The sequence below is a fragment of the Leifsonia aquatica H1aii genome (genome assembly GCF_000633535.1).
Taxonomy (GTDB): Bacteria; Actinomycetota; Actinomycetes; order Actinomycetales; family Microbacteriaceae; genus Leifsonia; species Leifsonia aquatica_A.
In genome coordinates this window covers 1-115,343 of the sequence record NZ_AYMR01000007.1, presented here as the reverse complement: position 1 = coordinate 115,343, position 115,343 = coordinate 1, and the positions used below count along the sequence as shown (strand labels likewise).

The 115,343-nt window shown below is 70.8% G+C and carries 101 protein-coding genes, 1 tRNA gene and 1 riboswitch (1 of these 103 running past the window's edge); of the genes, 41 read left to right on the top strand and 61 right to left on the bottom strand.

Translation table 11 applies throughout. The features are described from left to right. The 5 genes from U870_RS0106140 to U870_RS0106120 form a co-directional block, all read left to right on the top strand. On the top strand, positions 1-90 hold the 3' portion of the coding sequence (locus U870_RS0106140; RefSeq protein WP_029947266.1) for a CHY zinc finger protein. The gene continues 198 nt to the left of window position 1, outside the view; the window shows 90 of its 288 coding nt (coding positions 199-288); its start codon lies off the left edge, out of view; its stop codon occupies positions 88-90. Between the two features lie 157 nt (positions 91-247). Beyond that, positions 248-658 (top strand): hypothetical protein, encoded by a 411-nt coding sequence (locus U870_RS0106135; protein WP_025156533.1) that lies wholly within the window; start codon positions 248-250, stop codon positions 656-658. Next, complete coding sequence (locus tag U870_RS0106130; RefSeq protein ID WP_240183640.1) at positions 553-870, top strand: helix-turn-helix transcriptional regulator; 318 nt, start codon at positions 553-555, stop codon at positions 868-870. The genes U870_RS0106135 and U870_RS0106130 overlap by 106 nt, the downstream gene beginning before the upstream one ends. Before the next feature lie 20 nt (positions 871-890). Continuing rightward, entirely contained in the window at positions 891-1,829 is a 939-nt protein-coding gene (locus tag U870_RS0106125; protein ID WP_025156531.1) for an NAD(P)-dependent alcohol dehydrogenase, read from the top strand. A 103-nt stretch (positions 1,830-1,932) separates the two neighbouring features. Next, positions 1,933-2,238, top strand: a complete 306-nt coding sequence (locus U870_RS0106120) for a DUF2470 domain-containing protein (RefSeq protein WP_025156530.1) — start codon at positions 1,933-1,935, stop codon at positions 2,236-2,238. A 183-nt stretch (positions 2,239-2,421) separates the two neighbouring features. On the opposite strand, the gene U870_RS0106115 is transcribed toward U870_RS0106120, so the two are convergent. Further along, positions 2,422-7,215, bottom strand: a complete 4,794-nt coding sequence (locus U870_RS0106115; protein ID WP_025156529.1) for an ExeM/NucH family extracellular endonuclease — start codon at positions 7,213-7,215, stop codon at positions 2,422-2,424. A gap of 224 nt (positions 7,216-7,439) precedes the next feature. Here U870_RS0106115 and U870_RS0106110 point away from each other — a divergent pair, with 224 nt between their 5' ends. Beyond that, entirely contained in the window at positions 7,440-8,315 is an 876-nt protein-coding gene (locus U870_RS0106110) for a LysR family transcriptional regulator (protein WP_025156528.1), read from the top strand. Between the two features lie 12 nt (positions 8,316-8,327). On the opposite strand, the gene U870_RS0106105 is transcribed toward U870_RS0106110, so the two are convergent. Further along, positions 8,328-8,921 carry a ScbR family autoregulator-binding transcription factor gene (locus U870_RS0106105; protein WP_025156527.1) on the bottom strand — a complete coding sequence of 198 codons (594 nt, stop codon included), beginning with the start codon at positions 8,919-8,921 and terminating at the stop codon, positions 8,328-8,330. Between the two features lie 218 nt (positions 8,922-9,139). Between U870_RS0106105 and U870_RS0106100 the strand changes: the two genes are divergently transcribed. Continuing rightward, complete coding sequence (locus tag U870_RS0106100; RefSeq protein WP_025156526.1) at positions 9,140-9,634, top strand: DUF805 domain-containing protein; 495 nt, start codon at positions 9,140-9,142, stop codon at positions 9,632-9,634. 39 nt (positions 9,635-9,673) lie between these two features. On the opposite strand, the gene U870_RS0106095 is transcribed toward U870_RS0106100, so the two are convergent. From U870_RS0106095 to U870_RS0106080, 4 genes are all read right to left on the bottom strand, one after another. Then, on the bottom strand, positions 9,674-10,147 hold the full coding sequence (locus U870_RS0106095) for a hypothetical protein (RefSeq protein WP_025156525.1): 474 nt from the start codon (positions 10,145-10,147) through the stop codon (positions 9,674-9,676). Between the two features lie 129 nt (positions 10,148-10,276). After that, a complete protein-coding gene (locus tag U870_RS0106090) occupies positions 10,277-12,133 on the bottom strand; it encodes an amidase family protein (RefSeq protein WP_025156524.1) in 1,857 nt (618 codons plus the stop codon). A 35-nt stretch (positions 12,134-12,168) separates the two neighbouring features. Next, positions 12,169-12,906 carry a cohesin domain-containing protein gene (locus U870_RS0106085; protein WP_240183639.1) on the bottom strand — a complete coding sequence of 246 codons (738 nt, stop codon included), beginning with the start codon at positions 12,904-12,906 and terminating at the stop codon, positions 12,169-12,171. A gap of 300 nt (positions 12,907-13,206) precedes the next feature. After that, the gene (locus U870_RS0106080; protein WP_025156522.1) at positions 13,207-14,043 is read right to left on the bottom strand and encodes a siderophore-interacting protein; all 837 of its coding nucleotides are present in this window, start codon (positions 14,041-14,043) and stop codon (positions 13,207-13,209) included. 207 nt (positions 14,044-14,250) lie between these two features. Between U870_RS0106080 and U870_RS0106075 the strand changes: the two genes are divergently transcribed. The 6 genes from U870_RS0106075 (at position 14,251) to U870_RS0106045 (ending at position 26,491) form a co-directional block, all read left to right on the top strand. Beyond that, positions 14,251-16,764 carry a helix-turn-helix transcriptional regulator gene (locus tag U870_RS0106075; RefSeq protein ID WP_081815194.1) on the top strand — a complete coding sequence of 838 codons (2,514 nt, stop codon included), beginning with the start codon at positions 14,251-14,253 and terminating at the stop codon, positions 16,762-16,764. Between the two features lie 217 nt (positions 16,765-16,981). Beyond that, a complete protein-coding gene (locus U870_RS24625; protein WP_205288739.1) occupies positions 16,982-23,386 on the top strand; it encodes an IPT/TIG domain-containing protein in 6,405 nt (2,134 codons plus the stop codon). 27 nt (positions 23,387-23,413) lie between these two features. Then, positions 23,414-24,022, top strand: a complete 609-nt coding sequence (locus U870_RS0106060; protein WP_025156519.1) for a SipW-dependent-type signal peptide-containing protein — start codon at positions 23,414-23,416, stop codon at positions 24,020-24,022. Between the two features lie 3 nt (positions 24,023-24,025). Then, the gene (locus U870_RS0106055; protein ID WP_025156518.1) at positions 24,026-24,664 is read left to right on the top strand and encodes a SipW-dependent-type signal peptide-containing protein; all 639 of its coding nucleotides are present in this window, start codon (positions 24,026-24,028) and stop codon (positions 24,662-24,664) included. 19 nt (positions 24,665-24,683) lie between these two features. Beyond that, positions 24,684-26,015: a signal peptidase I gene (locus U870_RS24620; RefSeq protein WP_025156517.1), complete on the top strand. Its 1,332-nt coding sequence runs from the start codon at positions 24,684-24,686 to the stop codon at positions 26,013-26,015. Next, a complete protein-coding gene (locus U870_RS0106045; RefSeq protein ID WP_162819097.1) occupies positions 26,012-26,491 on the top strand; it encodes a hypothetical protein in 480 nt (159 codons plus the stop codon). Before U870_RS24620 ends, U870_RS0106045 begins: the two co-directional genes overlap by 4 nt. Here the strand turns inward: U870_RS0106045 and U870_RS0106040 are convergent. Then, entirely contained in the window at positions 26,466-27,095 is a 630-nt protein-coding gene (locus U870_RS0106040) for a TetR/AcrR family transcriptional regulator (RefSeq protein ID WP_029947263.1), read from the bottom strand. The two genes, U870_RS0106045 and U870_RS0106040, sit on opposite strands and share 26 nt — an antisense overlap. 71 nt (positions 27,096-27,166) lie before the next feature. On the opposite strand from U870_RS0106040, the gene U870_RS0106035 reads away from it, so the two are divergent. Further along, complete coding sequence (locus U870_RS0106035) at positions 27,167-28,702, top strand: MFS transporter (RefSeq protein ID WP_025156515.1); 1,536 nt, start codon at positions 27,167-27,169, stop codon at positions 28,700-28,702. A 64-nt stretch (positions 28,703-28,766) separates the two neighbouring features. Here the strand turns inward: U870_RS0106035 and U870_RS0106030 are convergent, their stop codons facing one another. The 3 genes from U870_RS0106030 to U870_RS0106020 all read right to left on the bottom strand — a co-directional run bounded on the left by U870_RS0106030 (position 28,767) and on the right by U870_RS0106020 (position 33,228). Further along, on the bottom strand, positions 28,767-29,858 hold the full coding sequence (locus U870_RS0106030; protein ID WP_025156514.1) for a WxL protein peptidoglycan domain-containing protein: 1,092 nt from the start codon (positions 29,856-29,858) through the stop codon (positions 28,767-28,769). 96 nt (positions 29,859-29,954) lie between these two features. Continuing rightward, positions 29,955-31,784, bottom strand: coding sequence for a fibronectin type III domain-containing protein (locus U870_RS0106025; protein ID WP_025156513.1), 1,830 nt, complete (start codon positions 31,782-31,784; stop codon positions 29,955-29,957). A 121-nt stretch (positions 31,785-31,905) separates the two neighbouring features. After that, complete coding sequence (locus tag U870_RS0106020) at positions 31,906-33,228, bottom strand: HupE/UreJ family protein (protein WP_240183638.1); 1,323 nt, start codon at positions 33,226-33,228, stop codon at positions 31,906-31,908. Positions 33,229-33,394: 166 nt separating this feature from the next. On the opposite strand from U870_RS0106020, the gene U870_RS0106015 reads away from it, so the two are divergent. After that, on the top strand, positions 33,395-34,069 hold the full coding sequence (locus tag U870_RS0106015; protein ID WP_025156511.1) for a hypothetical protein: 675 nt from the start codon (positions 33,395-33,397) through the stop codon (positions 34,067-34,069). A gap of 103 nt (positions 34,070-34,172) precedes the next feature. Here the strand turns inward: U870_RS0106015 and U870_RS0106010 are convergent, their stop codons facing one another. Beyond that, the gene (locus tag U870_RS0106010; RefSeq protein ID WP_205288737.1) at positions 34,173-34,625 is read right to left on the bottom strand and encodes a hypothetical protein; all 453 of its coding nucleotides are present in this window, start codon (positions 34,623-34,625) and stop codon (positions 34,173-34,175) included. Positions 34,626-34,713: 88 nt separating this feature from the next. Between U870_RS0106010 and U870_RS0106005 the strand changes: the two genes are divergently transcribed. The 3 genes from U870_RS0106005 to U870_RS22380 all read left to right on the top strand — a co-directional run bounded on the left by U870_RS0106005 (position 34,714) and on the right by U870_RS22380 (position 38,356). Next, positions 34,714-35,178 carry a GyrI-like domain-containing protein gene (locus tag U870_RS0106005; RefSeq protein ID WP_029947260.1) on the top strand — a complete coding sequence of 155 codons (465 nt, stop codon included), beginning with the start codon at positions 34,714-34,716 and terminating at the stop codon, positions 35,176-35,178. Between the two features lie 29 nt (positions 35,179-35,207). Continuing rightward, positions 35,208-35,299, top strand: a riboswitch (TPP riboswitch). Further along, complete coding sequence (thiM, locus tag U870_RS0106000; protein WP_025156508.1) at positions 35,292-36,125, top strand: hydroxyethylthiazole kinase; 834 nt, start codon at positions 35,292-35,294, stop codon at positions 36,123-36,125. Its footprint overlaps the riboswitch before it by 8 nt. Beyond that, positions 36,122-38,356, top strand: coding sequence for a bifunctional hydroxymethylpyrimidine kinase/phosphomethylpyrimidine kinase (locus U870_RS22380; RefSeq protein ID WP_025156507.1), 2,235 nt, complete (start codon positions 36,122-36,124; stop codon positions 38,354-38,356). Before thiM ends, U870_RS22380 begins: the two co-directional genes overlap by 4 nt. Positions 38,357-38,363: 7 nt before the next feature. On the opposite strand, the gene U870_RS0105990 is transcribed toward U870_RS22380, so the two are convergent. After that, positions 38,364-39,245 carry a sigma-70 family RNA polymerase sigma factor gene (locus U870_RS0105990; RefSeq protein ID WP_025156506.1) on the bottom strand — a complete coding sequence of 294 codons (882 nt, stop codon included), beginning with the start codon at positions 39,243-39,245 and terminating at the stop codon, positions 38,364-38,366. A gap of 73 nt (positions 39,246-39,318) precedes the next feature. Between U870_RS0105990 and U870_RS0105985 the strand changes: the two genes are divergently transcribed. Then, positions 39,319-40,068 (top strand): SDR family oxidoreductase, encoded by a 750-nt coding sequence (locus U870_RS0105985; RefSeq protein WP_025156505.1) that lies wholly within the window; start codon positions 39,319-39,321, stop codon positions 40,066-40,068. Between the two features lie 44 nt (positions 40,069-40,112). On the opposite strand, the gene U870_RS0105980 is transcribed toward U870_RS0105985, so the two are convergent. Continuing rightward, a complete protein-coding gene (locus U870_RS0105980; RefSeq protein ID WP_025156504.1) occupies positions 40,113-40,751 on the bottom strand; it encodes a LysE family translocator in 639 nt (212 codons plus the stop codon). 107 nt (positions 40,752-40,858) lie between these two features. Here U870_RS0105980 and U870_RS0105975 point away from each other — a divergent pair, with 107 nt between their 5' ends. Continuing rightward, positions 40,859-41,350 (top strand): Lrp/AsnC family transcriptional regulator, encoded by a 492-nt coding sequence (locus tag U870_RS0105975; RefSeq protein ID WP_430623517.1) that lies wholly within the window; start codon positions 40,859-40,861, stop codon positions 41,348-41,350. A 22-nt stretch (positions 41,351-41,372) separates the two neighbouring features. Here the strand turns inward: U870_RS0105975 and U870_RS23040 are convergent, their stop codons facing one another. From U870_RS23040 to U870_RS0105920, 11 genes are all read right to left on the bottom strand, one after another. Continuing rightward, positions 41,373-42,071 (bottom strand): GntR family transcriptional regulator, encoded by a 699-nt coding sequence (locus U870_RS23040; RefSeq protein ID WP_025156502.1) that lies wholly within the window; start codon positions 42,069-42,071, stop codon positions 41,373-41,375. A 276-nt stretch (positions 42,072-42,347) separates the two neighbouring features. After that, the gene (locus U870_RS0105965; RefSeq protein WP_162819096.1) at positions 42,348-45,104 is read right to left on the bottom strand and encodes an Ig-like domain-containing protein; all 2,757 of its coding nucleotides are present in this window, start codon (positions 45,102-45,104) and stop codon (positions 42,348-42,350) included. 69 nt (positions 45,105-45,173) lie between these two features. Then, on the bottom strand, positions 45,174-45,593 hold the full coding sequence (locus U870_RS0105960; RefSeq protein WP_205288736.1) for a hypothetical protein: 420 nt from the start codon (positions 45,591-45,593) through the stop codon (positions 45,174-45,176). Between the two features lie 666 nt (positions 45,594-46,259). Beyond that, positions 46,260-46,931 (bottom strand): GntR family transcriptional regulator, encoded by a 672-nt coding sequence (locus U870_RS0105955; protein ID WP_025156499.1) that lies wholly within the window; start codon positions 46,929-46,931, stop codon positions 46,260-46,262. 157 nt (positions 46,932-47,088) lie between these two features. Next, positions 47,089-47,280: a hypothetical protein gene (locus U870_RS0105950; RefSeq protein WP_025156498.1), complete on the bottom strand. Its 192-nt coding sequence runs from the start codon at positions 47,278-47,280 to the stop codon at positions 47,089-47,091. A 119-nt stretch (positions 47,281-47,399) separates the two neighbouring features. Next, positions 47,400-48,341, bottom strand: coding sequence for a nucleoside hydrolase (locus U870_RS0105945; RefSeq protein ID WP_025156497.1), 942 nt, complete (start codon positions 48,339-48,341; stop codon positions 47,400-47,402). A gap of 20 nt (positions 48,342-48,361) precedes the next feature. After that, positions 48,362-49,108, bottom strand: coding sequence for a hypothetical protein (locus U870_RS0105940; protein WP_025156496.1), 747 nt, complete (start codon positions 49,106-49,108; stop codon positions 48,362-48,364). A 124-nt stretch (positions 49,109-49,232) separates the two neighbouring features. Continuing rightward, positions 49,233-51,152 (bottom strand): sensor domain-containing diguanylate cyclase, encoded by a 1,920-nt coding sequence (locus U870_RS0105935; protein WP_240183637.1) that lies wholly within the window; start codon positions 51,150-51,152, stop codon positions 49,233-49,235. A gap of 65 nt (positions 51,153-51,217) precedes the next feature. Beyond that, complete coding sequence (locus U870_RS0105930) at positions 51,218-53,557, bottom strand: arylsulfatase (protein WP_025156494.1); 2,340 nt, start codon at positions 53,555-53,557, stop codon at positions 51,218-51,220. 115 nt (positions 53,558-53,672) lie between these two features. Then, positions 53,673-54,893, bottom strand: a complete 1,221-nt coding sequence (locus U870_RS0105925) for a sensor histidine kinase (protein ID WP_025156493.1) — start codon at positions 54,891-54,893, stop codon at positions 53,673-53,675. Beyond that, entirely contained in the window at positions 54,887-55,594 is a 708-nt protein-coding gene (locus U870_RS0105920; protein WP_240183636.1) for a response regulator transcription factor, read from the bottom strand. The genes U870_RS0105925 and U870_RS0105920 overlap by 7 nt, the downstream gene beginning before the upstream one ends. Positions 55,595-55,738: 144 nt before the next feature. Between U870_RS0105920 and U870_RS0105915 the strand changes: the two genes are divergently transcribed. Both U870_RS0105915 and U870_RS0105910 read left to right on the top strand, forming a co-directional pair. Further along, positions 55,739-56,191, top strand: a complete 453-nt coding sequence (locus U870_RS0105915; RefSeq protein WP_025156491.1) for a DM13 domain-containing protein — start codon at positions 55,739-55,741, stop codon at positions 56,189-56,191. After that, the gene (locus U870_RS0105910) at positions 56,188-56,676 is read left to right on the top strand and encodes a DoxX family membrane protein (RefSeq protein WP_025156490.1); all 489 of its coding nucleotides are present in this window, start codon (positions 56,188-56,190) and stop codon (positions 56,674-56,676) included. Before U870_RS0105915 ends, U870_RS0105910 begins: the two co-directional genes overlap by 4 nt. Before the next feature lie 71 nt (positions 56,677-56,747). On the opposite strand, the gene U870_RS0105905 is transcribed toward U870_RS0105910, so the two are convergent. After that, a complete protein-coding gene (locus U870_RS0105905) occupies positions 56,748-63,755 on the bottom strand; it encodes a DUF5979 domain-containing protein (RefSeq protein WP_081815193.1) in 7,008 nt (2,335 codons plus the stop codon). A 96-nt stretch (positions 63,756-63,851) separates the two neighbouring features. Continuing rightward, positions 63,852-65,723 (bottom strand): alkyl/aryl-sulfatase, encoded by a 1,872-nt coding sequence (locus U870_RS0105900; RefSeq protein ID WP_025156488.1) that lies wholly within the window; start codon positions 65,721-65,723, stop codon positions 63,852-63,854. Between the two features lie 136 nt (positions 65,724-65,859). Here U870_RS0105900 and U870_RS0105895 point away from each other — a divergent pair, with 136 nt between their 5' ends. Next, on the top strand, positions 65,860-66,192 hold the full coding sequence (locus tag U870_RS0105895) for an SdpI family protein (protein WP_162819094.1): 333 nt from the start codon (positions 65,860-65,862) through the stop codon (positions 66,190-66,192). Here U870_RS0105895 and U870_RS0105890 read toward each other — a convergent pair. Next, positions 66,189-66,689, bottom strand: a complete 501-nt coding sequence (locus tag U870_RS0105890; protein WP_025156486.1) for a GNAT family N-acetyltransferase — start codon at positions 66,687-66,689, stop codon at positions 66,189-66,191. The two genes, U870_RS0105895 and U870_RS0105890, sit on opposite strands and share 4 nt — an antisense overlap. Before the next feature lie 166 nt (positions 66,690-66,855). Between U870_RS0105890 and U870_RS0105885 the strand changes: the two genes are divergently transcribed. Further along, a complete protein-coding gene (locus tag U870_RS0105885; RefSeq protein ID WP_162819093.1) occupies positions 66,856-67,044 on the top strand; it encodes a hypothetical protein in 189 nt (62 codons plus the stop codon). A gap of 85 nt (positions 67,045-67,129) precedes the next feature. On the opposite strand, the gene U870_RS0105880 is transcribed toward U870_RS0105885, so the two are convergent. The 7 genes from U870_RS0105880 to U870_RS0105850 are packed head-to-tail and all read right to left on the bottom strand — an operon-like array spanning position 67,130 to position 73,924. After that, positions 67,130-67,735, bottom strand: coding sequence for an alkylhydroperoxidase domain protein (locus U870_RS0105880; RefSeq protein ID WP_025156484.1), 606 nt, complete (start codon positions 67,733-67,735; stop codon positions 67,130-67,132). Further along, positions 67,732-68,316 carry a CMD domain protein gene (locus U870_RS0105875; protein WP_025156483.1) on the bottom strand — a complete coding sequence of 195 codons (585 nt, stop codon included), beginning with the start codon at positions 68,314-68,316 and terminating at the stop codon, positions 67,732-67,734. Before U870_RS0105875 ends, U870_RS0105880 begins: the two co-directional genes overlap by 4 nt. 10 nt (positions 68,317-68,326) lie before the next feature. Beyond that, complete coding sequence (locus tag U870_RS0105870) at positions 68,327-69,364, bottom strand: putative FMN-dependent luciferase-like monooxygenase (protein WP_025156482.1); 1,038 nt, start codon at positions 69,362-69,364, stop codon at positions 68,327-68,329. After that, positions 69,361-70,086, bottom strand: a complete 726-nt coding sequence (locus tag U870_RS0105865; RefSeq protein ID WP_025156481.1) for an ABC transporter ATP-binding protein — start codon at positions 70,084-70,086, stop codon at positions 69,361-69,363. Before U870_RS0105865 ends, U870_RS0105870 begins: the two co-directional genes overlap by 4 nt. Continuing rightward, complete coding sequence (locus U870_RS0105860) at positions 70,083-70,940, bottom strand: ABC transporter ATP-binding protein (RefSeq protein WP_025156480.1); 858 nt, start codon at positions 70,938-70,940, stop codon at positions 70,083-70,085. The genes U870_RS0105865 and U870_RS0105860 overlap by 4 nt, the downstream gene beginning before the upstream one ends. Then, a complete protein-coding gene (locus U870_RS0105855; RefSeq protein WP_025156479.1) occupies positions 70,937-72,739 on the bottom strand; it encodes an ABC transporter permease in 1,803 nt (600 codons plus the stop codon). Before U870_RS0105855 ends, U870_RS0105860 begins: the two co-directional genes overlap by 4 nt. 24 nt (positions 72,740-72,763) lie before the next feature. Next, entirely contained in the window at positions 72,764-73,924 is a 1,161-nt protein-coding gene (locus tag U870_RS0105850; protein ID WP_025156478.1) for an ABC transporter substrate-binding protein, read from the bottom strand. A 316-nt stretch (positions 73,925-74,240) separates the two neighbouring features. On the opposite strand from U870_RS0105850, the gene U870_RS0105845 reads away from it, so the two are divergent. Then, the gene (locus U870_RS0105845; protein ID WP_081815191.1) at positions 74,241-75,743 is read left to right on the top strand and encodes a glyceraldehyde-3-phosphate dehydrogenase; all 1,503 of its coding nucleotides are present in this window, start codon (positions 74,241-74,243) and stop codon (positions 75,741-75,743) included. A gap of 82 nt (positions 75,744-75,825) precedes the next feature. Next, positions 75,826-77,454: an MFS transporter gene (locus U870_RS0105840; protein WP_025156476.1), complete on the top strand. Its 1,629-nt coding sequence runs from the start codon at positions 75,826-75,828 to the stop codon at positions 77,452-77,454. Here U870_RS0105840 and U870_RS0105835 read toward each other — a convergent pair. Next, positions 77,451-78,164 (bottom strand): Pr6Pr family membrane protein, encoded by a 714-nt coding sequence (locus U870_RS0105835; RefSeq protein ID WP_025156475.1) that lies wholly within the window; start codon positions 78,162-78,164, stop codon positions 77,451-77,453. The two genes, U870_RS0105840 and U870_RS0105835, sit on opposite strands and share 4 nt — an antisense overlap. A gap of 140 nt (positions 78,165-78,304) precedes the next feature. Between U870_RS0105835 and U870_RS0105830 the strand changes: the two genes are divergently transcribed. The 3 genes from U870_RS0105830 to U870_RS0105820 all read left to right on the top strand — a co-directional run bounded on the left by U870_RS0105830 (position 78,305) and on the right by U870_RS0105820 (position 83,030). After that, positions 78,305-81,052, top strand: coding sequence for an Ig-like domain-containing protein (locus U870_RS0105830; RefSeq protein ID WP_025156474.1), 2,748 nt, complete (start codon positions 78,305-78,307; stop codon positions 81,050-81,052). Positions 81,053-81,086: 34 nt separating this feature from the next. After that, complete coding sequence (locus U870_RS0105825) at positions 81,087-82,211, top strand: epoxide hydrolase family protein (RefSeq protein WP_025156473.1); 1,125 nt, start codon at positions 81,087-81,089, stop codon at positions 82,209-82,211. Positions 82,212-82,289: 78 nt separating this feature from the next. Next, positions 82,290-83,030 carry a GntR family transcriptional regulator gene (locus U870_RS0105820; RefSeq protein WP_052357599.1) on the top strand — a complete coding sequence of 247 codons (741 nt, stop codon included), beginning with the start codon at positions 82,290-82,292 and terminating at the stop codon, positions 83,028-83,030. Here the strand turns inward: U870_RS0105820 and U870_RS0105815 are convergent. The 7 genes from U870_RS0105815 to U870_RS0105785 form a co-directional block, all read right to left on the bottom strand. After that, complete coding sequence (locus tag U870_RS0105815; RefSeq protein WP_025156471.1) at positions 83,027-84,196, bottom strand: zinc-binding dehydrogenase; 1,170 nt, start codon at positions 84,194-84,196, stop codon at positions 83,027-83,029. The two genes, U870_RS0105820 and U870_RS0105815, sit on opposite strands and share 4 nt — an antisense overlap. Then, positions 84,193-84,906 carry a phosphonatase-like hydrolase gene (locus tag U870_RS0105810; RefSeq protein ID WP_025156470.1) on the bottom strand — a complete coding sequence of 238 codons (714 nt, stop codon included), beginning with the start codon at positions 84,904-84,906 and terminating at the stop codon, positions 84,193-84,195. Before U870_RS0105810 ends, U870_RS0105815 begins: the two co-directional genes overlap by 4 nt. After that, positions 84,903-86,129 carry a TIGR03364 family FAD-dependent oxidoreductase gene (locus U870_RS0105805; RefSeq protein ID WP_052357598.1) on the bottom strand — a complete coding sequence of 409 codons (1,227 nt, stop codon included), beginning with the start codon at positions 86,127-86,129 and terminating at the stop codon, positions 84,903-84,905. The genes U870_RS0105810 and U870_RS0105805 overlap by 4 nt, the downstream gene beginning before the upstream one ends. Next, the gene (gene phnE / locus U870_RS0105800; RefSeq protein WP_025156468.1) at positions 86,126-87,838 is read right to left on the bottom strand and encodes a phosphonate ABC transporter, permease protein PhnE; all 1,713 of its coding nucleotides are present in this window, start codon (positions 87,836-87,838) and stop codon (positions 86,126-86,128) included. Before phnE ends, U870_RS0105805 begins: the two co-directional genes overlap by 4 nt. Continuing rightward, positions 87,835-88,671: a phosphonate ABC transporter ATP-binding protein gene (phnC, locus tag U870_RS0105795; protein WP_025156467.1), complete on the bottom strand. Its 837-nt coding sequence runs from the start codon at positions 88,669-88,671 to the stop codon at positions 87,835-87,837. The genes phnE and phnC overlap by 4 nt, the downstream gene beginning before the upstream one ends. A 47-nt stretch (positions 88,672-88,718) precedes the next feature. Beyond that, a complete protein-coding gene (locus tag U870_RS0105790; RefSeq protein ID WP_025156466.1) occupies positions 88,719-89,654 on the bottom strand; it encodes a phosphate/phosphite/phosphonate ABC transporter substrate-binding protein in 936 nt (311 codons plus the stop codon). Positions 89,655-89,768: 114 nt separating this feature from the next. Then, a complete protein-coding gene (locus tag U870_RS0105785) occupies positions 89,769-90,632 on the bottom strand; it encodes an EamA family transporter (protein WP_025156465.1) in 864 nt (287 codons plus the stop codon). Positions 90,633-90,907: 275 nt separating this feature from the next. On the opposite strand from U870_RS0105785, the gene U870_RS0105780 reads away from it, so the two are divergent. Then, positions 90,908-92,155 carry a DUF1254 domain-containing protein gene (locus U870_RS0105780; RefSeq protein WP_025156464.1) on the top strand — a complete coding sequence of 416 codons (1,248 nt, stop codon included), beginning with the start codon at positions 90,908-90,910 and terminating at the stop codon, positions 92,153-92,155. Here the strand turns inward: U870_RS0105780 and U870_RS0105775 are convergent. Further along, positions 92,119-92,898, bottom strand: coding sequence for a CPBP family intramembrane glutamic endopeptidase (locus U870_RS0105775; RefSeq protein ID WP_052357578.1), 780 nt, complete (start codon positions 92,896-92,898; stop codon positions 92,119-92,121). The genes U870_RS0105780 and U870_RS0105775 overlap by 37 nt on opposite strands. A gap of 144 nt (positions 92,899-93,042) precedes the next feature. On the opposite strand from U870_RS0105775, the gene U870_RS0105770 reads away from it, so the two are divergent. Genes U870_RS0105770 through U870_RS0105760 form a run of 3 tightly spaced genes read left to right on the top strand, consistent with a single transcriptional unit; the run spans position 93,043 to position 94,300 of the window. After that, positions 93,043-93,585 carry a TetR/AcrR family transcriptional regulator gene (locus U870_RS0105770; protein WP_029947248.1) on the top strand — a complete coding sequence of 181 codons (543 nt, stop codon included), beginning with the start codon at positions 93,043-93,045 and terminating at the stop codon, positions 93,583-93,585. Next, positions 93,582-93,971 (top strand): DMT family transporter, encoded by a 390-nt coding sequence (locus U870_RS0105765; protein ID WP_025156461.1) that lies wholly within the window; start codon positions 93,582-93,584, stop codon positions 93,969-93,971. Before U870_RS0105770 ends, U870_RS0105765 begins: the two co-directional genes overlap by 4 nt. Next, complete coding sequence (locus U870_RS0105760) at positions 93,971-94,300, top strand: DMT family transporter (protein ID WP_025156460.1); 330 nt, start codon at positions 93,971-93,973, stop codon at positions 94,298-94,300. The genes U870_RS0105765 and U870_RS0105760 overlap by 1 nt, the downstream gene beginning before the upstream one ends. A 59-nt stretch (positions 94,301-94,359) precedes the next feature. Here the strand turns inward: U870_RS0105760 and U870_RS0105755 are convergent, their stop codons facing one another. The 9 genes from U870_RS0105755 to U870_RS24275 all read right to left on the bottom strand — a co-directional run bounded on the left by U870_RS0105755 (position 94,360) and on the right by U870_RS24275 (position 102,762). Beyond that, entirely contained in the window at positions 94,360-95,529 is a 1,170-nt protein-coding gene (locus U870_RS0105755; RefSeq protein WP_025156459.1) for an agmatine deiminase family protein, read from the bottom strand. 11 nt (positions 95,530-95,540) lie between these two features. Next, positions 95,541-96,563, bottom strand: a complete 1,023-nt coding sequence (locus tag U870_RS0105750; protein WP_205288735.1) for an agmatine deiminase family protein — start codon at positions 96,561-96,563, stop codon at positions 95,541-95,543. Positions 96,564-96,631: 68 nt separating this feature from the next. After that, positions 96,632-97,267, bottom strand: a complete 636-nt coding sequence (locus U870_RS23035; RefSeq protein WP_025156457.1) for a TetR/AcrR family transcriptional regulator — start codon at positions 97,265-97,267, stop codon at positions 96,632-96,634. A gap of 68 nt (positions 97,268-97,335) precedes the next feature. Further along, positions 97,336-98,124: an ABC transporter ATP-binding protein gene (locus tag U870_RS0105740; protein WP_052357576.1), complete on the bottom strand. Its 789-nt coding sequence runs from the start codon at positions 98,122-98,124 to the stop codon at positions 97,336-97,338. Further along, positions 98,121-99,092, bottom strand: a complete 972-nt coding sequence (locus U870_RS0105735) for an ABC transporter ATP-binding protein (protein WP_052357574.1) — start codon at positions 99,090-99,092, stop codon at positions 98,121-98,123. The genes U870_RS0105740 and U870_RS0105735 overlap by 4 nt, the downstream gene beginning before the upstream one ends. Continuing rightward, positions 99,077-99,937, bottom strand: a complete 861-nt coding sequence (locus tag U870_RS0105730) for an ABC transporter permease (RefSeq protein ID WP_029947243.1) — start codon at positions 99,935-99,937, stop codon at positions 99,077-99,079. Before U870_RS0105730 ends, U870_RS0105735 begins: the two co-directional genes overlap by 16 nt. Next, positions 99,934-100,881: an ABC transporter permease gene (locus U870_RS0105725; protein ID WP_025156454.1), complete on the bottom strand. Its 948-nt coding sequence runs from the start codon at positions 100,879-100,881 to the stop codon at positions 99,934-99,936. The genes U870_RS0105730 and U870_RS0105725 overlap by 4 nt, the downstream gene beginning before the upstream one ends. A gap of 1 nt (position 100,882) precedes the next feature. Beyond that, on the bottom strand, positions 100,883-102,388 hold the full coding sequence (locus tag U870_RS0105720; protein ID WP_162819092.1) for an ABC transporter substrate-binding protein: 1,506 nt from the start codon (positions 102,386-102,388) through the stop codon (positions 100,883-100,885). A 200-nt stretch (positions 102,389-102,588) separates the two neighbouring features. Continuing rightward, complete coding sequence (locus U870_RS24275) at positions 102,589-102,762, bottom strand: hypothetical protein (protein ID WP_162819089.1); 174 nt, start codon at positions 102,760-102,762, stop codon at positions 102,589-102,591. Positions 102,763-102,843: 81 nt separating this feature from the next. Here U870_RS24275 and U870_RS0105710 point away from each other — a divergent pair, with 81 nt between their 5' ends. From U870_RS0105710 to U870_RS0105695, 4 genes are all read left to right on the top strand, one after another. Beyond that, a complete protein-coding gene (locus tag U870_RS0105710) occupies positions 102,844-103,380 on the top strand; it encodes an RNA polymerase sigma factor (RefSeq protein ID WP_025156452.1) in 537 nt (178 codons plus the stop codon). After that, complete coding sequence (locus U870_RS0105705; protein WP_025156451.1) at positions 103,370-103,915, top strand: hypothetical protein; 546 nt, start codon at positions 103,370-103,372, stop codon at positions 103,913-103,915. The genes U870_RS0105710 and U870_RS0105705 overlap by 11 nt, the downstream gene beginning before the upstream one ends. Before the next feature lie 67 nt (positions 103,916-103,982). Further along, positions 103,983-104,468, top strand: a complete 486-nt coding sequence (locus tag U870_RS0105700; protein WP_029947242.1) for a DUF1801 domain-containing protein — start codon at positions 103,983-103,985, stop codon at positions 104,466-104,468. Further along, entirely contained in the window at positions 104,465-104,971 is a 507-nt protein-coding gene (locus U870_RS0105695) for a GyrI-like domain-containing protein (RefSeq protein ID WP_025156449.1), read from the top strand. Before U870_RS0105700 ends, U870_RS0105695 begins: the two co-directional genes overlap by 4 nt. Positions 104,972-104,999: 28 nt before the next feature. On the opposite strand, the gene U870_RS24270 is transcribed toward U870_RS0105695, so the two are convergent. Continuing rightward, positions 105,000-105,575, bottom strand: a complete 576-nt coding sequence (locus U870_RS24270; protein WP_162819091.1) for a septum formation family protein — start codon at positions 105,573-105,575, stop codon at positions 105,000-105,002. 174 nt (positions 105,576-105,749) lie between these two features. On the opposite strand from U870_RS24270, the gene U870_RS24265 reads away from it, so the two are divergent. Beyond that, complete coding sequence (locus tag U870_RS24265) at positions 105,750-106,232, top strand: hypothetical protein (RefSeq protein ID WP_025156447.1); 483 nt, start codon at positions 105,750-105,752, stop codon at positions 106,230-106,232. Between the two features lie 578 nt (positions 106,233-106,810). On the opposite strand, the gene U870_RS25150 is transcribed toward U870_RS24265, so the two are convergent. The 3 genes from U870_RS25150 to U870_RS0105680 all read right to left on the bottom strand — a co-directional run bounded on the left by U870_RS25150 (position 106,811) and on the right by U870_RS0105680 (position 108,748). Beyond that, the gene (locus tag U870_RS25150; protein ID WP_430623519.1) at positions 106,811-106,972 is read right to left on the bottom strand and encodes a DUF7507 domain-containing protein; all 162 of its coding nucleotides are present in this window, start codon (positions 106,970-106,972) and stop codon (positions 106,811-106,813) included. A gap of 227 nt (positions 106,973-107,199) precedes the next feature. Beyond that, entirely contained in the window at positions 107,200-108,270 is a 1,071-nt protein-coding gene (locus tag U870_RS23545; protein ID WP_162819090.1) for a pentapeptide repeat-containing protein, read from the bottom strand. 388 nt (positions 108,271-108,658) lie between these two features. Beyond that, positions 108,659-108,748 (bottom strand) — tRNA-Ser (locus tag U870_RS0105680). Positions 108,749-108,856: 108 nt separating this feature from the next. On the opposite strand from U870_RS0105680, the gene U870_RS0105675 reads away from it, so the two are divergent. Continuing rightward, a complete protein-coding gene (locus tag U870_RS0105675) occupies positions 108,857-109,717 on the top strand; it encodes an SGNH/GDSL hydrolase family protein (RefSeq protein WP_025156446.1) in 861 nt (286 codons plus the stop codon). On the opposite strand, the gene U870_RS0105670 is transcribed toward U870_RS0105675, so the two are convergent. Next, a complete protein-coding gene (locus tag U870_RS0105670; RefSeq protein WP_025156445.1) occupies positions 109,659-110,582 on the bottom strand; it encodes an alpha/beta fold hydrolase in 924 nt (307 codons plus the stop codon). The genes U870_RS0105675 and U870_RS0105670 overlap by 59 nt on opposite strands. Before the next feature lie 122 nt (positions 110,583-110,704). On the opposite strand from U870_RS0105670, the gene radA reads away from it, so the two are divergent. Next, the gene (gene radA, locus U870_RS0105665) at positions 110,705-112,084 is read left to right on the top strand and encodes a DNA repair protein RadA (protein WP_205288734.1); all 1,380 of its coding nucleotides are present in this window, start codon (positions 110,705-110,707) and stop codon (positions 112,082-112,084) included. 108 nt (positions 112,085-112,192) lie between these two features. On the opposite strand, the gene U870_RS0105660 is transcribed toward radA, so the two are convergent. Next, positions 112,193-112,480 (bottom strand): helix-turn-helix domain-containing protein, encoded by a 288-nt coding sequence (locus U870_RS0105660; protein WP_025156443.1) that lies wholly within the window; start codon positions 112,478-112,480, stop codon positions 112,193-112,195. A gap of 46 nt (positions 112,481-112,526) precedes the next feature. Between U870_RS0105660 and map the strand changes: the two genes are divergently transcribed. Continuing rightward, the gene (gene map, locus U870_RS0105655) at positions 112,527-113,294 is read left to right on the top strand and encodes a type I methionyl aminopeptidase (RefSeq protein ID WP_025156442.1); all 768 of its coding nucleotides are present in this window, start codon (positions 112,527-112,529) and stop codon (positions 113,292-113,294) included. Positions 113,295-113,375: 81 nt separating this feature from the next. On the opposite strand, the gene U870_RS0105650 is transcribed toward map, so the two are convergent. From U870_RS0105650 to U870_RS0105640, 3 genes are all read right to left on the bottom strand, one after another. Then, entirely contained in the window at positions 113,376-114,011 is a 636-nt protein-coding gene (locus U870_RS0105650) for a hypothetical protein (RefSeq protein ID WP_025156441.1), read from the bottom strand. 46 nt (positions 114,012-114,057) lie between these two features. Beyond that, positions 114,058-114,573 carry an amino-acid N-acetyltransferase gene (locus U870_RS0105645; RefSeq protein ID WP_025156440.1) on the bottom strand — a complete coding sequence of 172 codons (516 nt, stop codon included), beginning with the start codon at positions 114,571-114,573 and terminating at the stop codon, positions 114,058-114,060. A gap of 92 nt (positions 114,574-114,665) precedes the next feature. Beyond that, positions 114,666-115,343, bottom strand: a 678-nt coding sequence (locus U870_RS0105640) for an AAA family ATPase (RefSeq protein WP_029947239.1), incomplete at its 5' end; no start/stop codon positions are given.

The window sequence follows — 115,343 nt, the reverse complement described above, 5'->3', positions numbered from 1 at the left end:
GGCGCGTACCTGGCCGTCGACTCCTGCCTCGCCTGCCGCGCCCCCTTCAACCCCGGCTGCAAACTCCACCGCTCCCTCTACTTCGCCTGACGGCCGAGTCCACGAATTCTCTGCGTACTCGGCGATTCGGGCCCCACTTTCTGCGTACTCGGCGGTTTGAGAACTATGGGTGTCAAGAATTCTTGACATGGAGGGGAGGGGTGGGTAGCTTGGGGATGTCTAGTTTTGTTGACATGCGAGGTGGATGATGTCCTTCGACGAGAAGAACGCGTGGGTGTTCCTCACCACGGCCGTGCTCGGGTACGGAACGTACGTGGTGCTGCTGGCGGCGTTCGGAGCGGGCCCGTACGGAGCACTGCTCCTCTGGACGGTGGGCGGCGCGATCGTCGTCAACATCCTGGCGCGCATCGGCCTCTCGATCGCCCGCCCGCGGGAGTCGAGGGAGCGGGACCAGCGCGACCGCGAGGTCAAGGCGTTCGGGGATCGCGTCGGACAGGCGTTCGTCGTGCTCGGCGCCGTCGCCGCCCTGGTGCTGGCGCTCCTGGAGGCCCCGTGGTTCTGGATCGCGAACGCCGTCTACCTCGGCTTCGTGCTCTCCGCGGTCGTCGGGTCCGCCGCCTCCCTCGTCGCCTACCGGACGGGGCTGCCCGCATGGTGAAGCCCACGCGTGTGACCAACCGCATCCGCGTGCTGCGCTTCGCGGCGGACGAGATGACCCAGGCCGCCCTCGCCGACCGGATCGGCGTCACGCGGCAGACCGTCATCGCCATCGAGCAGGGCCGCTACTCGCCGTCGCTCGAGCTGGCTTTCCAGATCGCGCGGGTCTTCGGGGTCCCGCTCGACGACGTCTTCCAGTACCCCGAGTCATGAGAGGAGCGAGCGTGGACACCATGCGAGCAATCGTGCAGAGCGCCTACGGCCCACCGGAGGCGCTGCGTGTCTCGACCATCCCGGTGCCGACGCCCGGCCCGGACGAGGCCCTGGTGCGGGTGCGCGCCGCCGGCATCGACGCGGGCACCTGGCATCTGACGACCGGTGAGCCGCTCCTGATGCGGGTGATCGGGATGGGGTTCCGCGGCCCGAAGGCGCGCGTGCGCGGGCTCGCCTTCGCCGGCGAGATCGCGGAGACGGGAGAGCGCGTGTTCGGCGCGGCACCGGGGACGCTGGCCGAATACGCCGCCGTGCCGCGGTCGGCTCTCGTGCCGCTCCCGGACGCGCTCGGGTTCGAGGAGGCCGCTGCCCTGCCGGTGTCGGCCGTCACCGCCCTGCAGGCCGTGCGCGCGGCAGGGCTGCGACCGGGAGACGGCGTGCTGGTCCTCGGCGCGGCCGGCGGCGTCGGCCACTACGCGGTGCAGCTCGCGGTGGCCGCGGGCGCACACGTCACCGGAGTGTGCAGCGGACCGAAGACGGCGTTCGTCCGCGGGCTCGGCGCGGCCGAGACCGTCGACTACACGACGACGGACGTGCTCGCGCTCCCGCGCGTGTGGGATGCGATCATCGACACCGCCGGGGACCGCCCGCTGGCCGCGCTGCGGCGCATCCTCTCGCCGGCCGGCGCGCTCGTGCTGGTCGGCGGGACGGGCGGCCGCCTCCTGGGCGGGACGGACCGCGTCGCCGCCGCCGCGCTGCGCAACGCGTTCGCGCGGCAGCGGCTCGTGGGGCTGCTCTCCCGCGACACCGCGGCCGACCTCACCGAGGTGGCCCGGCTGGCGGCGGCCGGCACGCTGCGCCCGACCCTCGACGCGGTCCACGACCTCGACGAGACCGGCGCCGCCGTCGCCCGCGTCGGTGCCGGCCGCGCCCGCGGCAAAGTGGTCGTCCGGCTCTGAGTCACGCGGCCCTCGAGTCCACGGATTCTCTGCGGACTCGGCGGTTTCGACCCCATTTTCTGCGGACTCGGCGGTGGCGGGAGGGTGCATCTAGGGTGGAGGAATGACGCACCGGTTTGACGAGGCGGCCCTGGCGGGCGTGCTCGGGCACATGAACGCCGACCACACAGGGGACAACCTCCTGATCGTGCGGGCCTTCGGGCGGCCGGAGGCGGTCGCCGCGGAGATGACCGGATTCGACGGAGATGGCGGCGACTGGCGCGTGGAGCTGGCCGACGGCTCGACCGCCGCGGTGCGCGTGCCGTGGCCCGGCGGCCCGATCAGCGAGCGTCCCGAGGTGCGCCGCGAAGTGGTCGCGCTCTACGACGAGTCCTGCCGCCGCCTGGGCGTGGAGCCGCGCCCGCACTGACCCCGCGGCGAGGCGGCGGATAGTTCGCCGCCTCGGTGGTTTTCCGTGCACTTCTCGCCGCCTCGATCGCCGAGGGAGGGGCGCGGGCACGCAGCGACGGCCGCCCGGCGGGATGCCGGGCGGCCGTCGTCAGCGGATCAGCGGATCAGCGCATCAGCGGATCAGCCGAACAGGATCAGCGGATCAGCCGAACAGCTTGTGGAACCAGTTCCACAGCCAGGCGAGGTCGCAGATCCAGTCCCACCAACCGCCGCCGGAGGACTTCACCTGGAAGGCGCTCCAGCCGACCACGTCGTTCGACGCGTTCTGCACGGAGAGCTTGTGGTCGCCCTTGTCGAGCTTGGTCGGCAGGGTCAGCTTCAGGACGCCGTTCGCCGGCACCTGCACCCAGCCGCTCGAGATGTTCTTCGGCGAGGAGTACACCCAGACGGAGACCCACTGGCCGGCGAGCTTCTTGTCCACGGTCACCTGGACCGGGTCGCCCGCTTTGTAGCTGGTCTTGTCGAGGGTGATCGTGCCGAAGAGCGCCTTCGTGAGAGCCGACTCCTTGGCGGCCTTCGGGTCCTTCGTCGGCTTCGGGTTCTCCACCGGCTTGTCCGCGACCTTCAGCGCCACCGTGACGGTGGTGCCCGACTCCGGTGCGGTCAGCACCAGGGTGCCGGCGCCCGCGGCGTCGGCCGGGACGGTGAACGTGACGGTCGCGCTGCCGTTGGCGTCGACCGGGACGCTGCCCAGGTCGGTACCGCTGCCCGTCCACGAGAGCTTCAGCGAGGTGTTCGCCGGGCTGCCGAGGGAGGTCAGGTTCAGCTTCGAGACGGTGAAGGAGACCTGCTGGCCGCGCTGCAGGGTGTCGGTCGGCGCGCCGCTGACGGCCACGCCGCGGCGGGCGAAGCTCGGCGACACCGGGCTGGTGTTCTGCAGGTAGCTGATCCAGGCGTCCCGGTCGATGAGACCGGAGTCCTTGGTGTCCTTCCCGGCCGCGAAGGCGCGGAAGTTGTCACCGCCCTGGATCAGGAACGAGAACGAGCCGATCCGGTACGACTTCGCCGGGTCGATCGGCGCGCCGTTCACGAGGATGCTCGTGACGCGGTCGCCGGCGGCTCGAGAGGCGTCGTACGTGTAGCTGACGTTCTTCGACAGGCCGAGGTTGAGGAACGGCCGGCTCGGCACGGTGCCGTCGGCGTTCGTCTGCCACTGCTGCTCCAGCGCCTGCTTGAACTGCGCGCCCGTGAGGGTCGTCGTCCAGAGGTTGTTCACGAACGGCAGCACGGCGTTCGCCTGCGCGTAGGTGATGGAGCCGTCGGTGCCGTACAGCAGGTCGGCGCGCAGGCCGCCCGGGTTCACCACGCCGATCTCGGCGCCGCCGAGTTCCGCGGGCGAGAGGGTCGACAGCAGCGAGTCGGCGACGAGGTTGCCCAGCGTGGATTCGCTCGCGCGGTCGTCGCGGAGGCCGCCGGCGTACGCCGTCGTGATGTCCTTCGTGACGGAGCCGATCTTCTGGTTGCCGATGACCGCCGCGTCGGCGAGCGCCTTGTCGACGATCGTCTTGACCTGCGCGACCCGCGGGTACGCCGCCACCAGGTCCGCGTCGGCGTCCGTGGTGCGGGCGACGTTGCGGAGGGTGTGGGCGGTGACCGTGTCGGTCTCTGGGTCGACGGTCAGCGTGACCTGGCCGATGTTCTCGCCGTAGCTGCCGGTCTGGACGACGGGACGCGTCGCGCCCTCGACACCCGGGACCGGGGCGTCCCACGCGTACTGCTTGTGCGTGTGGCCCGTGAAGATCGCCGAGACCTTCGCGCTCGTCTTGGTGACGATGTCGGCGAACGCACCGCCGGCGGCGACCTCCTGCTCGAGCGTCGCACCGTCCGGCGTTCCCGCTCCGGCACCCTCGTGGTACTCGGCCACGATCACGTCGGCCTCGCCGTTGGAGGCGTCACCGTCGGTGAGCTGGTTCGCCACGCGGTTGACGGCCTCCACCGGGTCGCCGAAGTCGAGCGTCGAGATGCCGCCCGGCGAGACGAGGGTCGGGGTCTCCTGCGTGACGGCGCCGATGACGCCGACCTTGATGCCGTTCACGTCGAACACCGCGTACTCGGGCAGAGCCGGGTCCTTGGTGCCCTTCTTGTAGACGTTGGCGCCGAGGTAGCTGAAGTCCGCCGCGTCCTTCACCCGGCCGGTCAGGTCGGAGAAGCCCTTGTCGAACTCGTGGTTGCCCACCGCGCTGGTCTTGAGGCCGAGCGCGTTCAGCACGTCGATGGTCGGGATGTCGCCGGCCGAGGCCGAGGCGAACAGGGAGGCGCCGATGTTGTCACCGTCGGAGAGGAAGAGGGTGTTGCCCTCGCCGCCCTCCGCGCGGAGCTTCTCGATCGTGCCGGCGAACTTCACGGTGTTGGCGTCGATGCGCCCGTGGAAGTCGTTGATGTTCAGCAGGTTCAGCGTCACCGGCTTCGCGGCGAGGCCGAGGCCCACCACGATCGGGTCGTGGTCGCTCGACCGGTACGGGTCGGCGGCGTAGAAGTTCGTGACGTTGTAGTTGTACCGGCTGTACTCCAGTGCGATGGACTCGCCCGAGTTGATGTTCCACACGTCCGCGCCCGTGATCGCGGCGTTGGCCGCAGGAGACGCGAACACGTGGTCGAGGGAGCCGACCGTGCCGCCGAACGAGTACGTGTGCTTGCTCGTGCGGGTGCTGACCTGGTCCACGTAGCCGGCGTCGGTGAGGACCCTGATCGGGTCCTCCTGCAGGTACGCGTTGAAGTCGCCGATCAGGAGTACCTTGTCGAGGCCGAGGGTGGCCTTGCGCTCGTCGGCGAACGCGACCAGCGCCTTCGCCTGCTTGACGCGGGAGGCGTTGGAGGCGCCCTGGCCGTCACCCTGGTCCGCGTCGGCGCCCGTGCCGGACCCCTTCGACTTGAAGTGGTTCACGATGGCGATGAAGGCGTTCGCGTCCTTCGCCCCGACCTTCTTGAAGGCCTGCGCGAGCGGCTGGCGGGCGTTCGAGAACGCCGCGTCGTCCAGGATGCGGGAGGCGCCGACGGGCTCGGCGACGGCCTTCTTGTAGATGAAGGCGGTGCGGATGACGTCTTCGGAGGACGGCACGGTCGACGGCGACTTCACGTACGCCCAGACCTCGCTGCCCGCCGCGGCGTTGAGCGCGGCGACGAGGGTCTTCAGCGCATCGTCGCGGTCCTGGCCGAAGCGTGCCGAGTTCTCGATCTCCTCGAGGGAGACGACGTCGGCGGTCAGTCCGTTGATCGCGGCGACGATCTTGTCCTGCTGGCGCTTGAGGTTGGTCGCGTCGGCGGCGCCGCGGGCGTCGCATCCGCTGTTGACCGTGATCTTGTTGCCGTCGCGGTCGGTGTAGAAGGTGCAGCCGCTCAGCTGGTCGCCCGTCGTGGTGAAGTAATTCAGCACGTTGAAGGTGGCGAGCTTGAGGTCGCCGCCCACGTTCTCCGGTGCCGCGGTGCGGGTATTGGCGAAGGTGGCCGGCTGGACGGTGGCGGCGTTCGCCGGGGTCAGCTCGGCGGTCGGCTGGAACTTCCACGCGTTGTTGCGGTAGTCGAGGACCACCGGCTTCGTGAACGTGACCGGGGCGCCGACGCGGACCGGGGCGGTCAGCGACAGGTACGGCAACGGCTTGGACTTGTTGGCCGCGCTGAGGAAGTTGGTGGAGGCTCCGTCGTCGAGGATGACGCCGCGGGCCTTCACGTCGGCGACGGCGGCGGTGTACTCCGCGGTGCCGGGGCGTGCGACGTCGGTCGGCTGCAGCAGCGCGGTCTCGCCGGCGGCCAGGCCGATCTCGCCGTACTGGTTCGTCGAGTACGTGTCGGTGACGGTGAAGGCGCCCTGCGGGGCGATCAGCATGCCCTCGAGGCTCTCGCGCTGCGCGTCGGTGGCCGGGAGGCCGACCGTGGCGGGGGTCGGGGCGGTGACGGTGCTCGCGTCGAGCTTGTCGACCTTCGAGGCGGTGATCTCGGTGAGGCCGTTGAACTCGCTGACGGCTCCGGTCACCTGCACGTAATCGCCGGCGGCGACCGAGGCGGCGTAGGAGGAGCCGTAGACGAAGACCGCGTCGGAGGCGGTGTGGGTGGCGAGGTCGACGGCGCCGCCCGTGCCGGGGGTCTGGATGTAGAACCCGTTGAAGCCGCCGGTCGCGTACTGCGCGGTGACGACGCCGACGGTGGTGACGGTCTGGCCCGCCTTCGGGCTGGTGTCACCGGTTCCCTGGATCTCGGAGATGGCGATCGCATCGCCCGGAGGCCCGGGGTCGGTCCCGGTGCCGGGGTCGGTGCCCTCGCCGGGATCGGTCGTGCCGCCTCCCGGGGTGGTCGCCGAGTTCTGCGGCGTGATGGTCGCGCTCAGGGTGAAGTCGGCGCTGTTGTCGTCGGTGTCGGTGAACGCGGTGCGGTTCAACGACTTGACGTCGGTGTTGGCGGAGGGCGCGGGAGCCTTGGCCTTCTCGAACGTGTTCGAGGTGCCGTAGCCGAGCAGGTCGACCACGCCGGACGCGCCCGTGACGGAGCCCGCCGGGAGGGTGAGTGCGGAGGAGGCGTTGGAGAGGATCAGGGTGCCGGTGGTGCCGCTGGGGTTCAGCGCGTTGCTGGCGACGTCGGGCGTCGGGAGGGCGGCGCCGGTGGTGCCGTTCGAGCCTCCCGCGACGAGGTAGTAGCCCCTGGCGGCGATGGAGCCGGTCAGCGGCACGACGCCGTTCGCGGCGCCGGTGCTGGTCGCGGAGCGGTACTGCACGCTCCAGCCGCTGAGGCTGACGGCGGCGTCGCCCGGGTTGTACAGCTCCACGAACTTGTTCGTGTAGGCCGCGCCGGCGCTGCCGCCGGAGAGGTACGCCTCGTTGATGACGACACCCGTGCCGTCGGTGCTGGCGAACGCCGGCGTCGCGACGAGGGCGCCGGCTGCGAGCCCGGCCCCCACGATCGCAGCCGTGGCGGCGCGCCACACCCTGCCATTCCTGATTGACATTGTTCTCCCTGGTCGGTGGAAGTGGGATGGATCCGACGGTCAGAGTAGGAACCACGATCGTCGGGACTCTGTCTCTTGTGTGAACGTACAGAAAACTCGTTCGGGGGTAGACCGCTCATTTGAGCAGTGTTCGGGGGTGGTCGGGTTCGATCACCCGTGCACGGGTGGCGTTCGTCGTTTGCCGGACCGGCCGCCCGGGCCGGGTGTGCGCCATGATGGGTCACATGCGGATCGACGAGATCGCCCACTTCCGGGCGCTGGCGGCCGAGGGACATCTGGCGCTCGCGGCGGAGTCGCTCGGCGTCTCGCAGTCGACGCTCTCGCGCTCGCTGGCGCGACTGGAGGCCGAGGCCGGCGTCGAGCTTCTGGATCGCCGCCGCGGCCACCTCGAGCTGAACCAGTACGGCGAGATCCTGCTCGCCCACGCGGCGCGCGCCGAGATGGAGCTCGAGAACGCCCGTGCCCGTATCGCGGCGCTGCGCGATCCCGCCGCGGGGATCGTCTCGATCGCGTACGTCTCCTCCTTCGGCGGCTGGCTCATCCCCCGGATCGTGAGCGACTACCGGGCGCTGTTCCCCGACATCCGGTTCGTCCTGCGCGGCGGTACGGCCGACACCGTGCTCGACGCGCTGCGGGAAGGGTCGTCCGACGTCGCCTTCCTCAGCCCCGACCCGCGCGACCCGGAGATCGAATGGCACCCGCTGACCGCGGAGCGTCTGGTGGTGGGAGTGCCGCTCGGCCATCCTCTCGCCGAGCAGGAGCAGGTCACGGTCGACGACCTCACCCCGTACGAGCTGGTCTCACTGCGACCGGGCTCCGGCCTGCGCCACATCGCCGACGCCTACTTCTCCGCCCACGGCGTCGTGATGGCACCGGTGATCGAGGTGACCGAGCTCGCGACGCTCCGGGCGCTGGTGCGCGACGGCGTCGGCATCGCGCTCATCCCCGACACCCCCGCCGAGGCGGGCATCGTCGCGGTCCCGCTCACCGATGAGGCGACGCGGGTGATCGGACTGGCCCGCAACCGCACGCGCTCGGAGTCGGCGGCGGCGGCGCAGTTCGCCCGGTTCGTGCGCGAGGAGCTCGGCCCGCTGGAGTGAGCGTCCGGGACCTCAGTTCCCGGTCTCTCCTGTCGTGGACCCCATGAGGACGTCCCAGATGCGGTCGGCGTCCGCGACGAGGCCGTCGAGCCTCCCGCGCTCGTCCGCGATCATGTAGGCGCCGAAGAACGCCTGCACGGCGACCGTCGCCACCGCCTGCGGGTCGGACCCCTCCGGCATGTCGCCGGCCTCGGCCGCCCGGGCGAGGACGTCGCCGATCAGTACCGCCCAGCGCACGTACGGGTCGTCGTCCGCCGCGGGCGGCAGCACGGTCTGGGTCAGCTTCATCGCCGCACGGACCCGGGCGTCGGTGGCGAGCACCTCGGCGACGCGACGTGTCGTCTCGCGCGCGGCGGCGACGCCGCTCAGCCCGGCGTCAGCGACCTCCTGGACGATCACCGGCCAGGCGCCGAGCTTCTCCGACACCAGCGCCTCGGCGAGATCGCGCTTGGACCGGAAGTGGAAGTAGACGGCACCCTTGGTCAGCTGGGTGCGGTCGATGATGCGGTCGAGTCGGGCGCCGGCGTACCCGTGGGCATCGAACTCGAGGGCCGCGGCGTCGAGGATCTCGGCGCGGCTTCGCTCGGCGCGCTCCTGGCGTGGCATGCGGTGGGGGTCCTCCTGTGAGCGAGACGAACAGCACGGCCCCCGGCGGCAACTGTACCTCCCCGGAACGGGGGCCACGACGGACACGCCGCGTCACAGATCCCTCGAATCGGGGCGGGGATGCGCTTGACTATGCGCGCCCGGCACCGACCCGCCGGCCGCGCGGCGAGGGGGATGTCGGCATCCCTCCCGAGCGCTGCATCCAGAGAGGAATCGTCATGAGCTACGAGAACCCTGCACAGCCCGCACCGCCCGTCCCCACTCCCGCCGCCGACGCCGTCCCGCTCTGGGCGCCGCTCTATGGAGCGTCCTTCGGCGCGGCGGTCAAGCGTTTCTTCAGCAAGTACGCCGACTTCAGCGGGCGCGCCAGCCGCAGCGAGTTCTGGTGGGCGTACCTGTTCTTCGTGATCGTGAACGCGGTCATCCAGATCATCGGGCTCGTGTTCGGCGGCTCGGCCGCGAACATCGACTCATCGGGCAACGTCTCGTTCGGCGCCGGCTTCTGGGTGTCGACCGTGATCTCGCTGATCTGGTTCGTCGCAACAGTCGTGCCGTGGCTCGCCCTCGTCTGGCGTCGCTTGCACGACGCGAACTTCGCCGGCCCGTTCTACTTCTTGGTGCTCATCCCGTTCGTCGGGGCGATCCTCGTCTTCATCTTCACCCTGCTGCCCTCCAATCCGGAGGGCGCCCGCTTCGACCGTCCCCGCGCCTAGCGGGAACGGCTCGGCGAGGCTCGCCGAGCGAGCGCCGACTCAGCAGGAGTCGGCGAACAGCCGCCGGGGCCGTGCGGGGTCCGCGTCGTCCAGCAGGACGGACGCGACCTCGCGCGGCGCCCCGAGCGGATCCTTGCGCCCGGTGGCGACGAACGACCAGTCCGGGCTGCGCTCCGGGTCGTGCTCGACCCAGAGCGAGAAGTTCCAGAACCCGCGGAAGCCAGGCGCGAGCAGGTCGGGACCGTCGACGACGAGGACGCCCTCCCGCGCTCGGAAGGGCATGACGACCTCCGCGCGGAACGCGTCTGCCGTGGTGTCGGTCGCGACGCTCCCGCGCTCGACCAGATCGCCCGCCGCGCGGAGCGCCTCCGCCAGCGCGTCTGCAGCGCCGGCCGTATCAGCCTCCGGCACGCCGGTCACCGCGACGAAGCGCGGTCCACGGCTGTAGTGCTGCCGGAACTCCGCCGCGATCTCCTCGTAGAACGCGCCGCGCTCGGTGGTCGTGCTGCCCATGACGTCTCCTCGCTCTCCGCCAGCACGAACGCTACGCCGACCTCCCGAATTCCACCCCGGCGATTTGGACCGAATGCTGGGAAAGCGGCGCGCTTTTCCTTCATTTGGTCCAAATCGCGCGGGGTGTCGTTACTTCAGGGGGCCGTAGAGCGGGGCCGTCGCGCGGGCGTGGGTCGCCTGCTCGAAGGCGTAGGCCAGACCGATGATGCGGCTCTCGTCGTAGTCGCGCCCGAGGAACTCGAGGTTGACGTTGGCGCCGACCACCGGATTGGTGCCGTCGGAGGCGATGGCCTGCCCCATCGGCACGGTGATGGCCGGCATGCCCGTGTTGGGGCTGAGGCGCATGTTCGTGCTGATGGTGCTGTAGGGCGAACCGCTCGGGTACACCAGCGAGTCCAGCGTGTTGTCGTCCATGAGCCGGGTGACCGTGGCCTGCCCGGTGGCGATCGCCGCCGTGTGCGAACCGGCCGGACCCGCCCACGCCTGGTACTGCGCCTCCGTCACGTTGTTGCGCGACGTGTAGATGCTGTTGCGGGTCGTGACGTTGCGGCCGGTCGCCAGGATGTCGGCGATCGAGCGGGCGGTCACGGTCGGGGCGAGGTGGTTCTGGATGTAGATGTCCAGGTCGTGCTTGAACTCGTTCGTGCTCCCACTGCCCTCGTTGAGGGTCGCGGTGAACGCGGTCGGCACCGTGGTGATCTCGACGACGGTCGCGCCCTGCGCCTCCAGCGTCGCCTTCGCGCTTGCCCAGAGCCGCGTCACGGTGGCGTTGCTGCCGAGCATCGAGGTGACGATGCCGATCCGCTTGCCCTTCAGCGCCGCGGGGTCGAGGGCGGCGGTGTAGGAGGCGGGCACCTTGCCGGCCTGCTCGGCGGTGATCGGGTCGGCGGCGTCGACCCCGGTGACGGCGTCGAGCGCGACCGCGGCGTCGGTGACGCTGCGGGCGATCGGGCCGCCGGTGTCCTGGCTGAGCGCGAGCGGGATGATGCCGTCGCGGCTGGTCAGGCCGACCGTCGGGCGGATGCCCACCAGCGAGTTGTACGTCGACGGGACGCGGATGGAGCCGCCCGTGTCGGTGCCGAAGCCGATGCCGGCGAGGTTGGCCGCGATCGCGGCGCCCGTGCCACCGCTGGAACCACCCGCGGTCTTCGTCGTGTTGAGCGGGCTGGCGACCAGGAGGGTCTTCCCGGCGTCCTGGAACGACGAGAACTCCGAGACGAAGCCGTACGCGAACTCGTCCAGGCTGGCCTTGGCGAGGATGACGGCGCCCGCGGCACGCAGGCCCTTCACCATCGTGGCGTCGTCGCTGGTCTGGTTGCCGTCCCAGCAGCCGCAACCGCCGGTGGTCGGCATGTCGACCGTGTCGTAGTTGTCCTTCACCGCGATCGGGACGCCGAGGAGCATGCTCGTCATCCCCCGCTGCGCACGCGTCGCGTCGGCCGCGGCGGCGATGGTGAGCGCCTGCGGGTTCTTCGAGATGATCGAGTTGAGCGCGCGACCGCCGGTGGCGGGGTCGACGACCGTGCGGTCGAGCGCGGCGATCCGGTCCAGGTACTCCTGCGTGATCTTCACCGACGTCGTCACCCCGGCGTTCATCGCCGCCTGCATGTCGAGGGCGGAGGCCTCCACCAGCTGGAAGGGGCCGTCGTCGTAGATCATCCGCTGCGACAGGGCGACGAGGTCGCGGACGGTGATGGTGCCGTCCCCGTCGACATCGGCCTTCTTCGTGCCGGCCCAGTCGGGCGAGGAGGAGTCGTCCCCGAGGTGCTTCGCGAGCACGCCGAGATCGGCGGTCGTGACCTGGTCGTCACCCGTCAGGTCGTGGGCCGTGTAGAACGGCGCGAGGAACACACCCGTGGCGGCGGCCGGCGCCGGTTCTGCGCTTGCGGCCGGGGCGACGACGACGCCGGTGGCGACGAGGGCGGCGAGCGCCGCGGCGGTACCGGTCGCCGCCGCGATGCGACGGGCCTTCGTGCGGGGCTGCATGGCGGTGGTGCTCCTCGGGGTCGAGCGGCGGGCGGTCATCGGGCGTCTCCCGCGCGGCGGCGGCGGACGGTGAACAGTCCGGCGGCGGCGCCCGCGATGAGCAGGGCGAGCGCACCGATCACGTACGGGGCGACGGTGGAGCCGGTGGAGGCGAGGCCGCCGTCGATCGCGGAGGAGCCGCCGGTCCCGCTGGTGCCGGTGCCGGCGTCACCCGAGCCTCCGGTGGACGACGTCGGGCTCGGCGTCGGGGTCGGCGAGCCGACGGCGGCCGGTGCGATGGTGATCGCGGGGCTCGTCGCCGCGTTCGTCGAGGCGACGACGGCGGAGGCCGGGTCGACCAGCGAGAGCGAGCTGACCGTGAACGCCGTGGAGCCCGCGGCGGTCGCCGTGAACGTCAGGGTGTAGGCGATGTCGCCCGACAGCGCCGGGGAGGTGCCGAGCCTGGTGTAGACGAGTCCGACCGTCCCGCTCGCGGTGCGGACCGCGTCGAAGCCGCCCGCGGTCACGACCGCGCTGCCGTCGACATAGGAGACGAGGGACGGATCGAACGCGAGCTCGGCTTCGTAGCCGAACACGTCCACCGCGCCGGTGAGCGTCACCGTCACGTCGAACGTGTCGCCCGCGGTCGCGGTCGTGGGAGCGGAGACCGAGACGGCGGCGACGGTGGGGGCGGCGAGCGCCGGAGCCGCGGCTCCGGCCGCGAGGCCGAGTCCGGCGAGCGCGGCCGCCGCCGCGGCGAGGAGGCGCACGTGTCGCCTGGGTTTCTGGTGCATTCGGGTGGTGCCTTCCTCTGGGGGCGAAAGGGGACGCCGATGCGTCCGCCGTCAGCGGGAGGAAGGGGAGACTCGAAGGCGTCGGGGAGCACGGCCTGCGAACGGTCCAGGGCCGGCTCCGGGGGTGGGCCAGCGGCTGAGAAGCGGCTCCATCGACACGAGCGACGTTACGGAACGACTGTTTCCGGCAGCGCGCGCTCGTGTTTCTGAGACGTTAAACAGAATGGGACGGCGGCAGGTGGACCACCTGTCGAGAAGGCGCGCCGCCATCCTCACAGGTGGGCGCATCGGCGGGCGGCGTCAGCGGCGGGAGGCCTTCCAGTAGCCGCAGAAGAGGATGTCGTCCTTGGCGACGCCCCCGGCGATCCAGTGGCGGCGCATCGCGATCGGGAGGGCCGACTCGCCGGCGGACCAGCCGTAGAAACGTTCGCCGGGCGGAGGGAGGAGGCGCGCCCGCGTGCCCGCCAGGACGCCGGGAACCGCGTGGGGGTCCTCCCGCACGACCCACTGGACGTCCACGCCGACCGGCGCGGCCACGTGCTGCGCGTCGTCGGCGTGCGGGATCTCCAGCACGGCCGTCCCGCGCACGTCGTGAGCCAGGCTGGCGAGGATGTTCGCCGCGGCCGGGACCCCCGTCTCGTCGGCGACGAGGCGCACCTGGCCGAGGCCGGCCGCGGGGGTGAACGAGATGCCCTCGTCGATGATGGCGACGGCGTCGCCGATCGCGCAGGTCTCCGCCCAGGCGGCCGCCGGACCGCTGGTGCCGTCTGCGGCCGACCCGTGCAGGACGAAGTCCACATCGAGCTCGGGACCCTCGGCTCCGTCGTCACGATAGGCGCGGACGGAGTAGTTGCGCAGCACCGGCCGGACGGCCTTCGACATGGTCAGATAGCGCGCGAAGGCGAGGGTGTCCAGTTTGGCTGGGAGGCGGCTGAGCGCTCCTTCCTCTCCGCCCACCGGGAGGAAGAGCCGGAACCATTGGTCGAAGCCCAGGGGGACGAATCGCGCGATGTCTCCGCCGCCGAGCGTCACGCGGACGAATCCGGTGGAGATCCGTTCACGCCGGATCACGTGCAAGACCAGCAATTCCGAGCGCTCGGGCTTGACGCGGGTCGACTGCATGTTGGTGCGGGCCATGGCGGTGTCCCTCCAAGACGGGGTACAGGGCGAGCCTATTAATTAGGTAAGGCTAACCTAATACATCCAAAGGCACATTCGCCATGTCACCCGAAGCGGGTGATGGCTTCATCCGATCTGCGCGCTTAGCATCCATACCACGAGGTCGGATTTGCATGGCGTTCACTCGTCGGGGGATGCGGATGATCGGATTCGGGATGCGCACTGATGCCTAGCGGAGCTGTCGTGGTGGAGCGTCGCGGTCTGCGGCGGGTCCTCGACGAGGGCGAAGGCCGCTCGGCCGTCGTGTCGATCGTCGCCTCCGGCGGCACCGGGAAGACCGCGTTCCTGCGATCGTGGTGCGGTCTCGAGCCCGGGGAACGGGTGCTCGTCGAGGTCGCCGGCGATCCTGCCCGTGCCGGCGGGGGGACGGATTGGCGTCGCACCCTCGATGCTCTGAGCGCTCAGCACCGACGGACGACGACGGTGATCGACGGGATCGAGCGCATCAGCAGCCATAGCGACCGCGAGCTGCTGCAGGAGGCCGTCTCCGCCAGCGGGAGCGCGATCGTGCTCAGCGGGCGCAGTCAGCCGGTCCTGCTGGACACGATCGATCCGCAGCGTGCCCTCATCACGGTCGGCGTCGCCGATCTGGCCTTCGGCCAGCGTGAAGCCGACGAACTGCTGCGGGCCTCCGGCGTGCTCCTGCCGCCGCACGACGTGTTCGAGCTCCTCGACCGCACGGGCGGCCGGGCACTCACCCTCACGCTCGCCGTCGCCGCCCTGGCGCGGATGGGCGATCCGAGCGATGCGGTGCGCCGCCTCGTGCACTCCTCCTTCGGCCCGGAGGAGTACTTCGTCCGGGCACTGCTCGCCACGCTGCCCGACGGCGATGCCGACACCCTCCTCGCGCTGGCCGCCGTGCCGTCGTTCGGCGTCGGCCTGGCCGCCGAGCTCACCGGCTGTGCCGATGCCGGCGCGACGATCGAGCGGCTCCGCGAGGGCAACGACCTCTTCCAGCGGGTCGACGGAGGCGAGGAGGGAAGCGAGTACCGCTTCGACGAGTCGCTGCGCCGCACCCTCCTCACCGAGCTGACCCGCCGCGACGCGCGGCGGCTGGATGAGCTGCGCCGTGCAGCCGCGCGGTGGTACCTCGCCGGCGGTGCCGTGCACGACGGTCTCGCCCACGCCGTGGCCTCGCACTCGACCGACCTGGTCGAGGAGATCCTGCGACGGCACGGGCTCGGGATGGTCTTCTCCGGCGACACCGCCCCCGTCCGCGAGGCGCTGGGGACGCTGGAGGACCGCGGGGTGATGTCGGGGACGACCGGTCTGCTCTCCGCGCTCATCACCTCCCCCACCCGATTCGAGTCGGTCCGGATCGACCACTTCCTCGCGCTTGCGGAAGAGGAGGCGTCGCGCTCCCCCGAGTCCGAACTCGTGCTGGCGAGCATCCTCGCCTTGCGCTCCGACGGGGACGAGCAGCCCGAGCGCGACCGCGCCCTCACCCGGCTCGAGAACGCCGTGCGGATGTCGTTGCGCCGGCCCTCGGGCGAGGGCGGCCCCCTCGCCGTGCTCGACGCCCGCATCTTCGCCGAGGCCGCGCGCGCCTCGCTGCTCCTGCGGTCCGGCCGCGTCGCCGAGGCGCTCATGGTGGCGGAGGGAGCGGCGGCGAGCGCCGAGGAGACCGGGCTGCCCTGGCTGCAGATGCTCGGCCTCGAGCTGGCCGCGGCCGCGGCGGCCGCCCAGCGTTCCTGGCCGATGGTGCACCTGTTCGAGCGTCGTATCGCCGGCCTCGCCGGCGCCGAGCAGCGCACCGACAGCATCGTGGCGGCGAGCGCTCTGCTGCGTTCCGCCGCCGCCGCGTACCAATCCTGCGAGCCGTTCCGCTCCTCCCACGTCGCCGACATCGTCCAGGCCCGCTGGCGGGGGCTGGACACCGGCGACGTGATCGCCCCGCGTGCGCTGCACCTGCTGTTCCGCCTCGACGAGGAGGACGACACCCGCGCGATCTTCGAGCAGATGGAGCACCTCTTCGCCGTCGCCCTGCGCCGCAATCCGCGGACGATCGCGGTCGGCTCGTTCCGCTTCCTCGACCTGACGATGCACTACCGCGGCCGTCCCGAGGTCCGGCAACTGGTCCAGGTGCTGGAGGACATGCTCGGGCCGCGTTCGATCGAGGCCGCGCTCGGCGGGTCGATCGTGCGCGAGGGCACCGTCACGCAGGACGCCGACGACGCCACCCTCGAAGCGCTGCTGCTCGCCGGCGCTCCCGCGTGGCACGGCAGCAACATCGTCTTCGGCTGGCTGCTGCTGGCGGCGCACGCCGCTGAGCACGGCCGGGAAGACCTCGTCCAGGCCCGGCTGCTGGAGGCGCTCGACACGGCCGCCCGCACGGACACGCGCCGCCCGTTCCTCGCGCGCGGCGGGGCCTTCGCGCGGCTGGTCTCCGATCGGATCGGCGGTTTCGGCGATCGCGAACCGTTCGCGCGTTCGGTCCTCGCTGTCACCGAGCAGGTCGGGGAACGGGCCGAGAACCCGGAGAACTCGCCCATCCTCACCGCGAAGGAGCGCGAACTGCTCCGCGAGCTGCCGCTCCACCAGAGCATCGGCCAGATCGCGGCGAAGCACAGCGTCAGCGCCAACACCGTGAAGACCCACCTGCGCTCGATCTACGGCAAGCTCGACGCCCGCGACCGCGCCCACGCCGTCGACAACGCGCGCACCCTCGGCCTGCTCTGATCCGTCGGCCGGGCGATCCCGGCATCCGGCGCCTCCCGGTCCGCAGCCGCGACCGCCGCCACGGCGGCGGCGCCGGCGACGCGCGTGCGCATCCGCGCACGTCCTCCCCCGACCACGACGACGTACCCCGAAATCACCCGGACCGGGCGATTGAGACGCCCCGTCCCCCCGGCGAGCATCCGAACAAGGTCTCTCAATCTCGCTGGGGGTAAACATCGTGGTAACGGGTCTCGACGTCGGCACTGGAGCGCGGAGAGCGCACGAGAAGAGAAGGGGAGGACGGCGCGGCCTGCTCGGTTCCGCGGCGGCCGGCGCCACCATCGCGCTGACCCTCGCGGGCGCAGGACTGTGGGCGTTGCCCGCTCAAGCGGCCCCGGGAGACACCTCCAACGCGACCGGCCAGTATCTCAGCGGTTCGCTGATCGGACTGAACGCGGCCCTGGTCGCCTCGCTCGGCGGCGAGACGGCCGCCTCCACCGGATCGGCCGACCAGACCAACGCGAACAACCTGAACGTCGGCGTCCTGGGAGTCGTGAACATCGCGGCACCCGGCGGCATCCAGATCCCACTCGACCTCGGCGGAGCCGGCGTGGTCTCGCAGTACGCCTCGGCCCTGCAGAACGGATCGTCGGTCGGCGCGTCCGGTCTCACCTCGTCCTCCGGTGACATCGGCACCGGGATCACCCCCAAGCCCGGGATCGCCCCCGGACCGTTGCACGTGAACCTCGCGCAGGCCGTCACCTCCCTCGGCCTCCCGACCGCGACCCTGAACGAGCTCGCCCAGCTCGACCTGCAGGTCGGCGTCACCGGAGCGCGGGCCGCGCAGACCGCCCCCGGTGCACCGGCCGGCTCGTACTCCATCGCCGGAGCGGGCCTCTCCTTCCACAGCGCCACCGTCGCCGGGCTGACCAGCGCGATCAACGGCCAGGTGACCACGGTGCAGAACCTGGTCAACGGCCTCGCCGGACCGACCGGGACGCTGGCGAGCGCTCTGAGCATCCTGAACATCCCCGGCGTGCTCAACACGACGGCGACCGTCACCGCCTCCAACCTCCAGGGGGCGGTCGCCCCGCTGCTGACGGGCGATATCACCAACGCCGCCTACCCCGGCGTCACCATCAACCTGGGCACCGGCACGGTCACGGTCGACCTCTCCCAGATCACCGGCCTGGAGAGCCAGGCTCCCAACACCAACATCCTGAGTGCCGCGGTCATCAGCGAGATCGGCAACCGGATCACCGGGATCCTCGGCGGCCTGGTCACCCAGGTCCAGAACGTGCTCACGGCCACCACCAACGCGCTCACGGTCAACCTCTCGGCGAGCGTGCTCGGCCTGCCCGTGATCACGGTCAACGAGACGATCGGCCAGCTGCTCGCCGGCAACACCAGCGGCATCACCGTCGCGGGTCTCGCCGTCGGCATCCCGCTCACCACCGTGCTCTCGGCCCTGCTCACCCCGCTGAACGGGATCGGCACCGCGATCACCGCTCTGGGCCCGGCGGTCCTCGCCCCGGTGGCGAACACGCTCGTTCCGGCGCTGAACCCGGTCCTCAGTCAGGTCGTAGCGCTCACCGTCAACAACCAGGCGACCGCGGGCGGCGTCTTCACCGAGACCGCTCTGCGGGCGTCCGTCCTGCCCGGAACGCAGGCCCTCGTCCTGAACGTCGCGTCCGCCTCCGTCGGGCCGAACGCGCTCGCCGTCCCACCGGTCCTCGGCTCGCTCACCCCGACCAGCGGACCGGCGACCGGCGGGACCCCGGTGACGATCACGGGTTCCGGCTTCACCGGCACCACGGGCGTCACGTTCGGCGGCACCGCCGGAACGAACTTCACCGTCGTGAACGACACGACCATCACGGTCACCACCCCGGCGCACGCCCCGGGCGCGACGAACGTGGTGGTGCAGGGCCCGAACGGGAACTCGGGGCCCGGCACCTTCACCTTCCTGGCCGCCCCGACCATCGGCTCCCTCACCCCGACCAGCGGACCCGAGACCGGCGGCACCGCCGTCACCATCACCGGCACCGGCTTCACCGGAGCCACGGGCGTCACCTTCGGCGGCACCGCCGGCACCGGGTTCACGGTCGTCAACGACACCACGATCACCGTGACCACGCCGGCGCACGCGCCCGGCGCGACGAACGTGGTGGTCCAGAGCCCGAACGGGAACTCGGGACCGGGCACCTTCACCTTCGTCGCCCTCCCGGCGATCAGCTCCCTGACGCCGCCCAGCGGACCGGTCACCGGCGGCACCCCCGTCACGATCACCGGCACCGGCTTCACCGGGGCCACCGGAGTGACGTTCGACGGGATCGCGGGCGTGGGATTCAGCGTCACGAACGACACCACCATCACGGTCGCCAGCCCCGCCCACGCGGCGGGACCGGTCGACGTCGTCGTGCAGGCCCCGGTCGGGAACTCCGCCCCGGCCACGTTCACCTACCTCCCGCTTCCGGTCATCACCGGCGTCACCCCGGGCAACGGACCGGAGACCGGCGGCACCGCGGTGACGATCACCGGCAGCGGGTTCACCGGAGCCACGGGGGTCACCTTCGGCGGCACCCCGGGTGCCGGCGTCACGGTCGTGAACGACACGACGATCACGGTGACGAGCCCCGGTCACGCGCCGGGCACGGTCGATGTCGTCGTGACGACGCCGGCCGGCCCCTCGGCGCCGGGCGACTTCACCTTCGACCCGGTGGTCGGACCACCGGCGATCGGTACCATCGCCCCTGACCACGGACCGGAGACCGGCGGCACGGCGGTGACCATCACCGGCAGCGGCTTCACGGGCTCGACCGGTGTCACCTTCGACGGCACGGCCGGCACCGCGTTCACGGTCGTGGACGCCAACACGATCACGGTCACCACCCCGGCGCACGCGCCCGGTCCGGTGGCGGTCGTCGTGCAGAGCCCGGACGGCGACTCCGCTCCCGGCGCCTTCACCTTCGACCCGATCCCGACGATCAGCTCGGTCGCCCCGACCAGCGGACCGGAGACCGGCGGCACCGCCGTCACCATCACCGGGACCAACTTCACCGGTGCGACCGGTGTCACCTTCGGCGGGGACGCCGGCACGGCCTTCACCGTGGTGAACGACACCACCATCACCGTCACCACCCCGGCGCACGCGCCCGGGGCCGTGGACGTGATCGTGCAGCACCCCAACGGCGAATCCCAGCCAGGCGACTTCACGTTCCTGCAGGTCCCGGCGATCAGCTCGCTCACCCCGACCAGCGGACCGGAGACCGGCGGCACCGCCGTCACCATCAGCGGCACCGGGTTCACCGGTGCGACCGGTGTCACCTTCGGCGGAGACGCCGGCACGGCCTTCACCGTCGTGAACGACACCACCATCACCGTCACCACCCCGGCGCACGCACCGGGAGCGGTGGACGTGATCGTGCAGCACCCCAACGGCGACTCCCAGCCAGGCGACTTCACGTTCCTGCAGCTGCCGGCGATCAGCTCGCTGACGCCGACCAGCGGACCGGCGGCGGGCGGCACGGCCGTCACCGTCACCGGCACCGGGTTCACCGGAGCCACCGGCGTCACCTTCGGCGGCACCGCCGGCACGGCGTTCACCGTGGTGAACGACACCACCATCACCGTCACCACGCCGGCGCACGTCCCCGGCGCGGTCGACGTGATCGTGCAGCACCCCAACGGCGACTCGCAGCCCGGTGACTTCACCTTCCTGCCGGCGCCGGCCATCCTCTCCCTCGCACCCACGAGCGGGCCGGAGACGGGCGGCACCGTCGTCGCCATCACCGGCACCGGCTTCACCGGCGCCACCGGGGTGACGTTCGACGGGACCGCGGGCACCGCGTTCACCGTGGTGAACGACACGACGATCACCGTCACCAGCCCGGCGCACGCCCCGGGCGCGACCGATGTGATCGTGCAGAGCCCGAACGGAGCGTCCGGACCCGGCACGTTCACGTTCCTCGCCCTCCCGGCGATCACCTCCCTCGCACCGGACAGCGGACCGGTCGCCGGCGGGACGACCGTCACGATCACCGGCACCGGCTTCACCGGGACCACGAGCGTGACCTTCGACGGGGCTCCGGCCGCCGGCTTCACCGTCCTGAACGACACCACGATCACCGCCATCAGTCCTGCCCACGCGGCCGGACCGGTCGATGTGGTGGTGCAGACCCCGGTCGGCGTCTCGGCCCCGGCCACCTTCACCTACGTGCCGCAGCCGGTGATCACCGGAGTGGATCCGGGCAGCGGTCCGGCGGCCGGCGGCACGCCGGTCACCATCAGCGGCACCGGCTTCACCGGAGCGACCGGGGTCACCTTCGACGGCGTCCCCGCGACGAACGTGACCGTCGTGAACGACACCACCATCACCGCGACGAGCCCGGCCCACGTGCCCGGAACGGTGGGAGTCGTCGTGACGACGCCCGGAGGATCGTCCGAGCCGGGTGACTTCACCTACCTGGCCGCCGCGACGATCACCTCGCTCGCCCCGACCAGCGGGCCCGAGACGGGCGGCACCGCCGTCACCGTCACCGGAACCGGGTTCACCGGAGCCACCGGCGTCACCTTCGGCGGCACCGCCGGCACGGCCTTCACCGTCGTGAACGACACCACCATCACCGTCACGACTCCGGCCCACGCGCCCGGGGCCGTGGACGTGGTCGTGCAGAGCCCGAACGGGAACTCCGCACCGGGGACGTTCACCTTCGTGGCCCTCCCGGCGATCGGCTCCCTCGCGCCGAGCAGCGGACCGGTGACCGGCGGCACACCCGTCACGATCACCGGCACCGGCTTCACCGGCGCCACGGGCGTGACCTTCGACGGCACCCCCGGGGTCGGCTTCAGCGTCGTGAACGACACCACGATCACCGTCGCCAGCCCCGCCCACGCGGCCGGACCGGTCGACGTGGTCGTGCAGGCCCCGGTCGGCGACTCGGCCCCGGCCACGTTCACCTACGTGCCCCTGCCCGTGATCACGGGAGTCGCGCCGGGCAACGGACCGGAGACCGGCGGCACGGCCGTCACCATCACCGGCACCGGGTTCACCGGAGCGACCGGGGTCACCTTCGGCGGCACTCCCGCCACGAACGTGACCGTCGTGAACGACACCACTATCACCGCCACCACCCCGGCGCACGCGCCGGGCGGCGTCGACGTGGTCGTCACCACGCCGGCCGGCCCCTCGGAGCCGGGTGACTTCACGTTCGACGCGGTGCCGGCCATCACCTCGGTGGCCCCCGCCGACGGACCGGAGACCGGCGGCACCGCCGTCACCATCACGGGCACCGGGTTCACCGGAGCCACCGGCGTCACCTTCGGCGGCACCGCCGGGACGTCGTTCACCGTGGTGAACGACACCGCCATCACGGTGACCACCCCGGCGCACGCGCCGGGCGGTGTCGACGTGATCGTGCAGCACCCGAACGGCGACTCGCAGCCCGGTGACTTCACCTTCCTCGCCGTGCCGGCCATCACCTCCCTCGCTCCCACGAGCGGTCCGGAGACCGGCGGCACCGCGGTGACGATCACCGGCACCGGATTCACCGGAGCGACCGGCGTCACCTTCGGCGGCACCGCGGGTACGGCGTTCACGGTGGTGAACGCGACGACGATCACGGTGACCACGCCGGCGCACGCGCCGGGCGGCGTCGAGGTGGTCGTGCAGCACCCGAACGGCGACTCCCAGCCGGGCGACTTCACCTTCCTGCCGGTCCCGGCCATCACCTCGGTGGCCCCGGCCAACGGGCCGCAGACCGGCGGCACGGCCGTGACGATCACCGGCACCGGGTTCACCGGCGCCACGGGTGTCACGTTCGGCGGCACCCCGGGCACCGGGTTCACCGTGGTGAACGACACCACCATCACCGTCACCACCCCCGCGCACACGCCCGGCGGTGTCGACGTGATCGTCCAGCACCCGAACGGCGACTCGCAGCCGGGCGACTTCACCTTCGACCCGGTCCCGAACGCCCCCGTCATCACCGGACTCGACCCGGATCACGGGCCGTTCCTCGGAGGAACCGTCGTCACGATCTCGGGCTCCGGCTTCACCGGGACCACGAGCGTGACGATCGGCGGGGTGGATGTGCCCTTCACCGTGGTGAACGACACCACCATCACCGTCACGACCCCGGCGCACCCCGCCGGCGCGGTCCCGGTCGTGGTGACGACCCCGGTCGGACCGTCGCCGGCCGCGACGTTCACCTACGACCCGGGCACCACCATCGACGGCGTCGACCCGGGCCACGGGCCGCAGGCCGGCGGGACGACCGTGACGATCACGGGCGGCTGCTTCACCGGAGCGACCGGAGTGCTCTTCGGCACGACCCCGGCGACCTCGTTCACGGTGGTGGACGACGCGACCATCACGGCCGTCGCCCCGGCGGGCACCGGGACCGTGGATGTCACCGTCGTCGGGAACGGCGAGTGCGGCAACGGCGTGCTCCCCGGCGGCTACCGCTACGACGTGCCGCTGCCGGTCGATCCCGGAACCGGCACCACCGGCTCGACGAGCACCGGCAGCGGTCTCGCCGACACCGGCTCCACCTCCGGTGGGGCTGCACTCCTCGGCGGTCTCGCGGTCCTTCTGATCGCGTGCGGCGCCCTGGTCCTGATTCGACGCACTCGCCGAGCCTGACCGCCCGGCCTGAGAAAGGAGAAGTCGATGACTGAGACACACGCGACCCCCGCCCCCCGGCGAGGACGCAAACTGAAGGCCGTGCTGGCCGCCGGGCTCGTGCTCGGCGCCGGCGCCGCCGTGACGCTCGCCGCCTGGAACGACTCCGAGTTCGCCCGGGGAACCTTCACGGCGGGCACCTTCAACCTCGTCGGCAGCATCGACGGGACCACCTACACCGATCACGCGACGGTGGGCTCGCCCGCGACCCTCGGGTTCACCGTCAACGCCGCGACGCTCTCTCCGGGGGCCGTCACCGCGGCGCCGTTCGCGGTCGAGCTGGCGGCGAACACCACCAACCCGGCCGTGGTCACGATCTCGAGCGCGGCCACGACGGGAACCGTGACCAACCTCACCTACGAACTGATGCAGACGGCGACGTTCGGCTGCACGGCCAGCACCACAGGCACCGACCTCGTCCCCGCAGGGACGGCCCTGAGCACGGTGCCCGGATCGACCACGTTCCCCCTGACCCAGGGGACGGGAGGAGCGGCGGGGGCGCCGGTCTTCCTGTGCTTCAAGGTCACGGGCGGGGCGGGTCTCGCGCAAGGGCAGACCGGCACGGCCACCTGGCAGTTCCAGGCGGCGAGCCAGTAGTCCATGCGTGAGGGGCGGCCGTACCGCAGCCGGAGTGTTCGGGCCCTCCGGCTGCGGGCGGTGCTCGCCGCGGGCCTCGCGCTCGGGGTGGGCGCGGCCGTGACTCTCGCCAGCTGGACCGATCAGGAGTACGCGACCGGGTCGTTCACCTCGTCGGTGTTCAACACCCAGTCGAGTGTCAACGGCGGCGCATACGCCGACAACTCGGTCTCGCCGGGAGCGTCGGTCACGTTCGCCGGACCGTTCGCCCCGGGACTCTCCCAGTACTTCCCCGTGCTGATCCAGACGACGGCCAACTCGGTCGCCGGCACCGCGGTGCTGAACGGGGCGGTCCTCGGCGGCACGGACGCGGCCACACTGGGCGCCGCGCTCGTCTACCGTGTGGTGCGCACCACGGCGACCTGCAACGCCGCCGCCTTCACCGGCACGCCGACCTTCGTGGTCGGGGCGGCGGCCACCACACGGGCGCTGACGGCGGGGCAGGAGGCCGGCGTCACCAACGCCCTCGCCGCCGCGACGAGCTCGGCGCCGGGCGCCGCGACAGGATTCTGCTTCGAGGTCACCCTGCCCGCGGGCGCCCCCAACAGCCTCCAGGGCAAGACGACGACGGCCACCTGGCAGTTCGTCGCCACATCGAACTGAGGACGGGAAGGGAGGCGAGGTGAGCATCCGCGAGGGGACCGAGCAGCGCGCAGGCGAGGCGCCGATCGCCCACGCCGCCGCCCCGTCCGGCGGACGCACCGCCCGACGGGCGGCGTCCCGGGCCGGTGACGTGCTGCTCACGGTCGCCTCCATCGCCGGAGCCCTCTGCATCCTCGGCGCGATCGCCGCAGCCGTCTTCCACATCACCCTCATCCTGTTCAGCACGGGGTCCATGAGCCCCACCATCCCGGCCGGAGCCGTCGCCCTGGTCCGCGAGATCCCGGCGGGCGAGGCACGCGTCGGAGACGTCGTGACCGTCGATCGGCGCGGCGCGCTGCCGATCACGCACCGGGTGGTATCCGCTCAGCCGCGGAGCGGCGGGCGCGTCGAACTCGTGCTGCGCGGCGACGCGAACGCCGAGAACGACCCGGCTCCGTACGATGTCTCGCACGTGCGGCTCGTGATCGCCAGCGTCCCCGGCGGAGCCCAGGTGATCGCCTTCTTCTCCAACCCGTTCTTCCTCGGGAGCGCGACACTGGCGGCCACCGTCCTGGTCGCCTGGGCCTTCTGGCCACGCGGCGACGACGACCCGAGGCGCTCGGAACGCCGTCGGCGGTCCCGCGCTGCCGGCCGCGGCCCGGGCGGAGTCGGCGGCGCGCTGCTGCTGCTCGTGGTCGCCGGCGCCTCCTCCGCGCTCGTGCTCGCCTCGCCCGCCCCGGCACGAGCGGACGAGTCCGTGTCCTCGAGCCGCTACCTGACGCTCACGTCCATCGCCGATCCCGCCGCCTTCGCCGACCTCCGCCCGGGCGTCGCCGTACCGTGGGAGGTCGGCGTCGCGGCCGCACCGCCCGCTCCCGCCACCGTCGGCCTCGGCCTGTCCTCGACCGGACCGCTCACCGCGGCGCTCGACGTCTCCGTGCGCTCCTGCTCGGTGCGCTGGGCGGGAACCGCCTGCCCGGGCACGCTGCAGACGCTGCTCGGGACCACTCCGCTCCCCGTCCTGCTCGCCGGGACCGGAGCGTCCACCGACGCACCCGCGGCGCCCGCGGGCGTGATCGCCGTCGGAGCCATGCCGTCGAGCGAGCAGCGCTGGCTCGCCGTCGACGTCACCCTGGAGTCCGGCACGTCGTCCGGCTCCGCCGATCTCGAGGTGTGGGCGTGGACCTCCGCCGACGACGCCCGCGCGGCCGCGCCGCCCGTGGCGCTCGCCCCCACCGGTTCGGCTCCCCCGCTTCTGCCGCCGCTGCTCGCCGGTGGAGCGGTGGCCGCCGGCGCGGCGATCGCGACGGCAGCGGGCGCGCGACGCCACCGGACGCAGCGCACGCCGCCGACCGCCGAGGAGCCGTCGTGAGACGAGCCCTCCGCCTCGTGGCCCTGGCAGCCGTCGTGCTCGCCGCTGCCGGCCTGATCGGCGTCTCCGGAGGCGCCCCGGCGCAGGCCGGGTGGTCCCGGTCGACCTACGTCACCGCCACGGCCACGGCCGGAGTGCTGGGGGCGGTGCCCACCGTGGCCTGCGGCTCGTCGGGCGGACTGCTCGCCGCGAACATCCCCATCACCTGGACGGCCGCCCCGACCGGCGGCAACGCGCTCGCCCCGCAGAGCTACACGATCGCCTGGAGCGGCACCGCCGGCTCCGGCAGCACGACGGTCGCGGCCCCGGCGACCTCGGGCAACGTCACCGGAGCGACTCTGACGCTGCTGGGCACCAGCACGGTCACCGTCACCGCGAACTACGGGACCTGGACATCGCCCGTCTCGCTGCAGACCCGGACGATCACGACCGTCCTCGGAGCCCTCAGCCTCATCGTGGCGTGGACGTGCGCCTGATCCCGACGGCCGGGAGCAGGACGTCGTCCATCACCGAGAGCAGGAACTCCCGGTCCACCGGCTTGCGCAGGATGAGCACCCGGTAGGACGCCATCGCGGGCGCGATGAGCGCCAGCTTCTCGATGTCGGCGTCGGCCGGGATCTCGCCGCGCTCGACGGCGCGGCGCAGGAAGATGCGGTTGACGGAGGCGCGTGGTTCGACGATCGCCTCGTTCACGGCGTCGGCGAGACCCGGATCGTTCGCCAGCATCGAGACCAGCCCGGCCATGATCTGCAGCTTCTTCTCGGCGTCGACGATCGTGTGCGGCTTCATCATGGCGACGAGATCGCCGCGCAGCGTGCCCGTGTCGGGAAGGGCGTCGAAGTCGATGTCGCCCTTCTTCATGCAGGCGACGGCGTCGATCACGAGGTCGGCCTTCGAGGCCCACCGGCGGTAGACGGTCGCCTTGCCTGCCTTCGCCCGCGCGGCGACCAGGTCGATCGTCATGCGGTCGTACCCGGTCTCGGCGAGCACGTCGAGGGCGGCGTCGAGGATCTCGGGGTCCCTCGTGTGGTCCCGTTTGCGCCCGAGCTTCGTCGCGGGGGCGGGTGCTGAGATGTCCATCTCCTCCAGTGTAGATGAATTTCTGAACAGATTAGATCCGGAACTGCCGAGTTTCGTATATGCTGACCCGCATGTCGCAGACAACCCCTTCCCCTTCGAGCACCGCACCCGACGCGGCGGCGCCCTCCTCGCGCCGCTGGTGGACGCTCGTCACCGTCGCCCTCGCGCAGCTGATGGTCGTGCTCGACTCGACCGTCGTGAACATCGCCCTCCCCTCCGCGCAGGCCGACCTCGGCTTCTCGAACGCCGACCGCCAGTGGATCGTGACCGCCTATTCGCTGGCCTTCGGCAGCCTCCTGCTCTTCGGCGGCCGGCTCTCCGACCTCATCGGGCGCAAACGCGCCTTCATCATCGGCCTCATCGGCTTCGCCGGCGCCTCCGCGCTGGGCGGCGCGGCCGGCACGTTCGGCATGCTGGTCGGCGCCCGCGCACTGCAGGGGGCGTTCGGCGCGCTCCTCGCCCCGACGGCGCTCGCCGTGCTGACCACCACCTTCACCATCCCGAAGGAGCGGGCGCGGGCGTTCGGCATCTTCGGCGCGATCGCGGGCGCCGGCGGCGCCGTCGGCCTCCTGCTCGGCGGAGTGCTCACCGAGCAGTTCGACTGGCGCTGGAACCTGTACATCAACGTCGTCATCGCCATCGTCGCCGTGATCGGCGCGACCATCTTCGTCACCTCGATCCACCGCACCGGCCCGCGCCCGAAGCTCGACGTCCCCGGAACGATCCTCGTCTCCGGCGCGCTGTTCTCGCTCGTCTACGGGTTCTCGAACGCCGAGTCGGACGGCTGGGACTCGCCGCTGTCCTGGGGCTTCCTGACCGCCGCCGGGGTGCTACTGATCGCCTTCGTGCTCTGGCAGCGCCGGGCGACGCACCCGCTGCTGCCGCTGTCGATCGTCGTGAACCGCAACCGCGGAGCGTCGTACAGCGCCATCCTCATCGCCGGGGCCGGGATGTTCGGCATCTTCCTCTTCGTGACGTACTACCTCCAGGCCACCCTGAAGTTCACGCCCATCCAGACCGGCCTCGCCTTCCTGCCGATGATCGTGATGCTCGTCACGGCGGCACAGCTCTCGACGAACATCTTCGTGCCGCGGTTCGGCCCGAAGATCATGGTGCCGATCGGCACGACGATCGCCGCCACCGGCATGGTCTACCTGACCCACCTCGGCGTGACCGCGAACTACGCCGCCGACCTGCTGCCGCCCCTGATGATCCTGGGCGTCGGGATGGGCTCGATCATGCCCGCCGCGATCCAGACCGCGACCCTCGGCGTCGACCGGCGCTTCGCGGGTGTCGCCTCGGCGATGGTGAACACGAGCCAGCAGGTGGGCGGCTCGATCGGCACGGCGCTCCTGAACACGCTCGCCGCCACCGCGGCCACGGACTACGTCGCCGCGCACCTCCCGCCGTCCGCGTCGGTCGCGGCCGAGGCCGCCGTGCACAGCTACGCGACCGCGTACTGGTGGGGTGCCGGGTTCTTCGCCTTCGGCGCCGTGCTCACCGCGTTCCTGTACCGCCGCCGCAGCGCCCTCGCGCAGCAGCCGACGGCCGTCACGGGCGCCGGGCCGTCCCCGGCCGACGCTCCCGAGCCCGTCGTCGCCCACTGATCCAGCTGGCAGGACACGCCGTCCCCGTCTCGGTGGGGACGGCGTGTCGCGTCAACCAGGTCGGTCAGGCGGTGGGAGCCGGCTCCGACTCGGCGTCGCGGAGGGCGTCTTCGACCGCCTTCGCGACCCGGGCGTCCTCGCGGGCTGCGCGGGCACTCCGCCGGCGGCGCAGCACGAGCACGGCGGCCACGACCGCGGCCGCGACGACCAGCACGAGCACCAGTAGCGCCCACGGAACGGCGAGCGCGCCGACCTCCGCCGCGACGCCGTCGACACCCGGGGTGGACCCGGCGACGGCCGGGAGGGTCGGGCTGAGTGCCGCCTTCGCCGTCAGCCAGAAGGCCGGAACCACGCCGTCGACGGGCACCCGGACCGTCCACGACTCGCCGGGGAGCAGCTCCGGCACCGGCGCGACCTTCGCCGTGTCGATCGGGAACCAGCCGAACGGACCGGCCAGGGTGACCGTCTGCCCGGCCGCGAGCCGCACGTTGCCGGTGTTGTGGACGGTGTACGAGACCGTCGCCGAGCCCGTGCCGAACGGGTTCGCCGTGCCGGTGTAGTCGACGTGCATCTTCTCGACCGCGACCGCAGGGGCGAGCGCGCCGTCGACGCGCACGTGCATCCGGATGCCCAGCCGGCGGTCGACGCTGATGCCGTCCTCCTGGGCCGGATGCGGGAGGGAGGTGAGCAGGCCGCCGGCGTAGTCGCCGGGGGTGGCGTCGGCCGGCACCTTCACCGTGAACGGCACCTCGACGGAGGCACCGGGAGCGATGGTGACCCGCCCCTCCTGCACCGCTGTCCACGCACCGACGGCGACGGACGTCGTGTCCGGGGTCACGAGGTCGAGCTGCCCGCTGGAGGTCGTGAAGCCGTCGGCGGCGTACACGTCGAGGTCGATCGGGGTGGCGGCGTGGTTGCTGACCACGAGGGCGTCGGAGACCTGCGTGCCGGGCGCGATCCGGTAGGCGAAGTTCTGGCGGTCCGCGCCGTTGTCGTTGGCGGCGGTGCGCACACCCCAGGTGACGTCGCCGTCGGCGGCGGAGGCGGGTGCGGACGCCCCGCCGACCGCGGCGACCGCGGCGACGAGGAGGGCCGGCAGCAGGCCGGCGAGGAACCGCGCGCGACCGGGCGCGGTGCGGGGGGATCGAGAGTTCATGACCGTCCTGGGTGAGGTGGGAGCCGAGGGGACCCGGGGCGGCCGCTGACGCGCGCCCGCCCCGGGCGGTGAATCGGTGGAGCAGCGGTGCGACGACTAGCTGAGCGCGGTGAGCGTCAGGGTCGCCTGGTAGGTGCCGTCGGTGACGTCGATCGGGATGTTGAGGTCCAGAGCGGCGCCCAGTTTGGCCGAGCCCTTGGCGTGGCCGCCCGCGGCGGAGCCGAGGGTCGACGACGTCGAGAGGCCGTTGCCGCCGGCGAAGCCGGACTGCACGCGGTCGCCCGCCTTGGCGTCGCCGCCCGCCTCGGTGACAGACGGCGTCCAGCCGAGGTACTTGCCCGAGAAGGTCTTGGCGCCGGAGGCGAAGTCGCCCACCTGCGCCGAGATCGACCACTGCGGGCCGGCGGTGCGGGTGTCGGTCACGCGGATCGGGTTGATCGAGCCGACCGCCGCGTAGTGGTCGCCCGCCTCGACGGCCTGGCCGAGGTTGACGAGGCCGTTCGTGCCGTCGACGTTCCAGACGAACTCGCCGGGAGCCGCCTGCGGGACGGTGACCTGCAGCTGCTGCGAATCGGTGTCGGGCTTCGCCGCGCGGGTCAGCGTGACCTGGTCGACGATGCTGTTCACCGGCTTGTCGGTGCCGTTGGCCTGACTGCGGAGGGTCTTCACCGTGATGGCGCTGCTGGTGATGTCGATCGCGCTGTAGTTGCGGACCTTCTCCTGGTTCTGCACCGACAGCCACCAGAAGCCCTTGTTCTGCAGGTCGTAGTACTTCGACCCGGACGCGGAGTTGGCCGTCACGTAGAGCACGCCGCCGGGGCCGGCGACGACCTGGTCGGCGCCCGCCTGCTCGTTCGCGTTCGCCTTCTCACCGTTGTGGATGAGGTAGCTGCGCGCGTAGCTGTGGTCGTGACCCTGCAGGACGAGGTCGATGCCGAGGTCCGAGATGGCGGTGGGCAGCACGTTGCGGCGGTCGAGCACGTCGCTGTCGGTCGCGTGCGGGCCGGGCGAGTAGATCGAGTGGTGGAAGGCGAGCACCTTCCACTTCGCCTTCGCGCCCTGCTCGGCGACGACCTTCTTCATCCAGGCGATGTGGGAGGCGTCGCGGCTGTTCGAGTTGATGTCGAGGAACAGCGTGTCCTTGTAGATGAACCAGTAGTCACCGCCCGAGCCGGTGCCCGTGTTCGCGCCGGCCGTGCGGTCGACGTTCGGGGTGTTGAAGTGCTGCTCGTACGCCTTGGAGCCCACGTCGTGGTTTCCGTTGGTGGCGACGAACGGGATCTGGCGCAGCTTGTCCGAGGCCAGGAACGCCTCGTACTGCGTCTCGTTGTTCGCCGTCTCGACCTGGTCGCCGGCCGAGAAGAGCAGTTCGGCGTTCGGGTAGGCGGAGGTGGCGACGTTGAGCGTGTCGACCCAGCCGGCCGAGTCGTTCGGGACGTTGCCGGACGAGCCGATCTGCGGGTCGCCGAAGAACAGGAAGTTGAAGTCGCCGCTGAACTTCTGGGTGCGGAACGTGTACGTCGCCGACCAGTCGCCCTCGGTGCCGACGCGGTACACGTAGGAGGTGTTCTCCTTGAGCCCGGTCACGGTGGCGAAGCGGTTGTACTCGTTGCTGGTGGTGAGGCCGCCCGTCGCCGGGATGCTCTTCACGACCTGCGGGAACGCACCGCCGACGACGTCGGACGCGTAGCCGACCTGGACGACCTGGGCCACGTCGGCCGCGGAGTACCAGGAGAAGTTGCGCTGCGATTCGTTGGAGCCCACACCCAGGACGATGTCCGTCTGGTTGGTGGAGGCGGCGAAAGCGGCGGGGGCGGCGAGCGCGCCGCCTCCGAGCATCACGCCGACGCAGACCGCTGCGGCGGCGAGGCGTGTGGTGGTGCGGTGACCGGGCTTGGCAGCCCGTCTGGTGTCGTCACTCGACATGGAGTCCGATGCCTTTCTCAGTGAGATGTCCGCGGATGCGCGGACGCGGATCCCACCGTCCTGGCGGCCTGTGAATTGTGAGTGAATTCACAGGGTTCAAGCGGTGGACGCCCGAAGAAGGTCACCCCCATTCGAGGCCCAGGACCCGCCCCACGAACCAGAACAACGCGACAGCGGTGACGACGGCGGCCACCACGATCCCCACCCAGAGACCGACCCGCGGCGCGCGCCGGCGCAGCAGGACGAGCAGCGGGAACACCACGGCGATGATCCCCAGCTGCACCGCCTCGATCCCGACGTTGAAGATCAGCAGCGACCAGAGCAGTGTCCAGGACCAGGGCTCGTCGATGCCGAGCGCGCTGGCGAAACCGAGGCCGTGCACGAGCCCGAACAGGAACACCACTCCCAGGCGCAGCCAGTCGGCACGGTCCAGCCCGAGCGGCCCGGACGGGGTCGGGCGCACGTCGAGTGCGAGCTCGGCCGGCGACATCGTCACCCGGCGCCGCACCGACCAGAGATACCAGGCGGCGACGACCGCGATCGACAGCGCGATCACCGGCTCGACCACCGCGGCGGGGACGGTGACGAAGCCGAGCGCGGCGAGCAGGAACGTGATCGAGTGGGCGACGGTGAAGGTCGTCGCCGCGAGCACGACGTCCCGCAGCCTCCGCGAGCCGACGATCAGCGCCAGCAGGAAGAGGATGTGGTCGATGCCGCCCAGCAGGTGCTCGGCCCCGAGCAGGAAGAACTCCCCGAACCGCTCGCCCCCGGTCTGCTCGGTCGAGAACGACGGATGGGCGGCGTCGAGCGCCGCGCTGCCGTCGCGACCGTCGAGGTCGTACGTCACGATCGTCTTGGTGTCTCTGACGTAGTCCTCGGAGTCGGGGAAGAGCCCGCTGCGGAGCTCGTGGCCCGCGGCGTGGCCGGCGTCCGCGCAGGCGTGGTCCAGCACGAGGGTCGCGTACGGCACCGAATCGCGCTCGTGCACCGTGATGTCGCCGACCCGGGAGGGGGTGCACGCCGTGCCGCCCGAGCTGACCGAGAACCGGTCGGTGACGTAGGCGACCACGGTGTCGGCGTGCTCGTTCATCGCCGTGGCCTCCTCCCCGGTCTGGAAGAGGTCCATCCCCTGGTCGAACAGGCCCTGGTCCTTCTGCTTCTCGGCCGCGGAGACGACCAGGAGGTCGTACTCGAGGTCGAGCGTGGTGCGCACCGTGCCCGCCGTCGTCGCCGTGGCGTCGACGTAGACGACGGACGAGAAGCCGTGCGCCCCGGCGGCGCCGGCCGGGAGCAGCACCCCCGCGACGGCGGCGGCGAGCGCGGCGGAGCCGACGAGGCGGGCGGTCGCTCGGCCTCGCCGTCCGGCCGCGCGGGCAGGCGTCGGGTGAGGGGAGGAGGTGCTCAGGGGACGGCGGCGACGTCGGCGGAGGAGGCTGTGGATCACCTCGTCAACGTGTCCGAGACGGGTGAACACGACGCGGCCGGGACGGGAACGGCATGGAACGCGATCGACGCGGCGCGATTCGGGAGGACCGACTGTTTCCCGCCCGTTCACCTGCGCGGCGGTCCGGAGTCATCGCGGCGCCCCGCGGGTCCGGGAGCGTCGAGAGGTGCTGTCGACCCGATCCCTCGCCCTGCTCGTCTCCGCCGTGAGCGTCGCGGCCGGGCTGGCCCTCACGGGCTGCGCCGCCCCGGCGCCGACCCCCGTCTCGACCGACGGCACGGCCCTCCACCCTCTCGGTGCCGGATTCCTCGGCAGCGTCACCACGCCGACCCCGGAGGCGACGATCGACCCGGCGCCCGGGTCCTGGGACGGCGTGGAGCCGCCGGCCGGCTACCGGGTCGTCCTGATCACCGCGGGCGACGACGCAGCGACCACCACCCTCGCGAGCGGGGTGACCCGCTGGGCCGGCCAACGTGCGGTGTCGTTGACGACGCTGGCCGCGACCGGCGACGACGACGTGCAGGCTCAGCTCCTGCGCGCCATCGAGAAGGCGCCCGATCTGATCGTCGGCGCCGGCGCGGGCGTGGTCGACGTGTTCTCGCTGATCACCGCTCAGAGCCTCCACCAGCAGTTCCTGGTGATCGGCGCCGAGCTGCCCGAGCCGACCGGCAACGCCACCTCGGTGGTGTGGGCCGGCGCGAGCTTCCGCGGCACCGGCATCAGCAGCGACGACGACAGCGTCCCCGCCGCCGTCACCCCGGCGCGCGCGAGCGACGCGGTCTCAGCAGGCGTGGCGAGCGTGCTCCACGGGTTGACGGGGATCGTCCTGCACCTCGGGTGAGGTCAGTCGTCCGGTCGTCCGGGCGTCGGGGCGGCGAGCGTCGCGGTCGCCCGGGACGCGGTGGCCGGGACTGCCGATGCCGGGACTGCGGATGCCGGCGACGCTACGGCGTGGCATCGCCGGGTCGGATGGCGTCGTCGCGTCCGAGGAACGGGCGCGGCCAGGCGCCGAGCGCCAGCACGGCCAGCACGGTCTGCGCGAGGCCGGCGACGAAGTAGATGCCGTGGAGCGGCGACCAGACGAGCATGACCGCGATCTCGACGAAGATCCAGATCATCATGATCAGGCCCGCGGCCGCGTGCAGGCCCCATGCCAGGCGCGCCCGGGTGTATTGGGCGACCAGGGCCAGCGCTTGGACGCCGCCGACGACCACCCCGAGGATGACGCCCGGCCAGACGTACGAGGTGAAGACCGTGCCCTCGATCCACTCGAGCGGGATGCCCATCCCGCCGCCCACCGTGAGACCGACCATCCCGACGAGCGCGGACGCCAGGTTGAACCAGGCGACGACGGCGAGCGTGATGCGGAGCGGGCGCGGGACGCGTGCGGGCTGCATGACCCGAGGGTAGCGAACCCGCGCGGCGGCACGGAACACCGGGGCCCGGTTCACCGCGCACTCCCTCCGACTCCGTATGCTGGCCACCGTGACCCTCCCGCCGCTTCCCGCCTTCGTCGCGGGCCACGCCATCCGAACCACGAACGCCGCCGAGGCCGACGGGACCGGGCTGATCCCCGCCCTGTGGCAGCGTGCGGTGGCCGACGCCGCCCTCCTCGATCTCGCCGGGCGCAGCGACGACGCCCTCTACGCGGTCCTGTCCGACTATGAATCCGACCAGGACGGTGCCTACTCGCAGATCGTCGGCATCGGGATCGACGCCCCGCGCGAGGCTCCCGCCGGCCTGGCGATCGTGCGCCTCGGCGACGAGCCGCGGGTCGCCTTCGAAGCGGCCGGCGTGATGCCGCAGTCGCTCATCGCCGCGTGGGGCAGCGTCTGGGAGCAGTCCGCCGAGGGAACCCTCGACCGCACGTTCACCGTGGACGTGGAGGTGCATCGCGCCGACGGCACGGCGACGGTGCTCGTCGCGGGGAGCCGTCCGGCAGCATCCTGACGGCGGGGCGTTTGCTACGCTGACTCCACACACGTGACACGGGGTGCCCGCCAGGGCTGAGATCACACCCGTCGAACCTGATCTAGTTCGGACTAGCGAAGGGATGTCGCGCCATGCCGCGCACCATTGTCGATCCTCCACGCCTGCACACGGCCGTCCGCGCCGACGCTCCGCTCGTGCAGTGCCTCACCAATGCGGTGGTGTCCAACGTCACCGCCAACGTCCTGCTCGCCCTCGGCGCCGCCCCGGCCATGGTCGACATCCCGGTCGAGGCCGGCGAGTTCGCCCGCATCGCCGGTGCGGTGCTCGTCAACCTCGGGACCCCGCGCGAGGAGCAGCGCGTCGCGATGCGCGAGGCGGCGTCGGCCGCGTCCGATGCCGGCGTGCCGTGGGTGCTCGATCCGGTCGCGGTCGGAGGTCTGAGCGTGCGCACCGCGCTCGCGCACGAGCTGGTCGCGCTGCGGCCGTCGGTGATCCGCGGCAATGCGAGCGAGATCCGCGCGTTGGCGGGCGCGGGCGCGGGTGGCCGAGGTGTGGACGCGGTCGACGACGTCGAGTCCGCCGCGGACGCCGCCTCCGCCCTTGCAACGCGCATCGGCGGTGTCGTCGCGGTCTCGGGCGCCGTCGACCTCGTCACCGACGGTGTCGAGACGATCCGCGTAGCGGGCGGCGACGCGCTGCTGACCCGCGTGACCGGTGGAGGCTGCGCTCTGGGGGCCGTCATCGCCGCCTTCGTCGCCGCCGGCCGCGGCGTCGCGGCGTCCGATCTGAGCGCGGTGGCCGCCGCGCACGCGGTGTACTCGTCCGCCGCGGAGCGCGCGGCGGCGCGAGCGCAGGGGCCGGGCGGGTTCGCGGTCGCCTTCGTGGACGCGCTGGGCGAGCCGACCGAGCCGACCGCGCCGGAACGCCCGGGCGGCTCGGTGCGGGCGGAGGAGGCCGCGCGATGACTCTCGATCTCTCCGTCTACCTCGTGACCGACGCCGAGGCCTGCCGCAGCGCGGGACGCTCGGTGGTCGAGACGGTCGCCGCCGCGGTCGCCGGAGGTGCGACCGCCGTCCAGCTGCGCGAGAAGGACTCCTCCGCCCGAGCGTTCCTGCGACTGGTCACCGCGGTCTCCGCCGTGCTGCCCGAGGGCGTCGCCCTGTTCGTCAACGACCGCGTGGACGTCTATGCGGCCGCCCGTTCCCGCGGGGTCCGGGTCACCGGCGTCCACGTGGGCCAGTCCGATCTGCCCGTCTCGACCGTCCGCGCGATCGCCGGGCCCGATGCCGTGATCGGATTGAGCGCGTCCACGCCGGCGCAGCTGAAGGCCGCCGCGGCCGATCCCGCCGGCGTCGCCTACGTCGGCATCGGCGCCCTGCATCCGACGGCCACCAAGCGGGACGCTCCTGACCCGCTCGGGCATGAGCGCTTCGCCGCTCTGTGCGCGGCGAGCCCGCTCCCCGCCGTCGCGATCGGCGGCGTGACGGCTGCCGACCTGCCCGCGCTGCGCGCGGCCGGAGCCGCCGGGGCCGCGATCGTCTCCGCCGTGTGCGCCGATCCGGACCCGCGCGCCGCCGCCGCCGAGCTCGCCGCCGGCTGGGCGGCGGCCGCGCCGTCCCGCAGGCGCTCCGGGTCCGCGGCGCGACGCGTCCCGTTCTCCCCCGTCCCGCCGCGTGTGCTCTCGATCGCGGGCACCGACCCGACCGGAGGCGCGGGCATCCAGGCCGACCTCAAGTCGATCGCCGCGAACGGCGGGTACGGCATGGCCGTCGTGACCGCTCTGGTCGCGCAGAACACTCGCGGGGTGCGCTCGGTGCACGTGACTCCCGCGTCGTTCCTGCGCGAGCAGCTCGATGCGGTGTCCGACGACGTCGCGATCGATGCGGTCAAGATCGGCATGCTGGCGACCGCCGAACTCGCCGGCGTCGTCGAGGAGTGGGTCCGTCTGGTCCGGCCGCCGCTGGTGGTGCTCGACCCGGTCATGGTCGCGACCAGCGGGGACCGGCTGCTGGAGCAGGACGCCGTCGACGCCGTGCGCCGGCTCGCCCACCACGTCGACCTGATCACCCCCAACCTGCCCGAGCTGGCCATTCTCGCCGGGTCGCCGCTCGCAGCCGACTGGCCGGATGCCCTGGCGCAGGCCGAGCGGGTGTCTCGGGAGCTGGACGTGCGCGTCCTCGCCACGGGCGGCCACCTGGCCGGCCTCGAAGCGGTGGACGCACTCGTCGACGCGCGCGCAACGGCTCCCGGAACCGCTGCCGACGACGGCCATCGCGCGGTGCTGGTGCGCGAGTTCCGGTCCGCTCGGGTCGAGACGGCGAACACCCACGGCACCGGCTGCTCCCTCTCCTCCGCCCTCGCCACCCGCCTCGCGGGCACACCCGACGACGGCGTACCCGGTCGCCGCGAGGCCGGATCGTGGGCCGAGCCGATCACCGACGCCAAGGCGTGGCTGACCGAGAGTCTGCTCGCTGCGGACCGCCTGCAGGTGGGAGAGGGTGCCGGGCCGATCCATCACCTCTCGGGGCTCTGGCGGCGGGCCGCCGCGGGCGGACCGGCAGGACCGGAGGATCCGCTCGATGCCCGCTGGTGGGAGGGGATCGCCGACGTCCGCGAGCGCATCCACGGATCGCCGTTCGTCCGGGGGCTGCTGGAGGGCGACCTCGGGCGCCCGGCGTACCGCTGGTACCTCGGACAGGACGCCCTGTACCTGGCGGGCTACGCCGAACTGCTCGACCGCGCGTCGGCGTCCGCCCCCACTCCGGAGGAGTCCGCGTTCTGGGCCGCCTCCGCACGGGCGTGCCGCGACGAGGAGCTGCGACTGCACCGCGACGAGTTGGGCGACGAGGTGCACACCCTCGCCCCGGTCACCGCCGCCTACCTCGGACATCTGCGGGCCTCCGCCGCCCACGCCGACCACGCCGTGCTGATCGCCGCGGTCCTGCCGTGCTTCTGGATCTACGCCGACGTCGGGGCGCGCGGAGCGGGGGCGGCCGAGGACCACCCGTACCGCGAGTGGCTGCAGGCGTACTCCGCAGATAACTTCCACGAGAGCACCCGGAACGCGATCGGCTACGTGACGGCGGCGTCGGCCGCCGCCGGCCCCGCCACGCGTGCGCGCGCCTGGGACGCCTTCCGTGCCTCCGCCGAGCTCGAAGACGCGTTCTTCCGCGCGCCGATGGGCGAGGCCGGGTAGTCGCTCCTCAGGAGCCGTCGAGTCCGAGCGTCGCGCCGTCGAGGCCGGCGAGTCGCACCGGGTCGGCGAGCACGTCGAGGGCCACGATGCGGTCGTCCGCGTCGAGCTCGAACGCCAGCAGGGAGACGACCCGGCCGTGCAGTACGGCGGCGACACCGGGCCGGCCCCCGATGAGCACCGGGACCGAGTGCGTCGCGAGGTGCGCGGCTGTGCGCGCCGACGCCGCGATCTCGTCGCGGCCGGTCAGCCGCACGGTCGACGACCCGTAGTCGGCGTCCAGCACGGCGGCACCGTCCAGGAGGGCCACCAGGCTCGAGAGGTCGCCCTCCTGGACGGCGCGCAGCCACGCGTCCACGACGGCGCGCCCGCGGGAGCCGTCGGCTCGGGAGGACGGCTCGGACGCCTGCACCCGGCGTCGCGCCCGGGAGACCAGCTGGCGGGTCGCGGCCGGGGAGCGCCCGACGATCGCTGCGATCTCGTCGAAGGGGTGCCCGAACACGTCGTGCAGCAGGAAGGCGAGGCGCTCCGTCGGCGCCAGGAGGTCGAGGACGGTGATCAGGGCCACCGCGACCCGCTCGTTGCCGGCCGCCACCGCCGCCGGATCGGCGGCCGCCGAGGGCAGGTCCTCCCACGCCTCCACCGCCCAGCGGTCCGTCTTCACGACCCGGGCGGAGCGCAGCACGTCGAGGCTGAGCCGGGAGACCACCGTCGTCAGCCAGGCGTCCAGGTTCTCGATCCCGTCGGTGTCGGCGAGGGCGAGCTTCAGCCACGCGTCCTGGAGCACATCGTCGGCCTCGGCCGGCGACCCCAGCAGGCGGATCGCGACGGCACGCAGACGCGGGCGCCGCCGCTCGAATGCCGCGGCCAGGGCGTCGGGTTCGATCGGCATCGTCACATTCTCCTTCGCTCGTCCGTCCTCTGGATAGACGGGGCATCCGGCCCCGATGTGACAAGGAGCGATCATGACCAGCACCATCCTCGTGACCGGAGGCACCGGGAACCTCGGCCGTCACGTCCTCCCGCTGCTCGCGGCGCACGATCTGCGCATCCGGGTGCTGACCCGGCACGGCCGTCCGACGGCCGACGGCGTCGAGTACGTCGTCGGCGACACCGTCGCGGGTGCCGGTGTGGCGGCGGCCGTCGACGGCGCCGATGTGGTCCTGCACCTCGCCGGCGGACCCACCGGAGACGACGTGGCCACCCGGCACGTGGCCGAGGCCGCACGCGCCGCCGGGGTCGGCCACATCGTGCTCATCTCGGTGATCGGAGCCGACGCGATGCCGATCGGCTACTTCCGCCGCAAGGCGGAATCGGAACGCGTCCTCGCCGCCTCCGGTGTGCCGTGGACGGTGCTGCGGGCGGCTCAGTTCCACGAGTTCGCGCACACCATGGTCGGCGGTCTGGCCCGCCTGCCGGTCGTCCCGGTGCTGAAGGATGTGCGACTGGAACCGGTCGCGGTGCAGGACGTCGCCGCACGTCTCGCAGAGCTGGCGGTCGCGCCGCCGCAGGGTCGGGTCGCCGACCTGGCCGGCCCCGACGTGTGCACGGTGGAGGAGCTCATCGACACCCTCCCCGGCCGCCACCACCCGCACCTGCGCTTCGCACTACCCGGTGCGATGGGCCGCGCCTACCGCAGTGAGGCGAATCTCGCCGGAGCAGGCGCCGACCGCGGGACGGGCACCTGGAGCGCGTACCTGGCCGCGGTGGTCTGACCGCTCGCCGCCATACGGAATCATCCGGGCGCCGACGCGCGTCCTCAGGCGACGGCCGCCGGCACCATCGCGTGCATCACCTGCTCGACGACGAGGAACGCGCCGATCGCGATCATCGCGAATCCGGACACGCGGGTGACGATGCGCGCCGCGACCGGGCGGGCGGACAGCACCCGCGTGGCGGCGGCGCCGACGGCGAAGTACACGACGGCGCAATTGACGACGTGGAACCCGCCGAGCACCGCGATCTGCGCCCCGATCGGCCAGGGCCCGGCCACCGAGGTGAACTGCGGGAGCACCGCCAGCGTCAGCAGCAGCAGCTTCGGGTTCAGTCCGCTGACGCCGAAACCGCGCACGATCCACCGCCACGCGCCTCCCTCGTCCGCGCCCTCCGCAGCACGCGGCGCGGTCGCACGCCGCAGCACTCCCCAGCCCAGCCAGAGCAGGTAGAAGGCCCCGGCCAGCGTCAGACCGGTCAGTGCCACCGGGAACCGCGAGATCACGGCCCCCACCCCTGCCGCGACGATCGCGATGACGACGATGTGCCCGAGCAGGAGTCCGCTGACGGCCGGGACGACGCGGCGCCGCAGACCGCCCGAGATCGCATACGCCCAATCCGCTCCGGGGGTGACGATGAAGAGCAGCGAGACGCCCCAGAACGCGACGATCGCGGATCCCGGCATGAGCACTCCTTCCCTCGGACTACGGCTTCGAGGGAAGATTAGAAGGAAACGGGCAGAACATGGTCCCGGAAATACTTCCGATACCCCGGGTCAGTGGAAGGAATCTCGTGATCGACGCGATCGACTGGAAAATTCTTGCCGAACTCCAGCAGGACGGCCGGCTCAGCATCACGGATCTCGCCGAGCGGGTCACCCTCAGCACCTCTCCAGCGCATCGCCGCCTGCGCGCACTGGAGAGCGCCGGCGTCATCTCCGGCTACCACGCGGAGGTCGACCTCGGGCTGCTGGGGTTCGGGTTCGAGAGCCTGCTCTTCGTGACCATGCGGGTGACCGACAAGCCGACGATCGAAGCGTTCGAGGAGGCCGTGAAGGCGGTACCGGAAGTGCTGCAGGCGCAGCGCCTGTTCGGCGATCCCGACTACCTGCTGCGTGTCGTCTGCCGGGACCTCACCGCGTTCCAGGAACTGTACGACGAGACCATCTCGAACATCCCCGGCGTCGGCCGTCTCGAGACGACCCTCGTGATGAAGAACGTCGTCTCCGGCCGGTCGCTGCCGCTGCGCCCGTCCGGCGAACGGAACCGTCCGTCCGGTCGGTGACGGCAGGGCCGATCCAGGCGGGTCACCCGCCGATCGCACCCTCCGGCAGCTCCACCGACGGACGCAGAAGAACGACGTGCATCGCCTCGGCCGCGTCGCGGGCGTGGGACGGTTCATTGGCGGAGATGGCTCTCTTGAGCGCGTCGGTGGCTTCGGTCATGGCGGTGAGCTGCGCCGTCGGGACGGCGCGCACGATCGCATCGATCGGGGCCTGGAAGTAGAGCCCATCCAGGTCGCTGGTCATTCCCCTGCGGTAGACAGGGTTGTCGGTGTGCGCGAGGGCCTCGCGAAAGAGGGCCATGAAGGTGTTTCGCACAGCTGTGTGCGCTCGCGCATCGATGGCCGCGATGAGGTCGTCGCAGAACCGGCCTAGCTCTCTGCGCGCGCGGGGTGAGAGCTTCGGGACGGAGAGAAGGACGGCGCCGCCGTTCAGAATCGCCAAGGCGCGGAGCGACGGCTCGAGGCTGCTCGCCGTGCGTGCGGCAACGCGGGTGTAGCGATTCGGCCAGGTATCGATGAGGCCGACTCGAGCGAGGTCGTTGATGGCCGCCCGGAGCGGAGTGCGGGAGACCTCGAGCCACTCGGTGAGTTCGGAGTCATGAAGCGTCTCTCCGGGTTGGAACGTACCGTCCAGGATGGCGTCCCGGATCTGCTCGCGCACGATGTCCTTGAGAAGGGGCCGTTCGACGGCGAACCTGCGCAGTGCGCGGGACGTCTCCATGGATTCCTCCGTCGATCTGTGCGTGTTGGGGGTGGTGAAGATGGCCGCACTCGCGGTGGTGCGGGTGCGGCCATCGGGTGGAGCCTGCCCATTCCTACAAGGCGCTCCGTGCCGGCGAGTGACCGCTCACTCGTCGGCGGTGCGGGTGCCGGAAGAACTGAACGGCGCCCGCGGGTGTGTGAAGTGTGTGTGGGGGGTGGGCGGACGCACCGTGGTGTGTCCGCCCACCGGGTTACCCGTCAGGGTCGGTGGTGCTGGTGGTGCTGGTGGTGCTGGTTACTGCTGGGTGGCGACCCGGCGGCGGCGGAGGCCGGCGTAGGCGCCCACGGCGGCCAGGAGGATCATGCCGAACCCGCCGGCGAGGGCGGGGTCCATGACCGGGATACCGGCGTCGTCGGTGACGACGACGATCGGTCCGAGGTCGATGGTGACCTGCTCTTCACCGGGGGCGATGTAGGTCAGCTTCAGGCTGTTGTCGCCCTCTTCCAGACCGGTGATCGGGGTGGACCAGTTGCCTTCGCTGTCGACGACGGCGTCGCCGACGGCGTTGCCGTCCTTGTCCGTGATGACGACGGTGGTGCCGGGCTCGCCCGTGCCGGTGAACACGGTCCCGTTCGGGATGTTGTTCGTCTCTTCCAGGTTCGGGGTCAGGACCTGAAACTTCGTGGTCAGGTCGGTCATCTCGTAGGAACCGTTGGCGAGCTCCTCGGTCTTGTTGTCCTTCCCAGTGATCTCGATCACCAGGTCGATGTTCCCGTTGTCCGGAGCCGGGGACAGGGTCGTGGACCACTTTCCGTCGTTACCGACGGTGGTCTCACCCAGGACGTTGCCGTCCTTGTCCTTGACCTTCACCGTGTCACCGATGTTGCCGGTGCCGGAGAACTCCGTGTCCGGGGTGATCTTCGAACCGGGCTCCGGGCTGGTCAGAGCCCGCGCCTCGTTCGAACCGGTCATCGTGACGGTGACGTCCGCAACCTTCAGGTCACCGATGGTGACGGTCAGGTCGAGGGGGCCGTTGTTCGGGGCCGGGTCCAGGGTGGTGGACCACTTGCCGTCTTCACCGATGGTGGTGGTGCCGAGAACGTTGCCGGCCTTGTCGGTGAGGGTGACGGTCTCACCCTTGGCACCGGTACCGGTGTAGGCGGTGTCCGGGGTGACGTTACCGCTGGTCGGGCCGGTGTAGGAGCTGGGCTCCTCCGAACCGGTCATCGTGTAGCTGCCGGTGGCGAGCTGGTCGGTGACGTTGTCGGCGCCGGTGATGGTGATGACCAGATCGGTCGCGCCGTTGACCGGTGCCGGGTTCAGCGTGGTCGACCACTGGCCGTCCGCGCCGACCGTGGCGGTGCCGAGAACGGTCCCCGCGCTATCGGTAATGGTGACGACGTCGCCGTCCCTGCCGGTACCAGTGAAGGCGGTGTCCGGGGTGATGTCGGTGCCGGCGGCCGGGCCGGCGAAGGCGCGTGCCTCGTCGGAGCCGGTCATCTCGTAGTTGTTCTCGGCGAAGACGTCGGTCTTGCCGTCGGAGTCGGTGAACTCGATCACGAGGTCGATGGAGCCGTTCGCGGGTGCCGGGGACAGGGTGGTCGACCAGGTGCCGTCCGCGCCGATCGTCGCCGAACCGAGGATGGTGCCGTCCTTGTCCTTGATCGTGACCTTCTCGCCCTCGGCGCCCGTTCCGGAGAACACGGTGTCAGGAGTGATCGTCGCGCGGTCCGCGGGGGTGGCCAAGCTGCGAGTGTAATCGGCAACAGCCGCTCCGAAGGTCACCTCCTGATTGCCAGCGGTGATCGTCAGCTCCGCAGAACCGGCCGGTACCGTCACAACGGCTGTCCACGAACCATCCGCAGCAATGGTGGTCTCGGCGACCACGGCACCACCGGCGTCTGTGATCTGAACCGTCTCACCAGGGAGTCCGGTGCCCTCGAAGACCGTGCCGGAGGCATCCATCGTGGTGCCCGCCGTCGGGGAGGACAGCGTCAGGGCGACCGCCTCGACGGAGACACTCGTGCTTCGGGTGCCTGCAGTGAAGACCAACGCGTGCGTCCCCTCGGCCAGGTCCGTCGTGATGCTCCACGCACCCGTGCCGTCGATCAGGACCGGAGAACCGATCCGAGAGCCGTCACCGTCTGTCAGCGTGATCGTCTCGCCGGGCTGACCTGTCCCGGCGAAGACGACACCCTTCGTGCTCACCTTCGACCCGTCCGCCGGGGCCGTGACGACCAGGAAGGCCGAGTCATCGATCACCATCACCGTGACGGTCGTCGACTTGGTCGCGGTGCTGAAGGTGAGAGTCGCAGGTCCCTCGGGCAGCACGGTGTCGAATGTCCAGTCGCCGTTGTCGTCGCTGGTCGTCGAACCGATCTCTCGCCCGGATTCGTCCGTCACCGCGACGGTCGCGTTCGCCGTGGCGGTGCCCGTGTAGGTGACACCCGAGGTTCCCACCACGTCGCTCGGGGCCGGCGAGGTCACGAGCACGTCCCGTTCGACCGGAAGCTCCATGAGGCCGCCGATGTCCCACTGTGCGAGATTTGCCGGTGTGACCTGCAGCGCAAGCCCAGTTGACGTCCCCATGTCGATGGGGTGGGTGATGTACGACGTCGAGTACCTCTTGTTGCCAAAGGTGTCGTAGCTGTCCGACACCCTGTTGGCTGTGAAGTCTTGCGCCAGCGATCCGTTGCAGACCGCCCATGACACGCTCGTCGCCCCGTTGGCCTGGAGACATTTCCCGGTGTTCTCCAGGATGAATGGCCCGGTCGTGCCGGCGGCCGGGCGCGAGAAGGTGGCCTTGGTCGTTGCGGAGTCCCACCAGTCCAAGGCGGCCGACGGACTGGACGGCGCGACCTTGTAGTTGGCCGCGACCGGCTGGTTGAAGACGTAGGCGCCGCCGTTTGTGATCAGGGGGCCGACCAGCCGGTCACCTTGCATCGCGGTCGCCGCCGACGCGGGTGCCGCGGCGGTGAACGCGCCCGCGCTCAGCGCCGCAATGGCCCCGGCCGCGGCGAGGCCGCGTCCGAGCTTTCTGGACTTCTTCACTTTCTTGCCTTTCATCGGGAGTGCCGGTTGTTCCGGCTGAGGGCGCCGCAGGGACTGCGGCAGGGGCTTCTACGCCGTCCGGCTCCGTCGGGCGGAGCGGGCGGCGAAGAAGAAGAGGGTGACAACACCTGCGGTGACGACGACGAGCGCCGCGACGCCGAAGGGATTCTCGAGACGGTGCACGCCCGGCTGGGCGTTCGAACCCATCACGAGGGCGGACAGCACCAGACGGAGTTGGCCGGTGATCGCCAGCGCGACCACGCCGATGGCTGTGATCGCCAGGCCGTGCGACCACGACAGCCGACCGGTCAGGAGCAGCGTGCCGCCGATGAGAGCGACCGCACCCGCGAAGAACGCGGACCCGGACAGAATCGTCGCCTGCGCCGCGAACCAGCCGTGACCCACCGTGAACCCGATCACCGGATCCGACCCGAGTGTCGCGAACATCGCATCCGTCGCGAACGAATGCCGAACGACGAAGGTCGCCAACTGCGCTTCCTGAACACGGACAGAGTGTTCGGAGAGGACGAACGCCAAGCCGGCCGCGACCATGACGACCCCGACTACCCAGCGCAGCACGTCCGACCGACCCGCCACACGTCGACGGCGTGGTCGCGAGTGGGGCGCGGAATCGTCCGAGGCCGGTCGAGGTCCGGTGAGCATGGTGGTCATGTGGGTCTACTTTCGGGTTCGGACAGCTGTGGGCGGGCTCCGACCAGGCGCTGAGCGCTCGCGGATGACATGCCTCACGGGGGTGAGCGGAGGGGGCGGCGACACCGGGGGCACACGCTCGGCACGTTCGCCGCAGTGGACTCCCCTGGGGCCGGCGAGGGCGATCCTGCCGGAGTTGCGGATACAGAGATCACGCTAGGCGGGTGTTCATGTCCGCTCGGCGCCGCGGAAAAAGATCAGGTACTCCTATCGATCCCGCCTGCGGAACTGATCGCTGTGCTTCAGTAATCTGGCTGCGTTGCCTACGCAGTCGATGAAGCACTACCCGATGTGCTAACACACCTTCGCCCGTGAGAATCAGCAGGTTTTTCAGCGGTCATAGCCAGATGCCACCCATATCACACAGTGGAACTTGGTTAAGTAGTTCACCTAGGTGCTTCAAGTGAGGTAGGTGACCGGAATGCCACATTCCTGCCGAGGCTGTCAGACGTCGGGGATCCACCCGAGGAAGGCATCCTCGACGGCCGCACGCGCGGCGGCGGTGTCGCGCATGGACAGGGCCCGCCCAAGCGCCTCGATTGAATCCTCGAGTCGCCGCAGGCCGGGTTCACCGCCCATTGCACGCAGGACCGATTCAGCCTGAGCGATGAACAGGAGACCGCCGAGGCTGCTCTGGACCCGCTCCCGATAGAGGTCATTGGCGCAATTCGCCAGCAGGTCGTCGAACAGGGGAATGAAGCTTCGTCGGATGTCGGCCACATCGCCGCTCGCTAGCGCATCCAACACGTCGGCACAACGTTCCACGGATTGCTTCACGACCCGATCCGGCAGCGTGGGCACGGTGAAGCGCATCGCCCCCGCATACAGTGCTCCCAACGCATGAGTAGCACTGATCACGGCGGCTTGAGAGGGAACCGCGACTCTGGTGTACCGATTCGGCCACGTCTCGATGAGCCCTTCCTGGGCGAGTTCGTGGATCGCCGCTCGGATCGGGTTGCGCGATGCCCCGAGCCAGCGGGCCAATTCGTCGTCGCTGAGCACTTCGCCGTGCCGGAGCGTGCGGTCGAGGATCGCATCGCGGAGTTGGTCGTGCACCATGTCCTTCAGGAGAACACGCCTGGGCCTCAGCGGCTCGGCATCGGTCGGGACGGGCACGGCTCCTCCTGGTGGTGAGCGTCGATAGTCCAGGCCCGCCGCGATGGATCAGAGAACTGCTGCCGCAAGCAGGTGAGAGCATTCAAACACGACGACGCGCAGCGCCCGAAGGGGTGATTCGCGCATACCTCTCGCGCCGACCGGGCACGGAGACCGTCTAGCCCGCGCCGAGCACGCGCTCCACCCGTGCCCGCACCCGGGGATCGACCGGACGCTCGTACTCGTCGACGGCCGACAACAGGGTGGTGTAGAGGGAGTCTCCACTGGCGGTCACCGTCGCGACCGTCACGCAGGTGACCAGTCCGAATCCCGGGACGAGCAGGGTGCGTATGGTTCGTGGGCCCTCCATGACCGGAGCCTAGGCGACGGGGTTGGATCCTTTCAACGCGTTCGATGAACTCCGCGCGAACGGGATGGAACCGCGCGATTCGGACCGCGTCGAGCCGCTGCGCCCGTCCGGCGAACGGCTCAGGCGTGCGGCCGGTGACCGAGCAGCTGCTGCAGGAGGAGCGGGGCGGCGTCGGCCGTGACGGCGGTGACGACGTCGACGGTGCCCGGGCGGCTCTCGTCGGCGCGGGTCTGCCCGCGGGTCGGTCCATCGGACACATCGACGGCGAGGGCGGTCGTGCGCACGGTGCTCGGGATGCTGTCGCCGGTGGCGATCATCGACGCGAGCGGGTCGTGGAGAGCCGCGCGACGCTCCCCCGTCACCGTGGCGTAGAAGTCGATGTAGCGGTCGAGCATCGCGGCCAGCGCCGAGTGGTACGCCGTGCCCGCCGCTGCCAGTGCGCGCTGCGCCTCCTGATCGAAGCCGTGCTGCAGGGTCACGTCGAGGGGGACGAGCGTGACGCGCCAGTCGGCCGCGAAGACCACCGCGGCGGCCTCCGCGTCGTTGTGGATGTTCGCCTCGGCGGCGGCGGTGATGTTGCCGGGAACCCAGACCGCCCCTCCCATCACGGTGAGGCTCTTGACCAGGCGCGGCAGCTCGGGCTCGAGCTCCAGCGCCCGCGCGAGGTTGGTGAGCGGACCGATGGCGAGCACGTCGACCTGGCCGGGCCGTTCGCGCGCCGATGCGACCAGGAGCTCCGGTCCGGAGAGGGAGTCGGCCCCTGACGCGCTCACCGGGAGCACGACATCGCCGACACCGTTGCCGCCGTGCACGTGCACCGCACCGCCGCGGAACTCCCCGGCACGCGGGTGGTGCTCGCCCACCGCCACCGGGATGTCGTCGACGCCGGCCAGCGCGAGCAGCCCGAGGGTGTTCTCCGCGGCCTGCGCGGCGCTGGTGTTGCCGCTGACCGTGCTCACGCCGACGAGTCGCACGTGCGGGCGGGACAGCAGGTGGGCGATGGTCAGCGCGTCATCGATGCCGGTGTCGCAGTCGAGGTGGAGGTACTGGGTCTGGGGCACGGCTGACACTCTAGCGGCGCCTAGCGCCGCTGCTGCATCCGGACCCGGGCCAGGTAGTGGAGCAGCGCGAACGACGGGTCCGCTCCGCCGGCGACGTCGTGCCGCGCCTTCTCCGCCGCAGCGAGCACCTCGTCGCGGGCGGCCCCCGGTGCGACCCGGGCGCTGTGCGCGACCGCGCCGGCGTCCCCGCGCAGATCGGGGACGGCCGTCCCGTCGCGATCCGGGCGACCGCCGAGGACGATCCGCTCCAGCGTCCCGCGCACGGTCGCGAGCTCTCCGTCGACGCTGTCGGCGCCCTGTCCGAGCAGCCGGGCCGTGGCCTCCGACGATCCGGCGAGGGCGAACAGGCGCTTGGTCTCCGCCTGCAGCTCCTCGGTGGAGGACCGGTCGGTGCCGTGCGGGCGCGGGCGCGGAGCGGGGACGGTGAACCGGCGGACGAGCACCCGATCGAGCAGTTCCAGTCCGCCGGCCACATCGGCGACCTTCGGCGGGAGGAGCGAACCGTCGCGCTGGGCGGTGTCGTGGATCCGGCGCAGACGCGTCCGCAGCTCGGCGCCGCGACCGCGACTGGAGGCGAGCCGCCTCTGCGCCGCCTCGACCGCGTCGTGGCCGACCATCGCGCGGTGCCGGGCCACCTGGTAGTCGGCATCCGCGTCCGCGTGGACGATCACGCCGACGAGACCGGCGGCGAGCAGCAGGGAGAGCACGCCGGCGAGTGCGACGGCACCCCACCCTCCGATCCGGCGCAGTGCACGATTCGATGCCACGACGGAGACCCCCTTCTGACCGAGTGCGCGTACAGAAGCTATCCCATCCGAGCCGGTGTTAACGGAGCGTCAAGGAAATTCCCGGCCTGTGTCGCCGACCGTCGGGTCCGCGCATCGCCGACCGCTATCGCGAGACGCCGTTCCTTCCGGCGCGCTTGGCCCGATACATCGCCGCGTCGGCCTCCTCGATGGCCTGTTTCGCCGTGTGCGCGCTCTGGAGCTCGACGAACCCGCACGAACCGGAGACCCGCACGCGACCGTGCTCGGTGTCGATGGGCCGATCGATCCGGTCGACGAACCGACGGGCGAGGCGATCGCTGTCGTCGCTGGTGATCTGCGCGCTGAAGACGACGAACTCGTCCCCCGCCAGCCGCGCCACCAGGTCGGCATCACGGCAGGCCGCGATCAGGCGCTCGGCCACGACCCGGAGCACATGGTCGCCGGTCTCGTGCCCGCGGGTGTCTTTGATCTGCTTGAAGCCGTCCAAGTCGATGAAGAAGACGGAACCGCTCTCCCCAGCCGCGAGCGCGGCCTCCATGCGGGCGATCAGCGAGCGCCGGTTGTGCAGTCCGGTGAGGGAGTCGATCAGCGCGAGCTGCGCGAGGCGCGCCTCCCCACGTCGGTCCAGGGCGGCCCCGATCTCCCGCGCCAGCTCCCCGGCCTCCGCCGCGGTGCCGCCCCAGTCGAGGGAGGTCCCCTCCACGCTCTGCTGCCACTCCGAGAACGAACGGCGCGGGGACAGCGGTGTGTCCCGGTTGCTCGCGCTCTGGTCGCCGAGCCAGCGGATGACCCGGGTCGCCTCCACCCGGAAGAGGACGAGGACGCCGTGGCCGGCCAACGGGACGACCAGCAGTCCCGCGAACCCGGTCACGAGGTCCGCCAGCCCGGGGTGGGTGCGGGCGACTTCGCTGGTCACGAGGGGGTCGGTCCCGATCGCGCTCAGCAGCCGGGCACGGTCGGTGTGCGGCACGTGTCCGATGCTGCGGCTGGCACCTTCGATGGAGAGGATGGCGCCATCCGCCTCCGCGAGAGACAGGAGCGCCTCCTCCTGAGCGACGAGGCTGAGAAGCGGGTCGGTCGCGGACGGGAGGTCTGCCGTCAGCGCGGTGCGCCGGGTCTGCAGGGAGAGCTCGCGACGGAGTGTCGCGATCGACTCCAGCGCGAGCAGCTGAAGGGTCGCATGCGCGGCGAGGACTTCGATCGCCTTCCGCAGCAGCAGCGGCATCCGCTTCGGCGTGCGGTGGGCGCAGGTGATCATGCCGATCAGGCGTCCGTCGTGGATCAGCGAGAACGAGACGGTCGATGCCTGCCCCATGTTCCTCATGAACTGGAGATGATGCGGGGACACGGCGCGCAGCTCGGCCTGGCTGAGATCCAGAGGCGGCCCATCGGGGTCGAGCGCGAGCAGCGCCGATCCCGCGTCCTCGGTACTGACGATCGCCCGCGAGAGCTTGGTCAGATAGAGCGCGCGGGCCTGCTCCGGGATGTCGGACGCCGGGAACCGCAGACCCTGGTACGACTCCATGTCCGGCTCGGCCGACTCCCCGGCCACCTCACCGTGGCCGTCCTCGAAGAACCGGTACGTCATCACCCGGTCGAAGCCGGTCATCCGCTTCACCTCGGCCGCGATCGCGAGGTACAGCCCGTCCGTGCTGCGGATCGTCCCCAGGTGCCTGATCGCAGCGGCGACCGTCGACGCCGGCTGGCTCGTCGAATCGGTGAGGGGCTCGAGCTCGAGCACGATCCGGTCACCGACGGCGTGTGTCACGGCGTCGTACGAGTCACCGTCGAGCTCCACCCGCACCGGGTCGCCCCGCAGCGTAGAGGTCGTCGTCCACGCGATCGTCGGATTCTTCAGGTCCGTGATCCGGAGCCCCAACCACTGCCGGGCGTTCTCGCTCGCGACGACGATCTGCTGCGACGACGGGTCCACCACGAGCAACATCCCGTGGGACTGGATGCGACCTGGCGTGCGGATGGGCTCCTGCACGCACTCCCGCAACCTCCGGAGTTCCTCCGACAGAGCCGCATCCTCGACAACCACCCGGCAAGCCTACGTGAGACCGCGGACGTCCTCCGCGCGCGTCGGAGGGGGCCGCCACCTCCCGGTCAGTCCCGTCCGTGCGCCGCCCGAGTCCGCAGTTCGTGCTCGGCGGGTTGTGGATCGGGCACCGAGATCGTCACCGCCGCGATCGATCCCCCGCGGAACGCGAACGGTGGGCGGTAGGAGGTCGACACCGGCTGGCCGACCTCGCGCCCGACGGTGGCCCCCTCGCCGGAGAGCGAGAAGAACGCCGGCTGGGTGATGATCGTCGCGGAGTCCTGGACGGCGTCGTCGACGAGGAGCCGGGCGGTGCCGGTCGGGGAACTGCCCTCGCGGCCCTCGATCGTGTACTCGACCCGGATGCGATGCGGCCCGGCGGAGAGGGCGGCCCCGTTCAAGGTCTGCTCGCGCTCACCGAGGTAGTTGTAGACGTATCGGATCCGACGGTCCTGCGCGAAGAGCGCGTGTCCGCCGAAGCGGGCGCCGAGCGAATAGACCACCCCCTCGACGGCGGCGGGATCGTCGACGACGAGATCGGCCTGGATGACGAAGGGTTTGCCGATGATCTGCACACCGGAGTGCTCGGGCACCGGCGCACTGTCCGGGTACAGCGTGGAGGTCGTGCGATCGCCGGAGACGTCGGGTCGGTGCACGGTCATGATCTCCAGCGCGGTGCGGTCGTCCAGCGGGAAGCCGTTGTAGCGCTCGGCGAGCTCGTCCCACCGCCGCTTGAGCGCCTCCAGCCGCTCCGGCTCGGCATCCGCCAGGTCGACGAGTTGGTTCCGGTCGTCCGCCAGGTGGAAGAGCTCCCAGGTGTCGTCGTCGAAGCGTCCCCATCCGGTCGGCATGGGCGGATGCACCGTGCTCGCGTGCCAGCCGTCCACCCAGATCCCACGGGTGCCGAGCATCGAGTAGAACTGTTCGCGTTTCGGCGTCGGCGCCTCCCCGTCGTCGATGACCGCCCGCACGCTGACCCCGTCGAAATCGGCGAGGGGTCTGCCGGCCACCTCCGCCGGCGTCGCGATGCCGAGGCAGTCGAGAACGGTCGGGACGATGTCGGAGACGTGCAGGTACTGACTCCGCAGCTCGCCCCGGGCGGAGACGCGGGCCGGCCAGGACAGGAGGAGCGGGTCCGCCGTACCGCCCTCGAAGTTCGCGTACGTCTTGTACTGCTTGAACGGAGTGTCGAACGCCATCGCCCATCCGGCGGAGTAGTGCGGGTGTGTCGACTCGGCCCCCAACTCGGGCAGGAGCGCCAGGTTCTGGTCGAGGTCCTCCGGGATGCCGTTGTACCAGCGGTTCTCGTTCACCGAACCGTACGGGCCGCCTTCGGCGCTCGCTCCGTTGTCGGAGAGCACGACGATCAGGGTGTCGTCGAGCTGACCCGTCTCCTCCAGGAAGTCGAGCACACGACCGATCTGATCGTCGGTGTAGGTCGCATACCCCGCGTAGACCTCGGCCTGCCGTTCGAACAACCGCCTCTCGTCGTCCGAGAGCGAGCTCCAGGGCCGGACGCCGTCCGCCTCGGTCCAGGGCTGACCCGACGCGCTCGTCGCATCCGCATACGGATTCAGGGGCGGCAGCGTCGTCGCCTCGGGAACGAGGCCGAGCCGGATCTGGTTCGCGAGCACGACCTCCCGGTACTTCTCATAGCCCATCGAGAAGGTGCCGGCGTACTGGTCGGCCCACTCCGGGAAGACGTGGTGAGGCGCGTGGGTCGCCCCGGGCGCCAGGTAGGTGAACCAGGGTTTGGCCGGCGCCGTCGACATCGAGTCGCGCAGGAACTCGATGGCGCGGTCGGCGAGGTCTTTGGAGAGGTGATAGCCGTCGGCGGGGGACGCCGGAGGATCGACAGGGTGGTTGTCGTAGGTGAGATCGGGGTACCACTGATCCGTCAGGCCGCCGAGGAACCCGTAGAACCGGTCGAACCCGCGCGACAACGGCCAGGTGCGCTTCGACGCCCCCATGCTCATCTCCGACGCGGGGCTCAGGTGCCATTTCCCGACGGCGAAGGTGTTGTACCCGTTCTCGCGCAGGATCTCCGGCAGGAACGCGTTCTCCGGCGGGATGAGGCAGCTGAGTCCGGGGAACCCGTCCGAGAGCTCGCCGATCGTCCCCATGCCGTTGGACTGCGCGTTTCGGCCCGTCAGAAGTGAAGCACGGGTGGGCGAGCACAGCGCGGTCGTGTGGAACTGCGAGAAGGTCAGCCCGCGCCCGGCGATCCGCGCCATGTTCGGCATCCGCACGAGACCGCCGTACAGGTCCCAGCTCCCGTAGCCCATGTCGTCCCACACGATGAAGAGCACATTGGGAGCGCCCTCGCGCGCTGCCGGCTCCAGATACGGTGTCCAGTCCGGTGTCGAGTCGCGCACGTCGCGTTCGATCTTCCCCTGGAAACGAGCCATCGGTGTCGCCCTCCGTCCGGTCAGCACGAGAGACATGATCGCGGCGGTGCGTGAGCGCGTCTAGTACCTCACACCTCGTCCCGTCCGCGGCGGCCCGCGCGGAGATCCGGTGTGGTCAGGACGGGGAGAGGGCCACCGACGGACGGGACGACGGGACGGACTCGCCGCCGAGTGCCGGGACGAAGCGATCGGCCCCGGTCGCCGTGCGCGAGGAACGATCCGGCAGCGAGACCACGACCTGGAACCTCTCGTCGAGTCGCCGGGCCCGGACCTCGCCGCCGTGGGCCCGGACGATGCCGCGCACGATCGCGAGCCCGATTCCGGCTCCCTGCCCGTGGACGCCGGGCGACCGCGCGTCTCCTGCCCGCCACCCGGCCTCGAACATCCGCTCGAGGTCGCCCGGATGCACACCGTCGCCGTGATCGGTGACCGTCAGCTCGATGCTCTCGTCCGTCGTCCTGCGCGCCGCGATCAGCACGGCGGAACCGGCCGGGGCGTACCGGATGGCGTTCGTGAGGAGATTCACGACGACGCGCACGAATCTCTGCGGATCGACCGTGAGCTCCGCGACCCCGCTGGATTCGTAGGCCAGGTCGATGTCGCGCGACTCCGCGAGAGGCCGCACGTCCGCGACGGCCTCGGAGATGAGGTCGCGCAGCTCGATGGGTTGCAGACGGAGCTTCAGGGTGCCGCTGTCGATCCGCGAGAGCTCGAACAGGTCGTCGACGAGCTGGTTCATCGCACGCGCCTGTACGCCGATCATGCGGATGTAGTCGTCCGGGTCTTCGACGGCTCCGTCTTCGAGAGCCTCCGCCAGAGCGGTGATGCCGGCGAGCGGGGTCCGCAGATCGTGGGACGTCCACGCGAAGAAGCGGCGGCGGGTCGCGTCGAGCCGCTCCAGCTCGAGCCGGGCCGCGGTGAGCCGCTCCGAGGTCTCCGCCAACTGGGTCGAGAGGTCGGCGAATTCCCTCCACTGTGCGCCGTCGGGGGCGAGCACCTCGCCGTCGCCGAGCCGTCTCGCCGAGTCCTGGAGCGTGGCGAGGGAGCGCCGGGCCAGGCGGGCGACGGCGGATGCGGCGAACAGGCTGAGGATCGCGGCGATGGCGAGAACGGTGAGCAGGATGGTCAGGTCGTGGCCGGACAGGTACATCTCGATGCCGATCGCGACGGTCGACCCGACGATCGCGACGATGGCGGCGACCACGATGATCCCGAACTGGGACGCGATCGTCCCCCGGCGGTTCACCCGGACGGCCAGGAGGGCAACGAGGAACGTCGCCGCGGTGCATGCCCCGGAGGTCAGGGCGATCAACCCGATGTCGCTCGCGCTCAGCATGCCGTCAACCCCGTCGCCGTGAACCGGTACCCGGCTCCCCATTCGGTGTGGAGGAAGCGCGGGTACGCCGGATCCGGTTCGACCTTCTCGCGGAGGCGGCGGACGTGGACCGTCACCGTCGACGCGTCGCCCGTGCTCCACCCCCAGACCTCTCGAAGGATCTCGTCTCTGCCGATCGGCCGATCCTGGTTGCGGAGCAGGAACACGAGGAAGTCGAACTCGCGTGTGGACAGCCGGATATCGCGTCCGTCCAGCCGCACCTGGCGCCGCACCGGGTCGACACGGAACACGCCGACCGAGTACGGCGCGCTCGACGAGACCGCCCGGAGCCGTCGGACCGCAGCGTCGATGCGCAGGCGCAGCTCGGCCAGCGCGAACGGCTTGGTCACATAGTCGTCGGCGCCGTGTTCGAGGCCTTCGATGCGCTCCTCGACCTCGTCGAGAGCGGTCAGCATGATGATGGGCAGGGTCCCGGAGGCCGCCCTGGCCGCGCGGCACACCTCGTCGCCGCTGAGACCCGGGAGCATCCGATCGAGCACGAGCACATCGGGGAGCCGCGACCGGAGCGCGGCGCGGGCCGCCACCCCGTCCGCGATCTCGGTGACCCGGTAGTCGCCGGAGCGCAGATAGTCGGCGAGGACGGTGCGGACGACCGTATCGTCCTCCACCACCATCACGTGGGTTCTCTCGGGAGTCGGCACCGGGCCATTCTGCACACACCCGGCTGCGCACCGCCTCAGTCCTTACGGTTTCGAAAGAGCCGCCCTCCACGGCATCCCAACCCTCCTACGGTCGACACGGCCGATCGGATCCGATCGACTCTCCACACCGAAGGGACCCCCTCCATGCGCAGACTCATCACCACGGGCGCCGCCGTCATCGCGATCGCCATCGCTCTCACGGGATGCAGCGCCTCGACCGACACGGCCGGCGGTGCGGCGTCCACCTCGAGCGCGGCGTCGACTCCGAGCGCGACGTCGTCGACCACCTCCACCGCCGAGCGCACGGGGACGTTCGAGGGGCTCAACGGCAAGAAGGTCTCCGGAACAGTGACGGTGACGGGCGACACGATCACGCTCGCGGGCTTCTCGTCGGACGAAGGCCCCGACCTCCACGTCTACCTCACCAACGGCACGCAGGAATCGGACGTCGCGGATGGCACGCAGGTCGACGCCGTCCGATGGAACGAGGCGGAGCAGACGTTCCAGTTGTCGGGCGTCGACGCGTCCTCGTTCAGCACCGTGGTCATCCACTGCGACAAGGCGAAGGCGGTCTTCGGGGCCGCCGGCCTGTCGTGAGCACCCGGCGTCGTCGCACCGTCCCCGTCGTCACCGTCCCTGCCGTCACCGCCCTCGCCGCCTCGGCGGCGAGGGCGGCCCTCGGGGCGTTGTGGCTCGCCGAAGGCGTGCTCAAGGTGCAGGCGGGATTCGGCCGCGCGGACATCCTGCTCGTCGCGAGCGGAGCGCACGCGAACTCCCGCGTCCCCGACTACTTCGCGGCGTTCGCCACTGCGGTGCTGACTCCCCTGGCCGGTCTGTTCGGTGTCGCGATCCCGGCGCTCGAGCTCGCGCTCGGCATCGCCCTCCTCCTGGGCGTGCTGACCCGGACGGCCGCCCTGGTATCGCTGGGGACGCTCCTGCTCTACTGGTCGTCCGACCAGCTCATCTGGCAGTACCCGATCATGGCGGCCCTCTCCGCCGTGGTGATCGCGGTCCCGGTCGCGGCGCGTGCCGTGTCGCTCCCCAGCGCGGTCGCCTTCGGCCGGAGGCGACGAGCCGGGTGACACGATGCGCACCCCGGCCTCCGCCACCCCATCCTCCGCCGCCCCGGCCTCCGCCGCCCCCGCGGACGACCTCAGCTGCGGCGGCGACGGATGCGCACCACGCTCCGGGCGACGAGCCCCAACCCGACCAGGAGCGCACCGAGCGCGGCGAGCGGCACCAGGTCGGATCCGGTGTCCGAGAGCGTCGTCGCGGCGGGATCGAAAGTGTTGGTGACGGTGAGGTCCACCGCCATCCCCTCCCCGACGGTCACCGTTCCGACGCTCGGGTCGCCGCCGTTCGGCGTGATCGACGTGGCCGCCGCGCCACCGGAGTCGGTCTCGGTCAGCCGGCACTGCGCACCGGTGGGCAGGTTCTCGTAGCTCGCGGTGAGGCCGGGGCGTGCGAGGGTCCGGTCCGGTCCGCCGGGAATGGTCACCGCGGCGGGGAGGCCGTCGACCGTGGCCGTGCAGACGAGATGGACCACGAACGGGCCGGCGGCGTCGGCCGCACCGGGGCCGTCCAGCACCTTGGTCACCGTGATCGATCCGACGTCGAAGGTGTTCACCGCGGTCAGGGTCGCCGTCTCGCCCGGCACGACGATGACCGCCCCCGCCGGCTGGCCGTCGGCGTCCAGGAGCGCGGTCGTGGTGGCGCCTCCCGTGCCGGTCTCCCGCAGCAGGCAGGTGGCGTCGGCCGGCAGGAGCAGGTAGTCGGCCGCGTAGCCGTTCGCCTCGGAGAGGGCACGGGTCGCACCGCCCGGGATGTCGACCCGGGTCGGGACGCCGTCGACCGGCCGCAGGCAGGTCAGCGAGACGGTGAACGGCCCGGCCCCGTAGAGCGCCGCTCCCGGTCCCTGCCGCACCTTGTCCACGTGGATCGAGCCGGCGAGGAAGGTGTTGGTCGCGGTGACCGTCACGGTCGTCCCGTCGCCGATGGTCACCTGGCCCGGATCGACGACCGAGCCGTTCGCACCCCCGGTGCCGGGCTCGGTGATGGCGCAGACGGACCCGGCCGCGATGCCCGTGATCGTCGACTGCAGCGGACGGCCGCCACCGAGCACCACGGTGCCGTTCCAGGTCGTGCGGCTGCCCGAGGCGTCGTCGAGCGTGCAGGTGACGCGGAAGAGGAACGGGCCGGCGCCGAAGTCCGGTGCCCCGTCCCCGTCGACGACCTTGGTCAGCTGCAGCGAGCCGGCGCCGAACACGTTCGCGATGGCGATGGTGTTGGTGTGGTCGCCGGCGGCATCCGGAGTGAGGACCACCGGAGTGGTCGTGCCGGTGGTCGGGCCGGTGGTGCCGTCCGCGGTCGTCGTGGTGACCGTCGTGCTCGTCGCACCCTTGGCATCGGTCTCGGTGACGACGCAGGAGGCGCCGGCCGGCAGGCCGTCGAGCCGGAGCGATCCGCCGTCGGCGAGCGCGGCCGTCATCGGCGTCGTCGGGCCGTAGCCGGTCGCGTAGACCGGGTCGCCGAGGTACGTGCACTCGACGACGACCGTGAACGGACCGTACGGGATGGGGGTGCCGTCGTGGTCCACGGCGCCGGAGTCCACGGTCTTCGTCACGAGCAGACCGGCGAGCTCGTAGACGTTGGTCACCGTGATCACCGCGGCCGGGTCGGCATCGGTCCCGACCGTGACCGTCGTCGAACTGGTCGAGGTCTGGCCGGCGTCGTCCTCCACGAAGGTGCACTCGGCGCCCCACGGCAGACCGTCGACGGTCGTCGGGGCGCCGGGCGTCAGCGTCAGCGGGAGCGGGTCGAGGGCCACTCCCGCCGAGACGCACTGGAGCGTCCCGGTGAAGGTCGCCGGGGCGAATCCGGCGCCGGCCCCGGTGACCTGCTTCTCGATCGACACGGGACCCGTCGCCGACTCGACGCCGACCTTGTTGCCCTCGGTCTGCGCGGTCACCGTCGGCGTGCCGTTGATGCCGACGACGCCCGCCACGGCGACCGTGTTCCAGGCGATCGGGTTCTCGGTGCCCGTGGGCGGCACCGCAGGGGTCCGCGTGGTCACGTCGATGCCGATCGCACCGCCCGGCGCGATGGTGGGGGCGAACGAGACGACGAACTTGAGGCCGGTGACGGTCGTCGGGTCGGCGGAGCCGTCCCACAGGGTCCAGGCGCCGGGTGGGCACGCCGTGCCGGTGGTCGCGAGATCGTCGGTGCAGGGTTGCGCGTCCGTCGTGAAGTACTCCTGCATGGTGGCGCCGGCCGGAGCCTTCGCAAGCGTCGAGGTCCCCGTGTAGGTCGGGCGGAACTCCGACCCGCGCGGCAGCGGAGTCAGGGCACCGGTGTCGCCGGGGGTCGGCAGCTTGTCGATGGCGACCATCCGGTCCATCGGCAGTGTCCCGGTGTTGACCAGGTTCAGCCGCCACACCTCGGTGCCGCCGGGCTTGGTGATGGGCACGCACGGACCGACGTAGAAGCCGTCGGCATCCGCCACGCAGTCCGGTACGGCGGGGTTCGTGGCGTCGACGCCGAGCTCGGTGTCGGTGGCGCGTACGGTCTTGATCCCGCGCAGCGCCCCGGCCGTCTCCACGGTGACGGTCGTGTCGGTCGAGCACGCGCCCGTCGTCGGATCGAGCGTCCCGCCGCAGGAGTCGAACGGCCGGTCGCCGGAGACGTCCAGGGTGTTGGTCACGTCCGTCCCGGCGGGCAGCCCCGCGCGGAACATCAGCGCCACGGTGATCGTGTAGGTCTGGCCCACCTCCAGCACCGTCCCCGGTGGGAACGTGAACTGGATGCGGCCGCCGGCCTGGCTCGCCGTCGCCGTCACCTGGGTCGGGTCGGTGGGCATGGCGGGGCCGCTCGGCGGGGCCGGCGCCGCTCCGGCGAGCGCATAGGTGTACGGCGAGCTCCCGGGCGCAGCGAACGGGTCGAACACCAGCAGCGGGCCGGACGCGTCAGTCGGGATCTGATCGGTGATGACCGGATCGGTGACCGCGATCGCCCCGGTGTTCGTCACCGTCAGCGTGTACGGGATCACCGACCCCGGTTGCTGCACGCCGGCCGGGGTCTTCGACACGTCGACGGAGCTGACCGCGTGCAGGTACTGCTCGGTCGCCGTGGCGGAGTCGGTGGCTCGGAACGGAGGGCCGCCCGCGTCGAAGGTGCCTTGCACGCTGGCATCGAGGGTGTTCGTGAAGGTGCCGGCCGCGGTCTCCCCCGGAGCGGGTGCGTTGCTCGACAGATCGCTGGGCACCGGACCGCCCGAGTGGAGGTCGGCGCGACGCTGCATGCTGAGCTCCACCGACTGCGTGGGTGTCGGCTGAAGGAGGTCGCCGTTCTGCTGGGCGAAGAAGAACCACAGGCCCTCCACCTGGTCCGGGGTCACCCCCGGCGGCAGCGGGTTGGCGTTGGCCTCCGCCTCGGTGAGGATGGAGCCTTGCACCCAGTGCCCGCCGTCGTCGATGCAGTTCGCCGCCGGGTTCGTCCACGCGCGGCCGACGCAGGCGTCGATGACCACGCTGTCGATCGGCGAGGTGAGGACGAGCGGGGTGGCGAGTCCCTTGTAGTCGAAGGCGTTCCAGAACGTGCCGGTGTCGTCGATCAACGTGATCGTGCGCGCACGGATGGTGCCGCCCGGTGTGCCGGTGAGGGTGACGGTGACCGGGGAGTCGTCCGGCTCGGTCTGCTGGGCGGGACTGATGCTCTTCTCGGCCGTGACGGTCAGCGTTCCGTCGTCGAGCTGCATCGAGGCCGATGCATCGGTCGTCGGGGTGCCGCCGGTCGCCCCGCCCTCGTCGGCGACGCCGGCCTGAGCGGTGTTCGGCACCGGCGAGTCGTCGGCCGCCGTGACCGGGGCGCCTCCGGTGCGGTGCGTCGCTCGCAGTCGCGTATCGAACACGACCACGGACTGGGCGCCGGCGTCGATGCGACCCGTGCTCAGGACCTGCACGCCCACGACGTCCTGCATGTCCTCCGGCGGGAGGGCGAGCGCCTCGGCGATCGTGTAGGGCGTCACGACACCGACCGCGTTCGTCAGGTAGACGGTGGTGCTGGTCGCTCCCGCGGGAACGGAGATGCTCTCGAACTTGACCAGGTCGAAGATCTCGAACGGGTTGGACGCGCTGCCCGGCGCCGGGTCGGTGATGGTCAGTCTGTCGACATTGGATGCGGTCGTGTTCGTCGCGGTCAGCGTGATGCGCCCCGACGGGTACAGCGTCGGGTCGGTCCCCGCCTGCGGAATGCCGAGCGGGCCGCCCTGCCACTGCTTGTCGAGGGTGACATTGAGCGGCACGTCCAGCAGCCGCACGATGTCGGAGGCGGTGTCGGTGACGGTCGAGCCGTCGACCGACGAGGTCCCGGTCGCGCGGGCGGTGTTGGCGATCTCGCCGGCCAGGTCGGTGTTGTACTTCCGGGTCGCGACGACCGGGTCGGGGTTCTTCTCCGGAGCGCGCACGTCGTCGCGCAGCTGGAAGGTGAGCACGATCGCGCGATCGTTGCCGTTCGAGCGGGCGACGCCCGACCCGACGGGAGGCGCGGTGGGGTCGCCGACGGAGGCCGCGGCGCGGTCCGGGCTCTCGACGTACGTCATCCGCACGCCGACGGTTGAGGCGCGCTCGGCCGCCGTCAGCGTGAGACCGGGGAACGCGCCGATGCACGCCGACGGACAGGGGTCGTTCGCCGCATCCACCCAGGCCGTGCCGTTGTAGAGCTGCACCGAGGTGATCTGGTCGTACTTCAGGTGCGGGTCCTGTGCGGCCGAGATCGCCGGGATGCCCACGAGATCGAAGGCGTTGAAGACCGACTGCGAGAGCGGCGTGCTGGCGGGGTCGGCGGCGTCGGAGATCACCATCGACGCCAGGTTCGCCCGGCCTCCCGTCGACCAGTTCAGCGTCGCGGTGGTCTGGGCGTCGCTGCGGGCGGTGAGGATCTTGGGGGCGGCCCACGCCTTGTCGAGGAAGTCGTCGCCGCCGGGCAGTCCGCCGGCGATGAGGTCGACCGTCGGGCACGGCGCGGGGACGACCGCGTTCGCCGTCTCGCCTCCCACGCCGGTGGCCGAGGACGCGGCGCAGTTCTCGATCGTCTGGTCGGTGCCGGTCGCGGGGCCGGTGCCGTCACGCACTTGATCGCGCAGCGACATCGTCACGTTGGGTTGAACGGTGGTGCCGGGCGGGAACGGCGGCTTTCCGGGGAGTGGGGTGTAGATGAAACGCAGGCCCTGGATCTGGTCGGGCGTCGGGTTCGTCGTGATGGGCAGCGAGAACTCCGGCGGCGTCGTCGGCCCGTCGATCCCGACCGCACCGGGCAGGTCCACCCACTGTGTCCCGTCCCAGTATTGGACGGTCATGCTCGCGCCGGCCGGGACGGCCGTCTGCGTGATCGCCGTCACGTCGAAGTGGTTCCACCAGTCTGTGAGCGCGGGCGGGTCGCCGGGAGGGTCCTGCACGACGATGGAGTCCGCATCCACCGTCGACTGCGGATACGGTGCCGTCGAGGCCGGCAGCTCGACCGTCACGTACTCCCCCGGGTTCGACGCGATCTCGTTCGGGCTGATCGTCTTGCCGATCGTCGTGTCGAGACGGGTCGCGTAGATCGTGAGATCGGCGCTCGCGTCGGCGCTTCCGGTGGTGTTCTGCTCGGATGTCCCAGCGACGGTCTGGGTGTTCGTCAGCGTGAGCTGGTCCGTGGTGATGGATTGGTCGGTGTCGAGCGTGAACGGGATGCTCGCGTTCGCGCCCGGCGGCATCGATCCGGTGAAGGTGACCGAGAACCTGGTGACGGACTTCGCCGGGTTCGGCGGCGGGATGGTGCCGGGGTCCGGAGAGGTGAGCACCTCGTCGGTCCCGTCGGCGTAGTAGTAGTGCACGCTGACGCCGGTCGCTCCCGCGGGCGCGGTGATCGTGCCGAACCCGCCGAACGACGTCCCGGCCGGGAAGGTGCCGGTGCCGGACGGCTCGGTGAAGGTCAGCTCGGTGAGCGGCACGGCGCTCTGGTTGGTGCCGCCCAGCGTCACCGTGGTCGGCTTGCCGGCGACCACGGTCGACGGGTCGAACGCCTTGGTCGCGCCGACCGTCACCACACTGGACTGGATCGTGTAGTCCGCGTCGCCCGTCCCCGTCGCAGTGTCGCCGCCGAGCGCCACCTCGCTCTGCACGGTGTTGTCGACGACGAGTGCAGCGGGCAGCTCGGAGACGTTGTCCCTCTGCTCGAGGTCGACCTGCGCCGAGGCCGTCGACCCGGCCGGGATCTTCTGACCGGTCGAGCTCGTGAAGGTGTAGCGCACACCGAAGACGCCGTCCGCCGGCGGGCTGGACGGGAGCACCGCGGTCGGTCCGGGCGTGCCCAGCACCCACTGCGTACCGTCCCACACATCCACCTGCACCTGGTCGGCCGGTGGCGGGAAGGTGACCGGGCCGAGGGAGGCGACGGCCAGGTGGTCGAACGGGTTGGGCGACGCGGTCGGGTCGGTCGGGTCGGTCAGCACGATGCTGTCCACTCCGGCGTTGGAGGTGTTGGTGCCGTTCATCGTCACCGTCGTCGGCGTGCCCGGGTCGGCGGGCGCCCCGGTCGGGCTGAACGACTTGGTCGCCGAGGTGGAGAGGTCGAGCGGCACCTCCGGGGTGACCGACGCGCTGGAATCGGCCGGGGCGAGCTCGTTGGTGGCGGTGAGATGGCCGGTGTTCGTCACCGGGATGCCGTCGGCCTCATAGGGGAGGTCGTCGCGGGCGCGCACCGTGATGGTGACCACGCCGCTCGCCGACGGCGGGAGGCCGATCGCCCCCGGCGGGTCGTCGAGGGGCGAGTCGAAGACGACCGTGACATCCTGGCCCGACTGCACGGGGGTCTGCGCCGAGAGGCCCGCGCCGACGGTGACGCTCACGATCTCGAACTCGGCCGGGATCGAATCGGTCAGGGTCGCGTCGGTGCACCCGGTTCCGACGTCGACGGCCGTGCAACTGACCTCCAGCGTGTAGCTGAAGGTCTGGCCCGGTGCCACCGTCGTCGTCGACGCGGTCTTGGTGAGGGAGACCTGGCTGGACCCCTCCGCCGCGGCCGTGGACGCCGCGAGCGGCACCATCGCCAGCACCAGTACGGCAGCGAGCGCAGCACCGACGCTCCGGACCGCTCCGGACCGTTTTCCCCATGTTTTCGCCATTGAGCGCCGACCCCCATCTGTCGAACGTTGGCAAAAGCCTACGAGCCTTCACAGCCGCCATCTAGGGGGGAGTGAGCGGCCCGCTGACGTCCGCCCTCAGGGCAGGACGATCTCGAAGTCCGGGTCGCCCGGGTCGAGGACGGCCGTCAGCCGGTCCAGGATGCCCGTGTCGCCCTCCACCTCGAGACCGTCGGAGGTCGTGTCGCCGGCCGCGAGTCGCAGGAAGCGCGGCTTGCTGAGGCGCAGGCTCAGCGGCGCCGTGCCGTCCGGATCCTTCTCGACGTAGATCAGGACGCCGTTGTGCAGGGTCAGGTGGAAGCTGCGCCCGAGGTCGGTGAACGTGATGTCGAGGGCGAGGTCGAGGTCCCAGGCCTTCGGGCCGTCGACCGTGATCGAGACGGCGTCGAAGATCTGCTCGGGCGAGAGCTGCGCCAGGATGGCGGGGGCGTCGGTGTTCGTCGGCGTGCCGAAATTCCCCTCGCGCAGCTCGGTCGCTCCCGAGAGGAAGAAGTTGCGCCAGGTGCCGTTCTCGGATCCGTAGCCCAGCTGCTCGAGCGTGTCCGCGTAGAGCGTCTTCACCGCCGCGTTGCCCGGATCCGTGAAGACGGCGTGGTCGAGCAGCGTCGCCGCCCAGCGGAAGTCGCCCTGGTCGTACGCCTCCTGCGCGAGCTCGATCACACGGTCCACTCCGCCGATCGCGGCGACGTAGCGCTCCGCCTGCGCCTGCGGCGGGTGCGGCCAGAGCCGGGCGGGGTTGCCGTCGAACCAGCCCATGTAGCGCTGGTAGATCGCCTTGACGTTGTGCGAGACGGAGCCGTAGTAGCCGTGGGTGCTCCACTCCGCCTCCAGCGCCGGCGGCATCCGGAAGTCCTCGGCGATCTCGGCCCCGGTCAGACCCTTGTTGAGCTGACGCAGCGTCTGGTCGTGCAGGTAGCCGTAGAGGTCGCGCTGCACGCCGAGGAAGTGCACGATCCGTTCCGTGCCCCAGGTGGGCCAGTGGTGGGAGGCGAACAGCACGTCGGCGCGGTCGCCGTAGCGCTGGATCGCCTCGCTCAGGTAGCGCGACCACACGTGCGGGTCGCGCACGAGCGCTCCGCGGAGGGTCAGCAGGTTGTGCAGGTTGTGGGTCGCGTTCTCCGCCATGCACAATGCCCGGTAACGCGGCAGGTAGAAGTGCATCTCGGCGGGTGCCTCGGTGTTGGGGGCCATCTGGAACTCGAACTCGACCCCGTCGATGGTGTGCGTCTCCCCGGTGTCGCGCACATCGATCGTCGGGACCAGGATGCCCGGCGTCCCGGTCGAGGTCGTCTGCCCGAGTCCTGCGCCGACCTGTCCCGCGGGTCCCCGGTCGAGGGCGGCGCCGTACATGTACCCGGCCCGACGTCCCATCGCCGTTCCGGCGTAGACGTTCTCGGCGATGGCGTGCTCGAGGAATCCGTGCGGAGCGACGATGTCGACCTTCGGGCTGGCGGGGTCGGCCGGGTCGACGATCCCGAGCACGCCGCCGAAGTGGTCGATGTGGCTGTGCGTGAACACGACGGCGACGAGCGGCTTCTCCCCGCGGTGCTTCCGGTACAGGGCGAGCGCGGCCTTCGCGGTCTCCGCCGAGATCAGCGGGTCGACGGCGATCACCCCGGTGTCGCCTTCGATGAACGACATCACCGAGAGGTCGAGTCCGCGCACCTGATAGAGGCCCTCGACCACCTCGAAGAGCCCGTGCTTGGCGACGAGCTTCGACTGCCGCCACAGGCTGGGGTTCACCGTCGACGGGGCGTCGCCTTGCAGGAAGTCGTAGCTCGACGCGTCCCACACGATCTCGCCGGCGTCGTTGCGGATCGCCGGGTCGTCCAGCGTGCCGAGGAAGCCGCGGTCGGCGGCGTCGAGGTCCGCCGTGTCGGAGAACGGCAGCGTGTCCAGGAGCGCACGGTTGGCCGATTCGATGGACGGAGTGGGGTCGTTCTGCCGCATGGACGTCTCCTTCGTCGGGGAGCGGGCTGATCTGTTCGAGGCCGAGCGGTGGGCACTCACGCTGATCATCGTCGCGCGCGACCATGCGCGTCTAGAGTCAGCACTGGGAATCGGAGCCGGACAGGAAGGGACGCCCGTGAACGCCATCACTCCCGTGGGCTGGGTGTTCACCGCCCTGCTCCTGGTACTCGTCATCGCCTGCGTCCTCGCCGGCAACGGGACTCTGAAACGCAACCACCTGTTCGGCGTGCGCATCCCGTCCGTCCTGCGCGACGACGACGCCTGGCGGGCCGGTCATGCCGCCGGGATGCTGCCGGCCACTATCGCCTTCGTCACCGCCATGGTGGGGGAACTGGTCGGTCTCGTGCTTCCGCTCGCGCACGTCGTCACGGTCGTGGCGTTCGTCGCGGGCGTGGTCGCCGTACTGATCGCGGCCTCGCGCGCGGCGAAGCGGGCCTCATCCGCCTAGTCGAGACGGCCCGTCGGCATCGCCGCGATCGTCTCGCCGTACGCCGTCTCACCGATGTCGGTGAACCCCATCCGGTGGAACGCGTCGCCCGGACCGCCGTCGCCGGGCTCCCAGAGCACGGTGATCCGGTCGATCCCCGCCGCGGCGGCGGCAGCGGCGAACGAGCGGATCAGGAACGTCCCCACCCCGCGGTGCTGCGCGTCCCCGTCGACGAAGATCCGCCACACGCACGCCCGGAACGGCTCCGATGCGGCGGGATCCTGGTCGAGTGTGGCGTGGAGGAAGCCGACGACCTCGTCTCCGTCCAGGGCCACCCGTTGCCACGACGTGGACGGGTCGGACGGCGTCACGGCCAGCGAATAGGTCAGCGGCAGCACGAACCGCTCCTGCCCCGGACGGACGCTCAGCTGGTTGACCGCGTGGATGTTGTCCACGCCGAGCTCCGCCAGCCGCAGGCCGGCGAGCGCGGGACCGGGTGACGACACCGTCTCGACCATGGTGCTCCTTCTTCCGTCGCACTCCTTCTCGGTGAGGTCGATCCTGCGACGGGATGCTGTCGTTCCGCCGTCGCGACGCTATGGATGCGCTGTGGAACGCTCCGGCCCGGCGCCCGGCCGGATCCGCGGGGTTCTCAGCCACCCGTGCGTCTGCCAGGCTGACGCCATGTCGATCCCGGTGACCGCTCTCGTCTGGGCCTCCTGCGCCACGGCCCCACCGAACGGCGAGCCCTGCAACGACACCCCGACGACCACGGTCCTGACCCCGTGGTGGCTGCCGCTCGTCATCGTCGGGATCGTCCTCGTCGTGCTCGCCGTGGTGGTTCTGATCCGCACCCGTTCGCGGCGTGCCTAGGATCCCCTCGAACGCCGAGACGCGCATGACCGCGCGGAGAGGCGCCTGATCGCCGCGCCGTACGAGACGGGGACGGTCGCGCGCGTCAGGCGGCGGGCGGCGTCGGCTCCCCGAGCGAGAGCATGAGCCGGTTGGCCCAGTTGAAGAACGCCGCGCCATTGATCGCGTCGATGATCGCCAGATCGTCCAGCCCGGCGTCCCGCAACTGACGCACGTTGCCTGCGTCGAACCGGCCGGGGATCTCGGTCAGCGCGACGGACGCGTCGATGACCGCACGCCACTGCGGGTCGTCCTGCCGCCCCGCCGTTCCCTCGTCGAGCAGCCGCTGGACATCGTCGTAGCGCTTGGACTTGTGGGTGGCGAAGCGGGAATGCACCGACGCGCAGAAGATGCAGCCGTTGGTGCGGGAGGCGGCGGCGGCGGAGAGCTCGCGCAGCGCCCGGGAGAGCCCGCCCTTCTCGTTGTAGAAGATGTCGTTGTCGGTACGGGTGCGGGCGCCGAGGATGTCGGGATCGCGCACCAGGAGCCGGAAGTAGGGGCTGTTCGCACGCCCCTTGTCGACCAGCCCGTCGTAGTGACGGTCGGTCAGCTCGTCGAGCGGCAACGGCTCGAGCCACGCCTCCCAGCCGAGCTCGGCCTGCGTGAAGGCATTGGGAGCCTCGATATCGTTCCGGATGACGGTCTCGCTCATGCGAGCTCTCCTTTCAGGACGGTGAGCCCCGCGACGACGCGGAGCTGGAAGCTGAGGAAGGCGACGAGCTGCGAGAGGGTCACGATCCCGGTGGTGGACCAGCCTGCGTCGAACAGCGCCTGCAGCGCCTCGGCGGACGAGTCGCGCGGGCGGTAGACGAGCAGGTGCGTGTGCGCGAGCGCGGCGGCGAGGCGCGGGCCGACCGTCGCGGCGAGCGCGGCGTCCGGGGTCCAGATCGGACCGGCGACGTTCTCGACCGACAGCGGTCCGGCGGGATAGTCGCCGTACGGCCCGGCGGTGACCGCCGCGGGGAGTGTCGCAGTCAGGGCGGCGAGCACCGCCGGGTCCACCGCGGCCAGCAGGTCGCCGTAGTAGGAGGCCGTGGGCGACTGCGAGAGCGCGACCGTCCAGAAGGCGACGACGAGGCGCTCCCGCTGGTCGACGTGACCGAGCTCGTCGCTGTGGAAGAGCGCGTCGAAGCTGGCCTGCGCGTTGCTGCGCGCGTTCGGGCGCTGATCGCGCAAGGCGTCCAAGGGATCACCGGGGGCGATGCCGACCAGCTGGTCGATGACGTCGGGCATGGCTGTCCTTTCAGAGGGTCGCGGGCGACGGCGTCGCCGGCGTCCAGTCGAGGAGGTGGGGTCCGACGGCGGTGGCGATGAGCTCGAGGGAGCGCAGCACCACCGGGTGCGGCGGGTCGATGGGGTGGGGCTGGAAGGCGACGTCGGTCGCCCGGGCGAGGATCGTGTCCGTGCGCAGCGAGGCGAGCACCTGCTCGGGCGTGCCGATGTGGATGTCGAGCCAGGAGAGCAGCTCGGCGTCGGAGACCCCGTCGGGGACGTCCACGCCCTGTGCGTCGACGAAGGTCCGCCCGCGGTCGATCCCGCGCCGGACCCAGGGCGCCGCCTCCGCCTCGGTGTCGACGACGAGCGCCGACCGCGAGGCGAGGATGCGGGGTTCGACTCCGTCCGGCAGCGCGGCCAGGTACGCGTCCACGATGGCCTCCTGCACCTGCGGAGACCGCGGCGCATCCCACGTCGCCCGCGGCTGGGTGCGCGAGAGCATGAGGCCGTTGCCGCGGCGTCCGATCCGCTCGGCGCCGGACGCCGAGAACGTCGCCTCCCAGATCCGGCCGAGCAGAGCGGGGCCGGCCGGATAGAGCGCACCGCCGTCGGTCGTCAGGGTCCCGCCGCCCAGCGCGGCGATCAGGGTCTCCCGATGACGGTCGTAGATCGCGGCGCGGTCGGCGGAGTCGTAGCCGAAGGGCGGGAACGACGACGGGGTGCCGCCCGAGCCGATCCCGAGTTCGAGTCGTTCGCCGGACAGCAGGTCGAGCACCGCGGCGTCCTCCGCCACCCGCAACGGGGCCTCCAGGGGGAGCGTCACGATGCCCGTCCCGAGTCGGAGGCGGGAGGTGCGCGCCGCCGCCTGCGCGAGCAGCACGAACGGGGCGGGGAGGCCTCCCTCGCCCTCGTGGAAGTGGTGCTGCGCCACCCAGACCGTGTCCAGGCCGAGCTGCTCGGCCCGCTCGAACTGGTCGAGGGCGTTGCGGTAGCGGTCGAGTGCGCCGCCGTCGTCGAGCAGGCGGGTGAAGAAGCCGAGCCGCTGCGAATGCCCGGTGCTGGTCATGGGGTCGCCTTTCCGAGGTAGGCCTCTTGGATCTGGGGGTCGTCGAGCAGGTCGCGCGACGTCCCCTGCAACACGATCGCACCCGTGGCCAGCACGTAGCCGCGCGATGCGATGGAGAGCGCGAGCTCCGCCTGCTGCTCCACGAACAGGACGGCCACCCCGAGCTCCCGGTTGATCCGCACGATCTCGTCGAGCACCTGGTCGACGAGCTTCGGGGAGAGCCCCATCGTCGGCTCGTCCATGCAGATCAGGCGCGGGCGGCTCATCAAGGCGCGGGCGAAGGCGAGCATCTGCTGCTCGCCGCCCGAGAGCGTGCCCGCCTGCTGGCGACGGCGCTCCGCCAGGCGGGGGAAGTGCGTGCGCATCCGTTCGAGGTCCTCGGCGATGCCCGCCTTGTCCCGACGGGTGTACGCCCCGGCGATGAGGTTCTCGTCGACCGTCATCTCCGGGAAGACCCGGCGGGCCTCGGGGACGGAGGCGATGCCGGAGGCGACCCGACGCCGGGTGGAGGCGTGTGTGATGTCCTGCCCGTCGAACCGGACCGTGCCGGATCGGGGACGGACGAGCCCCAGGATCGTCTTCATCGTGGTGGACTTGCCGCTGGCGTTGCCGCCGAGCAGCGACACGATCTCCCCCTCCCCCACGGTCAGCGAGTTGCCCCGCAGCGCGTGGAAGGGTCCGTAGTAGACGTTCACGTCGTCCAGCTCGAGCAGGTCGGTCATCTCAGGTCCACCCCTCCCAGCCCGCGCCGTCGTCCGAGATACGCCTCGACGACGGCGGAGTCGGTGCGCACCGCATCGGGCGGTCCCTCCGCGATGATGCGGCCCCCGTCCATCACGATGACGCGGTCCGACACGGTCATGACGAGGTCGAGCTTGTGCTCCACGAGCAGCACGGTCTGGCCTGCCGCCTTGAGCTCGAGCAGCTGCTCGAGAACCTCGGCCGTCTCCGACTGGTTCATGCCTGCCGTCGGCTCGTCCAGCACGAGCAGCTTCGGAGAGAGCGCGAGGGCGCGGGCGATCTCGGTGCGCCGCCGGTTGGCGTAGCTGAGCGAGTACGCCGGGTCGTCGCGCCGCGGCCCGAGCCGGGCCTGGAAGCGCTCGATCTCGGTGGCGACGACGGCGTCGACCTCCCTCTGCTCCCGCCGCGAGGAGGGCGTCCCGATGATCGCGATGTACAGCTCGGCGAGCAGCGGGATCCAGCGCAGCAGGAAGACGTTCGAGAGCCGCCGGAACGGTCGGTTCGCCCGGAGGGTCGTGTGCAGCCCCACCTCGATGTTCTCTGCCACCGAGAGCGTGGCGAAGACCCGGCCGTTCTGGAACGTGCGGGCGATCCCGTGCTCGGCGATGCGGGCGCTGTCGGCCCGCTCGATCCGTTCGCCGTCGAGGGAGATCGTCCCGCCGTTCGGCCGCAGTGCCCCGGTGACGAGGTTGAGCGTGGTCGTCTTGCCCGAGCCGTTCGGGCCGATGATGGAGACCACCTCGCCGCGCTCGACGGAGAACGAGATCCCGTCCACGGCCTTGAGCCCGTCGAAGTGCCGGGAGAGGTCGACGACCTCCAGCAGCGATCCGGTCATGCGTTCCTCACCAGGACCCCTCCCGGCCGGAAGCGCACCACGAGGATGAGCACCAGGCCGTAGACGATGATGCGCAGCTCCGGGGTGAAGCGCAGCAGCTCCATCGCCCCGATCAGCACGATCGCTCCGATCACCGCGCCGTACGGCAGGCCGACCCCGCCGAGGATCACGATGGTGACCACCAGCAGCGACATCAGCATCGTGAAGATCGTCGGGTCGATGTAGGTGTACTGGTGCGCCAGGAGCGAGCCGCCCACGCCGGCGAAGAAGCCGGAGACGGCGAACGCGAGCGCCTTGTAGTTGCGACCGCGGACTCCGGAGGCGAGCGCCGCCACCTCGTCCGATCCGACGGACGAGATGACCTTGCCGAGGTGCGAGCTGCGGAGCCGCCACATCACCAGGAGGGTCAGCACGAGGACCCCGAAGTCGATCAGGTAGTACGCCTGCGGGGTGTTCAGCGGCGTCCCGAACCACTCGGGCACGGGGATGTTGTACAGCCCCTGCGGGAGCACCAGCTGGATGACCGCGACGATCGCGATCCCCAGGCCCAGCGTCGCGATCGAGATGTAGTGCCCCTTCACGCCCCAGATCGGCGAGGCGAGGATCGACGCGACCACCGCCGCGACGATGCCCGCGACGGGGAGGGCGACCCAGAACGGCACGTGCAGGTACAAGGAGAGCAGAGCCGAGGCGTACGCCCCGATCGCGATCGGTCCGGCCTGTCCGAGGGCCAGCACGCCGGCCTGTCCGGCCGTCACCGTGAACCCGGCGGCGATGATCGCGTAGATCAGCACCTGGGTGCCGGTGGTGAGCACGTAGTCGTTCGCGACCAGTGGGATGACCACGCCGCCGACCACGGCGGCGGCGAGCCACACCCAGCGCGGGATGCGGAGGGGGCGCCCCTTGCCGAGGAACGTCCCGGTGAGCGGCTCGGCGGAGATCAACGGCACCCGGCCGAGCAGGCCGCCCGGCCGGACGATGAGCACCACGATCAGGATGACGAAGACGATGATCTCGCGCGCCGTGTCCCCGAAGAAGTGGATGCCGAACGCCTCCAGGATCCCGAGGACGAATCCGCCGATCACCGCGCCGACGAGCGAGCCGAGACCGCCGAGCGTCGCCGCGACGAACGCGGTGAGGCCGACGTCGAGTCCGGAGTTCGGGTTCGCGACGCCGACGTAGAGGGCGATGAACACCCCGGCCAGGCCGCCGAGCGCCGACGCGATGACGAACGACACGTGCTGCACCTGGCCGACCGGGATGCCCATCTGCAGAGCGGCCTCCTGGTCCTGCGCGGTGGCCCGGATCGCCCGGCCGACCTTGCCGTACTTCAGGAACAGCGTCATCACGACCATGATCACGGCCGTCGTTCCGAGCATCACCAGGTCGGACGTTCCGAACCGCATGTTGCCGATCCGCAGGTTCGAGGTCGGCAGCACCTCCGGGAACACGCGGAACTGCGCGGTGAACGCGATCTGGGACGCGTTGTCGAGGATCAGCGAGATGGCGTAAGTCGAGAGCATGGCCGCCAACGGCAGGTACTTCGCCAGCGGGCGGACCACCGTCACGTTGATCAACAGGCCCAGCGCGCCGCACACGGCGAGAACGAGGACCAGAGCCAGCCAGAACGGGAGCCCGATCTTCACGACGAAGAACCAGGACAGCATCGCGCCGAGTCCGAAGAAGGAGAACTGGGCGAAGTTCACGACGTTCATGACGCCGAAGACGAGGGAGATGCCGACCGCTCCGAGGGCGTAGACGTTCCCTCGGAGCAGGCCGGCGATCAGTGTGTCGAGCATGGTGGGCGTGTCGGCGTGGACGGCTCAGCCGTTGTACGCGACCCAGCTCCCGTCCTTCAGGATGCTCGGGGTGAGCGCGGGCGACGCGACCCGACGGGTGGACGGGTCGAAGGTGATCTTCCCGTAGACGACGCTCGGGACATCCTTCAGCTTCGCGAAGCCCGCGAGAATGCCCTCCCGGCTGGTCCCGCCGGCCTTCGCAGCGGCGACGGCCACGTGGAGTGCGTCGTACGCGCCGGCCTCGAAGCCGGTGACCTCGGTCTCGTTCGGGTACTTCTTCTTGAACGCCTTCACGAAGCTCTGCACCTCGGGGGCCGGGTTGGAGGCGAGGAACTCCGCGCCGTTGATCGCGCCCGCCGCGGCCTTGGTGCCGTCGAACGACTCCTCGTCCTGCCCGCCGTAGAACGTGCCGTCGTACCCGATGGCGCGCAGCTGCGTCACGATCTTGGCGGCATCCGGGCCGTAGCCGATGTGGACGAACGCCTGCGGCTTGTCGGCGACGGCCTTCGTCAGCGACGGGCGGTAGTCGTCGGAGGTGTCGAGCACGCCCTCCGCGTCGGTGATCTTCAGGCCGACCTTCTTGGCCTCCGCCTTGAAGGCGTTGAACGCCGGGATGCCCCAGTCGGCGGTGTTGAGGTAGCTCACACCGACCGAGTCGATGCCCTGCTTCTTGATGTAGTCGGCGGTCCACGTGTAGGTGGCGCTCGTCGTGATGGATGTCGACCACTGGTACTTCGAGCCCTTGGCCGTGAAGTCCGGGTTCGAGTTGTTGAAGCCGTACTGGACGAGTTTGCCCGCGGTGTAGATCGGCGAGGCCGGGATGGAGGCGGCCGACGAGTAGTCGCCGAAGACCAGGCTGATGCTGTCGTCTCCGACGAACTTCTGAGCGACGGCCACGGACTGCTTGGGGTCGGACTGGGAGTCCTCGTACTTCAGCGCCACGGGGTGGCCGTCGATGCCGCCGGCCGCGTTGACCTCGTCGACCGCCAGGTCGAACGCCTCCTTGAACTGCTCGCCGTACTGCGCGTACTGGCCGGTCGTGGCGGCGGAGACGCCGAAGTAGACGGTGCTCGAGCCCGACGAGCCGTCGGAGGAGGCGGAGGAACCGGACGCGCAGGCCGCCAGGCCGACGATGGTGAGGGTGGCCACGGAGGCGACGGCCGCGCCGCGGATGAGCTTCTTCATGGGGGTGTCCTTCGAGGGGGTCGGGTTCACAACCGGGGGGCGCGCATCCCGGAAGCGACCCGGGCGACGCGCGTTCGCCGAGGCTAGGACTGCGCCTCACCCGGAGTCCACGGTCGGCGTCACAGTCGGTAGCGCTCCGCAACAGGCGTCACAGAGTTTGCGCACGAGCGGCCCGATGTGCTGCGTCCGATCGCGGTCGTTCTTCCCGTGGCGTTAAATTCGCCGGATCTTTCGGCCGTTCTCGGCGCTGCGCGGGCGGTGGCCGCCGGTAGCGTTCGGATCAGGGACGGCGCAGGTCCCCTCACGCGCGACAGACATGGAACAGCAACGAGTGCCCAGCTTCAACACCGAACCCCCGCACGCCTACGAGTCCCACCGCGCCGATTGGGTCGCGCGCGAGGAACGGGCCGAGCAGCTCATCCCCCTCATCGGCCGGCTGTACCGGGATCACGGCGTCGTCACGTCCATCCACGGCCATCGCCTGATCAACCTCTCGGCGACCGGGGTGATCTCCGTCCACGACCGGGCCAGGGAGCTCGGGCACGAGCAGCTCACGCTGGAGCAGACGGCCACGGTCCTGGAGGCCCTGCTGGCGATCGCGCCCGGTCCGGCCTCGATCGATGTGGCGCGGCTCGCCCAGGGTCTCCGCGACGCCGGTGGCACGACGCCGGCCGACTACGTGCGCGCCGCGGTCGAGCGGACCTCGCCGCATCGCCCGGTCGCCGAGCCGACGGACGTCGTGCTCTACGGTTTCGGCCGCATCGGACGACTCCTCGCCCGTCTGCTGATCACGCACACCGGCGACGGGCACGGCCTGCGGCTGCGCGCGATCGTCGTCCGGCGCGGCGCGGCGAACGACCTCGCCAAGCGCGCGAGCCTCCTGGCCCGCGACTCGGTGCACGGGCCGTTCCCCGGTTCCGTCGCCGTCGACGCCGAGAACGATGTGCTGATCGCCAACGGGACGCGCATCCAGGTGATCTACTCCGACGACCCGACGACCGTCGACTACACCGCCTACGGCATCCGCGACGCCATCGTCGTCGACAACACCGGACGCTGGCGCGACGAGGACGGCCTCGCCCAGCATCTGCGGGCCCCCGGCGTCGCCCGCGTGCTCCTGACCGCGCCCGGCAAGGGGTCGCTGAAGAACATCGTCCACGGCATCAACGACGACACCATCTCGCCGGACGACCGGATCCTGTCCGCCGCCTCGTGCACGACCAACGCGATCACCCCGGTGCTCAAGGCGATCCACGACGCCTACGGCGTCGAGCGCGGCCACGTCGAGACCGTGCACTCGTTCACGAACGACCAGAACCTCATCGACAACTTCCACCCGGGCGATCGACGCGGACGCTCGGCCGTGCTCAACATGGTCATCACCGAGACCGGAGCCGCGAAGGCGGTGGCCAAGGCCCTGCCGGTCCTCGCCGGGCGGCTGACCGGTTCGAGCATCCGGGTGCCCACCCCGGACGTCTCGCTGGCGATCCTGAACCTGACCCTCTCCCGCGCCGTGCAGAAGGCGGGGGTCAACGACTACCTGCGCCAGGTCTCGCTGCACTCCCCGCTGCGTCAGCAGATCGACTACATCGCGTCTCCGGAGGTGGTCTCCAGCGACTTCGTCGGATCCCATCGGGCCGGCATCGTCGACGGTCTCGCCACCATCGCCGACGGACCGAACCTGGTGCTCTACGTCTGGTACGACAACGAGTACGGCTACTCGTGCCAGGTCGTCCGCGTCCTGGAGCGCATGGCCGGGACGCACCCGGTCGTGGTGCCGCCCCGCGCGGAGGTGCGGGCCGAGGCGGCCACCGGCTGAGGCCCCGCCTCCCCCGATGGCCACTGACGCGCCGGCGCATGCCGGTGCTACTCTCCGGCCAGGCAGACGGCGGGAGGCGACGATGGCGCGACGATGGGCCGCGGTGACCGTGCTGGGAGCGGCCCAGTTCGTCATGGTGCTGGACTCCACGGTGATGAACGTGTCCATCTCGACCGTGGTCCGCGACCTGGGCACCACCATCGAGGCCATGCAGACCACGATCACGTTCTACACGCTCACGATGGCTGCGTTCATGCTGCTCGGGGCCAAGCTCGGCGACCTCTGGGGGCGCCGGAGGGCGCTGATCATCGGTTCGATCGTCTACGCGGTCGGGTCGGCGACGACCGCGATCAGTCCGAACATCGTAGTGCTCTTCCTCGGCTGGTCCGTCATCGAGGGGCTGGGCGCCGTGCTCGTCATCCCGGCGATCGCCGCGCTCATCGCGAACAACTATGCGGGGCACGCGCGGGTCACCGCGTTCGCCGTCATCGGTGCGGCCTCCGGCGTCGCGGTCGCCGTCGGTCCGCTGATCGGCGGCTTCCTCACCACATACGCGAGCTGGCGGTACGTCTTCGCCGGCGAAGTGGTGGTGATGGCGATCGTCCTGCTGTTCAGCCGGGTCGTCCGCGACACCGGCGAGCGCACGAAGGCCGGTGTCGACCTCCTCTCGGTGCTGCTGTCGGCCGTCGGCCTGGTGCTGATCGTGTGGGGACTCCTGCAGACCAAGACCTGGGGCTGGATCCTGCCGACGCGGGACGTCTCCCTCCTCGGGCTGTCGCCGGTGCCCTTCCTCGTCGCCGGGGGCGTCGTCGTGCTCTGGCTCTTCTTCCTCCGTCAACGGCGGCTCCTGGCGTCCGGGCGGGCGGCCCTGCTCGACCCCGCTCTGCTCGGTCTGCGTCAGCTCCGGGCGGGCGTGGGCAGCCTCGGCCTGCAGTACACGGTGACGGCCGGCCTGTTCTTCGTCGTCCCCATCTACCTGCAGCTCACCCTCGGTCTGGATGCGCTCTCCACCGGGCTCAAGGTGTTCCCGCTCTCGATCGCCCTGGTCCTGTTCTCCATCGTGGGCACCGTGCTCGCCCGCCGGGTGTCGGCTCGGCGCATCGCCCGCATCGGACAGCTCGCGCTGGTCCTGGCAAGCCTGATCCTGCTCGGCTCGGTCGACCCGCACCTGGATTCGTTCGTCTTCGGCGTCGGGATGTTCGTCGCGGGTGCCGCTCTCGGCCTGCTGGCGTCGCAGCTCGGCAACGTGACCATGTCGTCCGTCGGCCCCGAGAAGTCGAGCGAGGCGGGCGGCATCCAGGGCGTCTTCCAGAATCTCGGGTCGTCTCTGGGCACGGCGCTGGTCGGCTCCGTGATGATCGCGGCCCTGTCGACCGCTTTCGCCAGCGGCGTCGCCGCGAGCAGCCTTCCGCAGGACGTGCAGAGCCAGGTCCAGCAGGAGACCTCGTCCGGTGTCGGCGTCGTCCCGGTCTCCGAGGTCGAGCACATCGCGCAGGAGCACGGGCTCTCGCCCTCCGACAGCCAGGAGCTCGCCGGGCTCTACCGCACGTCGCAGCTGGACGCGCTCCGGCTTTCCTTCGCCGCCCTCTCCCTGATCTCCTGCGCGGCCCTGTTCTTCTCGCGCAACCTCCCGCGCGAGGTCACCGGCGGAGCCGAGGAACCCGAGCCCGCGCCGGCCGATGCCGTGCCGGCCCCGCGACGCCGCCGCTAGGCCGTGGCCGCCTCCTGCGCTGGGTCACGGTCTCCGCGACGGTCGAGCCGCCACCAGTGCGAGACGCCCACCACCAGGGCGGCCAGGGAGGCGAAGACCAGAGCGATGATCACCACCCAGACCGCAACCGATCCGTAGCCGTTCACCGGATTGAGGAAGGGGTACGGGTACCAGTGGTGCACCAGCTTGAGCTGGTCGAACACCAGCGGGCCGCGCACGAGGGTGTATGCGACCCAGACCAGCGGGAAGACGAGGATCGTGCCGATGTGCCGCCAGCGCACCGGTGCACGCCCGGGCGCGAGCAGCCAGTCGAGGATCATGTAGGCCGGGCCGACCACGTGCATGACCTCGTTCGTCCAGTCCGGCGTGCTGCCTCCTCCGGTGACGGCCAGACCGCGGAGCAGCAGGTTGTAGACGATCCCGGTGACGCCCATGTAGACGACGATCGCGGCCCGCAGGACCGTGAACCACATCGGATCGGCCAGGCGGCTCCGCAGAGAGAACACGGCACCGATGAGCAGCACGACGGCGGCGACGATGTTCGACTCGATCGTGAAGTAGCTGAAGAAGTTGACGTACAGCGTCGCCAGATCGCGGTAGCCGGCGTCGGCCCAGGCGGCGATCGACGACCCGAGGGTCACGGCGGTCGCCGCGATGATCGCGGCCGCGACCGCGATGCGGAGGACCGCGACGATGCGGGAGAAGGTCATGGGCGGCGGTCTCCTCGGCGGGATCACAGACAGGGGTCCCCGCAAGGATAGAGGGCGCAGCGGGCCTCGTACAGGGCAGGGTCGTGTCGGCCGCCGACCGTCCGCTACCGTGGATTCTGGACGCACGGAGGGGGAGCCGGATGGTGCACGGACGACGGGACGGTCGGAACGGTCGGAGATCGACCTGGGCGCGGGTCACGGCAGCGGCGCTGTCCACCGCGCTGATCTCCGCAGCGCTCCTCGCCGGGGCCGAGGCGTCTCCGGCGAACGCGGACTTCGCCTCGCAATGCGCCGCTCCCACCCGCACCCTCCCGGCCGGCGCCACGTCCATCAGCGTGGCCGCCGGTGAGACCGTGCTCGTCGCCGCCGACTTCACCGGAGGCATCGACGCCCTCCCGGCCGGGGCGACGCTGTGCGTCGGCGCGGGCGCCACGCTCACCGGCTCCTATCTGAACAACCCGGCGGGCGCACTGGTCGTCGCGAGCGGAGCGACGCTCACGATGCCCGGCGTCGCCGTCAACGCGGGATTCTCGCTCGACGTCGAGGGGACCGCGACGTTCGCCGGTCTCGCCATGAACGGCAACGGTCTCGTGACCGTCGCGTCCGGCGCGCACTTCACGGTGAACGGATCGCTGTCGTCCGCGGCGGGATCGTTCGAGAACTCGGGCATCTTCACCGTGCAGGGGGCGTTCGACCTGAACAGCGGCGTCACGTTCGACAACAGCGGCATCCTGTCCGTGCACGGCGGCGCCGCGATCAGCGGACCACTCACGAATTCCGGGCTGGCCGGATTCCAGCAGGGGCTGACGATCAACAGCTCCGGCGCCCTGCAGAACACCTGCGCCATCAGCGCGACCGGAGACCTGGTCAACAACAGCCCGAACGCGAGCAACGCCGGCCTCGTGATCGCCAGCGGTGTGCTCACCAACAACGGCGGCGCGACCTGGGCGCAGTCCAACCGCGGCGTCGCCCGGGCCGCCGGCCTCCGCGACGACGGTGCCGTGGTCGGACTCGGCCGCTACAGCTTCACCGGCACGACCTCCGTGCAGGGCGGCTTCACCGGAGCCTCCGCCGCCGACCCGATCGTCGTCCAGTCGGTGGCCCCCGCCGGCCAGATCTTCGATACGGCGACCGGGACGGTCGCCAACACGGTGCGCGGCACGGTGAATCTGCTCGACCCGTTCCCGGACTGCGGAGCGTCGGCGACGCCGTCCGCCGATGTCGAGGTCCAGAAGGACGGCCCGGCCACGGTGCTCGAGAACGGCGTCGTGACCTACACGGTCACCGTCGTGAACCACGGTCCCGGCGCTGCCGCCGACGTCGTGCTGAACGACACCCTTCCGGCCGGATTCACCCTCGACCCCGCGTCGACGACGGGGACGGTCGCCGGTGGGGTGCTCAGCTGGCAGGTCGGGACCCTCGCGGCGGGAGCGACCGCGTCCTTCACGTTCTCCGGTACGGCGACCGCCCCGGCGGGGACGGTGCTCGTCAACACGGCGCGCTCGACCTCGTCCACCCCGGACACGGCGCCGTCCAACAACGACGGCTCGTCGGCCGGCTCCACGGTCGACACCGAGGTGATCGCCGTGCCGCCGCCCGTGAACAACCCGCCTGTCGCCGACGACCTCGCCGTCGACACCTCGACCGGGCTGCTCACGCTGGGCCGCGTCCATGCGACCGACCCCGACGCCGGCCAGAAGCTCACCTACAGCGCGATCACGCGCCCCTCCCACGGGAGCATGTACTTCTCCGGCACCGGCGGTTTCGTCTACGTCTCGGCCAACGACTTCAGCGGCGTCGACACCTTCGAGTACCAGGTCTGCGACAACGCCTCCCCGACTCCCGCGTGCGACACCGCGACGGTCACGATCACCGTGTACCCGCGCGCCCTCGCGGACGCCGCGCAGACCTTCCGGGACACGGCCGTGACCATCCCGCTGACGGACAACGACACGGCCGGTGCCCCCCTGGACGGGACCGTCGTCACGGCGCCGCAGCACGGCGCGGTCACGCTCGACCCGGCGACAGGACACGCGGTCTACACACCCGCCGGCGGGTACACGGGGCCGGACTCGTTCGACTACCGGATCTGCTCCCCGACCGCTCCCGCGCTCTGCGCCACGGCGCATGTGACGATCGACGTCCTGCCGCCGAACGTGCCGCCGACGATCGATCCGTTGACGCAGGTGACCACCACGAACGTCGCCGCCACCGACACGGTGACCACCGACGACGTGAACCCCGACGCAGTGCTCACCGACTTCCAGGGCGTCCCGCCCCGCAGCGGAAGCGTGTCCGTGAGCGCGGACGGCACCGTCGTCTACACGCCCCGCACGGGCTTCGCAGGCCGTGACGAGTACACGGTGATCGTCTGCGACGACGGCACGCCGCAGCTCTGCGCGACGGGCGTCGTCCACGTCGAGGTCTACCCCGTCGCCACGCCCGATACGGCCACGACGACACCGGGGACCCCCGTCGACATCGACGTGCTCGGCAACGACGACGGCACCGTGGACCCGCCGACCGTCGCGACCGCGCCCGGCCACGGCACCGTGACCTTCAGCGGAGGCGTCGCGCACTACGTCCCCGCGCCCGGGTTCTCGGGCACGGACACGTTCCGCTACGCGATCTGCGCCCAGGGCCAGGCCGATCTCTGCTCGACCACCACGGTCACGGTGACCGCGCAGCCCGCGGTCGTCGTCCCACCGGTCGGTCCCGGCGGGTCCGGCGGTGCGGGCGGCTCCGGTCCTGCGGGAGGGAAGGGCAGCGGCCTGGCCGCCACCGGCTCCGACGCATCCGGTCCGCTGATCGCCGGGCTCGGCGCCCTCCTCGCCTTCGCGGCCGGCGTGTCGCTGCTCGCGACGCGGCGCCGCCGACGCCACCCGTGACGACGGGCGGCGTCGGCCGCGTAGGGTGACGGGGATGAGCATCGACGCCTTCCGTCTCCACGTCCCCGACGAGCTGCTCGACGACCTGCGGGCCCGGCTCGCGTCCACCCGCTTCGTCGACCCGCTCGGCTCGGCGCCGTGGGAGGGAGGCGCCGGCGGTCCCGTGCTCCAGGACCTCGTCGACGCGTGGCTCGCCTTCGACTGGCGGGCGCAGGAGGCGCGCCTCAACGCCTATGACCAGTACCGGGCCGACGTGGGCGGGCATCTCCTGCACTTCGTGCGGGTCCCGGCCGCCGGCTCCGCGGAGACCCGCATCCCGCTCCTACTGCTGCACGGGTGGCCGAGCGCGTACACCGAGTACCTTCCGCTCGCCGAGCTCCTCGCCAACCCGGCGGGCACGGGGTCGGACGCGCGCATCGCGTTCGACGTGATCATCCCCTCGCTGCCGGGTTTCGTCTTCTCCGAGCTGCCGGACGGTCCGCTCACCCGGCAGGCGATCGCCGCCGACCTCCACGAGCTGATGACGACCGTGCTCGGTTACGACCGGTACGCCGCGTTCGGCGGCGACATCGGCGGCGGGGCCGCGACGTGGCTCGGCGTGGACCACGCCGACCGCGTCATCGGGGTCCAGCTGCTCCATGCCCCGTTCCCGGCCGACGAGGAGCCGCGCACCGACGAGGAGCGCGCCTACCTGGAGTCCGTCGACGCCTACGACGCGGCCGACGGCGGCTACAGCGAGATCATGGCGACGCGCCCGGACACCATCGCAGCCGCCCTCGCCGACTCCCCCGCCGGCCTGCTCGCCTGGATCGCCGACAAATGGCACGACTGGGTCGACGGCGACCTGGACGCGGTGGTCCCCCGGGACGAACTGCTCACCATCGCGACGCTCTACTGGGCGACCGGCAGCATCGGCACATCGTTCCGCCAGTACTTCGACTACGACGCGAACCCGCCGCGGCCGCCGATCGTCGCACCCGTCGGCGTCCTGCTCAGCCGGGAGCCCGTCATGGCCGGATTCCCGCGTTCGCTCGCCGAACGGGCGTCCGACGATCTCCGGTCGTTCGAGACGGCTCCGCGGGGCGGGCACTTCCTCGGGCTGGAGCAGCCGCGGATGGCGGCGGACCGCATCCGGGAGTTCTTCGCCGGACTGGGCTGATCGCGCCGCCTCCGTCGCGAGGCGGCACCCGGCAACGAACCCGCCATTTCGCCCCACTAGTATGCCTACGTGGCCGCCATGCTCTACATGCAGATCGCCGATGACCTCCGTCGCCGGATCGTCGGCGGCGAGCTGTCCCCCGGGGACGAGGTCCCCAGCGAGGGCGAGCTCGCGGAGCTGTGGCGCACCTCCCGCGGCCCGATCCGCAACGCCCTCGCCGCGCTCCGGAACGAGGGTCTGATCGAGACGCGCCGCGGCCGTCCCGCCCGGGTCGCCGAGCGCAAGGCGCAGCAGGCGGCGGACGTCTCCATCCCCTTCACCCGCTGGGCGCGCAGCATGGGCACGGTTCCGGGTGCGATCACGCAGGAGGTGTCCCTGCGCCGCGCCGACGACGAGAAGGCCCGGGCTCTCGGCATCCCGAAGGGCGCGCCGATCGTGGACGTGGTGCGGCTGCGCCTGCTCGACGGACGCCCGACGATGCTGGAGCGGCTGACGTTCATCGAGGAGGTCGGGCGGGTGCTCTTCGACGTCGACCTCGACACCGTGTCGATCACCGAATACCTGGACGAGCGCGGCTACGGCTACACCGACGTCGACCACGAGATCGACGCCGTCGCCGCCGACGAGCTCGACAGCCGGCTGCTCGATGTCGAGCCCGGCACCCCGATCCTGCGCCTGCACCGGGTGACCCGGGATGCGGACGGGCGCGTCTTCGAGGCGTCGGACGACCGCTACCGCAGCGACATCATCCGGTTCACCGTCGCGGCGTCCGGGCGGGCGCGCGAGGGCACCCACTTCATCCGGGCCATCGGCGCCTAACCGGCCGCGCGCGTCGAGCGGGCATCCGGGACGACGCCCACGCGCACGGCCGTCCCCCGCGCCGCGGCGGCGATGCCGGCGTCGAGGTCGCTCAGCGGCACGGTGGCCCCGACCAGGTCGGCCAGCGGATAGACGGCGCTCCGCGCCTCCGCGAACCGGACGGCCTCGGTCAGCTGCGCCGGCGCGTAGTTGTGCACGCCGCGGATGGTGACCAGGCGGCGCACCACGCTCTCCGGGTCCAGCGGGACGGCGTCGGTCGGGAACACGCTCCCGATGAGGACGGCGACGCCGCCCACCCGCACGCACTCGATCGCGGACGCCACCGCGCGGGGAGCGCCGGACGCGTCGAACGCGGCGGCCGGTCCCTCGTCGAACGCCTCGAGCGCACGGGAGAGGCTCTCGCCTGCCCGCCGTGCGCGGGGGTCGGCGGTGGCCACCGCGCCGAACCGCACAGCCAGCTCCCGGCGGTGCCGGTCGGGGTCCACCACCACGACCCGGGCGCCGCGATCGGTGGCCATCGCGCAGAGCGTGAGGCCGATGAGCCCTGCCCCGAACACCACCACCGCACCGCCGGCGATCTCGGTCACCGACTCCGCGGCGTGCAGCGCGGCCGCGGCCGTCGCCGTGCCGCACGACACCGGTGCGAGCACGCGGGCGTCGAGCGCGGGATCGACGGGGACGATCGCAGTCCCCGCCCGCAGATGGACGTGCGTCGCGAAGCCGCCGGACAGCTCCCACCCGGTGACCAGACGCTCGTGGCCGTACTTGCGCACCGTCGCGCACTTCTGCGGGAGGCCGCGGCAGCACGCGGAGCACGTTCCGCAGGCCACCGTGAGCGACCAGACCACCCGGTCACCGACATCGAGCGGGAGACCGTCGGCCGTGACGGCTCCGTCGCGCACGGCGACGACACGACCCACCTGCTCGTGCCCGAGCACGACCGGTGTCGGGGTGGAGCGATGGCCCTGGGTGGTGTGGACGTCGGAGCCGCAGATGGTGGCGAGTTCGACCTCGACCAGGGCGTCGCCCGGGGCGAGTGCGACGCCGGGCACCGCGACGGCCTCGTGCGGCCTGCCTGCCTCGATCCAGACCATCGCGGTGGGCGCCGGGTCCACCCGCACCGGGACGACGGGGACGGCGGGCGTCGCGACCGCTGTCCGCCTCATCGGCGCGGCAGCAGCTGCAGCTGCGGAACGGCACGCAGCTCGCGCACGCTGTCGAGCACGAGATCGGCGCCCGCCTCGGCCAGCTGTTCGCGCGAGTGCGCGCCGGTGACGACGCCGATCACCAGTCCGGCGCCGGCATTCCGCCCGGCCTGCACATCGCTGACCGTGTCGCCCACGACGGCGACCGCGGCGACGGAGCTCGTCCCCGTGGCGACGAGCGCGCCCAGCACGAGATCGGGCGCGGGACGGCCGCGGCCGGCATCGGCCGGCGAGAGCACGGCGTCCACGCTCCAGCCCAGCCGGCTCAGCACGGCGTCGCGGGTCTCGGGTGAGAATCCGGTGGTGAGGGCGACCGAGAAGCCGGCGTCGCGCAGCGCGTCGATGGTCTCGGCGGCACCCGGGATGGCGTCCACGCCGACCTCGTCGATCAGCTCCGCATAAGCGGTCTCGAACGCGCCGTTTGCCCGCTGGGCGGCCTCCTCGTCGCCGCCGGTCAGGTGACGGAACACGTCGATCTTCGACTGGCCCATCGTGTCGCGCACGTACTGCAGCGCGGTCTCGAGGCCGGCGCCCTCGGCGAGACCGACCCGGCGGGCGGCGCGCTCGAACGCCTGCTCGACGATGCCGTCGTCGACGACGGTCGTGCCGGCCATGTCGAGCACGACGAGCTCGATCGGGGTGGTGGCGGTGGTGGCGGTGGTGCTGGTCATCGTTCCGTGCTTTCTGTGAGGGTGGTGGTGTCGACGCCGACGGGAGCCGCGCCTGCGTCGAGCCGGGAGCCGACGGCGTGCTCGGCGAGGCCGAGGCCTGTCGTCATGCCGATGCCGGTGGTGACGACGGTGAGGAGCACGCCCGGTTCGACCTCCTCGACGAGGAACTCCTCGGGTGCGCTGGCGTAGACGCCCTGCCAACGCTCGACGACCTCCGCAGCGACCCCGAAGAGCTCCTCGAACTCGTCGAGGAACGCCCGCGCGGCGACCTCCGACTGGAACGGCTCGATCGCCTCGCCCTTCCAGTGGCTGTCGCCGACGATGAGCGACCCGTCGGGCAGCTGCGTGTACATCTGATTGAGGTCGAGCGCCGCGAGATCGGGGCGTTCGCCGTGCAGGCGTTCGCGGACCGCGGCCGACGCCGGTGTCCCGGTGAACCCGCTGTACCGGATGAGCGACCATCCGGTGAGCAGGGGGCCGGTCAGCCGGCCCGGCAGATCGGCCCGCACCCGCAGCATGTCGAGACCGCACCGGACGACGGCGCGGCGTTCGGCGAGACGCGGGTAGAGCTGGTCGACGTCGTGGTTCACGGCCAGGACGATCAGTCCCGCCCGGATCGAGCCGCGACTGGTCTCGACCCGGCCGCTTTCGGCGCGGAGGACGCTGGTGCGCAGGCGGAACTCCACGCCACGACGTTCCAGGTAGGCGCGGATGGCCGCGGCGGTGCGTCGGGGATCGACCTGCAGGTCGTACGGCAGCAGCGCTCCGCCCACGGTCGTGCCGGCCGGGAGGGCCGCACGCGCTTCGATCTCCGCCGCGTCGAGCAGCTCGACCTCGGCCCGGTCGCCGCGCGGGCGCTCCGCGGGCGGGAGCCCGGAGCGCTGCTCGGCCAGCTCGCGCAGCAGCTCGAGCTCGTCGGGGTGCCGCGCCGCCACCAGGGTCCCCGTGTCGTCGATCCAGAAGCCGGCCTCCCGCGCCAGCCGGAGCCAGATCTCGCGGGCGGCGAGGGCGTACTCCCGCGCCTGGCCGCTCTGCGGGGTGAAGCAGAGGTGGCCGAAGTTGCGGATGCTCGCGCCGACGACGGCAGCGCCGCGCTCCACGACGATGACGGACCTCCCGCGGTCGACGGCGGCGAGCGCCGCTCCGAGACCGACGATGCCGGCTCCGACGACCACGACATCGAACGCGTCGGCGCCGAACGCCGATCCTTCCCGCGCGCTCACCGGAACACCCGCCGCATCCACATCGCGATGCCCTCCACGAGGAGGACCGTCACCAGGATCATCAGCACGATCGCGGTGACCGTGCCGTAGTTCGAGCCCTGGCTGGCATTCAGCAGGTAGTAGCCGACGCCGCCGGCGCCGACGATGCCGAGCAGGGTCGCGGCCCGGATGTTGGTGTCGAGCATGTAGAAGGTGTGGCCGATGAGGGCGCGGACGCCCTGCGGCAGGGTCGCACCGGCGTAGACCTGCAGGCGGGTGGCGCCGGTCGCGGCGAGTGCCCGCTCCGGGCCCGCCTTCACCTCCTCGAAGGAGTCGGCGATCAGCTTGCCGAGCAGTCCCACACCGCCGACGGCCAGGGCGATGGTCCCGGCCTGCGCCCCGAGCCCGGTGATCACGATCAGGACGATCGCGAGGATGATCTCGGGGATGCCGCGGACGAGCACCAGCAGGAGCCGCATGCCGGCGCGCGTGCCGCGGTTCGGAGCGACATTGCGGGCCGCGAGCGAACCGACGACGATCGACACGATGAGCGTCAGGAGAGTGGCTGCGAGCGCGATGGCGATCGTCTCGCCCATCGCACCGAACATGGTCTGCGCGTCGTAGTTGCCGAACGTCGGCGGCCAGAACTGCGCGGCGATCGCCGGCACCTTCGCCCACACGGTGATCAGCTCGGACCAGTGGATGTCGCAGACCAGCACGCTCCCCACCACGACGGCGACGGCGACCCAGCCCCAGATCGCCGTGCGCACTCGCGAGCGGTCCCACGGTCGACGGAGGCGGTCGGCGAGGTCTCCCGGCGCGGCGCGGCGGACGCGGGCGACGGCCCGCACCGTGCGGTCCCCGATCCCCCGCCCGGTGGGGGCGATGCCGAGCATGGCGGCGCGAACCGCGCTGGAGACGACCTCCATCACCACGCAGAGCACGAAGATCACCAGCGCGTACCCGAGGCCCAGCCCGTAGTCGAGCGATTTGAAGGCGAAGGACATCTGCATCCCGAGCCCGACGACGCCGACGTAGCCGAGGATCACCGAACCGCGCAGGTTGATGTCGTTGCGGTGGAGGACCGTCGCCACCCACGAGGGCATGACCTGAGGCAGGACGCCCGCGGAGAACTCCTGCATCCGGCTGCCGCCGGCCGCGCGGATGGCGAGGCGCGGGCCCTCGTCGATCTGCTCGATGGCGTCGGCGAACAGCTTCGAGATCATCCCGATCGAGTGGATGCCGATGGCGAGGATGCCGGGGAGCGTGCCGAGCGAGAAGATCAGGACGAACACCATGGCTAGCACCACATCCGGCACGGCGCGGGTCAGCACGCCGACGAAGCGGGCGGCGGCACGCCATCCTGCGCCGGGGGTGGTGTTGGAGGCGGCGAGGTAGGCGATCGGGACCGAGATGATCGCTGCGAGCAGGGTCCCGCAGATCACGAGGCCCAGGGTCAGGGCGGTCAGGTAGGCGAGATCGCCGGGGTCGGGGAAGGCGATCCCGCCGACCCGGGTGAAGAAGCGTTCGGCGTTCGACCAGCTCGCCGCCATGGCGGCGGGGTCGATCCCCACGCCGGCGAGGGCGACGGCGGAAGCGACGAGCAGCGCGAGGAGGGTGAGTCCCGCAGCGACGCGCTCCGGCGAGAGCCGGCGGCGCGGAGGGGCGCCGACGGGCCCCGCAGGGGCGGGCGCCGTCGCTCGTGGACGGACGCCGACGGCAGCGCTCATCGGACGCCTCCCGCGACGCCCTCGGCGAGGAGCTCGGTCTGAATGGCCTCGAGCTGGGTCGTGCTGGTGGCGACGCGTCCGTAGATCTCCATCACCTGCGCCTTGCTCAGGCCGTCGGTCGGGGTGTCGAGCACGACCCGGCCGTGCCGGAGCCCGACGATGCGGTCGGCCCACGACAGGGCGAGGTCGACCTGGTGCAGGCTGCAGAGCACGGTCAGCCCCCGGTCGAGGGCGATCTCGCGGATCAAGGCCATCACCTGGTCGCTCGACTCGGGGTCGAGGGAGGCGACCGGCTCGTCCGCGAGCAGGATCTCCGGATCCTGCATCAGGGCCCGGGCGATGGCGACGCGCTGCTGCTGACCGCCCGAGAGGGTGTCGGCGCGCTGGTACGCCTGGTCGAGCAGACCGACGCGATCGAGATGCCCCAGCGCGGCGAGCCGCGCGGAACGGCGGTAGGACCAGAGGCCGAGCCGTGGGCCGCGGACGCCGGCCAGCGACCCGGTGAGGACGTTCTCCAGCACGGTGAGGGAGGGCACGAGCTCGAACTGCTGGAAGATGAACCCGACCCGGCTGCGCAGCGACCGCAGCCGCCGGCCGCCGAGCTCGGGCACCTGCTCGCCCAGCACCTGGACGGCGCCGGCGTTGGGCCGCTCCAGCCCGTCGATGTGGCGGAGGAGGGTCGACTTGCCCGACCCGGAGAGTCCCAGCAGGACGACGATCTCGCCGCGGCACACCGTGAGGGTCACGTCCTCCAGCGCCCTGATCGTGCCGAAGTCCTTCGTCACGCCGGTCAGCTGCAGCACGTCGGCCGTCGCGGTCTCATCGTTGGTCATGGTGTTCTCCGGGTCGGGGTCATCATCGGGTCAGGCGTCGTGGCGGGTCAGGCCTTGCACTGCTTCGCGTCGGTCTTCGTGCAGATGTCGCGGATCAGGTCGTAGTACGTGTCGTCGACCGGCGCGGTGGCGTAGAAGACGCTGCGGAAGCCGTCGGAGTCGGCGCTCGTGATGCCGGCCTTGATGATCTGGTCGATCGTGACCTTGCTGAGGATCGAGGTCAGCTTCGTCTTGACGTCGGTGGGCAGAGCGGTCGACATCACGATGGGCGCACCGGGGACCATGGTCTGGTCGATCACCTTCACCTTGTCGGACTTGGCGACCTCGCTGTCCTCGGCGAACCCGGCTTCGCACTCCGTGCCCTCGCCCACCTTGGCGACGCTGACGTCGTGCTTGCCCGCGAAGACCGGGGTGACGTCCTTCTCGGGGTCGACACCCGCCTTCAGCAGGTTGTAGCTGGGGAACAGGTAGCCGGAGGTCGAGGAGGGGTCCACGAAGCAGACCTTCTTGCCCTTGAACTGCGCGAGCTTCGTGATGCTGCTGCCCTTCGGCACGATCGCCTGCGAGTAGTAGCCCGGCTCCTGGCCCTCCTTGGTGATGATGGAGGAGATGGGGGTGAGCTTGGCGCCGTTGTTCTTGGCGGTGACGTAGGTGAAGCCCGAGAAGGAGGCGACGTCGACCTTGCCCGCGATGGCGGCCTCGATGAGCGCGGCGTAGTCGGTCGACTCGTGGTACTCGACCTTCTTGCCGGTCTCCTTGGCGATGTAGTCCATGAGCGGCTTGTAGTTGGTCTCGGTCTCGACGGAGTCGGGCACGACACCGAAGACGAGCGTGTTCTGGTCGACGGCGAAGGTGCCGGCCGCGTCGACCCCGGCCGAGCCGGTCGGCGACGACGAGGCGGCGGAGGAGCAGCCGACGAGGGTCAGGGCGAGGAGTGCTGCGCCGGCGAGGGCGGTCGCGAGCTGTGAGCGACGGAGGTTCATGACGACCTTTCGGGTGAGAACGGGACGTCAGAATGGTGACACGGAGAACACCGACTAATGTACCTAACTCGTGCCATTTCACGAGCCGTTCACCTGTTGTATTCCTATCTGGGGTCACCCGGCGAGGAGCGCAACTCCCGCGAGCACCGTGACGGCCGCCGCGATCCGCCAGAGTGCGCGCCCCTCCCGCAGCACCAGCACGCCGAAGAGGCTGACCAGGATCACGCTGACCTCCCGCATCGGAGCGACCAGCGCGACCGGGGCGAGGGTCACGGCGAAGAGCACCAGGATGTACGAGAGCGGGGAGAGCACCGAGAACGCCAGGACGCGCGGCCAGTGCCGCACGATGACCTCCCGCACCCCGCGACCGCGACCGCGGAGTGCGGCGGTGTACAGCGGGATCTCGGCGAGCGTGCACCCGACCATGAACGCGACCGGGGCGAGCCCCCAGGACTGCACGGCGTGCGCGTCCCAGATCGTGTACGCCGCGATCGCGGCGCCCGTCAGCAGCCCGTACAGCAGCCCGCGATCGATCGCGGGCCCGGTGCGCGGCGTGCCCCGGTCGACGAGGCCGATCGCGACCACGCCGGCCACGATCGCGCCGACGCCGAGCAGGGCGATCGGCGACGGACGCTCGCCCAGCACGAGCACAGCGACCAGCACGCTGATCGTCGGGCCCGTGCCGCGCGCCGTCGCGTAGACCGTCGAGAGGCCGCCGGCCGCGTATCCGCGTTGCAGCACGAACATGTAGACCACGTGCAGCACGCCCGAGACGGCCACGCCGAGCAGCAGGGCGCCGAGGTCGGCCGTGCCCAACCCTCCGGTGAACGGGATCGCGCACGCCCAGAGCACCGTGCTGCCGACGGCGCCCCACCACAGGAACGGCACCCCGAGCCGGCTGACCCCGTGGGCCAGGATGTTCCACGCGGCATGGCAGACGGCTGCGGAGAGGACGATGGCGACAGCGAATCCGGACACGACGAGACCCTTCGAGCTGCCGCGGGCGCGGTCAGCCGGGGTCCTCCGGGCTTTTGTCCTGTCAGATGACGGCCCTCGTACGGACGACGGCCGTGGCGCCGCTCGGACCAGACGAGCTCTCGCTCCGGAACCCTAGGCGCTATCGCCGACGAGCATAGCGGACGCCGGCCGACGCCGCGCACCACTGCGTGTGTGGGGGGCGGTGCGGGGCTAGACCCGCACCGCGGCGGATGCTGGAATGACAGCGACACGAACGACGTACACAAGGAGCGAGCATGGCGATCTCGGACGAGCGGGCGCGGGACGCATACCTGTACGCGTACTCGATGGACAAGGCGTACGGCTTCCTGCACGAGACGACGATCGCCCCCGGCGTCCGTCTCAACGCGTTCCAGAAGCTCCGCGACCTCGCCGACGACACCTACACCGCGCACCCGACGATCAACAACGACACCCTCCACCTGCAGGGCTGGTTCGACGTCGCCGCCGAGCCGGTCGTGGTGACAGTGCCCGACGTCGACGGCGATCGGTACTGGATCCTGCACACGATGGACATGGGCCACTACACGACGGCGATGATCGGTTCCCGCACTCGTGGGCCGAAGGGCGGCCGGTTCCTGTTCGCGGCCCGCGGATGGGACGGGGACGTGCCCGACGGGATCGACGAGGTCGTCCGCTCCGACTCGAACCTCATCAAGGTCATGGGCCGCATCATGACGACGGGAGGCGACGACCTCGAGGTCGCGCGCGGCCTGCAGGACCAGTGGCTCCTCCAGACCCTCTCCGAGCACCTCGGCCGGCCTGCGCCCGCTCCGGTGTCCCGGGACTTCCCCGATCCGGCCGCCACCACGTGGCTGCATCGGGTCGACTTCCTGCTCGCCGACGGCTCGATGGCCGCGGCCGACGCCGAATGGCTCGACGGGCTCGCGGAGGTCGGGCTGGAACCGGGTCGCACGGAGTTCACCGCCGACCAGCTCGACGCTGCCGCGCGCGGGGAGACCCTGGCGACCCGCCACCTCGCCGAGCTCGCACCGACGCTCACGAGCTCCAAGGGAGTCCTGGGTACGCGCGAGGAGCTGCAGCATGCGCCGCGGGACGTCTTCGACATCGGGACGATGCTCGGCCAGTGGGGCCTGCCGCCGGTCGAATCCGTCTACCTCAAGATCGAGACCGGGTCGGACGGGTCCCCGATCAACGGTTCGGCCGGCCGGGAGTACCGGGCGCGCTTCCGCGCGCCGGACGTGTCGGAGTTCTGGTCGTTCACCGTGTACGGCGACGACGACCGGCTGATGGCGCACAACAGCATCAATCGGCACAGCCGGGGCGACCGCACGCTCTCTCCCGACGACGACGGGAGCTACTCGATCCTCCTGAGCGCAGATGTCGAGGCGCACGCGGACGACCCGCACTTCCTGCCCATCCCGGAGAAGGACTCCTACCTGATCCTGCGGCTCTACGGACCGAGTGAGGCCATCCAGAACGGCGACTACACCGCGCCGGTCTTCGAGCTGACGACGGGCTGATCCGCGGGTCGTTTCGCACTCGCAAAGGTCCAGAACACGAACACCAGCGCCAGGATCTCCCCGGCGATGCCGAGGAACAGCCCCACGCTCGGGCCGACCGTCCCGTGCCCCGTGGCGAAGGTCGTGAAGTCCCACGCCCCGTGCAGGACCATCGCCCAGACCAGACTCCCGGTGACCCGCCGCACGATGTAGAAGGCCGTGCCCCCGAGGAAGGCGAGCACCACCTGCTGCATCGTCTGTCCGACCGGGGCACCGCTGATGATGTTCGTCGCGTGCATGAGCCCGAACAGACCGCTCGTCGTCAACCACACCCAGACCTCGCGGACGCTCGCCCGCATCCCGGTCAGCAGGAGGCCCCGCGTGACGAGCTCCTCGTTGAACCCGACGAGCACGCCGAGGGTGAGGAGACCGGCGAGGTATCCGCCGTCGATCCGCGCCCAGTCCACCGTCGGCAGGCCGATGAGGATCGACAGCGCCATGATCGCCGGGGCGACGATCGGCCACCGGTGCCTGCTGCGCTCCGTCTCGAACAGCGCGCTCCGCCACCAGCCGAGCACGGTCGTGACGATCACGAGGTAGACGGCCCCGATCGCGAGGAACAGCGCGGCGCCTCGGAAGAGCGTCTCGGCGGAGTCCCCGATGTGGTCGTACCCGACGCCCGAGAGCGCCCCGACCACGGTGACGATGACGACGTATCCGAGCCAGACGGCGATCCCGATCCAGGGGCGAGGCGGCACTCTCATGAACTGCTCCAGACGTGACGGTGGGGCAGCCGCCGCCGTAGACGCGACCGGCTCTGGGTGAATGCTAGCGGGCACAGGCGACCCAGCGGCAGCACCTGCCGGAGGCCTTCCGGACTTTACCAACCGGATGGTAAAGTGCGTGTCATGCCCGTCACCCGATCGACGCCGCGCGCCGACGCCCTCGACAGCACCCTGGGGATGCTGCAGGCCGGCGAGCCCATCTCGCTGGAGAGCGCTGCGCGCGCGGCCGGCCTCACCAAGCCCGGCCTCATGTACCACTTCCCGACCAAGGAGGCGCTCATGCTCGCCCTGGTCGACCACGTCGTCGATCGCTGCGAACGGGCGATCGTTTCGCGCATCGGCGACCCGGCGACGGCGACGCCGCAGGAGCGCGCCGCCGCGTACGCGACCTGGTCGATCGAGGGCCCGCACGACGCGAGCGAGCTCGTCGTCTTCGCCGACCCGCGCCTGCGCGACGCGCTCGTGGCGCAGTGGGGCGAGCGTCTGCGCCCCTACGTCGAGCTGCCCGACGACCTCGATCCCGATGTCCGGGCGCGCCTCCTCGCGGTGCGGCTGCTGGCCGACGGCGCCTGGTTCGCCTGCGCGTCCGGCCTCTTCCCGCCGGACGAAGCGGATCGCGTCCGGCTCCAGCGCACCGTCGACGACCTGCTCGGAGGCATCGCGTGAACCGCTGGCTCTTCCTCGCCGGGGCGATCCTGTTCGAGGTGACCGCGTCGCTCTCGCTCAAAGGGGCGCTGACGCATCCCGCGCTCTACGTCGTGGTGGGCATCGGCTACGTGGCCTCGTTCGTCTGCCTCGCTGCGACCCTGCGCGCCGGGATGGCGCTCGGCGTCGCGTACGGCATCTGGGGCGCGACGGGCGTCGCCCTGACCGCCGCCCTCTCGACCGCTCTGTTCGGCGAGCCGTTCACCCCGCTGATGGGGCTCGGCATCGCCCTCATCATCGGCGGCGTCCTGCTCGTCGAGCTCGGGTCGCAGTCGGCGCACCGGCGCGCGACGGCCGCCGCGTCGTCCGCTTCGTCCGGCTCGGCACGCGAGGGAGGCCGCGAGTGATCGCCTGGCTCGCCCTGGCCGGGGCGATCGTCTTCGAGGTGTCCGGCACCATCTCGCTCCGGATGGCGACGGCCGGCCCGTCCCCGAAACGGATCTGGTACCTCCCGGTCGCCGTCGGCTACGTGGTCGCGTTCACCCTGCTCTCGGTCACCCTGGCCCTCGGGCTGCCGCTCGGCATCGCCTACGGCGTCTGGGCGGCGGTCGGCGTCGCCCTCACCGCCGTGCTCAGCCGGGTCCTGTTCCAGGAACCGCTGACCAAGGTCATGGCCCTCGGGATCCTCCTGATCGGCGCCGGCGTCGTACTGGTGGAGCTGGGGTCGATGCACTGACGGCGGCGACGGCGACGGCGTCTTCGGCGGCGGCGGGACAGCGTGCGTCCCCGTCGGTACTACATCGCCGGCTGCTGCTGGGTGACGCAGTGGATGCCGCCGCCGCCCGCTCCCAGATGGTCGATGGCGACCTGCTCCACCACACGCCCGGGGAAGAGCGCGGCCAGGGCGGCCTTGGCCGCGGCGTCCGCTCGCACGTCCCCGAACTGCCCAGCGATCACGGCCCCGTTGCACACGTAGTAGTTGGCGTACGACGCCAGGAAGCTGCTGCTCGTCGAGCGGATCCTGTCGTAGTCGGGACCCTGGATCGCCGAGACCGTCATCGCCGATCCGCTCGCCGTGGTGGCCGCCGAGAGCACGGAGAACTGCTTCCGCGCATCCCGCGCGAAAGCGTCGTCGTCCGATCCGTGCGGCAGCTGGACGACGCCGCGGCCGGCGGCGACGAAGCGCGACGTCGCGTAGACGTGGTCGTCGGTGATGTCCTGCCCGCGGACGCCGTCGAACCAGATCACGGCGGAGGCCCCGTACGCGTCGAGCATCGCGTCCTCGATCTCCTGCTGCGACAGCCCTCGATTGCGGTTGTCGTTCACGAGGCTGCTGCGCGTGGCCATCAGGGTGCCGAACCCGTCCTGCTCGATGGCGCCACCCTCACCCACGAAATCGGCCCTGGCGAACGGCACCCCGACGAACGAGGCGATCCGAGACGCGACGCGGGCGTCGGCAGTGTGCGCCTGCTTCCCGCCCCAGCCGTTGAAGTTCAGACCGACGGCGTCGAGGGCGCCGGAGTCGTCCACCCGGAACACCGGGCCGGTGTCCCGCATCCAGCAGTCGTCCACGGGGATATCGGTGATCACGGTCACGCCGCTCCCGCACAGGGAACGCGCCCGTGCGGCGCTCGCGGGGTTCGCGCAGAGGGTGACGGGCTCGTGCTTCGCGATCGTCGTCGCGATCCGCGCGATGTCGGACTGGACGCCGCCGAGCCCGCGCCCCCAGATCGCCGTCCGGTCGGGGAAGGCCATCCAGGTCCGGGCATGCGGCACGTCCTCCGCGGGAACGCTGAACGTCCCCGCTGCGGAGGCCGGCCGCACCGACGCGGAGGGCCAGCCGGCCCCGATGATGGGCGCAGCGACCGCACCGGCCACCACGACTCCGGCGGCCGCGAGGAATCCGCGCCGGGACACTCGCGTGCCCTGGTGTTTCGTGTTCTGGCGTTCCGTGCGCTCCTTCATGATCCGGTCGCCTACAGGATCCCGGCCGGGAGCTGCTGAGTGATGCAGTGCGGACCGCCGCCGCCGGTGGCCACCGTGGCCGCTTCGACGCCCACGATCTCGCGGTCCGGATAGATGGCCTCGAACGCGGCGAGGGCCGCGGCGCCGATCGGCCCGGCGTCGACGGGGACGATCACCGCACCGTTCACGATGTAGTGGTTCGCGTACGACACCTCGGCGTCGAGCGGCGGATCGAAGAGCTCGATCTGCAGCGGTCGGCCGAGCGCATCCGTCTCCCCCTCCAGCGCGGCCAGGTTGGCGCGCGAGCGGTCGTACTCCGTCGACGCGGTGGAGCTGGGCTGCTCCAAGAAGATGCGTGCCGGACCGGCGAACTGGGCGACCCCGTCGATGTGGCCGTCCGTGCCGACGGGCCCCGTGTCGAGACTGTGCCCGAAGGGAAGCCAGATCACCTTCGTGACACCGAGGTAGTCGCCCAGGATGCCCTCGATCCGCTCGCGGTCCAGAGTGGGATTCCGGTTCGGGTTGAGCAGGCACTGCTCGGTCGTGATGAGGGTGCCTTCACCGTCGATGAAGAACGACCCTCCCTCCAGGATCATCGGGGCACTGAACAGCGGCACCCCGAAATGCGCGGCGACGCGATCCGGGATGAGCGCGTCCTGATCGTAGGGGTGCCAGCGGTTGCCCCAGGAGTTGAAGCCGAACTTCACGGCGACGGCATCGCCGTGCTCATTCGTGACGAAGATCGGGCCGGCGTCGCGCGCCCAGGAGTCGTCCGCTCCGAACTCGAGGGGCTCGACGCCCGATCCGCAGGCGTTCCGGACGAGCTGCGCTTCACCGGGCTGGCAGACCATGAAGACGGGCTCGAAGGCGGCGATCGCCGATGCGACCGCCGCGTACTCGCGGCATGCCGCTTCGTAGCGGTCGCCCCACAGGCGGGCGCGGGCCGGCCAGATCATCAGGGTCGCCGCGTGGGCCGACCATTCCGCCGGCATCCGGTAGCCGGCCGAGATCGGGGTCAAGGGAAGTGTGGTCACGGTGTCCTCCACAGTTGGATGTCATCCAATTTTGGATGACATCCAAGAAATGCGCAAGGGGTTCCGTTTCAGCTGCGCGGGTCGTCTTCCGACGCAGCCGTGTCCGGCGCGCCCGCAAAGCCGAGGACCCGCGCCGCCCCGAGTTCGCACAGACGGAGCGCTCGATCGCGATCGACCCGCGGGGAGCCGACCGTCACCTGGATCGACAGGCCGTCGATCATCGCGGACACGATCTCGGCGGCGTCGTCGATGTCGGCCACGCGGAAGGCACCGCGTTCGGAGCCGTACTCGATCACCTCGATGAGGATGCGGAACCAGCGCTCGTCCAACTGCTGGTGCTCGCTCGAGACCGTGTCGTCGGCCATCCCGCTCCCCCAGACCTGCAGCCAGAGCGCCCAGCCTTCGTCCTGGACCCCGTCCGCCGCGGAGAGCTCGATCAGTCGGCGCAGGCGCTGCCACGGGTCGGCGATGGCGGACAGCCGCTCCCGGGACTGCTCGATGAGCTCCTCCTCGCTCCGCCGGATCGCCAGCAGCAGCAGATCGTTCTTCGACGGGAAGTAGTAGGTGACGTGACCCGGAGTCATCTGCGCGCGCTCGGCGATGTCGGAGACGCGCACGTTCGCGTACCCCAGCTCGGCGATCGCCTGAGCAGCGGCGGCGAGGACGGCTTCCTCGCGGCGCTTGCCTTTCGTGAGACGGTCCACCGCGTCAACTCCTTCGGGTCTGCCTTCGGCCGTGTGCGACGCCATCGATGCTACCGGGGCGCCGCATCTCAGAGCCGGGGAGCCGCCGCCAGCAGCTGCCGGGTGTACTCCTCCCGCGGCGCGTCGAACAGACCGTCGACGTCGCCGGTCTCCACGATCCCGCCGTCCTTCATCACGATCACGCGGTCGCTGACGTGCCGGACGACGGAGAGGTCGTGGGAGATGAACAGGAGTGTCAGTCCGAGCTCGGACCGGAGCCGGGCGAGGAGATTGAGGATCGCCGCCTGCACCGACACGTCGAGCGCCGCCGTCGATTCGTCCGCGATGAGGACCGACGGCTCGACGGCCAGCGCCCGGGCGATCCCGACGCGCTGCCGCTGGCCGCCGGACAGCCGCCTCGGAAGTGCGGTGAAGGTCGAACCCGGCAGGCCCACCATCTCGAGCAGCTCGATGGCGCGGGCCCTGGTCTCCCACCGCGGGACCATGTCATGGAAGCGGATGAGCTCCTCCAGCATCCGTCCGACGGTCATCGACGGATTGAGCGAGGAGCTCGGATCCTGGAAGACCATCTGCACCCGGCGGATCTGGTCGCGCGTGCGTCGGGACCCGAGGTGCTCCCCATCGAGGAGGATCTCTCCGGCGCGGGGCCGGACGAGTCCCACGATCACTTTGGCGAACGTGGACTTGCCCGATCCGGACTCGCCGACGAGCGCGACGGACTCCCCACGCCCGAGCGCGAGCTCGCCTCCCTCGAGAGCGAGGACGGGATGCCTCCGGGATCCGTACGCGACGGTGACGCCGCGCGCTTCGAGTACCGTCTCCGATGCGGTCTCGCGCACGAACGGCAGGACGCTCATGCGCTGAGCTCCTCGACGACATCGGTCCGGATGCACGCCGTCGCCCCGCGCCCGCTCGGCATCAACTCGCCGGACGCCGCCCGGCACCGGTCGACGGCGAAGGGGCATCGAGGAGCGAAGCGACAGCCCGGCGGGAACGCCCGCGGGTCCGGCGGGCTCCCCGGGATCGTCTGCAAGGGGTCCCGTCCGGAGACCGCCGAAGGCGTGCAGGCCAGGAGCTGGGAGGTGTACGGGTGCTGTGGGTGGCGGAGCACGTCGGAGGTCCTTCCCGTCTCCACGATCCGCCCGGCGTACATCACGGCGATGCGCTGGCTGATCTGACCGATCACCGCAAGATCGTGCGAGACGAACACCATCGCCATGCCGCGGTCGGCGCACACGCGCTTCAGCAGGGCGAGTATCTGCGCCTGGATCGTGACGTCGAGGGCCGTGGTCGGCTCGTCGCAGAGGAGGACGTCGGGCTCGGTGCCCAGAGCGGCCGCGATCATCACCCGTTGCCGGAGGCCGCCGGAGAGCTCGTGCGGCCAGGCGCGGGCCCGTTCCGCGGCGCGCGGGATCCCGACCTCGGCCATCACCTCGATGGCGCGCGCCCGAGCCGACCGCCAGGAGCACCCGGAATGCGCCCGGATGGCCTCCGCGACGACATCCCCGACCCTCATGGTGGGGTTCAGGGCGAGCATCGGCTCCTGGAACACCATCGCGACCCGCCGAGCGGACCTCTGAGGCGCGCCTGTCTCGTCGAACACCGTGACGCATCCGTGGGAACGGCTGGTCTCGGGCAGGACGCCGAGCACGGCGCGCAGCGTCAGGCTCTTGCCCGATCCCGACTCCCCGACGATCCCGAGGACCTCCCCTCGCGCGACCGAGAAGCTGATCCGGTCCACGGGGCGGAAGCGCTGTCCCTGTACGGCCAGGTCGATGGTGAGGTCCTCCACCGCGAGGACGGACCCGGTCACTTGCGGCCCCATGCTTCCACTCCTTCACCGATCATGCTGAGTCCGAGGCCGAAGACGACGATCGCCAGGCCCGGGACGGTGGCGAGCCACCACTGTTCGCGGATGTAGGGCTGCCCCTCGGCGATCATCGCTCCCCACTCCGGCGCGGGCGGCTGGATGCCGAGCCCGAGGAACGAGAGCGCCGCGAGCCCGAGTGTCGCGGCGACGATGTCGGAGGGCAGGTAGACGAGGCTCTGCCCGATCGCGTTCGGGAAGGCGTGCCGCCAGAGCACGCGCCGGCGGGAGAAACCGGAGACGGTTGCCGCGGCGATGTAGTCGGATTCGCGCACGCGCAGCATCTCGGTGCGCATGAGCCGCACGTAGGCCACCCAGGAGACGACCGTCATCGAAACCAGGATGGAGACCGGCCCCGCCCCGAGGACGAAGACGAGCGCGATCACGAGGATGTAGCTCGGGAACGCCTGGACGAGGTCGGAGACGCGCATGATCAGCGTGTCCAGCCATCCGCCGAAGAATCCGGCCGCTGCGCCGAGGACCGTTCCGAGGATCGCCGGGAGCAGCGCCCCGAGGAACCCGATGAGGAGGTCGATCCGTGCCGCCCAGATCAGACGGGAGAGCACATCGCGCCCCAGTTCGTCCGTGCCGAGCAGATGCTGCCAGCTCGGTGCGGCGAGGGCGTCCGCCACGTTCTGTGCCAGTGGATCGTACGGAGCGATCAGCGGCGCGCACAGGGCCGCCAGGACGAAGACGCCGACGATCCCCATCCCCACCCACACCATCGTGGGTGGACCGGAGCGGCGCACGGAACGAACCGCGAGGGCGGCCGGCTCGACGGCCGGAGGTGCGATCACCGTCATGAGTCGACCTTCACTCTCGGGTCGAGGATCGCCTCGACGACATCGGCGATGAGATACACGAGGATCACGGCGATCGCGAACACGATCGTGTACCCCTGGATCAGCGGGATGTCGCGCTGGCGGGAAGCCAGGACGATCCCCTGGCCGAGCCCGGGGAGGGCGAAGGTCGTCTCCACCACGACCGCGCCGAAGAGCATGTAGCCGATGTTCAGGGCGAGGACCGAGACGGTGGGCGGCGCCGCGTTGCGCAGGACGAATCGACGGGTGATCCGACCGCTGCCGATGCCGAGGGTGCGCGCCGCCGTGATGTACTCCGACTCGCGGACGCCGATCAGGCTCGCTCGCAGACTCCGGATCTGCAGCGGTGCCATCGTGACGGCGAGGGTGATCGCCGGCAGCACGATGGAGCGGAGGTGGTCGACCGTCGTGTAGCCGAACCCGCCCACCGGGAACCAGCCGGTCGGCAGGGCGACGAGGAGGATCAGCACGATCCCGGTCCAGAACGACGGCATCGCGAACAGGAGCAGCCCCACGCCGCGCGCGCTGTGGTCGAACACCCCGCCGGGGCGCCGTGCGGCGACGATCGCGACCGGCACCGAGATCACGACGGAGAAGAGGGCGCTGAAGCCCAGCAGCCACAGCGACACGGGGAGCCGCTCGGTGATCACGTCGGTGACCGGCTGCTGCGACTTGAAGGAGAACCCGAAATCGCCCACGAAGACGTTGCCGACATAGTGCAGGAACTGCGTGATCGCCGGCTGGTCCAGCCCGAGTTGCTGACGCGCCAGGGCGAGCTGCTCCGGCGAGGCCCGCAGGCCCACGATGAGTCGAGCCGGATCTCCCGGCGTGATCTTCAGGAGCAGGAACACGAGCAGCACGACGCACAGCGTCAGGGGAATGGCGAAGGCGATCCGGCGGAGGACGAACCCGAAGCGATCGGACATCTCAGTTGCCGCCCAGGGTGATCTCGCTCCAGTGGTACATGCCCCACGGAGTCGGCGCGAACCCGTGCACGCGGGGCGTCACCGCGTAGAGCACCTGGAACTGCGCGAGGGCCGCGGCCGGAAGCTCGGTGATTCCCGTGTCCTGGACCGCTAGGACGATCGCCTGCTTGGCAGCCGCGTCCGGGGCGGACGCATACGCGCGGAACTGCTGGGTGACCTCGTCGGTGTTGACGCCGCTGAAGAGCCAGGATGTGCCGCTGATCCACGCCAGGGGGTCGACGACATCGGGCGAGACCGCGCCGTAGGACCAGATCACCAGGTCGGAGGACAGGCCGTAGGCCTTGTCGAGGAAGGCGCCGGTCTCCAGCGGGCTCAGCGTGAGCTGGATGCCGATCGCGTTCAGATTCTGCTTGAGGATCTGGGCGACGTCGTTGTCCGCCTCGTTGGACGCGTCGTAGACGACCTCGAGGGTCGTCGGCTTCGTCGCCGCGAGGGCGAGCTCAGCCTTGGCCTTCTCGAGGTCGAGTCCGTACCCGGGCACGTCCGGAGCGGACCAGTTCGCGAGCCCCGAGGGGATGATCCCGGGAGCATTCGTGCCGTAACCCTTGAACGCACCCTTCACGATCGCCGGATAGTCGATGGCGTAGGCGATCGCCTTGCGCACGTGGATGTCGTCCAGTGGTGCGCGGGTGGTGTTGAAGCTGAGGTGCTCGATCTGGCTCGAGGGAAGGGCTTTCAGGTTGGACCCGTAGATGCTCGCGTCCTGCGGCGCCAGGTACTGGGAGATGTCGGCCTGCCCGGACTGGAGCATCGCGGCGCCCTGGTTCGAATCGGTGACGGTGTCGATGACGACCTTCGTGACGCCGACCTTCTCGTAGTAGTGCGTGTTGGCGGTCAGCACCGTCTGACCGCCTGTGGACCACGACTGCACGGCGTAGGCTCCGGCCCCGACCGGCTTCTGCCAGTACGCGTCCTCGCTTCTGCCCCCGAAGTCCCGCGGGAAGATACCGGACGAGCTCCAGGTCATCAGCACCGGGAGGATGGTATTGGCGTCCGACATGTGGAAGACCACCGTGTGCGCGTCCGGCGAGGTGACACTGCTGATGTCCGAGTACAGGGAGCCGTAGTTCTTGCCCTTCGCCCACACACCGGCCGAGAAGATCACGTCCGCGGGCGTCACCGGTGCGCCGTCGCTGAACTTCACATCGGGCCGGAGCGTGAAGGTCCACGTGCGCGCGGCGTCGTCGTACGTCCACGCGGTGGCGATGCCGGGATCGATCGAATGCCCGTTCGGATTCGACTTCACCAACGGCTCGAGGACGTTGTCCAACGTCTGATAGGTCGCGTACGCGGCCGCCGAGTCGGGGTTCCAGCCGTCGAACGACTCCGATCGGATCACATGCAGGGTGGTCCCGGCGGCCGCATCGGCGCCGGAGCACCCCGAGAGTCCCAGAGAGAGAACAGCAGCGGTACTGACCACCGCCGCGAGTACAGTGCTTCGTCGCATCAGGCCCTCGCTAGAAATAGGATTTGGATGAAATCCAAATATGCCTCGCTGCCACCGATCTGTCAAGGCAGAACCCGCGGTCGCGTGCGGGCGCGATCGCATCGAGCGCGCGCGGGACTCTCACGAGGAAGGTCCTGAGGCCGCAGCCGCGACAGCGGGCGGACGGAGCCGGAAAGGGCGGGCCCAGCGACGGTGTCGGGCTATCGGAAGGCGTTCTTGAGCCAGACGAGGTAGACGATCGCGAAGACGACGACGATCCCGATGTTCGTGCCCAGCCGCCACCAGAAGTGCTGACGGAGGAAGAGAACGTCCAGGGCGACGATGATCGCGCCCATCAGGACCAGGTAGACCGCGACGAAGATCGTGTGCGTCACTGCACCCCTCCATTCGTCGCCTGCTGCAAGTATCTGTGACCTTCGGCGTTCCCGCGACATTCTTTAACCGAGGGGGTGCCGATGGAGAGCACAGGGGCGAGCGACGCGGGTCTGCTCCAACGCGTCGAGCGGGGTGAGGCACGAGCGCTGGCGGAGCTGTACGACCGGCATTCGACGGCCGTCACCCGCTATGCCTGGGCGCTCGCGGCCGACCGGCACGATGTCGAAGAGCTCCTGCAGGACACGTTCGTGACGCTGTGGCGGAACGCGCATCGCATCCGTCTGGTCGACACGTCCGCGCTCCCGTGGCTGCTCGTCACCTGTCGCAACCACGCTCGCAACCTCGCCCGCGCGCGCCGGCGGAACCGGTCGGATCCGCTCCCCGAGGACCTCCCGTGGGACGACGATCCGGACGCCCGGGATCGTCTGCGCTGGGTCATGGATGCGATCGGGCGGCTGGACCCGGTGGACCAGCGGGTGTGCGAACTGTGCCTCGTCGAGGGACGCCCCTACACGGAGGTCGCCACCCTGCTGGGGAGCAGTGTCGGCGCCATCAAGCAGCGCGTGGCACGGAGTCGCGCGCGTCTGCGGAAGGAAGTGATCGAGCATGAAGGCTGATCCACCCACCGGAGACGACATCGCCCAGCTGCGTGCCGATGTCAAGGTCCGCGTGCTCGATGAGGCGGCCACCACCCGCCAGCGCACGGCACGACCCGCCCTCGCGGGGCTCCTCGTCGCGGCGGCGGCGGTGCTGATCGTCGGCGGGGCAGGGACGGCGCTCGCGGCCACCCTCGGTTCCGGCGTGTTCCACCCGATTCCTCACTCGAGCCACCGGGCGAGCGATCCGCCGCAGACCGTGCCTGCGCCGCGATCCGGCGAGCAGATCACGCCCGAGCAGGCATCGCTGGACCAACTGTGGGCGCTGGCGAAGTCGGAGCTGGACGACAGCGGGGACGGCTCGTCGGTGCCGGGCGTCGGAGCCGGCATGAACGACTTCGCGGCGGCTGTCGCCGCCCGGTGCTATCCCCAGCTTTCGCCCGCGGAGACCGCAGACCTCGAATCCCTCCGAGCCGCCTATGCGTCGGCGTCCGGGGCAGCCTCCCTCGCCCCGGCACGTCTCTACTTCGATCGCGCGACCGCGCTCTGCATGTGACGCTCCGCAGCTGCCGCGATCTCCGCATCGGTTCCCCGAGGACGACGGACGGGGATACGATCACGCCATGAGCGGCGACGACGATGCGGCGACTCGTCCCGACGGGACGGCCCTTCCCGCGGCGATGACCGGCCGTGCGAGCCCGGCCAAGGCGGCCGTGGGCGATGCACCGGTCTTCGCCTACATCGCGAGCCTCCCACAGCCGCAGCGGGGCATCGCCGAAGCCGTCGACGCGCTGGCTGCCGCGACCCTCCCCGGCCTGCACCGTTCGGTGAAATGGGGCATGGCGTACTACGGCGTCGGCGACGGATGGTGCTTCAGCTGCGGCGGTTTCGCCGGTCACGTGAAGCTCATGTTCATCAACGGCGTGCGCCTCGAGCCGATCCCGCCCGTCACCCCGGTCGGGATGGGCACGGCCACCCGGGGAGTCGAGCTCGCCTCCCTCGACGACCTGGACGACGAGCGGCTCGCCACCTGGATGCGGCAGGCCACCTCCGTTCCCGGGGTCGGGAAACGCACGACGGCGACGGCTCGGCGCCGGGATGCGACGTGAGCACGAGCGGATTGGACATCGTGAGCGGCCCCGCACTGGTGGCCCGTCCGGCCGTCGCGACTCTCGGGATCCGCGAGACCGTCCCGTTCCGGACGATGCTCTCCCACCGCGACCGGCTGCTCGCGGAACTGATCGCATGGCTCGACGAGCACGGCGTCGAGCCGAGCGGCCCGTTCTTCCTCCGCCTCCACGTCGTGAACATGTCCGACCAGATGCAGATCGAGGTCGGTGTCGCCGCGGAGTCCGGGGCGGCGGACGATCGCGTCGCGACCGGCGTCATCCCTGCCGGGGACTACGCCGTGCTCGCGTACCGGGCGAAATCGCTCGCCGCGAACCGTCTTCTGCACGCCTGGGTCCGCGACCACGGACTTCGACTGGACACGGAACCGCATCCCGAGGGAGAGGCGTTCGCCTCGCGCTGCGAGACCTACCTGACCGACCCTCGCACGGAGCCTCGCAAGACCCGCTGGGTCGTCGAACTCGCGTTCCTCACCCGCGGGTAGGGATGACCGGCGGCAAGGTTCGCCGTCACTACGGCCCGAGCTGCGGCGGGGTCGCGCCGATTCCCTTCAGGCTGCCGACCACGTCGCCCTTCGGGTAGAACACGACGCAGACCGCCCGTCGTTCGCCGCTCGCCCAGCCGGCCTGGTCGGGCACGTACACGCCCGGGTCGAGGTCGGAGACGGAGACGCTCTGACCGACGTAGCCGGTGAAGTCGTTCGTACAGGCGTCGGACGCCGAGGCCGCGACGCTCTCATCACCGGGATACGCGTCGCCCGGAAGACCAGGGAGGCTGTAGACCTCGGAGCTGTGCGCCTCCGAGCACGGCACGACGGTCACCGTTCCGGATTCGACTTGCAGGGACCCGGCGAGTTCGGTCAGACACATCCCGATCGACAGGTCGGCGAAGGCGGTGGGCGTGGGAGTGGGAGTGCCGGTCGGTGTCGGGAGGGAGGTCGGGGTCGCCGTCGCGGTCATTGTGGTCGGAGCGGATGCGGACGCGGTGGGCGTCGGGGTGGGCGAGGTGCAGCCGGCCAGGAGCACGATGCACGCGGCGAGCGCCACGCCTGCTCCGGCTCCCGCTGCGGTCCGAGTCGCACTGTTCATGATGCTCCGCTCCGAGTATCCACCCGCTCCAGTCTGAAGCACGGCGTCGTTTCCGGCCATGCGAAACCGGTCATGAATGCGATGGGCGGGCCCACCCGGTCCGCGGCAGCTTTGACGGTCCGCCGCGGCATCGCATCGGGCACCCCATGCCCTACGATCGGCGAGGGAGGGGCGATGGCGCGGAAGAGTGTGGCAGACCGGTTGCAGGAGCAGTTCGAGTCGCGCCCGCCGACCCGGCATCGCCCGATGGCGCCGATGACCTCTCTGCGTCGACGGCCCCGGTCGGCGCTCTTCGGGCTCGTGGTGGCCGGCGTCGCGTTCGCGATGATGGGGTACGTCATGACCTCCCTCGTCGTCGACGGGATGTGGTGGAACGTGCAGTCGCAAGCCGTCTGCACGATCACCGCCACCGCGCACCACGCGGTGTACGGGAAGAGCGGGTTCCTCGGCACCGACTGGGACATCTCGACCGCCGACTGCGGCACGTTGCAGGTGACGCGCAACGGCGAACGGTTCCCCGACTCCCAGGCGCAGCGCGTCGCGCGCTCCCTCCATGTCGCGAGCACCTACCGCCTCTACCTGCGTGGATGGGACGGCTGGCCGGGCGGTTCCCGGGCGATCATCGCCGCGACGCAACCGGGAACGGCGGGGCGCTAGCGACCGCTGGGCTCAATGCCCCGGCACGGATCGAGTCGCACCGCGAATGCCAAGAGTGCCGCCCGAGCGAGCCGTGTATGGCTCTTTCCCGGAACGCGAAAACCCCCGCCTCCCATGCGAACACGGGAATGCGGGGGCTTCGTTCTGGCGGTACCGGTGGGATTTGAACTCTCGTCCGGCATTGCCCACGTCGCACTCACTTCTCGAATTCCGCGGAAAGCCAGCGAAGTCGATGCTCCCTGATCGCAGCTGAAAGGTCTCGATTTCGACCAGTTGTAGTCAAAATGTAGTCACGCGGCCGCCCGATCGCGACGCGTCACAGGGCCCGGAGCGTGAACTCCGGGCCCTGCGAAAACGGTCGGGCTAGATTTCGCGACGACATCGGGTGAGCAACGTCACCCCCACCGATCAGCACTACCGCGGTGATGCCTACGGGTCACATCGCCGCGGATCCGGTGAAGTCGAGAACCCCGCCGGGCTCCACAGACACGACGTAGCTGGACAGATCGGAGAGGACGGAGTCGCACCGTTGGCCAGAGTACCGCCTGCAACCGCTGTGTCGGACACCCGTCGCGCCTTCACGTCGGCGGCCGTGGTGACAATGTGGCTGTGCATGTGACGGTGGGTGCAACGGAGGCGAACTCGGCCGGGCAGTCGATCTCGCTCAGCGTGCAGGTCCCGGTGAACGCACTCTCCTCGACCTTGACGTCACGAAGCGCGAGGTTGCAGGCGTTGGTGATGGCAAACCGAGCAGGGCCTGGTCTTCGGCGACGGGGTCGTCCACCAGCGGCGGCCGGATCAGCGCAAGGGCTGGTTTGTCTATGCGAAGAAGCGGTCCGTGGCTCCTGCAGAGCTGACGATTCACGACCTCCGGCACGCGGCGCTAAGCCTCGCGATCGCGTGGGGAGCGAACGTCAAAGCCTGACCAGCGCGCCACCGTCCACGCTTCATACGACGGCGATCGCAGCTAGATCCGAATCCGGCTCCGTGGCGGCGCAAATCCGGCGGGCCAACGCGTCTGGTCGTCATAATCGACACGGCTCAGGTGTGCGCCCATCAAGTCCGCGGTGGTCAGATTGGCATTTCGCAATGACGCGTTGGCCAAATCCGCCCCCTCGAGTCGGGCTCCCACGAGGCTGCACTCCCAGAGGAGTGCCGAGTGAAACGTGACCGTCATTTGGGCGTGCTCACTCGAATCACCTCCCCTAATTCCAGAGAGGTCGGCTCCCGTAAAATTCGCGCGAGTGAAGTCCGCCCCCCAGACAGCCGCGTCGGCAAGGACCGCTCGCTGAAACTTAGCGCCTGACGCGCTGGTGCTGACGAGTTCGGACATCGCCAAGTTAGCGGCCTCAAAGCTTGCGTGGTCTAGCGTCGAATCGACAAAGCTGCTCTGTTCAAGGTCTACCCCATCGAACCTTGCCCCTGAGAGCACGCAATCGGAGACAACTGCACCCCTGAGAACCGCTCCTCTAAAGTCCGCCGCAGGCAGGGACACGTTTTCTAACCGGACAGGACGGAGCGGCGGGAAACCTTTCCTTCCGGGCATGGCAGTGATTCGAGCGATAACGAGCACGGCGGCGCTGACATCTTCGGATAGCTGTGCTGGTAGGTCGGGCACGGAACGCGCCCGGGCATGACGAACAAAAGCGGTGACGACATCCAATATGGTCTGGCGGTCTCGAAGCGAATCCAAAGCGATTCGTTCCAGCGCATAGATTCCTCCCAACCGAATAGCGATGCTGGTTTGGTCACCAAGCTGGGTGACAGCTTCTGTGTATCGGCTAGTCCGATTCTCGTCACGCGTCAACTCGACAGTCGCGCGAGTCATTCGGTCTCGATACCAAGTGAATCCGAGCGTGACGACCGCAATCAGTCCGCCTGCGGCAAAGAGCATCGCTTGCCTGGCCGACGCAATCGCCGATGCCAGAGCGTCCGGCGACGCATCGGCCGAATCCGCCGCAACAAGAAGGGGAGGAAGGAGCGCGATGGCAGTTACAAGCCCTCCGAGCCCGACAACTATGCCTGCCCAGACAGCCACGTGCAACCATCGGTGGCTCAATGTGTTTCCCCTTCATGTGATGGCCGATCGATTCGGACTCATGGAGTGTACGGCCTGATAGGCGCCGACCAACGCCACGAAGTGGCGTCGGCGGACGACGACTGAAGCGACCCAGCACGGACCGGAGGAGCGCCGGCGACGAGCAAGATTCCATTCAGCGAAGCGGAATGGAAACGCAGCTCAGCCCCACCTCCGCTTTCACCCTTTTCCTCTCTCGCCCGACTCAGGAGTTTCAGCGAGCGATCGAGGTCACATCTGCTGGCTCACTCTTCCCGCAAGTGTGGGCAAATTGTGGGAAAATCGCCTCTTCTGGGAAAGCGAAAACCCCCCAATCCCTTATAAAAACTGGGATCGCGGGGGTTTTCTCTGGCGGTACCGGTGGGATTTGAACCCACGGTGGGCTTTCACCCACACAACTTTTCGAGAGTTGCACCTTCGGCCGCTCGGACACGGTACCGCGGATTATCTTAGGCGAACTTTCCGCAGGCCGCCAATCAGCGCGCATCCAGGCCCCGCACAGCGCACACCCACGGGGGCCTCACGGTACGCGGAGTACGCTGCACGCATGAACACCACGGGTCGCATCGTCACCACGGTCGGCGTCGTGGGCGCCGTCACCGGTGGCGCCGCGTACGCCTGGAGCCGCATCCAGCAGAAACGCGCATCCGTCGCCGCCGGGAAGGTCCGCCTGAACGAGATGCTCCCGGTGCACTCCAAATGGTGGCGGGACATCGCGACGACCGAGGGCGAGATCCTGTACGTCGCGATCGGCGACAGCGCCGCGCAGGGGATCGGGGCGTCGCAGCCCGAGAACAGCTACGTCGGCGTGATCGCCGATCACCTCCGTGCCGCGACCGGCCGGTCGGTGCGCGTCGTGAACCTGAGCGTCTCCGGGGCCACGGTCGCCCTCGCCGTTGCCGACCAGCTCCCCCGGTTCGAGACCCTGCAGCCCGACATCGTCACGGTGTCGATCGGCGCGAACGACATCGCCTTGTTCGATCCGGCGACCTTCCGCGCCGGGATCCGGCGCGTGCTCGGCGCGCTCCCGGTGGACGCGGTGGTCGCCGATCTGCCGTACTTCTACCTGCCGTGGAATGAGCGGAAGGTCGCCGAGGCGAACACCATCCTGCGCCAGGAGGCCGCCGCCGCCGGCCTCACCGTCGCTCCCCTCCACGCGTCGATGAGGCGGGAGGGTCTGCGCGGCGCGTTCACGCAGTTCGCCGAGGACCTCTTCCACCCCAACGACCACGGCTACCGGGTGTGGGCCTCCGCCTTCCTCCCCGCCGTGACCCGGCTGGCGAAGGCGAAGTTCCCGAGGACGCCGGCGACGGACGACCGTGCGGGGGCCACTACCGCCAGCACGGCGCTCAGCGGGTCGAGCCCGGCGCCAGGTGCGACAGCACCCTCCCCCACGCCGGCACGATGACCAGATGCCCGGTGCCGGGCACCATCTCCATCCGGGAGTCCGGGACGGCGTTCTTGTACCAGACGGCATGGGCGTTGCCGGCGATCGCATCGCCCTGACCGCCGACGACCAGTGTCTTCGCCCGCACCTGGGCGGGATCGAATCCCCACGGCCGGGCGGTGTACGAGAGGATGTCGGCGGCCGCTCCGACGGCACCCTGGCGAAAGGCGTCGTGCAGCATCCGGCCGAGCCGATCGCGCACCCCCGGTCCTGCCAGCACCGCCTCGTCGACCGCAGTGGCGCCGACCGCATCGGGCGGGACATCACCGGGCTCGGTCACGGACAGCACGGCCTCCGCCTGCGGCTCCAGCTGGGCGCTGAGCTGCTGGACGGCGGCGTCCGGAGCGAGCGCCCCCAGCCGGTCCGACTCCGCCTGGAGCTCCGGGGGGATCCACGGGACGGCCTCGTTCGGCGCCGGAGTGGCGACGACGGCGACCCGATCGGTGAGCTCGGGGTGCCGCGCGGCGAAGGCGAGGGCGACCCGGCCACCCGCCGACCAGCCCACGATGCCGACCGTGCGCGGACGGCCCACCCCGGACGAGCTCTCGGCGAGCACGACGGACCGCAGGTACTCGGCGATGTCGTCGGCCGCCCGGGTGATGCTCGGCCACTCGCCGTGCGGCCACGGATCGCTGGCGCCGTACCCGGGCCGGTCGAGGGCGACGATATGGACGTTGCGGGTGGCGGAGGCGTCGGGATCGGGGTCGAACACCGAGGAGCCGGGGGCCGCATGGCAGAACACCACGATGCGTTCCGCGTCGGCGTCTCCCAGGGTGGTCAGGCCGACCCTCCGGCCGGAGCGCAGGGTGTACGTCAGGTTCGCCATGGCGCCCATTCTGCTCCCGGGAGCCGCGGCACAGAACCCTCGACAGCGGGCGCGGGCAGCCGGTTCTCCCCCGAACCCCGCGATCCTTCCGGCAGTGACGGTGGCCGCCCGTAGTGTGGGCGATGGATCGAGGAGGTGCCGTGGCGAAGGCTCACGTCAACTACCGCTGCACGGAGTGCGGCTGGACGGCGGCCAAGTGGGTCGGCCGCTGCGGCGAGTGCCAGGCCTGGGGCACGGTGGAGGAGACGGCGGCGCCCACCGGCGTCCTGCGCGCGCTGACGCCGGTCACGATCGGAGCCGGGCGGGAGGCCCGCTCGATCGCGCACATCGAGACGGAGGCGGCGGGCCGGCGGCCGAGCGGCATCGGCGAGTTCGACCGGGTGCTGGGCGGCGGGATCGTGCCGGGCGCGGCCATCCTGCTGAGCGGCGAGCCGGGCGTCGGCAAGTCCACCCTGCTGCTCGAGGTCGCCTCACGCGCGGCGGCCCAGCAGGCGCGCGTGCTGTACGTGAGCGCCGAGGAGTCCGTCGGCCAGGTGCGCATGCGCGCCGAGCGCACCGGCGCCCTCCACGACGAGCTCTACCTCGCCGCCGAGACCGACCTCGCCACGATCATCGGCCAGATCGACGCCGTCGCACCCTCGCTGGTCATCGTCGACTCGGTGCAGACCGTCTCCAGCGGCAGCATCGACGGCATCGCCGGCGGCCCGAGCCAGGTGCGGGAGGTCGCCAGCACGCTCATCCGCATCGCCAAAGAACGCGGGCTGCCCATCCTGATCGTCGGGCACGTCACCAAGGACGGCTCCATCGCGGGCCCCCGGCTGCTGGAGCACCTGGTAGACGTGGTGTGCCAGTTCGAGGGCGACCGGCAGACGTCGCTCCGCTTCGTGCGAGCGCTCAAGAACCGTTTCGGGCCGACCGACGAGGTCGGCTGCTTCGAGATGACCGGCGACGGCATCGCCGAGGTCCCCGACCCGAGCGGGCTGTTCCTCAGCCGCACCTCCACCCCGGTCTCCGGCACCTGCGTGACGGTCGCGATGGAGGGACGGCGCCCGCTCCCGGTGGAAGTGCAGGCCCTCGTCGTGGCCACCGCCGCACCGAACCCGCGCCGCGTCACCAACGGCGTCGACAGCTCGCGCGTGGCGATGCTGCTCGCCGTGCTGGAGCGCCGCGCCGGCATCAAGCTCGGCGACAAGGACGTCTACGTCTCCACCGTCGGCGGCGTGCGGCTCACCGAACCCGGCGCCGACCTGGCCATCGCCCTCGCAGTGGCCTCGGCGGCCTCCGACCGCGCCATCCCGCACGCCCTCGTGGCCTTCGGCGAGATCAGCCTCGCCGGCGAGATCCGGCCGGTCACCAACGGCAAGCAGCGGGCCGCGGAGGCGAAACGGCTGGGCTTCGCGACGCGCGTGGACGACCAGAGCGCCTCCATCCGCGAGGCGCTGCGGCTGGCGTTCACCGCCGGGTCCACTCCCCGCGAACGCGAACTCGACGCCGCCTTCTGACCGCACCCTTCTGACCGCACCCGCCGAGCCCGCACCCGCCGAGCCCGCACCAAGTGGGCCCGAAAGCGTCGAGTACGCAGAAAATGCGCGGACTCGGCGACGGCCGGGTCAGGAGGCCAGGGGCTCCTCGGCAACTGCGTCCGCGCCGGCGAGCGGTTCGCTGATCTCGGCCCACACGGCGTCCAGCGACAGCCCGAGCACAGCGGCGATGGCCGCGATCGTCGGGAAGGCGGGCGTCGCCACCCGGCCCGACTCGATCTTCCGCACCGTCTCCGGCGACACACCCGCATCGAGGGCGACCGCCAGCATCGACCGCTCGCCGCGCGCGCGGCGCATCAGCGCACCGAGCCGCTGACCACGCTCGATCTCGGCGGGAGTGTTCGGCAACCTGACCATGACCCCATACTAATACCGGGATACTCATACCGGTATAGTTATCGGCATGATCGAGATCCTGACCCCGGCCGAGCTGACCCGGGCGCGTGCCGCCGGAGCGCTGGTCGGGCGCATCCTCCAGACCCTCAAGAGCCGCGTCGCCGTCGGCACCAACCTGCTCGAGATCGACAGCTGGACGGCGGCGCTGATCGCGGAGGCCGGCGCCGAATCCTGCTACGTGGACTACGCGCCGTCGTTCGGACGCGGCCCGTTCGGCCACTACATCTGCACGGCGGTCAACGACGCCGTGCTGCACGGGATGCCGCACGACTACGCTCTCGTCGACGGCGACCTCCTCACGCTCGACCTCGCTGTCACGCTCGACGGCATCGCCGCCGACGCGGCGATCAGCGTCATCGTCGGCCCGACGCGCGCGCCGGCCGACGTCGCGATGATCGAGACGACCGAGCGCGCCCTCGCCGCCGCGATCGCCGCCGCCCACCCCGGTGCGCGCATCGGCGATCTGTCGTACACGATCGGCTCGGTGCTGCACGAGGCCGGCTACCCGGTGAACCTGGAGTTCGGCGGCCACGGCATCGGCTCCACCATGCACCAGGACCCGCACGTCTCCAACGACGGCCGGCCGGGCCGCGGCTATCGACTGCGCCCCGGCCTCCTGCTCGCACTCGAGCCGTGGGTGATGGCCGACACCGCTGAGCTCGTCACCGACGCCGACGGCTGGACCCTCCGCAGTGCGACCGGCGCCCGCACCGCCCACAGCGAGCACACGATCGCGATCACCCCCGACGGGGCCGAGATCCTCACCCTCCCCTAGCCTCCATCGAGACGGCGAACTATTCGCCGCCTCGGCGAGAATGCGTGCACTGTGTGCCGCCTCGGCGGCCGGCAGCGCCCGCTACTGGAGGATGAACTGCTTGGTCTCGGGGGATTGGATGCCCGCGACCGTCGTCGTCAGGTGGTAGGAGGCTCCCCCGGCGGGGACCTGCTCGCGCGTCGCCTGGCAGGTGGACGGGTCGGAGCGGGTGCGGTCCCAGGTGATCGGCGCCTGCGACGAGATGGTCTTGCCGGGCTCGAGGAGCACCTCGGCATCCACCTTGTCGGTCTGGCAGTCGGTCGACTTCCAGTAGGTCTCGGATCCGCTGGTGATGGTGAACAGCTGCTGCGCCGTCCCGGCGTCGATCTTGCACGCCGTGGAGCCGGTGTTCGTGATCGCGACCGACAGCTGCGGCAGCTCGCCCGCCGCGTAGGTCGCCTTGTCGGTGACGGCCTCCACACGCACGTTCGCGTTGTCGCACGCGGCACCGCTCGCGGTGGTCTTCGTGGTCGGGATGCTCGTCGACGCCGGCGCCGTGGTCTTCTTCGGAGCGCTGGTCGTGGAGGCCGGAGCGGGTGCGCCGTCCGAGGCGCCGGGGCGCACGATGATCAGCACCACGACGAGGATCACGGCGAGCAGGCCGAGACCAAGGATGAGCCGGCGTCGCCAATAGACCGTGCTCGGCTGCGGGCCGACAGGATGCTTGAACGTCGACATGCCCGCAGCATAACCGCGCGCCGCGGATTTCCCCGGCGCAACGCGCTCAGAGCCGCTTCAACATCCTTGTATTTCCCAGGGTGTTGGGCTTCACGCGGGCCAGGTCCAGGAACTCCGCGACGCCCTCGTCGTTGGAGCGGACGAGCTCGGCGTAGAGTGCGGGATCCACCGTCTCCTCCCCCATGTCCTCGAACCCGTTGCGCTCGAAGAAGCCGACCTCGAACGTCAGGCAGAACAGGCGGCTGAGACCGAGGTCGCGGGCGTCCGTCTCGAGTCGCTGCAGCAGGGCACGGCCGACGCCTCGACCGAGCCATTCGTCGGCGACCGCGAGGGTGCGCACCTCGCCGAGGTCGCTCCACATGACGTGGAGCGCACCGCAGCCGATGAGCGTGCCGTCCTCGTCCTCGGCGACCCGGAACTCCTGCACGGCCTCGTAGAACGTCACCGTCTCCTTGCCGAGCAGGATGCGTCGTCGCACGAGCGGCTCCACGAGCTCCTGGATGCGCGCCACGTCTCCCGTGCGCGCCCGACGGACCCGGACCGCTCCTGCCTCACCACTCACTCGTCCCACCCTACCGACACGCAGAAACCGCCGAGTACGCGAACTCTCTGCGTACCCGGCGGTTTCCGGCCGACTCTGTCTGTACTCGGCGGCTACAGGTCCGCGTTGGCGGCGAGGTCCGGTGTCGCCGGGCCGGTACCGATGGCGGCCGTCGCGTTGACGCCGGCCCCGATCGCGTCGGCCCGGGCGGTCGTGGTGAACACGAACTCCCCGTCACGGAAGTCGACGTGGACGTGGTCGCCCGCGTTCAGCTCGCCGTGCAGGATCTTCTCGCTCAGCCGGTCCTCGATCTCGTGCTGGACGGCGCGGCGCAGCGGGCGGGCGCCGAGCGTCGGGTCGAACCCGACCTCGATCAGGCGCTCCTTCGCCGGGAGCTCCAGCTCGATGGTCATGTCGCGGTCCAGCAGCCGGTCGGAGAGGCGCTTGATGAACAGGTCGACGATCTGCAGCAGCTCGGCCTTGTTCAGCTGCGGGAAGACGATGATCTCGTCGACGCGGTTCAGGAACTCGGGCTTGAAGTTCTTCTTCAGCTCCTCGTAGACCTTGCCGCGCATCCGCTCGTAGCCGGTGGTCGGGTCGCCCTCGATCTGGAAGCCGACGGGGCCGCCGGAGATGTCCTTCGTGCCGAGGTTGGTCGTCATGATGATGACCGTGTTCTTGAAGTCGACGACGCGACCCTGGCCATCGGTCAGACGACCCTCCTCCAGGATCTGGAGCAGCGAGTTGAAGATGTCCGGGTGCGCCTTCTCGATCTCGTCGAACAGCACGAC

Excerpts from the sequence above, each read along its gene's own strand:
- U870_RS0106135 (WP_025156533.1), top strand. The coding sequence starts at position 248 with ATGTCCTTCGACGAGAAGAACGCGTGGGTGTTCCTCACCACGGCCGTG.
- U870_RS0106125 (WP_025156531.1), top strand. The coding sequence starts at position 891 with ATGCGAGCAATCGTGCAGAGCGCCTACGGCCCACCGGAGGCGCTGCGT.
- U870_RS0106120 (WP_025156530.1), top strand. The coding sequence starts at position 1,933 with ATGACGCACCGGTTTGACGAGGCGGCCCTGGCGGGCGTGCTCGGGCAC.
- U870_RS0106115 (WP_025156529.1), bottom strand. The coding sequence starts at position 7,215 with ATGTCAATCAGGAATGGCAGGGTGTGGCGCGCCGCCACGGCTGCGATC.
- U870_RS0106110 (WP_025156528.1), top strand. The coding sequence starts at position 7,440 with ATGCGGATCGACGAGATCGCCCACTTCCGGGCGCTGGCGGCCGAGGGA.
- U870_RS0106105 (WP_025156527.1), bottom strand. The coding sequence starts at position 8,921 with ATGCCACGCCAGGAGCGCGCCGAGCGAAGCCGCGCCGAGATCCTCGAC.
- U870_RS0106100 (WP_025156526.1), top strand. The coding sequence starts at position 9,140 with ATGAGCTACGAGAACCCTGCACAGCCCGCACCGCCCGTCCCCACTCCC.
- U870_RS0106095 (WP_025156525.1), bottom strand. The coding sequence starts at position 10,147 with ATGGGCAGCACGACCACCGAGCGCGGCGCGTTCTACGAGGAGATCGCG.
- U870_RS0106090 (WP_025156524.1), bottom strand. The coding sequence starts at position 12,133 with ATGCAGCCCCGCACGAAGGCCCGTCGCATCGCGGCGGCGACCGGTACC.
- U870_RS0106085 (WP_240183639.1), bottom strand. The coding sequence starts at position 12,906 with ATGCACCAGAAACCCAGGCGACACGTGCGCCTCCTCGCCGCGGCGGCG.
- U870_RS0106080 (WP_025156522.1), bottom strand. The coding sequence starts at position 14,043 with ATGGCCCGCACCAACATGCAGTCGACCCGCGTCAAGCCCGAGCGCTCG.
- U870_RS0106075 (WP_081815194.1), top strand. The coding sequence starts at position 14,251 with ATGCCTAGCGGAGCTGTCGTGGTGGAGCGTCGCGGTCTGCGGCGGGTC.
- U870_RS0106060 (WP_025156519.1), top strand. The coding sequence starts at position 23,414 with ATGACTGAGACACACGCGACCCCCGCCCCCCGGCGAGGACGCAAACTG.
- U870_RS0106055 (WP_025156518.1), top strand. The coding sequence starts at position 24,026 with ATGCGTGAGGGGCGGCCGTACCGCAGCCGGAGTGTTCGGGCCCTCCGG.
- U870_RS0106040 (WP_029947263.1), bottom strand. The coding sequence starts at position 27,095 with ATGGACATCTCAGCACCCGCCCCCGCGACGAAGCTCGGGCGCAAACGG.
- U870_RS0106035 (WP_025156515.1), top strand. The coding sequence starts at position 27,167 with ATGTCGCAGACAACCCCTTCCCCTTCGAGCACCGCACCCGACGCGGCG.
- U870_RS0106030 (WP_025156514.1), bottom strand. The coding sequence starts at position 29,858 with ATGAACTCTCGATCCCCCCGCACCGCGCCCGGTCGCGCGCGGTTCCTC.
- U870_RS0106025 (WP_025156513.1), bottom strand. The coding sequence starts at position 31,784 with ATGTCGAGTGACGACACCAGACGGGCTGCCAAGCCCGGTCACCGCACC.
- U870_RS0106010 (WP_205288737.1), bottom strand. The coding sequence starts at position 34,625 with ATGCAGCCCGCACGCGTCCCGCGCCCGCTCCGCATCACGCTCGCCGTC.
- thiM (WP_025156508.1), top strand. The coding sequence starts at position 35,292 with ATGCCGCGCACCATTGTCGATCCTCCACGCCTGCACACGGCCGTCCGC.
- U870_RS22380 (WP_025156507.1), top strand. The coding sequence starts at position 36,122 with ATGACTCTCGATCTCTCCGTCTACCTCGTGACCGACGCCGAGGCCTGC.
- U870_RS0105990 (WP_025156506.1), bottom strand. The coding sequence starts at position 39,245 with ATGCCGATCGAACCCGACGCCCTGGCCGCGGCATTCGAGCGGCGGCGC.
- U870_RS0105985 (WP_025156505.1), top strand. The coding sequence starts at position 39,319 with ATGACCAGCACCATCCTCGTGACCGGAGGCACCGGGAACCTCGGCCGT.
- U870_RS0105980 (WP_025156504.1), bottom strand. The coding sequence starts at position 40,751 with ATGCCGGGATCCGCGATCGTCGCGTTCTGGGGCGTCTCGCTGCTCTTC.
- U870_RS23040 (WP_025156502.1), bottom strand. The coding sequence starts at position 42,071 with ATGGAGACGTCCCGCGCACTGCGCAGGTTCGCCGTCGAACGGCCCCTT.
- U870_RS0105950 (WP_025156498.1), bottom strand. The coding sequence starts at position 47,280 with ATGGAGGGCCCACGAACCATACGCACCCTGCTCGTCCCGGGATTCGGA.
- U870_RS0105930 (WP_025156494.1), bottom strand. The coding sequence starts at position 53,557 with ATGGCTCGTTTCCAGGGGAAGATCGAACGCGACGTGCGCGACTCGACA.
- U870_RS0105925 (WP_025156493.1), bottom strand. The coding sequence starts at position 54,893 with ATGCTGAGCGCGAGCGACATCGGGTTGATCGCCCTGACCTCCGGGGCA.
- U870_RS0105915 (WP_025156491.1), top strand. The coding sequence starts at position 55,739 with ATGCGCAGACTCATCACCACGGGCGCCGCCGTCATCGCGATCGCCATC.
- U870_RS0105905 (WP_081815193.1), bottom strand. The coding sequence starts at position 63,755 with ATGGCGAAAACATGGGGAAAACGGTCCGGAGCGGTCCGGAGCGTCGGT.
- U870_RS0105900 (WP_025156488.1), bottom strand. The coding sequence starts at position 65,723 with ATGCGGCAGAACGACCCCACTCCGTCCATCGAATCGGCCAACCGTGCG.
- U870_RS0105890 (WP_025156486.1), bottom strand. The coding sequence starts at position 66,689 with ATGGTCGAGACGGTGTCGTCACCCGGTCCCGCGCTCGCCGGCCTGCGG.
- U870_RS0105885 (WP_162819093.1), top strand. The coding sequence starts at position 66,856 with ATGTCGATCCCGGTGACCGCTCTCGTCTGGGCCTCCTGCGCCACGGCC.
- U870_RS0105880 (WP_025156484.1), bottom strand. The coding sequence starts at position 67,735 with ATGAGCGAGACCGTCATCCGGAACGATATCGAGGCTCCCAATGCCTTC.
- U870_RS0105875 (WP_025156483.1), bottom strand. The coding sequence starts at position 68,316 with ATGCCCGACGTCATCGACCAGCTGGTCGGCATCGCCCCCGGTGATCCC.
- U870_RS0105870 (WP_025156482.1), bottom strand. The coding sequence starts at position 69,364 with ATGACCAGCACCGGGCATTCGCAGCGGCTCGGCTTCTTCACCCGCCTG.
- U870_RS0105865 (WP_025156481.1), bottom strand. The coding sequence starts at position 70,086 with ATGACCGACCTGCTCGAGCTGGACGACGTGAACGTCTACTACGGACCC.
- U870_RS0105860 (WP_025156480.1), bottom strand. The coding sequence starts at position 70,940 with ATGACCGGATCGCTGCTGGAGGTCGTCGACCTCTCCCGGCACTTCGAC.
- U870_RS0105855 (WP_025156479.1), bottom strand. The coding sequence starts at position 72,739 with ATGCTCGACACACTGATCGCCGGCCTGCTCCGAGGGAACGTCTACGCC.
- U870_RS0105850 (WP_025156478.1), bottom strand. The coding sequence starts at position 73,924 with ATGAAGAAGCTCATCCGCGGCGCGGCCGTCGCCTCCGTGGCCACCCTC.
- U870_RS0105845 (WP_081815191.1), top strand. The coding sequence starts at position 74,241 with ATGGAACAGCAACGAGTGCCCAGCTTCAACACCGAACCCCCGCACGCC.
- U870_RS0105840 (WP_025156476.1), top strand. The coding sequence starts at position 75,826 with ATGGCGCGACGATGGGCCGCGGTGACCGTGCTGGGAGCGGCCCAGTTC.
- U870_RS0105835 (WP_025156475.1), bottom strand. The coding sequence starts at position 78,164 with ATGACCTTCTCCCGCATCGTCGCGGTCCTCCGCATCGCGGTCGCGGCC.
- U870_RS0105830 (WP_025156474.1), top strand. The coding sequence starts at position 78,305 with ATGGTGCACGGACGACGGGACGGTCGGAACGGTCGGAGATCGACCTGG.
- U870_RS0105825 (WP_025156473.1), top strand. The coding sequence starts at position 81,087 with ATGAGCATCGACGCCTTCCGTCTCCACGTCCCCGACGAGCTGCTCGAC.
- U870_RS0105820 (WP_052357599.1), top strand. The coding sequence starts at position 82,290 with ATGCTCTACATGCAGATCGCCGATGACCTCCGTCGCCGGATCGTCGGC.
- U870_RS0105815 (WP_025156471.1), bottom strand. The coding sequence starts at position 84,196 with ATGAGGCGGACAGCGGTCGCGACGCCCGCCGTCCCCGTCGTCCCGGTG.
- U870_RS0105810 (WP_025156470.1), bottom strand. The coding sequence starts at position 84,906 with ATGACCAGCACCACCGCCACCACCGCCACCACCCCGATCGAGCTCGTC.
- phnE (WP_025156468.1), bottom strand. The coding sequence starts at position 87,838 with ATGAGCGCTGCCGTCGGCGTCCGTCCACGAGCGACGGCGCCCGCCCCT.
- phnC (WP_025156467.1), bottom strand. The coding sequence starts at position 88,671 with ATGACCAACGATGAGACCGCGACGGCCGACGTGCTGCAGCTGACCGGC.
- U870_RS0105790 (WP_025156466.1), bottom strand. The coding sequence starts at position 89,654 with ATGAACCTCCGTCGCTCACAGCTCGCGACCGCCCTCGCCGGCGCAGCA.
- U870_RS0105780 (WP_025156464.1), top strand. The coding sequence starts at position 90,908 with ATGGCGATCTCGGACGAGCGGGCGCGGGACGCATACCTGTACGCGTAC.
- U870_RS0105775 (WP_052357578.1), bottom strand. The coding sequence starts at position 92,898 with ATGAGAGTGCCGCCTCGCCCCTGGATCGGGATCGCCGTCTGGCTCGGA.
- U870_RS0105770 (WP_029947248.1), top strand. The coding sequence starts at position 93,043 with ATGCCCGTCACCCGATCGACGCCGCGCGCCGACGCCCTCGACAGCACC.
- U870_RS0105755 (WP_025156459.1), bottom strand. The coding sequence starts at position 95,529 with ATGAAGGAGCGCACGGAACGCCAGAACACGAAACACCAGGGCACGCGA.
- U870_RS0105740 (WP_052357576.1), bottom strand. The coding sequence starts at position 98,124 with ATGAGCGTCCTGCCGTTCGTGCGCGAGACCGCATCGGAGACGGTACTC.
- U870_RS0105735 (WP_052357574.1), bottom strand. The coding sequence starts at position 99,092 with ATGGGGCCGCAAGTGACCGGGTCCGTCCTCGCGGTGGAGGACCTCACC.
- U870_RS0105730 (WP_029947243.1), bottom strand. The coding sequence starts at position 99,937 with ATGACGGTGATCGCACCTCCGGCCGTCGAGCCGGCCGCCCTCGCGGTT.
- U870_RS0105725 (WP_025156454.1), bottom strand. The coding sequence starts at position 100,881 with ATGTCCGATCGCTTCGGGTTCGTCCTCCGCCGGATCGCCTTCGCCATT.
- U870_RS0105720 (WP_162819092.1), bottom strand. The coding sequence starts at position 102,388 with ATGCGACGAAGCACTGTACTCGCGGCGGTGGTCAGTACCGCTGCTGTT.
- U870_RS0105710 (WP_025156452.1), top strand. The coding sequence starts at position 102,844 with ATGGAGAGCACAGGGGCGAGCGACGCGGGTCTGCTCCAACGCGTCGAG.
- U870_RS0105705 (WP_025156451.1), top strand. The coding sequence starts at position 103,370 with ATGAAGGCTGATCCACCCACCGGAGACGACATCGCCCAGCTGCGTGCC.
- U870_RS0105700 (WP_029947242.1), top strand. The coding sequence starts at position 103,983 with ATGAGCGGCGACGACGATGCGGCGACTCGTCCCGACGGGACGGCCCTT.
- U870_RS24270 (WP_162819091.1), bottom strand. The coding sequence starts at position 105,575 with ATGAACAGTGCGACTCGGACCGCAGCGGGAGCCGGAGCAGGCGTGGCG.
- U870_RS24265 (WP_025156447.1), top strand. The coding sequence starts at position 105,750 with ATGGCGCGGAAGAGTGTGGCAGACCGGTTGCAGGAGCAGTTCGAGTCG.
- U870_RS0105675 (WP_025156446.1), top strand. The coding sequence starts at position 108,857 with ATGAACACCACGGGTCGCATCGTCACCACGGTCGGCGTCGTGGGCGCC.
- U870_RS0105670 (WP_025156445.1), bottom strand. The coding sequence starts at position 110,582 with ATGGCGAACCTGACGTACACCCTGCGCTCCGGCCGGAGGGTCGGCCTG.
- radA (WP_205288734.1), top strand. The coding sequence starts at position 110,705 with ATGGATCGAGGAGGTGCCGTGGCGAAGGCTCACGTCAACTACCGCTGC.
- U870_RS0105660 (WP_025156443.1), bottom strand. The coding sequence starts at position 112,480 with ATGGTCAGGTTGCCGAACACTCCCGCCGAGATCGAGCGTGGTCAGCGG.
- map (WP_025156442.1), top strand. The coding sequence starts at position 112,527 with ATGATCGAGATCCTGACCCCGGCCGAGCTGACCCGGGCGCGTGCCGCC.
- U870_RS0105650 (WP_025156441.1), bottom strand. The coding sequence starts at position 114,011 with ATGTCGACGTTCAAGCATCCTGTCGGCCCGCAGCCGAGCACGGTCTAT.